This window comes from Shewanella sp. 1180_01 (genome assembly GCF_052850535.1).
Genome location: NZ_VXCT01000011.1, coordinates 1 through 115,343 on the forward strand (window position 1 = coordinate 1; position 115,343 = coordinate 115,343).

Annotated in this window: 108 protein-coding genes and 1 riboswitch (1 of these 109 running past the window's edge); of the genes, 51 read left to right on the top strand and 57 right to left on the bottom strand. The window is 46.5% G+C overall.

The annotated features are described in order from the left end of the window. Positions 1-1,260 precede the first annotated feature (1,260 nt). Positions 1,261-1,665: a GNAT family N-acetyltransferase gene (locus tag FW758_RS08300; protein ID WP_106651521.1), complete on the top strand. Its 405-nt coding sequence runs from the start codon at positions 1,261-1,263 to the stop codon at positions 1,663-1,665. A gap of 38 nt (positions 1,666-1,703) precedes the next feature. On the opposite strand, the gene FW758_RS08305 is transcribed toward FW758_RS08300, so the two are convergent. Then, positions 1,704-2,054: a hypothetical protein gene (locus FW758_RS08305; RefSeq protein WP_106651522.1), complete on the bottom strand. Its 351-nt coding sequence runs from the start codon at positions 2,052-2,054 to the stop codon at positions 1,704-1,706. An 80-nt stretch (positions 2,055-2,134) separates the two neighbouring features. Then, positions 2,135-2,677 (bottom strand): N-acetyltransferase family protein, encoded by a 543-nt coding sequence (locus FW758_RS08310; protein ID WP_446445143.1) that lies wholly within the window; start codon positions 2,675-2,677, stop codon positions 2,135-2,137. Between the two features lie 168 nt (positions 2,678-2,845). Here FW758_RS08310 and FW758_RS08315 point away from each other — a divergent pair, with 168 nt between their 5' ends. Beyond that, positions 2,846-3,862, top strand: coding sequence for a GGDEF domain-containing protein (locus FW758_RS08315; RefSeq protein ID WP_446445144.1), 1,017 nt, complete (start codon positions 2,846-2,848; stop codon positions 3,860-3,862). 141 nt (positions 3,863-4,003) lie between these two features. On the opposite strand, the gene FW758_RS08320 is transcribed toward FW758_RS08315, so the two are convergent. Beyond that, complete coding sequence (locus FW758_RS08320; protein WP_006080327.1) at positions 4,004-4,234, bottom strand: hypothetical protein; 231 nt, start codon at positions 4,232-4,234, stop codon at positions 4,004-4,006. A 71-nt stretch (positions 4,235-4,305) separates the two neighbouring features. On the opposite strand from FW758_RS08320, the gene FW758_RS08325 reads away from it, so the two are divergent. Continuing rightward, positions 4,306-4,722 (top strand): META domain-containing protein, encoded by a 417-nt coding sequence (locus tag FW758_RS08325; protein ID WP_006080326.1) that lies wholly within the window; start codon positions 4,306-4,308, stop codon positions 4,720-4,722. A 123-nt stretch (positions 4,723-4,845) separates the two neighbouring features. Here FW758_RS08325 and FW758_RS08330 read toward each other — a convergent pair whose 3' ends face one another. Both FW758_RS08330 and FW758_RS08335 read right to left on the bottom strand, forming a co-directional pair. After that, a complete protein-coding gene (locus tag FW758_RS08330; RefSeq protein ID WP_446445145.1) occupies positions 4,846-6,180 on the bottom strand; it encodes a dicarboxylate/amino acid:cation symporter in 1,335 nt (444 codons plus the stop codon). Positions 6,181-6,389: 209 nt separating this feature from the next. Beyond that, positions 6,390-6,686 carry a hypothetical protein gene (locus FW758_RS08335; RefSeq protein ID WP_006080324.1) on the bottom strand — a complete coding sequence of 99 codons (297 nt, stop codon included), beginning with the start codon at positions 6,684-6,686 and terminating at the stop codon, positions 6,390-6,392. Positions 6,687-6,902: 216 nt separating this feature from the next. On the opposite strand from FW758_RS08335, the gene FW758_RS08340 reads away from it, so the two are divergent. Then, a complete protein-coding gene (locus tag FW758_RS08340; RefSeq protein WP_006084032.1) occupies positions 6,903-7,346 on the top strand; it encodes a GNAT family N-acetyltransferase in 444 nt (147 codons plus the stop codon). Positions 7,347-7,473: 127 nt separating this feature from the next. On the opposite strand, the gene FW758_RS08345 is transcribed toward FW758_RS08340, so the two are convergent. Continuing rightward, on the bottom strand, positions 7,474-8,769 hold the full coding sequence (locus FW758_RS08345; protein ID WP_006084033.1) for an aromatic amino acid transport family protein: 1,296 nt from the start codon (positions 8,767-8,769) through the stop codon (positions 7,474-7,476). A gap of 449 nt (positions 8,770-9,218) precedes the next feature. Further along, a complete protein-coding gene (locus FW758_RS08350) occupies positions 9,219-11,783 on the bottom strand; it encodes an acylase (RefSeq protein ID WP_446445146.1) in 2,565 nt (854 codons plus the stop codon). A gap of 244 nt (positions 11,784-12,027) precedes the next feature. On the opposite strand from FW758_RS08350, the gene yjjX reads away from it, so the two are divergent. The 3 genes from yjjX to FW758_RS08365 all read left to right on the top strand — a co-directional run bounded on the left by yjjX (position 12,028) and on the right by FW758_RS08365 (position 16,332). Beyond that, complete coding sequence (gene yjjX, locus FW758_RS08355) at positions 12,028-12,588, top strand: inosine/xanthosine triphosphatase (RefSeq protein ID WP_446445147.1); 561 nt, start codon at positions 12,028-12,030, stop codon at positions 12,586-12,588. A 4-nt stretch (positions 12,589-12,592) separates the two neighbouring features. Then, entirely contained in the window at positions 12,593-13,636 is a 1,044-nt protein-coding gene (locus FW758_RS08360; protein ID WP_446445148.1) for a bifunctional helix-turn-helix transcriptional regulator/GNAT family N-acetyltransferase, read from the top strand. Positions 13,637-13,875: 239 nt separating this feature from the next. After that, positions 13,876-16,332 carry an ankyrin repeat domain-containing protein gene (locus FW758_RS08365; RefSeq protein WP_446445149.1) on the top strand — a complete coding sequence of 819 codons (2,457 nt, stop codon included), beginning with the start codon at positions 13,876-13,878 and terminating at the stop codon, positions 16,330-16,332. Between the two features lie 141 nt (positions 16,333-16,473). Here FW758_RS08365 and FW758_RS08370 read toward each other — a convergent pair whose 3' ends face one another. Beyond that, positions 16,474-17,676: a serine hydrolase domain-containing protein gene (locus FW758_RS08370; RefSeq protein ID WP_446445150.1), complete on the bottom strand. Its 1,203-nt coding sequence runs from the start codon at positions 17,674-17,676 to the stop codon at positions 16,474-16,476. A gap of 355 nt (positions 17,677-18,031) precedes the next feature. Between FW758_RS08370 and FW758_RS08375 the strand changes: the two genes are divergently transcribed. Further along, on the top strand, positions 18,032-18,427 hold the full coding sequence (locus FW758_RS08375) for a hypothetical protein (protein WP_006084039.1): 396 nt from the start codon (positions 18,032-18,034) through the stop codon (positions 18,425-18,427). A 96-nt stretch (positions 18,428-18,523) separates the two neighbouring features. Here FW758_RS08375 and nqrF read toward each other — a convergent pair whose 3' ends face one another. The 6 genes from nqrF to FW758_RS08405 form a co-directional block, all read right to left on the bottom strand. Then, positions 18,524-19,741: an NADH:ubiquinone reductase (Na(+)-transporting) subunit F gene (gene nqrF, locus FW758_RS08380; protein WP_413494589.1), complete on the bottom strand. Its 1,218-nt coding sequence runs from the start codon at positions 19,739-19,741 to the stop codon at positions 18,524-18,526. A 77-nt stretch (positions 19,742-19,818) separates the two neighbouring features. Beyond that, positions 19,819-20,427 carry an NADH:ubiquinone reductase (Na(+)-transporting) subunit E gene (gene nqrE, locus FW758_RS08385; protein ID WP_259519893.1) on the bottom strand — a complete coding sequence of 203 codons (609 nt, stop codon included), beginning with the start codon at positions 20,425-20,427 and terminating at the stop codon, positions 19,819-19,821. A gap of 9 nt (positions 20,428-20,436) precedes the next feature. Beyond that, complete coding sequence (locus FW758_RS08390; RefSeq protein ID WP_006080314.1) at positions 20,437-21,057, bottom strand: NADH:ubiquinone reductase (Na(+)-transporting) subunit D; 621 nt, start codon at positions 21,055-21,057, stop codon at positions 20,437-20,439. Beyond that, complete coding sequence (locus FW758_RS08395) at positions 21,054-21,860, bottom strand: Na(+)-translocating NADH-quinone reductase subunit C (RefSeq protein WP_446445151.1); 807 nt, start codon at positions 21,858-21,860, stop codon at positions 21,054-21,056. The genes FW758_RS08390 and FW758_RS08395 overlap by 4 nt, the downstream gene beginning before the upstream one ends. Then, entirely contained in the window at positions 21,850-23,082 is a 1,233-nt protein-coding gene (locus FW758_RS08400) for an NADH:ubiquinone reductase (Na(+)-transporting) subunit B (protein ID WP_446445152.1), read from the bottom strand. The genes FW758_RS08395 and FW758_RS08400 overlap by 11 nt, the downstream gene beginning before the upstream one ends. Beyond that, on the bottom strand, positions 23,082-24,455 hold the full coding sequence (locus FW758_RS08405; RefSeq protein ID WP_107949026.1) for a Na(+)-translocating NADH-quinone reductase subunit A: 1,374 nt from the start codon (positions 24,453-24,455) through the stop codon (positions 23,082-23,084). Before FW758_RS08405 ends, FW758_RS08400 begins: the two co-directional genes overlap by 1 nt. Positions 24,456-24,909: 454 nt before the next feature. On the opposite strand from FW758_RS08405, the gene FW758_RS08410 reads away from it, so the two are divergent. The 3 genes from FW758_RS08410 to FW758_RS08420 all read left to right on the top strand — a co-directional run bounded on the left by FW758_RS08410 (position 24,910) and on the right by FW758_RS08420 (position 27,566). Beyond that, complete coding sequence (locus FW758_RS08410) at positions 24,910-25,950, top strand: NADP(H)-dependent aldo-keto reductase (protein ID WP_446445153.1); 1,041 nt, start codon at positions 24,910-24,912, stop codon at positions 25,948-25,950. 362 nt (positions 25,951-26,312) lie between these two features. Continuing rightward, a complete protein-coding gene (gene ompV, locus FW758_RS08415) occupies positions 26,313-27,086 on the top strand; it encodes an outer membrane protein OmpV (protein WP_012090121.1) in 774 nt (257 codons plus the stop codon). Positions 27,087-27,107: 21 nt separating this feature from the next. Next, a complete protein-coding gene (locus FW758_RS08420; RefSeq protein WP_006080308.1) occupies positions 27,108-27,566 on the top strand; it encodes a CC0125/CC1285 family lipoprotein in 459 nt (152 codons plus the stop codon). Between the two features lie 236 nt (positions 27,567-27,802). Here FW758_RS08420 and FW758_RS08425 read toward each other — a convergent pair whose 3' ends face one another. From FW758_RS08425 to FW758_RS08440, 4 genes are read right to left on the bottom strand one after another with little or no spacing between them, the layout of a single operon-like run. Next, complete coding sequence (locus tag FW758_RS08425) at positions 27,803-29,095, bottom strand: ATP-binding protein (protein WP_446445154.1); 1,293 nt, start codon at positions 29,093-29,095, stop codon at positions 27,803-27,805. Beyond that, positions 29,092-29,796, bottom strand: coding sequence for a response regulator transcription factor (locus FW758_RS08430; protein ID WP_006080306.1), 705 nt, complete (start codon positions 29,794-29,796; stop codon positions 29,092-29,094). Before FW758_RS08430 ends, FW758_RS08425 begins: the two co-directional genes overlap by 4 nt. 1 nt (position 29,797) lies before the next feature. Then, positions 29,798-30,181: a DUF3019 domain-containing protein gene (locus FW758_RS08435; RefSeq protein ID WP_006080305.1), complete on the bottom strand. Its 384-nt coding sequence runs from the start codon at positions 30,179-30,181 to the stop codon at positions 29,798-29,800. Between the two features lie 10 nt (positions 30,182-30,191). Then, entirely contained in the window at positions 30,192-31,031 is an 840-nt protein-coding gene (locus FW758_RS08440) for a MipA/OmpV family protein (protein ID WP_446445155.1), read from the bottom strand. A 460-nt stretch (positions 31,032-31,491) separates the two neighbouring features. Between FW758_RS08440 and FW758_RS08445 the strand changes: the two genes are divergently transcribed. Both FW758_RS08445 and FW758_RS08450 read left to right on the top strand, forming a co-directional pair. Further along, on the top strand, positions 31,492-31,788 hold the full coding sequence (locus tag FW758_RS08445; protein WP_006080303.1) for a hypothetical protein: 297 nt from the start codon (positions 31,492-31,494) through the stop codon (positions 31,786-31,788). A gap of 53 nt (positions 31,789-31,841) precedes the next feature. Then, a complete protein-coding gene (locus FW758_RS08450; protein ID WP_446445156.1) occupies positions 31,842-34,118 on the top strand; it encodes a TonB-dependent receptor in 2,277 nt (758 codons plus the stop codon). Positions 34,119-34,525: 407 nt separating this feature from the next. On the opposite strand, the gene FW758_RS08455 is transcribed toward FW758_RS08450, so the two are convergent. Then, on the bottom strand, positions 34,526-34,969 hold the full coding sequence (locus FW758_RS08455) for a hypothetical protein (protein WP_107950321.1): 444 nt from the start codon (positions 34,967-34,969) through the stop codon (positions 34,526-34,528). Between the two features lie 458 nt (positions 34,970-35,427). Here FW758_RS08455 and FW758_RS08460 point away from each other — a divergent pair, with 458 nt between their 5' ends. Beyond that, a complete protein-coding gene (locus tag FW758_RS08460) occupies positions 35,428-35,757 on the top strand; it encodes a ClpXP protease specificity-enhancing factor SspB (protein ID WP_446445157.1) in 330 nt (109 codons plus the stop codon). A 58-nt stretch (positions 35,758-35,815) separates the two neighbouring features. Here FW758_RS08460 and FW758_RS08465 read toward each other — a convergent pair whose 3' ends face one another. Beyond that, on the bottom strand, positions 35,816-37,516 hold the full coding sequence (locus FW758_RS08465; RefSeq protein ID WP_446445158.1) for a methyl-accepting chemotaxis protein: 1,701 nt from the start codon (positions 37,514-37,516) through the stop codon (positions 35,816-35,818). A gap of 347 nt (positions 37,517-37,863) precedes the next feature. Here FW758_RS08465 and FW758_RS08470 point away from each other — a divergent pair, with 347 nt between their 5' ends. From FW758_RS08470 to FW758_RS08485, 4 genes are all read left to right on the top strand, one after another. After that, the gene (locus FW758_RS08470; RefSeq protein ID WP_446445159.1) at positions 37,864-39,201 is read left to right on the top strand and encodes a cysteine desulfurase; all 1,338 of its coding nucleotides are present in this window, start codon (positions 37,864-37,866) and stop codon (positions 39,199-39,201) included. Positions 39,202-39,298: 97 nt separating this feature from the next. Continuing rightward, on the top strand, positions 39,299-39,745 hold the full coding sequence (locus FW758_RS08475) for a SufE family protein (RefSeq protein ID WP_446445160.1): 447 nt from the start codon (positions 39,299-39,301) through the stop codon (positions 39,743-39,745). Between the two features lie 187 nt (positions 39,746-39,932). Beyond that, on the top strand, positions 39,933-41,099 hold the full coding sequence (locus FW758_RS08480; RefSeq protein WP_446445161.1) for a membrane dipeptidase: 1,167 nt from the start codon (positions 39,933-39,935) through the stop codon (positions 41,097-41,099). Between the two features lie 83 nt (positions 41,100-41,182). Then, the gene (locus FW758_RS08485; RefSeq protein WP_014615377.1) at positions 41,183-42,355 is read left to right on the top strand and encodes an AAA family ATPase; all 1,173 of its coding nucleotides are present in this window, start codon (positions 41,183-41,185) and stop codon (positions 42,353-42,355) included. Between the two features lie 33 nt (positions 42,356-42,388). On the opposite strand, the gene FW758_RS08490 is transcribed toward FW758_RS08485, so the two are convergent. Continuing rightward, the gene (locus FW758_RS08490; protein WP_446445189.1) at positions 42,389-42,631 is read right to left on the bottom strand and encodes a cupin domain-containing protein; all 243 of its coding nucleotides are present in this window, start codon (positions 42,629-42,631) and stop codon (positions 42,389-42,391) included. 207 nt (positions 42,632-42,838) lie between these two features. Then, positions 42,839-42,967, bottom strand: a complete 129-nt coding sequence (locus FW758_RS08495; RefSeq protein ID WP_375164278.1) for a cupin — start codon at positions 42,965-42,967, stop codon at positions 42,839-42,841. A 180-nt stretch (positions 42,968-43,147) separates the two neighbouring features. Between FW758_RS08495 and FW758_RS08500 the strand changes: the two genes are divergently transcribed. Then, positions 43,148-45,631: a toxin-antitoxin system YwqK family antitoxin gene (locus FW758_RS08500; protein ID WP_446445162.1), complete on the top strand. Its 2,484-nt coding sequence runs from the start codon at positions 43,148-43,150 to the stop codon at positions 45,629-45,631. 156 nt (positions 45,632-45,787) lie between these two features. Here the strand turns inward: FW758_RS08500 and FW758_RS08505 are convergent, their stop codons facing one another. Further along, positions 45,788-46,162 (bottom strand): PH domain-containing protein, encoded by a 375-nt coding sequence (locus tag FW758_RS08505; protein ID WP_106651556.1) that lies wholly within the window; start codon positions 46,160-46,162, stop codon positions 45,788-45,790. Positions 46,163-46,360: 198 nt separating this feature from the next. Next, entirely contained in the window at positions 46,361-48,277 is a 1,917-nt protein-coding gene (locus FW758_RS08510) for a peptidase U32 family protein (protein ID WP_446445163.1), read from the bottom strand. A gap of 216 nt (positions 48,278-48,493) precedes the next feature. Here FW758_RS08510 and rluA point away from each other — a divergent pair, with 216 nt between their 5' ends. Both rluA and asnC read left to right on the top strand, forming a co-directional pair. Beyond that, complete coding sequence (rluA, locus tag FW758_RS08515) at positions 48,494-49,171, top strand: bifunctional tRNA pseudouridine(32) synthase/23S rRNA pseudouridine(746) synthase RluA (protein WP_259582237.1); 678 nt, start codon at positions 48,494-48,496, stop codon at positions 49,169-49,171. Between the two features lie 95 nt (positions 49,172-49,266). Further along, entirely contained in the window at positions 49,267-49,728 is a 462-nt protein-coding gene (gene asnC / locus FW758_RS08520; RefSeq protein ID WP_006080290.1) for a transcriptional regulator AsnC, read from the top strand. A gap of 297 nt (positions 49,729-50,025) precedes the next feature. Here the strand turns inward: asnC and FW758_RS08525 are convergent, their stop codons facing one another. The 9 genes from FW758_RS08525 to FW758_RS08565 all read right to left on the bottom strand — a co-directional run bounded on the left by FW758_RS08525 (position 50,026) and on the right by FW758_RS08565 (position 58,611). Further along, positions 50,026-50,796 carry an ABC transporter permease gene (locus FW758_RS08525; protein ID WP_342900201.1) on the bottom strand — a complete coding sequence of 257 codons (771 nt, stop codon included), beginning with the start codon at positions 50,794-50,796 and terminating at the stop codon, positions 50,026-50,028. Then, positions 50,793-51,731 carry an ABC transporter ATP-binding protein gene (locus tag FW758_RS08530; RefSeq protein WP_446445164.1) on the bottom strand — a complete coding sequence of 313 codons (939 nt, stop codon included), beginning with the start codon at positions 51,729-51,731 and terminating at the stop codon, positions 50,793-50,795. The genes FW758_RS08525 and FW758_RS08530 overlap by 4 nt, the downstream gene beginning before the upstream one ends. A 206-nt stretch (positions 51,732-51,937) precedes the next feature. After that, the gene (gene hpt, locus FW758_RS08535; protein ID WP_011845844.1) at positions 51,938-52,468 is read right to left on the bottom strand and encodes a hypoxanthine phosphoribosyltransferase; all 531 of its coding nucleotides are present in this window, start codon (positions 52,466-52,468) and stop codon (positions 51,938-51,940) included. Positions 52,469-52,475: 7 nt separating this feature from the next. Next, the gene (locus FW758_RS08540) at positions 52,476-53,135 is read right to left on the bottom strand and encodes a flavin prenyltransferase UbiX (RefSeq protein ID WP_006080284.1); all 660 of its coding nucleotides are present in this window, start codon (positions 53,133-53,135) and stop codon (positions 52,476-52,478) included. A gap of 1 nt (position 53,136) precedes the next feature. Next, complete coding sequence (gene mpl / locus FW758_RS08545; RefSeq protein ID WP_126492703.1) at positions 53,137-54,528, bottom strand: UDP-N-acetylmuramate:L-alanyl-gamma-D-glutamyl-meso-diaminopimelate ligase; 1,392 nt, start codon at positions 54,526-54,528, stop codon at positions 53,137-53,139. Positions 54,529-54,975: 447 nt separating this feature from the next. Continuing rightward, a complete protein-coding gene (locus FW758_RS08550) occupies positions 54,976-55,614 on the bottom strand; it encodes a hypothetical protein (protein WP_012090140.1) in 639 nt (212 codons plus the stop codon). Positions 55,615-55,783: 169 nt separating this feature from the next. Next, positions 55,784-56,650: a sterol desaturase family protein gene (locus FW758_RS08555; protein WP_446445165.1), complete on the bottom strand. Its 867-nt coding sequence runs from the start codon at positions 56,648-56,650 to the stop codon at positions 55,784-55,786. Between the two features lie 143 nt (positions 56,651-56,793). After that, entirely contained in the window at positions 56,794-57,825 is a 1,032-nt protein-coding gene (locus FW758_RS08560) for a DUF2804 domain-containing protein (RefSeq protein WP_446445166.1), read from the bottom strand. 222 nt (positions 57,826-58,047) lie between these two features. Next, positions 58,048-58,611, bottom strand: a complete 564-nt coding sequence (locus FW758_RS08565) for a porin family protein (RefSeq protein WP_446445167.1) — start codon at positions 58,609-58,611, stop codon at positions 58,048-58,050. A 146-nt stretch (positions 58,612-58,757) separates the two neighbouring features. Here FW758_RS08565 and FW758_RS08570 point away from each other — a divergent pair, with 146 nt between their 5' ends. From FW758_RS08570 to FW758_RS08585, 4 genes are all read left to right on the top strand, one after another. Further along, positions 58,758-59,324 (top strand): YajG family lipoprotein, encoded by a 567-nt coding sequence (locus tag FW758_RS08570; RefSeq protein ID WP_106651566.1) that lies wholly within the window; start codon positions 58,758-58,760, stop codon positions 59,322-59,324. 29 nt (positions 59,325-59,353) lie between these two features. Next, complete coding sequence (locus tag FW758_RS08575) at positions 59,354-59,938, top strand: peptidylprolyl isomerase (protein WP_220591077.1); 585 nt, start codon at positions 59,354-59,356, stop codon at positions 59,936-59,938. A gap of 72 nt (positions 59,939-60,010) precedes the next feature. Next, entirely contained in the window at positions 60,011-60,331 is a 321-nt protein-coding gene (locus FW758_RS08580; protein WP_107949078.1) for a hypothetical protein, read from the top strand. A 316-nt stretch (positions 60,332-60,647) separates the two neighbouring features. Next, entirely contained in the window at positions 60,648-62,063 is a 1,416-nt protein-coding gene (locus tag FW758_RS08585) for an AmpG family muropeptide MFS transporter (RefSeq protein WP_446445168.1), read from the top strand. A gap of 121 nt (positions 62,064-62,184) precedes the next feature. Here FW758_RS08585 and FW758_RS08590 read toward each other — a convergent pair whose 3' ends face one another. Then, the gene (locus FW758_RS08590; protein WP_006080274.1) at positions 62,185-62,670 is read right to left on the bottom strand and encodes a YajQ family cyclic di-GMP-binding protein; all 486 of its coding nucleotides are present in this window, start codon (positions 62,668-62,670) and stop codon (positions 62,185-62,187) included. A gap of 155 nt (positions 62,671-62,825) precedes the next feature. Here FW758_RS08590 and FW758_RS08595 point away from each other — a divergent pair, with 155 nt between their 5' ends. The 4 genes from FW758_RS08595 to FW758_RS08610 all read left to right on the top strand — a co-directional run bounded on the left by FW758_RS08595 (position 62,826) and on the right by FW758_RS08610 (position 66,173). Next, on the top strand, positions 62,826-63,188 hold the full coding sequence (locus FW758_RS08595) for a VanZ family protein (RefSeq protein WP_446445169.1): 363 nt from the start codon (positions 62,826-62,828) through the stop codon (positions 63,186-63,188). A 49-nt stretch (positions 63,189-63,237) separates the two neighbouring features. Further along, positions 63,238-64,173: a ketopantoate reductase family protein gene (locus FW758_RS08600; protein WP_446445170.1), complete on the top strand. Its 936-nt coding sequence runs from the start codon at positions 63,238-63,240 to the stop codon at positions 64,171-64,173. A 351-nt stretch (positions 64,174-64,524) separates the two neighbouring features. After that, entirely contained in the window at positions 64,525-64,863 is a 339-nt protein-coding gene (locus FW758_RS08605) for a P-II family nitrogen regulator (protein ID WP_126492708.1), read from the top strand. After that, positions 64,860-66,173: an ammonium transporter gene (locus FW758_RS08610; RefSeq protein ID WP_115333923.1), complete on the top strand. Its 1,314-nt coding sequence runs from the start codon at positions 64,860-64,862 to the stop codon at positions 66,171-66,173. Before FW758_RS08605 ends, FW758_RS08610 begins: the two co-directional genes overlap by 4 nt. Before the next feature lie 180 nt (positions 66,174-66,353). Here the strand turns inward: FW758_RS08610 and FW758_RS08615 are convergent, their stop codons facing one another. The 6 genes from FW758_RS08615 to FW758_RS08640 all read right to left on the bottom strand — a co-directional run bounded on the left by FW758_RS08615 (position 66,354) and on the right by FW758_RS08640 (position 72,606). After that, a complete protein-coding gene (locus FW758_RS08615) occupies positions 66,354-67,874 on the bottom strand; it encodes an EAL domain-containing protein (RefSeq protein ID WP_446445171.1) in 1,521 nt (506 codons plus the stop codon). A 173-nt stretch (positions 67,875-68,047) separates the two neighbouring features. Then, positions 68,048-68,920, bottom strand: a complete 873-nt coding sequence (locus FW758_RS08620; RefSeq protein ID WP_446445172.1) for an EamA family transporter — start codon at positions 68,918-68,920, stop codon at positions 68,048-68,050. A 187-nt stretch (positions 68,921-69,107) separates the two neighbouring features. Beyond that, a complete protein-coding gene (kdsA, locus tag FW758_RS08625) occupies positions 69,108-69,956 on the bottom strand; it encodes a 3-deoxy-8-phosphooctulonate synthase (protein ID WP_071938555.1) in 849 nt (282 codons plus the stop codon). 64 nt (positions 69,957-70,020) lie between these two features. Beyond that, on the bottom strand, positions 70,021-71,268 hold the full coding sequence (locus FW758_RS08630; RefSeq protein ID WP_012090149.1) for a DUF819 family protein: 1,248 nt from the start codon (positions 71,266-71,268) through the stop codon (positions 70,021-70,023). Positions 71,269-71,422: 154 nt separating this feature from the next. After that, positions 71,423-72,211, bottom strand: coding sequence for a SirB1 family protein (locus FW758_RS08635; protein ID WP_006080264.1), 789 nt, complete (start codon positions 72,209-72,211; stop codon positions 71,423-71,425). Next, entirely contained in the window at positions 72,211-72,606 is a 396-nt protein-coding gene (locus tag FW758_RS08640) for a SirB2 family protein (protein ID WP_006080263.1), read from the bottom strand. The genes FW758_RS08635 and FW758_RS08640 overlap by 1 nt, the downstream gene beginning before the upstream one ends. 118 nt (positions 72,607-72,724) lie before the next feature. Here FW758_RS08640 and FW758_RS08645 point away from each other — a divergent pair, with 118 nt between their 5' ends. Then, the gene (locus tag FW758_RS08645) at positions 72,725-73,138 is read left to right on the top strand and encodes a GNAT family N-acetyltransferase (RefSeq protein ID WP_446445173.1); all 414 of its coding nucleotides are present in this window, start codon (positions 72,725-72,727) and stop codon (positions 73,136-73,138) included. Positions 73,139-73,273: 135 nt separating this feature from the next. On the opposite strand, the gene prmC is transcribed toward FW758_RS08645, so the two are convergent. Genes prmC through hemA form a run of 3 tightly spaced genes read right to left on the bottom strand, consistent with a single transcriptional unit; the run spans position 73,274 to position 76,481 of the window. Then, on the bottom strand, positions 73,274-74,122 hold the full coding sequence (prmC, locus tag FW758_RS08650; RefSeq protein WP_006080260.1) for a peptide chain release factor N(5)-glutamine methyltransferase: 849 nt from the start codon (positions 74,120-74,122) through the stop codon (positions 73,274-73,276). A 2-nt stretch (positions 74,123-74,124) separates the two neighbouring features. Further along, a complete protein-coding gene (gene prfA / locus FW758_RS08655; protein WP_006084076.1) occupies positions 74,125-75,216 on the bottom strand; it encodes a peptide chain release factor 1 in 1,092 nt (363 codons plus the stop codon). 14 nt (positions 75,217-75,230) lie between these two features. Next, positions 75,231-76,481, bottom strand: coding sequence for a glutamyl-tRNA reductase (hemA, locus tag FW758_RS08660; RefSeq protein ID WP_012090153.1), 1,251 nt, complete (start codon positions 76,479-76,481; stop codon positions 75,231-75,233). A 253-nt stretch (positions 76,482-76,734) separates the two neighbouring features. Between hemA and lolB the strand changes: the two genes are divergently transcribed. The 3 genes from lolB (at position 76,735) to FW758_RS08675 (ending at position 79,295) form a co-directional block, all read left to right on the top strand. Next, positions 76,735-77,379, top strand: a complete 645-nt coding sequence (lolB, locus tag FW758_RS08665) for a lipoprotein insertase outer membrane protein LolB (protein ID WP_107403804.1) — start codon at positions 76,735-76,737, stop codon at positions 77,377-77,379. A gap of 1 nt (position 77,380) precedes the next feature. Further along, entirely contained in the window at positions 77,381-78,235 is an 855-nt protein-coding gene (ispE, locus tag FW758_RS08670) for a 4-(cytidine 5'-diphospho)-2-C-methyl-D-erythritol kinase (RefSeq protein WP_446445174.1), read from the top strand. A 112-nt stretch (positions 78,236-78,347) separates the two neighbouring features. Beyond that, positions 78,348-79,295 carry a ribose-phosphate pyrophosphokinase gene (locus FW758_RS08675; RefSeq protein ID WP_006080255.1) on the top strand — a complete coding sequence of 316 codons (948 nt, stop codon included), beginning with the start codon at positions 78,348-78,350 and terminating at the stop codon, positions 79,293-79,295. Between the two features lie 216 nt (positions 79,296-79,511). Here the strand turns inward: FW758_RS08675 and FW758_RS08680 are convergent, their stop codons facing one another. After that, complete coding sequence (locus FW758_RS08680; RefSeq protein WP_006080254.1) at positions 79,512-81,374, bottom strand: methyl-accepting chemotaxis protein; 1,863 nt, start codon at positions 81,372-81,374, stop codon at positions 79,512-79,514. A gap of 438 nt (positions 81,375-81,812) precedes the next feature. Between FW758_RS08680 and FW758_RS08685 the strand changes: the two genes are divergently transcribed. The 3 genes from FW758_RS08685 to FW758_RS08695 are packed head-to-tail and all read left to right on the top strand — an operon-like array spanning position 81,813 to position 83,883. After that, positions 81,813-82,346: an RNA polymerase sigma factor gene (locus FW758_RS08685; protein ID WP_446445175.1), complete on the top strand. Its 534-nt coding sequence runs from the start codon at positions 81,813-81,815 to the stop codon at positions 82,344-82,346. Continuing rightward, a complete protein-coding gene (locus FW758_RS08690; RefSeq protein WP_259559072.1) occupies positions 82,346-82,930 on the top strand; it encodes an anti-sigma factor in 585 nt (194 codons plus the stop codon). The genes FW758_RS08685 and FW758_RS08690 overlap by 1 nt, the downstream gene beginning before the upstream one ends. Continuing rightward, on the top strand, positions 82,927-83,883 hold the full coding sequence (locus FW758_RS08695) for a DUF4097 family beta strand repeat-containing protein (RefSeq protein WP_446445176.1): 957 nt from the start codon (positions 82,927-82,929) through the stop codon (positions 83,881-83,883). Before FW758_RS08690 ends, FW758_RS08695 begins: the two co-directional genes overlap by 4 nt. A 76-nt stretch (positions 83,884-83,959) precedes the next feature. On the opposite strand, the gene rsuA is transcribed toward FW758_RS08695, so the two are convergent. Next, positions 83,960-84,712: a 16S rRNA pseudouridine(516) synthase RsuA gene (gene rsuA, locus FW758_RS08700; protein WP_199850923.1), complete on the bottom strand. Its 753-nt coding sequence runs from the start codon at positions 84,710-84,712 to the stop codon at positions 83,960-83,962. 77 nt (positions 84,713-84,789) lie between these two features. Here rsuA and FW758_RS08705 point away from each other — a divergent pair, with 77 nt between their 5' ends. From FW758_RS08705 to FW758_RS08715, 3 genes are all read left to right on the top strand, one after another. Then, complete coding sequence (locus FW758_RS08705) at positions 84,790-85,344, top strand: sugar O-acetyltransferase (protein ID WP_413485804.1); 555 nt, start codon at positions 84,790-84,792, stop codon at positions 85,342-85,344. 262 nt (positions 85,345-85,606) lie between these two features. Further along, on the top strand, positions 85,607-87,691 hold the full coding sequence (locus FW758_RS08710; protein ID WP_446445177.1) for a M13 family metallopeptidase: 2,085 nt from the start codon (positions 85,607-85,609) through the stop codon (positions 87,689-87,691). Between the two features lie 226 nt (positions 87,692-87,917). Beyond that, positions 87,918-88,703 carry a RelA/SpoT domain-containing protein gene (locus FW758_RS08715; RefSeq protein WP_259522501.1) on the top strand — a complete coding sequence of 262 codons (786 nt, stop codon included), beginning with the start codon at positions 87,918-87,920 and terminating at the stop codon, positions 88,701-88,703. A gap of 315 nt (positions 88,704-89,018) precedes the next feature. On the opposite strand, the gene FW758_RS08720 is transcribed toward FW758_RS08715, so the two are convergent. Next, a complete protein-coding gene (locus tag FW758_RS08720; RefSeq protein WP_432339612.1) occupies positions 89,019-89,192 on the bottom strand; it encodes a hypothetical protein in 174 nt (57 codons plus the stop codon). Between FW758_RS08720 and FW758_RS08725 the strand changes: the two genes are divergently transcribed. Continuing rightward, positions 89,191-89,598, top strand: coding sequence for an SMI1/KNR4 family protein (locus FW758_RS08725; RefSeq protein ID WP_011845817.1), 408 nt, complete (start codon positions 89,191-89,193; stop codon positions 89,596-89,598). The genes FW758_RS08720 and FW758_RS08725 overlap by 2 nt on opposite strands. A gap of 30 nt (positions 89,599-89,628) precedes the next feature. Beyond that, a complete protein-coding gene (locus FW758_RS08730; protein ID WP_107949110.1) occupies positions 89,629-90,129 on the top strand; it encodes a DUF4447 family protein in 501 nt (166 codons plus the stop codon). Positions 90,130-90,277: 148 nt separating this feature from the next. Here FW758_RS08730 and FW758_RS08735 read toward each other — a convergent pair whose 3' ends face one another. Further along, complete coding sequence (locus tag FW758_RS08735) at positions 90,278-90,910, bottom strand: glutathione S-transferase family protein (protein WP_446445178.1); 633 nt, start codon at positions 90,908-90,910, stop codon at positions 90,278-90,280. A 208-nt stretch (positions 90,911-91,118) separates the two neighbouring features. Here FW758_RS08735 and FW758_RS08740 point away from each other — a divergent pair, with 208 nt between their 5' ends. The 4 genes from FW758_RS08740 (at position 91,119) to FW758_RS08755 (ending at position 95,664) form a co-directional block, all read left to right on the top strand. Next, positions 91,119-91,658 (top strand): PH domain-containing protein, encoded by a 540-nt coding sequence (locus FW758_RS08740; protein ID WP_432406280.1) that lies wholly within the window; start codon positions 91,119-91,121, stop codon positions 91,656-91,658. A 151-nt stretch (positions 91,659-91,809) separates the two neighbouring features. After that, positions 91,810-93,084, top strand: coding sequence for an Nramp family divalent metal transporter (locus FW758_RS08745; protein ID WP_446445179.1), 1,275 nt, complete (start codon positions 91,810-91,812; stop codon positions 93,082-93,084). Positions 93,085-93,236: 152 nt separating this feature from the next. After that, positions 93,237-93,701 carry a DUF1456 family protein gene (locus tag FW758_RS08750; RefSeq protein WP_006080239.1) on the top strand — a complete coding sequence of 155 codons (465 nt, stop codon included), beginning with the start codon at positions 93,237-93,239 and terminating at the stop codon, positions 93,699-93,701. 274 nt (positions 93,702-93,975) lie between these two features. Further along, on the top strand, positions 93,976-95,664 hold the full coding sequence (locus tag FW758_RS08755; RefSeq protein WP_006084095.1) for an NAD-dependent malic enzyme: 1,689 nt from the start codon (positions 93,976-93,978) through the stop codon (positions 95,662-95,664). A gap of 128 nt (positions 95,665-95,792) precedes the next feature. Here FW758_RS08755 and FW758_RS08760 read toward each other — a convergent pair whose 3' ends face one another. Both FW758_RS08760 and FW758_RS08765 read right to left on the bottom strand, forming a co-directional pair. After that, a complete protein-coding gene (locus tag FW758_RS08760) occupies positions 95,793-96,227 on the bottom strand; it encodes a DUF3069 domain-containing protein (protein WP_446445180.1) in 435 nt (144 codons plus the stop codon). Positions 96,228-96,263: 36 nt separating this feature from the next. Beyond that, complete coding sequence (locus FW758_RS08765; RefSeq protein ID WP_446445181.1) at positions 96,264-96,788, bottom strand: phosphatase PAP2 family protein; 525 nt, start codon at positions 96,786-96,788, stop codon at positions 96,264-96,266. A 155-nt stretch (positions 96,789-96,943) separates the two neighbouring features. On the opposite strand from FW758_RS08765, the gene FW758_RS08770 reads away from it, so the two are divergent. Then, complete coding sequence (locus FW758_RS08770) at positions 96,944-98,866, top strand: diguanylate cyclase (protein WP_446445182.1); 1,923 nt, start codon at positions 96,944-96,946, stop codon at positions 98,864-98,866. Here FW758_RS08770 and FW758_RS08775 read toward each other — a convergent pair. Beyond that, positions 98,863-99,660, bottom strand: coding sequence for a substrate-binding periplasmic protein (locus FW758_RS08775; protein WP_446445183.1), 798 nt, complete (start codon positions 99,658-99,660; stop codon positions 98,863-98,865). The two genes, FW758_RS08770 and FW758_RS08775, sit on opposite strands and share 4 nt — an antisense overlap. A 176-nt stretch (positions 99,661-99,836) precedes the next feature. Here FW758_RS08775 and queG point away from each other — a divergent pair, with 176 nt between their 5' ends. Beyond that, positions 99,837-101,039, top strand: a complete 1,203-nt coding sequence (queG, locus tag FW758_RS08780; RefSeq protein ID WP_446445184.1) for a tRNA epoxyqueuosine(34) reductase QueG — start codon at positions 99,837-99,839, stop codon at positions 101,037-101,039. Between the two features lie 225 nt (positions 101,040-101,264). Here the strand turns inward: queG and metE are convergent, their stop codons facing one another. After that, on the bottom strand, positions 101,265-103,535 hold the full coding sequence (metE, locus tag FW758_RS08785; RefSeq protein ID WP_446445185.1) for a 5-methyltetrahydropteroyltriglutamate--homocysteine S-methyltransferase: 2,271 nt from the start codon (positions 103,533-103,535) through the stop codon (positions 101,265-101,267). A 200-nt stretch (positions 103,536-103,735) separates the two neighbouring features. On the opposite strand from metE, the gene FW758_RS08790 reads away from it, so the two are divergent. Next, complete coding sequence (locus tag FW758_RS08790; RefSeq protein ID WP_446445186.1) at positions 103,736-104,641, top strand: LysR substrate-binding domain-containing protein; 906 nt, start codon at positions 103,736-103,738, stop codon at positions 104,639-104,641. A gap of 100 nt (positions 104,642-104,741) precedes the next feature. Here FW758_RS08790 and FW758_RS08795 read toward each other — a convergent pair whose 3' ends face one another. From FW758_RS08795 to FW758_RS08810, 4 genes are all read right to left on the bottom strand, one after another. Next, positions 104,742-105,470, bottom strand: a complete 729-nt coding sequence (locus tag FW758_RS08795) for an HDOD domain-containing protein (RefSeq protein WP_006080230.1) — start codon at positions 105,468-105,470, stop codon at positions 104,742-104,744. Between the two features lie 280 nt (positions 105,471-105,750). Next, the gene (locus FW758_RS08800; RefSeq protein ID WP_432358750.1) at positions 105,751-107,712 is read right to left on the bottom strand and encodes a TonB-dependent receptor; all 1,962 of its coding nucleotides are present in this window, start codon (positions 107,710-107,712) and stop codon (positions 105,751-105,753) included. Positions 107,713-107,821: 109 nt separating this feature from the next. Next, a riboswitch (cobalamin riboswitch) is annotated at positions 107,822-108,054 on the bottom strand. A gap of 136 nt (positions 108,055-108,190) precedes the next feature. Next, positions 108,191-108,859: a hypothetical protein gene (locus tag FW758_RS08805; protein WP_107949135.1), complete on the bottom strand. Its 669-nt coding sequence runs from the start codon at positions 108,857-108,859 to the stop codon at positions 108,191-108,193. Between the two features lie 215 nt (positions 108,860-109,074). Continuing rightward, positions 109,075-110,517: a hypothetical protein gene (locus FW758_RS08810; protein WP_446445187.1), complete on the bottom strand. Its 1,443-nt coding sequence runs from the start codon at positions 110,515-110,517 to the stop codon at positions 109,075-109,077. Between the two features lie 234 nt (positions 110,518-110,751). Here FW758_RS08810 and rihA point away from each other — a divergent pair, with 234 nt between their 5' ends. The 3 genes from rihA to azu all read left to right on the top strand — a co-directional run bounded on the left by rihA (position 110,752) and on the right by azu (position 113,442). Next, a complete protein-coding gene (gene rihA / locus FW758_RS08815; protein ID WP_006080226.1) occupies positions 110,752-111,708 on the top strand; it encodes a pyrimidine-specific ribonucleoside hydrolase RihA in 957 nt (318 codons plus the stop codon). Between the two features lie 19 nt (positions 111,709-111,727). After that, a complete protein-coding gene (gene rbsK / locus FW758_RS08820; protein ID WP_006084108.1) occupies positions 111,728-112,639 on the top strand; it encodes a ribokinase in 912 nt (303 codons plus the stop codon). Positions 112,640-112,965: 326 nt separating this feature from the next. After that, complete coding sequence (gene azu / locus FW758_RS08825) at positions 112,966-113,442, top strand: azurin (protein WP_006080224.1); 477 nt, start codon at positions 112,966-112,968, stop codon at positions 113,440-113,442. A gap of 99 nt (positions 113,443-113,541) precedes the next feature. Here the strand turns inward: azu and FW758_RS08830 are convergent, their stop codons facing one another. Both FW758_RS08830 and FW758_RS08835 read right to left on the bottom strand, forming a co-directional pair. Further along, on the bottom strand, positions 113,542-114,726 hold the full coding sequence (locus tag FW758_RS08830; protein ID WP_432371104.1) for a DUF3103 domain-containing protein: 1,185 nt from the start codon (positions 114,724-114,726) through the stop codon (positions 113,542-113,544). 395 nt (positions 114,727-115,121) lie between these two features. Beyond that, positions 115,122-115,343 carry the 3' portion of a DUF3622 domain-containing protein gene (locus tag FW758_RS08835; protein ID WP_446445188.1) on the bottom strand. Its footprint extends 81 nt past the window's final position, so only the last 222 of its 303 coding nucleotides appear in the window; its start codon lies beyond the right edge, outside the window — the gene reads right to left on this strand; it ends in the stop codon at positions 115,122-115,124.

Below are 115,343 nucleotides of genomic sequence, written 5' to 3' on the forward strand. Positions count from 1 at the left end.
CGATCTCATGTGTTCACCTAAAGTCATCTACGAGGTAATAATATCACCTCTATTTAGGTGGCCAAAATTAGTGTGCCACTACAGACGCTATCGAAGTAATCTGTTGTCCGAAAGAAGAGCAACCAGAGTTATTATCTATACTGGGAAGACACTCAGAACGAATACGTTTTGTTGACTCTTGGGCGCAGTACAAAGAGCATACACAACATATTAAGCACACTGACTTTAAAGAGAAAATTTCAAATGCTCTATCTAGTCACGATGAGTTCAAAACTGATGAGTTTCTAGAAAACTACGAAGATCATGTTTCAAGTTTAAATTCATACAGGCAGTACTTGCTCTCTCTTCAAAATAATGCCAACGACATTGACGAAAAACTGCAAGAATTGAAGGAGTGGAAGCAGTACATTGATGCTAATACTGCAAGTTTTTGCGGCCACTTCTCAGAAAACTTAATATGGCGCTCAGATTTCGAAGAGTCTTTTTGTCCGGAATGTTCTAGTGATTTCAATGAAGGCCTTGCAAAAGCTATGCGAGAAGACTAGCACACCTATAAATGTGACATAACAAGTGCGTAATGCGGGAGTTTTATTCGCTGGCGGTTCCCGCTAAAGTGCTTATAAAATCCCCATACGCAAGCGTTACCGAATATCCGCTTGCCATACATGCCCTAATGAGACTCATCACTTTAAGAGCTCTGACTCTAACCAATTTCTGTCCCAAAGCTTGCTGGGTATCTCCTTCATACAGACTGGTTACACTAGTGCCCAAAAGGTGAGCAATGGTGATTGGCGAGACGACCGTCCGCCCCATGGACGGGGCGGTCGAGCATCCAAGGACGGACTTGCTGCGTGTCGGTGAGTGAATGCCATGGCTCATCATAAGCCAACACTTAAAGAAATAAATGACCAAGTTTGATCCTTCAGCAGTGCTATCCAGAAATTCTTAAAGTACTTCTGTCCAAAAGTATGTTACGTAATCTTTTCAATCTACAGGTTCCGCTAATGCCAAAAAGGTGAACCATGGTGATAGCGAGACGACCGTCCGCCCCATGGACGGGGCGGTTGAGCATCCAAGGACTGACGAGCGAATGCCATGGCAAGCCTGTGTGAGTGGATATCAGCAAACGCTAAACTGCTAACAACTAAAGTGACAGTTCCCCCGACACTACTTTCCAACACATTTATGTCCAACATTGAGTTTACTGATAGTTGCTATATGATTTGAAAGCAAAAAAATATTTTTAAGGAAGAAATTTAAGTGAAATTTGAAGTTATTCATGAAGAAAATAACGCAATTGTGGATGCGCTGGTAGACGGCGTGAGGCAATTTAATGCTGGGCTATTAGGGCCTGAGAAATCAGTGCCTTTGACTGTCATAGCACGCGATGAAACGGGCAAGTTGATTGGGGGTGTGGGTGGCAGGACTATCTATAAAAACTTCTTAATCAATGTGGTCTGGGTTGATGACCAAACTAGAGGCACAGGGCTTGGGTGCAAGCTCATGGCGCTTGCTGAAGCTGAGGCGAAACAACGGGGTTGCCTGGTAGCTCAAGTGGATACCTTATCGATTCAAGCACCTGTGTTTTATGAAAAACAAGGGTTTGAGATCATAGGCACAGTCACCACTGACCCTCAGCGCATCTTTTTGATGAAGAAGTATTGATCAAAAAAGCGATTGAGAAACAGACTGAATTAACACACTCAGCAATGATCGAAATGGGCGTTTTGCATGCACAGTAGACCAATCTGCTCTTGGGATAAAATGGCGCACTCTAGCGCTTTTTTTGTATTCGCGCGGCTGACTTGCGCATCCGTCAGTCGCGTTATCGTCGCCGAATAGGCATTGGTTCGGCCACAATCGAGCCAAATATCCCCTACTTCGACCCAATAATGTTGCGCTTGCCCTGAATCGGAAACAAACTCGACTTCAAATCCCCTCGCTTCACACCCATGGTGAGCGCACTCAGATAGGACCAATCTCAAGTTGTCCCAAGCCGATAAATTGACTTCGGCATAGGCCGTTAAGAGTGACTCAACAAATTGTACTTTCATGTATTTATCTCCGTTATTTAACCTGAACTCGGGTTATTTACGCAGTAGAGATTGAATCCTTAATGTCTATCATCGAACAACTAAGCTTGGGTCGTTGCCGCCATTAAATAGTAATCCCGCGCCGACACAGTAAAAAAATCCACTACCTGCATGTGCGCTTTTCCCGAGTGGGCGGCAAAGGAACGTTCATTATCTTCGGCAATAAAGGTCAACATATAACTAAAATGCGGAGCAACTTGGCGACGAATTTCACTGACTAACGCCTCAAAAATCCCTTGCCCACGGTAGGCTTGCTGCACCCAAATCGGCCCGTATTGGCAAGAGTTAGTCTTAGTTAATTTTGGCCCATCCCAATCGAGTTGCCCCAAACGATTCAACAAAGTGCGGTAAATGGGCCAATGTTCGAAAAATCCCCAACGGCCGGCAATCACATAACCGACGATCTGCTGCTCAACCTGCGCCACTACGACCCAATGATGCTGCACTAATTCAGTCAGCTCACTGTGGGAAAAAGCTTGCCCTTGCAGTCCCATATTGGCGGAGGCTAATTCGTCATTGAGATGTTTTTTCTCTAGCATCGCTAATAAATCAACATCTTGGGGTAAGGCTAATCTTATCTTCACAGTGTTCTCACAGCATAATGTTGGCTTTAGGCCCAATTTAAGGCCGTCAGTATACTCGGTTGGCTTAGTAGGCACAGCTAGAACAAGGTGCTATTTAGTGCCTTGATTTGCTAAATCCCCTTTTATTTCCCAAACTTAATGGATATCTAGCCCTAATTAGGCGTTTGTATGTTGCCCGAGACCATCAATCCCAACCTGAGTTTACTTGATAGCGACAATCAGCAAGTGAATCTCACTCGCTGGATGCACCAATGTGAGCTAATCAAAAGCTATTACAACGCTAACACGGTTTTTATATTCCAAAAGACCAGCGCCGGATTTGAGATCATTGTCAGTGCAATCACTGAAACACCACAATTTACCGCAGGTACTTTGTACCCCGCAGAACTCGAACTTTTTCAACAGATACAAAACAGCCAACCCGACGGTTTATATCAAAACCTTGGCAGCTTTATGTTGGATGATTTACCACGGGATTTTGATGGCATTCAGCACATTCTCTCGCGCCCAATCGCTTGGCCCGATGGCAGCCAATTTGGCGCCCTGTGCGTACTCAACCCACATATGGCAGACCCGCTAGCCAATGCCGCTATGCTCGAACCGTTTCAGATATTGCTGCAGCAGGAATTATCTCTGCTGTGCCAGAACCATCGCATTGAATCCCTTTCGATGCGCGACCAAGAAACCGGCATGCTCAATCATTATGGTTTTTTGATGATGGCACCAAGACAGCTCAATTTAGGCCGCCGCTTTGGTGCCCATGCAGGCATCATCTTCTTTGAATTACTGAGTCCGGATAACACGCCCATCCCCCTCGAAGATAATCACCACAGGCTGTTGGGTAAGTTAATTCAAGATACGATACGGACCGCCGACGTTGCCGCCCACTACAACACCACGCAATTTGTGGTACTGGCCTTTGTGGATGGTGAGCGGGATATTCAGCATATTATGAAGCGGGTAGAAAAACAGTTAGAACAACAAAACCACCAGCTTAAACTCGATGCGAGCTACAGTTTTTTCACTCCAGAATCCAGCGCCAAACTCGCTCCCATGATGGAACTCGCGCGGGGCAAACTCGATTCAATGCAACCACCAAAGCCTGAGGTTGAAGACACGCCAGTTAAGCCCGCCATAGACTCAAGCTTATACGATAATCCCGCCGCAGATTCAGCGGCGCTTTAAGTTAATGCAGCAGTAATTTAATAAAACTTTAAGCTATTTAAGCTAATAGAACTGTGATTTAACGAAGCGATAGGTTAACCGAGCTTTGATTTAACGAAGTGGCGAGTTAACGAGGTTTGGGCTTAATCAGGCAGCAAGAAATCACTTAGATTGCTCATCCTGGCGCTTCGCCCACTGGATAAACAGCACCACGGGATAGGGTGACATTAGAACCAACCCTAAGCCAATCAGGCTTGAGATCAGTAACATGCCGCTTATCTCTAGACTCCATTGCGTCAACATATAGAACCCAAGTCCACAAACTAGCATCAATACACCTAACCAATGTAAAAACTTCAACAAATTCATAGTACTTTTAAATGAGTCCGTCATATAAACCTCTTTAGATCTTGAGTAAAACTTGTCACACTATGGCCATAACCATGGAAAAAGGAACCGTAACGATGTTAAAACAAACATTCATCTTAGGTGCGCTACTGTTGGGACTCACCGCCTGCCAAAGTACCGATGTCGCCCAAAATGAGACCATTCCATTAGAGGGCAGCTGGCACATTGAGATGGTTCAAGGCCAACCGACTATCGATTACAGCCCAGCACAAATTACCTTTGAGGCCGAAGGCAAATTACACGGCAACAACAGCTGTAATAACTTTTTCGGTCAATATACTCAGCAAGGCCAAGAGCTTAAGCTATCTCCTGCCGGTAGCACAATGAAAGCCTGTGTTGATGCGCTAATGCAGCAAGAGCACAAAGTGATGCAAGCAATGCCATTAGTGGCTAAAGCTAAGCTAGTGCAAGGTCGCCTGACGCTACTCAACAGCGACGACAAGCCAGTGCTAATATTGAGCCAACTGAAGTAAGCCCGAATAAATTAAGCACAGTGAAGTAAGCTTCCGCAAAGAAAATTTGTCCGCATAAAAAAACCGCCATAGGCGGTTTTTTAGTTCTACAGCCAGCAACTGAAGCCAACTAGACGAAGCCAACTAGACTTTAGCGCTATTCTCAGCCGCCGTTTCAAGAGCGATATTCTGCTCGGCTAGCACGGCACTTTGCTCCGTGTCGGCATTGTAATGCGCCATATCCAGCTCATCTTCAGACTTGGCAATCACAGTTGTCGCCACTAAGTCACCGGAAACGTTCACCACAGTGCGCACCATATCTAAAATACGGTCAATCCCCGCTATCAATGCCACCCCGTCTAAAGGCAGCCCTACGGTTGTCAGCACTAACGTCAGCATCACCAAGCCCGCACCGGGAACACCCGCAGTGCCGATAGAAGCCAAAGTCGCGGTTAAAATAATGGTGAGATAATCGACAACAGTCAGGTCGATACCAAACGCCTGCGCCACAAACAACACAGTAACGCCTTGGTACAATGCAGTGCCGTCCATATTGATGGTAGTGCCCAGCGGTAACACGAAGCTAGAAATCTTCTTATGAACGCCTAGGTTTTCACTCGCGCACTTCATGCTTGCAGGGAGCGTACCCGCAGAGCTAGACGTGGTAAACGCCACTAACATGGCATTGCTAATGCCTTTAAAAAACTGCAGCGGACTTAACTTCGCAAATCCGCGCAGTAAAAAACTATAGAAACCCAGCACGTGGATAATACAACCAAGGTATACAGCAATGATGACTTTGATCAGGGGCCAAAGCATATCAATACCATACTCCCCCGCCACCCAAGCCATTAGCCCAAAGACGCCGTAGGGCGCGAGTTTCATCACCATGTCAGCCAGTTTGTACATGGCTTCGGCGAGGCTTTCGAACACTTTAATCGCAGGTTTACCGTGCTCGCCAATCAGCACTAACGCGATGCCTAAGGCGATGGCAAATACGATGACTTGCAAAATTTGGCCGCTTGCCATGGCCGCAATCGGATTTGTTGGCACTATATCAACCAAGGTATCGACTAATGAAGGCACAGCTTTGGCGTTTTGAGTCGCGCCTTCTGCCAGCGTTAATCCTAAGCCTGCGCCGGGCTGCAGCACATAACCAACAAGCAGGCCGATACTGATCGCGATAGCCGTAGTAAACAGATAAAACCCAAAGGATTTAATGCCGATTCGCCCCATCTTGCCCGTGTCTTGCATCGACGTAACGCCCACGATCAGCGAGCAAAACACCAGTGGCACGATCAACATTTTAATGGCATTAACAAACAAGGTGCCCAGCGGTTTTAACCAAGTGGCTTGCTCACCAAAAATAACGCCGACAATAATGCCTAGCACCATACCAATAACAATTTGCAGCCACAGCGGCACTGACATCCAGCGAGAACAAACACGGCCTAATGCCGACGACTTAGGTTTTGTCATATTCATAACCTTGAATTCGAAACTATGATGGGGCAAAGACCAAAACTAGCGCGCTAGTTTCTCAGTCTACATGAGGCAATCGCCGAGTCTAGCAGAGGGGTTTTAATCGAGGGATGATCTGGGTCACGTTGAGCTAAACTGCCTTAAAATCAGTAACATTAACCAAACTAACTTTGTTAAATTGGCCGCTGAAATGTTAGTTTTTCTGCTTAAGCATCAAAATATTCTGTGACTTTATTTGGCGCAATTTGCTGACGATAAAGCGCTGCTGGCGGTTGCTCACGTTCAATCAAATAACTCCAGTAATCGTCATCAAAACCACTGAAAATAAAGTCAGATTTACCCTTGGCTTTTAGGATCAACCACCACCAAACGAGTCCCCATAAACCAAAACTCAACAAAGTTAAGATAAAATGCAGTCGATGGTTTATTTGCTCATCAGCAGTCAGATCAACAACGGGCAACACCTTAAGTTTATAGCGGCGTGTCGACTTAACGAATCCCATCATAGGCTCACTTAGTCCAGAAAAAGGGCACTAAAGATAAGCCTAGCAGATAAGACTTTAGTCGTACAAAAATCCGCAGCAACAAATAAGCTCACTCCGCCAAACCTGCGACTGTCGAACTCGTTATTCCACAATGTTCCATGCTAAAGTGAGCCACAAAATGGTTGTTCACTAAACAAGAGCGGTATTACTCAATAACCGCCTAGGAGTTGTTGTATGTTGATCCGTAAAGCTAAAGCTCAGGACCTCAGTGCCTTAGTCCAATTTAATCAGGCGATGGCCCAAGAAACCGAAGGCTTAGCCTTAGATGAAGCGACACTAACCCGCGGCGTGGGCACGCTACTTGAAAGTCCGCAAAAAGGCTTTTACCTCGTCGCCGAAATTGAAGGTGAGATAGTCGGCTCGCTTATGGTGACATTTGAATGGAGCGATTGGCGCGCCAAAGATTATTACTGGATCCAGAGTGTGTATATTCGCCCGCAAAATCGTCGCCAAGGCATTTATGGCAAGCTCTACAGTGAAGTCAAACAACTGGCCGAAGCCAATGGTGGCGCTGCCAGCTTCCGTTTATATGTTGAGCAAGAAAACCTCGCCGCCCAGCAGACCTATCAAGCCTTAGGGATGAAGCAGAGTTACTACTTAATGTACGAAGAAAAATAAGTCCTTCAATAGCTTATTCGCAATAAAAAAGGATCGGGCCAATGGCACGATCCTTTTTTTACGAGTCACGATTCAGACTAAAAACCTAACGCTAACTCCTCGTTAAGCTTCACTACACTCGCAAAACTTAACGGAAGAAACCAAACAGAATCGCCGTCATCGCCAGTAAACCTGCAATGATCACGAAGATATTGCTGATTCGGCCACGATAGGCTTTTAACGCTGGCACTTTATACACGGCATACATAGGCATCAAGTACAGGATAGCAGCGATAATTGGGCCACCTAAGGCTTCAATCATGCCTAAGATACTTGGGTTGATCACAGCCACAGCCCAGATAGTGACAAACATAAAGCCTAGGATGAACTTGTTGATCTTAGCGTCAGCGACTGATTTGCCGCTTGAGCGTAACTGCTTAACGATTACGCCTTTCATGCCTTCTGTTGCGCCCATGTAATGGCCGAAGAAAGAGGACACAATCGCGATAAAGGCGATTAACGGACCAAAGTAGCTCACAAAACCACTTGAATGCACGTTGGCTAGGTAAGACAGAATCGGTAAGTTCTGCGCTTTCGCTTCTGCCAATTGGGCTGGCGATAACGACAGCACGCAAGAGAACACAAACAACATCACAAAGCCCACTAACATCATCGAAGTGTTACGTAAAATCACGTCAGCTTTACGAGAAGCATTGGCGCCGTGGTCACGTTTCAGTGACACTGAAAACTGTGAAATCGCAGGAGAATGGTTAAAGGCGAACACCAATACTGGGATCGTCAACCACACTGTGCCTAAAAATGCACCCGCTTCTGGCACAACTTGTAAGGCATCCATTTTCCATTCTGGGATCAGGTAGAACGACATAAAGGCCAAAATACCCACCAGCGGATATACCAGCAATTGTGTCACTTTCAGCATGAACTTCTCGCCCGCAACCATCACAGCCATCATACCAAGGATCAATACACCCGATAAAATAAAGCGTGGTGGCGATGCCATGCCCAACTGATTGACGATAAAGCTATCGACTGTGTTGGTAATACCCACACCGTAAATTAATACAATCGGATAGATGGCGAAGAAATACAGTATGGTAATGGCTTTACCCGCACCCACACCAAAATGTTCTTCTACTACTTGGGTGATGTCGCTGCCGGGAATGCTTGATGAACAAACAAAACGAGATAAACCGCGGTGGGCAAGATAGGTCATAGGACCGATGATCACTGCCATTAGTACGAGAGGCCAAAAGCCGCCCATGCCCGCATTGATGGGTAAAAATAAAATTCCAGCGCCAACGGCTGTGCCGAACAAACTCAACATCCAAGTCGTGTCTTGGCGAGTCCAAGGTAAGTGTTTCGTTGAATCTAGATTCTGTGTGCTTTGAGGTGTTCCAAGAACACTGGTCGCATCTTTTTGCATATAAAAGTTACCTTACGGTGTGACTAGCATAATAAATTCGCGCTAAGGATAACCAAAAAAAGCCCATAAAAGTTGATCTGACACGGCTTTATGTAAGGGAATTTCATAATAAACTGATATTGAGATCTAGATCGCTGATTTAATGTAATAAGTTTTCAATGCAGCAGCAAAAAATACACACAAAAAACCGCTTAACTACACAATATTTTCACCTCAAACCAAAGCCAGCGACATAGCATAAGCGCCGAGAAAAACACCCATTCGGAGATAAGTCACAAAAATCAGCAAAACATGATCCAGTACCGCATATCGATAGCTAAAGTCGATCAAGATCACATCCGCTAATGTTAAATTTTTACAAATCGCTATCAGTCGCAAACGCCATAAAAAACGGCTCACTGCGGAACCAACGCCGAAGTGAGCCGTTAACGATTAACGCAAAATCAGACTTAAGGTTTCTGTAGCACAAGCTCAGTGGTCGACACCACGGCTGGCGCTATATCGGCCTCTTTGAACAATAACGGACGGAAACTTTTCTCGCTTGAGTACAAAATGCTTTGATCGGCAAACGCTGGCGTTAGGATATTACTCGACTCAGAGTAAGTTAAAATTCCCCGCGCCACTGGCCCTTCGTCAGTAAAGTTCACCGCCATCATCCAGCTCGACCCATAACGCACTTGGTATCCCTTCGCCGTTAAGCCAGAACTCATCGCCTTGCCAGTAACCACGTCCATCACAGCTGCGTACTTGTGCTGCGGGATTAAAGTGTCGTCACCCGACAGACTGGTCGAGAACACGTTGAATCCACCCTCGGCATTGTGGCTACCCGGCCAAGGTAAACGCGACCCGCTTGGTGTACCGTCAGGCAGCGATTTCTCCACAAATTGCACCTCACCCAATGGCGCATCTAAGGCAAAACCCGCCGCCTCAAGATTCAGTGCACTGTGGGCTAAGGCCACTAAGGCGCTGCCATCTGTGGTCAAGGTTTTAGGTGTCGTCGCCGCATTGGCGGGATCGAATTCTTGGGTCAACATGGTCGTTTGGCTGAATTGGTGGGCAAATTCACGCAGTAAAGCACCGCCTTTGCTGTCGTTATCTTGCTTACCATTCCACGCTTTTAACCCCGTGCACGCCGAAGTGACATCCTTAGATAAACTCGCCGACACCACAACAGGCGTGCTGCCTTGGGCATCACACTGGGCAATCAAATCAGGCAGCACTAACTCAGCAAGATAACTGCGATTAGACAACACCGCCGCTTCGAGTTCTTCTAAGCTAAACTTGCCATCTGCCCCCGCCGCATCTTGCATTAAGCTCAAGCCCATCCGCGTTCGCAGCGACAACTGCCCCGCTTCTGGTCCATACATGGGCGAGAAATAAGTCAGCGGTTCATTCAAGTTAGTCGACCAGAATGAGTCATTAGAGTTTTGCACAAAGTCAGTACGCTCAAGCTTTGGCGCGCGGGCATAGGGTGTTGGGCCCTCGAAACTAAACAGCGATGTGTTGCCGGGTAAAATCGTAAATCCGGCCTGCGCCTTAGCCGCTTTAATGTCTGGCGAGGTTTTTAACAGCACCACTGCCGATTCAGACAATCCTGGGACTGTCGAGTCGTCGATATAGAAAGCATTGCCCTCTTTGTCGGCGTACATAGTGTTATTGAAGATAACGCCGTCGTAATCCTTGAAGGCCTGTTGGAACTCCTCTTTATTGGTCGCCATGTCCATCGCTAACCAATGGTCAACGGGGTCCATATTGCCCATATTGGCGTCTTGGATCATAAAGGCGCTGCCATCATCCCAACCAAAAGGCGCTAAAGCAGGTGGCGCTTCAACCATAGGGCCTTTTGCCGTGGTGTAAATATCCTTCTCGGCCACTAACATGCCGGCAGGACCAGCATTCACCAGAATCGATACCGTCTCTTTGGTGATCGGCATTGGTTTGCCATCGAACAGATATTGCATCCGATCGCCCGAGACTAACTCTAAGTTATACATCACAAAATGTTCGGCGGTAGAGAAGGTATGAGTCCACGCTAAATCTTTGTTAAAACCGATATTAATCGGCCCGGGCATACCCACAAGCGAACCGCCCATCATGTCTAAATGCCCAGGGATCGTAATATGGGACTGCCAAAAACGCAGGTTACCCGTATGCGGAAAATGCGGATTACCGAGCACCATGCCTTTACCGTTCTCGGTTTTATCCTTACCTAAACCCCAACCATTAGAGCCTAATCCTCGGGGATTGGTCTCTGGCGTGGTGATGCGGGCCGCGCGGGCAATCAACTTAAACTGCATATCGGCCACAAATGCGGTTTGGTCTTGGCTGGGCGCAGGCCCTAGGATACGCGGCATATATTCCTGCGCATCCCCCGGGTTAGCGTAAAAAATCAAATCGAGGAAGTTAGCTGCGCCCGGTAACAAAGCGATTGAAAACAAATAAGTCACCACATCCTCTGGCACTATGGGTTTCACCCAAGGCTGACCGCCACAGAAAGGTTCTGCCGTTTGTTTACCCGCTTCGACATCGGCAAGATATTGGTTATAACCAGAGGTAAAACCTTGGATCAGCGCCCGAGAGTTTTCACTAAACTGTGGCCATTTTTCTTCGGCTTGCGCTCTAATCTTTAACGCTTTGTAGGCAAAATCTGAGATAAGGTTGCCGTTATCTTCCGCTGTGGGTTGGCCCGTAGTGAAGTCAATCGACGCATGGGGGCCAAAGTACATGGAACGCTGCGAGTTAGCCTTTATAAAGCCATCGGCTAACACGCATAAATTATCCTGCGCCTGCGCATAACCACTACCAAACCCTAAGCTTTCTAAGTTATCGGCTTGGATATGCGGCACGCCGTAGGTGGTGCGGCGAATATTGGCTTTGAGTAAACCGTTGGGGGCAAAAGCTTGCAGTTGAGTTTCGGGTTCGGTGGGCGTAGTGCTATCTTCGCTATCGTTACAGCCAGCGAGTATTACACCGCAGGCCATCCCCATAGCGATCACGAGTTTGTTGAATTTCATTATTATTATCTCTTGGTTTTGGTTCCTTCAATTGCCTATCCCGGCCTCCATTACTGAAGGAGCAATAGACATATGTCGCTTCCTAGTCCCTAAGGCTGGCTATTGCCTCCCCTACTGTTGGCTTTTTACTGAGCTTCGCCGACGACTGTGGCAGAATAGAAAACCCAAACACTTAGACACCTCATACCATTTAAGCAATGATTCAAACGAGCGTCTACATTAAAAGCCGAATTAAATAACTTATATGCAACAAAACATTATCAAGATAACAGTGGGTTCTAAAAACCCGGTAAAAATCAACGCGGCAACTAACGCCATGGCACAACTGTTCCCCGACAGCATAATAGAAGCCAGTGGTGTGGATGCGCCTTCAGGTGTTGCGGCGCAGCCAATGACAGATAAAGACACTCGCCAAGGGGCGATTAATCGGGTGTACTATTGTCAACAGCATGATCAACAAGATACTCAGGCCGACTACTATTTTGCGATGGAAGGCGGTGTCGATTGTTTCGACTTTGGCCCAGCCACATTCGCCTATATCGCCATTGGGCATAAAGATCAGCTTGCCATTGGCCGCAGCGCAATTTTGCCTCTGCCAATGCAGGTTTATCGGGCATTAGAAGCGGGTGAAGAACTCGGACATGTGATGGATAGATTGTTCAATACTATCAATATTAAACAAAAAGGCGGTGCCATAGGCCTGCTCACCCACGGCCACGCCACCCGTGAAAGCAATTATACCCAAGCGATTATTCTCGCCATGGCGCCGCTATTAAATCCCGATATTTACGCACAAACTTGTTAGTATCATGTTGCAAGCGCAGTTGAAGCCCGCTAACTTAGTTGTGACATGCAACCAAACCCATTCGACTATGGCTCAAACAGACGCACCATCGACTCCAGCTAAGCCTGTAATTCACGCTAAGCAAACGGCGGAGTCAGGCTCATCCGACCAACTCAGGCACTTATCTCGCTATCTGGTGAGGAATTTAGGCATGCTCAACGCCGCCTTTGGAGATTTGCCCCTCTCGCCAGTTCAAGCCCACGCCTTGTTTGAGATAGGCAAGCAGCCGCTGACCATCAAAGAGCTGGCCTGCAAACTCAGCATAGATAAGTCCAATGCGAGCCGAGCGATTAAGCATCTGATTGATAAAAATCTTGCCCAGAGTCAAATACACCCACGGGACAGTCGCTGTTTAGTGGTACAACTCACACCCGCAGGGAAGAAGTTACTCCTGAAATTAGACGCTCAGCAAAATCAATTATTTCAAGAAATCTTAGCCCAACTGACCCCAGCACAAACCTCACAAATCGAAGAGGCGCTCATGTTGTATAACCAAGCCGTACATAACGCCAAACACCAAAGTGGCTGCCACATTCGCCAAGCCACTGCCCAAGATGATGCCGCAATTGCCAAAGTCATCCGCGATGTTTCGGCCGAATACGGCTTAACCGCGGATAAAGGTTATAGCGTGGCCGACCCGACCTTAGATTGCCTCAGCCAGATTTACTCCCAAGCGGGCGCCAACTATTGGGTTATTGAATTAGAGGGGCGCATTTTAGGCGGCGCCGGTATTGCGCCGTTAGCTAACAATGATGGCGTCTGCGAACTGCAAAAAATGTACTTTATGCCCGAAATCCGCGGTAAAGGACTTGCAACACGCGTAGCGTTAATGGCACTCGATTTCGCCCGCGAAACGGGTTATCAAAGCTGCTATTTAGAAACCACCGCTGTACTAAATGAAGCCGTAAAACTCTATGAGAAATTGGGCTTTGTGCATCTGTCGGCTCCCCTAGGGAACACAGGCCACGACGCCTGCGAAATGCCTATGCTGCTAGAACTTAATCAATAGAATACACAGCAAAATTTAAACAGAAGTCACAATGCCAAACAGCCATGATTAAGCATGTTTGGCATTATCAATTTGTATCTGCAAATGTTATTCAGCAAGATGATTTTAATTATCAGTCTTAGGACATAGTTTTTCTTAACTTAATTGCATTAAAATATGGCAATTTTACCTCGCCCAATTTTTAATAAATTGAAAGGTGTTTGATACCATTTTGTTAACGGCATTAAATAGGGAACATTATGCTCAGTTGGATTTTTAGTGATAAGAAACTCACACTTCGGGAAATATGCCTAGATAACACGCTTTCGACCTCGGCTAAAATAAAGAAAGTTGATCAATTTCTTGCCGATAGTGGAGATCTCAACTTTATTGATCTCAATATTTCGCCCTGCAATATATTAGTTCCACTATCTTGCAGTCCTCAGTCCGATTTAGTGCTTATAAAATACTTGCTCAGCAAAGGCGCTAAAATCGAATGTAATGGTTTCAGTGCCTTGCATTCGGCTATTGAATATAACAACTCAGAACTCGTTACCCTATACCTAGACTCTGGTGCCAATCTTTACTTTCAAAATCAATACAATAATTGCTGGCTCAACTATCTATTTCATCCTAATCCGCAGTATATCTACCAGGATCATCAACGTAGAGATATGATCGATCTTCTACTTGCAGCTAAGTTAGACATCAATAAACTGGTGAGTTTCTGGACCAATGGTGAAGTAAACCACCCGCTAGAAATATTATATGATGAACGAAGTAAAGATCTATTTCTGCATATCATTAATAAAGACATCCCATTAGAAATAGGTAAATTAAGTCTAATTGAAAATATTATTTCCTCGAGCGAATTCTGGGGGATTGAAGCCTTTGCTCCTTTAGTAAAACGCTTTCCTGAATATAAAAAGTCCCGTTATATTATGGCAAATGACAGCAGCTTCTGGGACGATGCCAATTTACTCGAGCTTTGTGTTTATGCTAAATCACAAGAATATACTGAATATCTGCTAGACCATTATCCGCAGCTCAAAGCCAACTCCCACGCCAAAAGTTTAGTCTATGCGGCATTGACCTCAGAATTTGACCTTAGGATTATCGAAAAACTACTTAAGGCCACCGTCGATATCAATCGCATCTATAGGATGACTCCGCCCGAGGCCGACCATTCCCCCTTGCTCAACCAATATCTTGATCTTGCTAAATTTACCGATGTAAACAAACGGAGTTACATCTATCAAGCCCTTGAACTCTTGCTCAAATATGGCGCTAATCCTAATGCCGAATTTGTGAATACGGGTAAAGCCTATGAGATGTTAGTCTGGTCGAACTTACGACTACTGATTTATCCAATGGTCGAAAACAAAACCTTTTTGCCCGAGTTCCTCGATCTGTTCCTGCAATATGGCATGGATATCAATAAAAAATTTGGTGCGGTGGATGAACCGACCTTACTCACCCTCTGCCAGCGTGGTTCAGGTAAAGAAGATCAAGCAACACTTATCCAAGTAATGGAATATCTGCTCACCAAAGGGCTGGACTTAAGCCTCACCAATATCTACAACACTAACTATGTGTCTGCGGCGGCTATCTCCTGTCGAACCCAACTACTTGAATGGCTTATTAACCAAGGCGGGGATATTTTTACCCATTGCGGCCATGATAACTCGCCCATTCTACACAAGGCGATTTCGACCTACTGGTGGGATCAAATCACTGGCCCCATGCGACGTAATACTGTGGAACTCTTACTGCGCCACGGAGCTAAAATTGAAGAATTCTCAGTAGATGAGCAATTTACGCCACTCATGTGCGCCTGTTACTACGGCGCGCAGTCCTGCGTAGAAGCGCTACTCGAACATGGCGCAAACCCTAATGCCATCAATGCTGAAGACACCACCCCCGCCCTTTGCGCAGTGATAGGTGGCAGCTCAATCGAGTTTCCTCGCTTTGAATCAACGGCGGTGCGGATCTTAAGGCTATTGCAACAATATGGCGCCGACTTAATAACTGAGAACTGCCGCGGCAATAGCCCGCTGGTCGCAGCTATAGAGCAGGAATATAAGGAGATTTTCGAAGCACTGCTGCAAATAGCCTCCTACAGTGAAACTCAGCTTGAGCGAGTACTCGAAGTAGCGGAGCCAGAAAGCTATTTCAGCCGTCGCCTGATGCAACATATTAATGGCGAAACAATGCAACAGCCGACTCAAGTTCACGCCCAGACTGAAACTAAGCCTATCTCAAATATGCAGACAACCGAGACTGCGGATGATAACGCTCCTACTGGCCAACTAGATATAGCGTCTAAAAAGGCCAAATTAGAGGTAAGTAATGCGGCTTCAGATAAAAACCAAATCCCAACGCTGTTCGATCTCAAAACCAAAGTGCAGAGCTTCTTTAAACTTATCGCAAAGGATCCCGATATCACTGTCGCCCAATTTAAAGGCATAGAAGAACAGCTCGATCTGCTGATTGAAAAACTGAATGATTTTAGCTTTTTCCGCAATCAGGCCACCCAAGCGGAGTTTGAAGAAAGCGTGCAGGAATATATCGATGATACGGTCGATGAGATAAACAAGTTAATCGAGGATGATTATCCCGCCCTAACCGAAGCTTTAGTCGATTCAGTCTGGACGATTTTGCAGTACTTTAGGGTTGATATCGAAATTGAAACCGCACTGAGAAAGCGCTTCTGGTAACGATTAGCACCTACTTTGGGTAGCGGTTAGCACCTTAACTACCAACGAGTACCAAGCATAAAGCCCTAACGTTGGGGCTTTATGCTTTCGAGACTCACACCATCTGACTTAGCCGCCTATTAGCCAACATAATGGAGAGACTTAAGGCTTAACATTAGACGCTTTAGCAAGCAGTAACTGGCTACGAATGATTTGACGTATCTGATTATGCAGTTCAAATACTCGAGTGCGATCATTAAGATTTAGCGATAGATTTTCCAGCATCACCAGATCCAAATTAAATTCGGGATAATGCAGTGTCATCGACATATAGCCAGATAAATAGCCCGTATGACTGTATTCGACGAGGCCATCGTCCTTATTGATCCTCACCCCATAGCCATAGCGCATATTCGGCCATAAGAATTGGATCTCGGTATACGCCGTTGTCATCCGTTGATAACTCTCTGCGCTCATCAACTTGCCAGAATGTAATAGATACTGAAAGGCGGCATAAGCTGGCGCTGAAGCAATTAATCCCCCTGCGGGCAACAAAGCTTCATCAAGCACTAAGTCAGCAGGGGCAATCACCTCGCTTTCCTGTAAACCTATTGCGAGTGAAGGCACTTTGGCGCGAATAGCCTCAATACTGCCAAGCTCAGCACTCAGGCCATTAAACTGGTATCGCGTTGCAAACTGCGCCACTTGCTCGGCAAAGGATTGGTGATTGACCTTCTCAAGCACTTGCCCTAAAAGTGAATAACCGAAGTTGGAGTATTCAAATTGGCTACCCGGCTCGAATCGATTGGCCTTACCCAGTTTATCGACGCCCGATGTATGAGTCAGCAGTTGGTGTAGCGTAATCCGCTCGTCATAACGACTGGGATTTAAAGCGTTTGCACTTGAATTTGTACCCGCCACAGTGCCTTTTAGTGCCTCGTTATCTCCCTTCGCATCACCAAAAAGGTAATGATTTAGCGTTTGATTTAAGTCGAGTTTCCCCGCATCGAGTGCCTGTAATATCAAGGTTGCAGTGATTTGTTTAGAGAGCGATGCCATCACAAAGCGCGAATCTTGACTAATACCTTCGCCCTTTTGCAGTTCAAACTGCGGCTTGCCCTGCTCAAGCAGGATAACACTGCCACTAAATGGCTGTGGCGAATCCTTTATCGCGGCTTGGATTAAGATCTTAATCTCCGCCACCTTCGATACTGAAGATGCGGTTTGGCTTTCAACGGCAATCGACTTATCACCTTGCACGCTCTGCGCTTTTTCAGTCCCAGTCTCTAGTAATGCGGCAATACTATTGGCACTTGGAAATAATAAAAAACCAGTAAACAGGGTACTGATAACACTCAAACGCATGGGTTATCCTTAACGTAATTGGCCAATGGCCAGATTTGAAAGCGGCAAGCATATCACAAGTTTTTTTAGTGTTGCTGTGTTTGAAATTTGGAATGACAGTCTGGACTGAGCCTTTAAAAGTGAATGGAGTTGACCAGTACAGACTGATAACTATGAGGCGACTTTATGCTTTTCAAACTTCGTTTGATTGTTTTTAAATGCAAAGTCATTCACAAATATTGACACCCACTAGGCACAAATCCTTAAAGTAACCTCAATCACTATTCACTTGAACGTAAGCCGAAAGCAGATTATGTTGTTGATTTTAAATGGCTGGTAAAGTTTTCAATTTGATTATCTGTTCTAAGGAGAGAGCATGTTTTTTACATTACTGTTTATTACATTTGCACTATCTATAACCGTTTCATTTCTAGTTGTTTCGATTTTCAAAAAACCACTGGGAGAAATATTTTCTCGAATAATTCAAGATTCAATCAGTGCCGCTTGGCAAAAATATATTATTTTTGCCACATACGTTGTGGGCATTTCTGGTGGGGTTAGAATTTATGATTTAGAGCGCTACATTACCGCTCGACATAAAGATGTAGAAATTCTACAGCTAACACTAGAGCGTTGGACTATTGAGATATATCGAACAATTATTGAAACTTTGCAAAGTATCGCATGGATGTACCTTATCGTATTCATATTTGCCCTTATCGCATATGTCATTGTTAGAGGCTTTGAACTTAAAAACGCTAACAAGCAATAAACAAAACTCGCGTTAAGTTGCCTTAACGCGAGTTATGAGTTTCAAGCTTTAACCGCTAATTGAAGCTCTGATTAAGCTCTAGCTTAAGTTTAACTGCTAATCACCAAAGTCATCGAGTAGGATGTTTTCTGGCTCAACGCCTAGGCTTTCGAGCATCTTAATCACTGAAGAGTTCATGATTGGAGGACCACACATGTAGTACTCGCAGTCTTCTGGTGCCTTATGATTTTTAAGATAATTCTCATAAATCACATTATGAATAAAGCCAGTGTAGCCAGTCCAATTATCCTCAGGCAATGGCTCAGATAACGCCACATGCCAAACGAAGTTGTCATTTTCGGCCGCTAGGGCATCGAAATCCGCTTGGTAAAACACTTCACGGGTTGAACGGGCGCCGTACCAGAAGCTCATTTTACGTGTGGTTTTCTTACTCTTAAGCTGATCGAAAATGTGTGAACGCATAGGTGCCATGCCCGCACCGCCGCCGATAAACACCATTTCCGCATCGGTTTCCTTCACAAAGAACTCACCGAATGGTCCTGAAATGGTCACTGTATCGCCCGCTTTTAGGTTGAAGATGTAAGATGACATCTTACCCGCTGGCACATTGGCCGATGGCGGAGTCGCAATGCGCACGTTCAGCATAATGCGGCCCTTTTCATCGGGATAGTTGGCCATAGAGTAAGCGCGCAACACTTCTTCGTTGACGGTAGAGACAATGTCAAACAGGCCGTATTTGTCCCAATCGCCACGGTATTTTTCAGGAATATCAAAGTCAGCGTATTTCACCACATGGGCTGGCGCTTCAATTTGAATATACCCCCCCGCTTTAAAGCGAACATCTTCACCTGCCGGTAACTCAAGCAATAACTCCTTGATAAAAGTCGCCTTGTTATCATTAGAGATCACCTGACATTGCCACTTTTTCACCCCAAAGATTTCTTCGTCGAGCTCAAGTTCCATATCGGTTTTCACTGAGACTTGGCAGGCGAGACGACAACCTTCTTTAGCCTCTTTCTTGGTGATATGGCCCATTTCAGTCGGCAGAATATCACCGCCGCCCGCTTTGATTTTCACTCGGCACTGACCACAGGTTCCGCCGCCACCACAGGCTGACGGAATAAAAATACTCTGACTCGCCAAGGCGCCGAGTAACTTGTCACCCGCCGCAACTTGAATGCTTTTTTCGGCATCTTCGTTGATGCTGATCGTCACTTCACCCGTAGCCACTAATTGCTTTTTGGCGATTAGAATCACTATCACCAATAGACAGACCACTAGCGTGAACATGCCTATGCCAATTGCCATTTCCATCGTATTACCCTTTTCTAGCTCTTTTCTAAAAAGAATCTGGTTTCACTTTCTCAACTCTTGGCTCGCCTACTCTAGCTTTACAGCGAGATCCCAGAGAAAGACATAAAGCCCAGCGCCATCAAGCCTGTTGTGATAAAGGTGATACCAATACCTTGTAAGCCTTCGGGAATCGCGTTGAATTTCATTCTTTCACGCAGCCCCGCCAGCAGCACAATTGCCACCGCCCAGCCAAAACCCGAACCCATCGCAAACACCACTGACTCACCGAAGTTGTAATCACGGTTCGCCATAAAGATCACCCCAGCAAAAATCGCGCAGTTTACTGTGAGCAAAGGTAAGAAGATCCCAAGGGAGTCATACAGGCTAGGAATGTACTTATCCAAAAACATTTCAAGGATTTGCACTAATGCCGCAATCACACCGATGAAAGTGATCAGTTGCAGGTAACTTAAATCAATACCGGGTAAGCCCGCCCAAGACAGCGCGCCAGGCGCGAGCACTTTGACGTAAATTATCTGGTTTAACGGCACGGCTAAGGTCATCACCACGATAACGGCGACACCTAAACCAAAGGCGGTTGACACCTTTTTAGACACGGCCAAGAAAGTACACATGCCCAAGAAGAACGACAGCGCCATGTTGTCGATAAAAGTGGCCTGCAAAAATAGATTTATATAGTGTTCCATATCTGCTCCTTAACCCCGTTTCCGCTGGATCACATTGATTGTCCAGATCAGCACGCCGATCAGGAAGAAGGCGCTCGGTGGTAACTTGAACATTTCGTTTGGCAAGTACCAGCCGCCGTTTTCAATGGTGGTAAACACGCTATGACCGAATAAATTACCTGTCCCTAACAGCTCGCGTACAAAGGCAACGCTGATCAAAATCAAGCCATAACCTGTCGCATTACCGAGCGCATCGACGACCGCTAAATGCGGTGGATACTTCATGGCGAAGGCTTCAGCGCGGCCCATGATGATACAGTTAGTGATAATTAACCCAACGAATACAGAAAGTTGCTTAGATAACTCATAGGCCACGTCCTGCAGTACCATGTCGACGATAATCACCAAGGAGGCGATAACCGTCATCTGCGCGATAATGCGCACACTGGTTGGGATAAAGTTACGGATGGCAGAGATAATCAGGTTGGAAAACACCAACACAAAGGTCACTGCGAGCGTCATCACCACAGCGGTTTGCATTGAGTTACTGACCGCCAGCGCCGAACATACGCCCAGCACTTGCATCGCGACGGGGTTATTGGCAAATACTGGCCCCGTTAACATGTCACGCATGGATAAAGTGTTGCTCATTTTGCCTCTCCCAACTCACCTTGCAATTCACCCTGCGCGGCCGTCGCTTTCAGCTGATTGAAGAAGGTTTGAAAACCCTCAACCCCAAACCAAAACTCCATTGCGCGCTGCACGCCGCGGCCTGTCATGGTCGCGCCACTCACAGCATCAACACCGTGGACATCGCCTTCTTTAGCGCCGCCTTTAACGAGGCGCATAGCAAATTTGCCTTTTTCATCAAATAATTGCTTACCCTTCCACAGTGATAACCAATGGGGATCCGTTACAAAGTCACCGATACCTGGGGTTTCACCGTGCTCGTACACCACTAGCCCTTTAATGGTGTTGAAATCGGGTTCAACCGCCACATAGCCGTAGATCATCGACCACAGACCTTTACCGTAGAAAGGCACAACCACACTGTCTAACTTGCCATCGGCATCAAGCACTTTAAATACGCGGGCATCGTTCGCACGGGTTTTAATCTTGGCGATGTCCTTTTTCGGGGTGCTAGAGGTCTCAGGATTAATCGACGCCATACGCTCATCGAAATCGAGCACGTTAGCGTCTGAATCCACCTTACCTGTGTCTAGGTTGATCAATAATGGCTTAACCGATTTAGCGAAAATATCCCTAAAATCAGATTCCTGACCTAAGTTCACATCGGCTGCCATCAACACATAACGCTTCACTTCGTCACGTTTTTTGGCGACTTTACGTTCTTTCAATATGCCTGCTGTGCCTGTGATCATAAACGAGCACAGGAGGCAGAGCGTGATGGTGAAGATCATGGTCCCCACCACAGTATCTTTCTTAAAGACCATGACGTTTTAATCTCCGTTTGATGTTGGCGCGGGCCACCAGATAATCGAACAGCGGCGCCCAAAGGTTGGCGAACAGAATGGCTAACATCACGCCCTCAGGCATTTTGGGGTTAGCGACACGGATAAGCACTGTCATAAAACCAATCAAAGCACCGTAGGCAAACTTGCCTTGGCGAGTGTAAGAAGTGGTCACAGGATCGGTGGCCATAAACATCATCGCCAGCGCAAAACCGCCAGTGACTAGATGCCAAGTCCACGGCATTGCCATCATGTCATTGCTGCTAGAACCGATGTAATTACACAGCGTTGCAGTAGCTATCATGCCCAGCAACACTCCGAGCACAATGCGCCAGTCGGCTAAGCGGCTGATCAGCAGTAATGAACCGCCGACCAAAATCGCTAAGGTGCTGGTTTCACCAATTGCGCCCACGGTGAAGCCAAAAAAGTTGTTCCACCAATTAGGGTCGCTAAAGGCGCTAAACCAAGCGTAATCGGCAAAGCTCAGCTTGCCCGCTGCGGTTTGTGCCAGTGCAGTCGCACCAGAGAAACCATCAACGGCAACCAGCTGTTTAATGGTTGCCACTTCAGAGGGATAGGCAAAGTAGATAAAAGCCAAGCCCGCCAGCGCAGGGTTAAGGAAGTTATATCCCATGCCGCCAAACAGCTCTTTAGCCACAACCACACCGAAGGAAATCCCCATGGCAACCAGCCATAGCGGGGTCGATACTGGCAAGATTAAGGTAAACAGCAGCGCCGTCACGAAGAAACCTTCGTGCAACTCTTGGCCGCGAACCCGCGCAAATACCACTTCCCAGAACAAACTGGTGAGTAGCGCTGTCAGGTAAATCGGCAAATAAAAACTAAGACCATAGAGGAATAAACCTAATATCCCAGTGTCTTGGCTAAGGCCGCCAAACAGGGTATTAAAGATTTCCAACTTCCAAACATCTGGGGTCGATAAGCCACCCGCAAGCGCAAGCTGTGCCTGTAGGCCAATGTTATATAGACCGAATAAAATGGCGGGCAGTAAACACAAACCGACTAGCGTCATGGTACGTTTCACGTCAATCGCGTCACGCACATGCACTTTACCCTTAGTGCTGTGGCCACTGGCAATAACGAGTGAACGCAAAAAGCCCTTCATCGACTTACCCGTCGCGTAGTATTCTTCCTGTAAATCTGCGGCTTGCTGTAAATCAGGTTTTTTAACTTGCTTAGTCATTAACCTTCCCTCTCGATAACATCTAGACAGGCACGTAATTCTTTACCAAAGTCATATTTGCCGGGACACACAAAAGTACACAGAGCCAGATCTTCTTCATCTAACTCCAATGCACCTAAGGCCTGCGCCTCATCGGTATCACGCACCACTAAGTCTCGAACGAGCAAGGTGGGTAAAATATCCAGTGGCATCACGCGATCTAGCTGACCAAAGGCCATCATGGCGCGGGCTGAACCGCCCTGATGGGTAGTGAATTCGAACAGCTTAGTGGCACCAAACAAACGTGATGTCACCGCGCGGGTAATAGAGAATTTATCCGAGCCACCCCGTACCCAAGAAAGTACATGGTGCTGCGCATCTTCGCTCAGCACTGACACTTGGTTGTGGAATCGGCCTAAAAAGTCATGCACACCAACCGCGGTATGGCCAGATAACACAGAGCCCGATACCACGCGGTTTTGGCCGGGTTTGATGTCATCATTGACTAAGGGACTTAACTCGGCGCCCAACTGAGTGCGCAGTAAACGCGGATTTAGTACGCTCGGGCCACCTAAGGCGACGATGCGGTCGGTATATAACTCACCGGTTTGGAATAATTTGCCGTAGGCAATCACGTCTTGATAGCCGATATGCCATACCTGACGCTCTAAACTCACAGGTAAAGTAAAGTGAATATGAGTGCCGACTAAACCCGCTGGATGAACACCGTCAAAGCGGCGCAGCTCAAGTTGCGGCAATGCCTCTTTCACAATCGCTTCGCCCTTATCCTGACACAGGTAAACCTTGCCCTCGGTTAAGCGGCTCAACACCAGCAAGCCAGCTTTAAAAGCTTCGGTTTGCTCGGCGATGATCAAACGCGGATCGGCGGCCAGTGGATTAGTATCAATTGCGGTAACAAAAATCCCTGCGGGCGTGCTATCGAGCGCAGGCACGCGCGAGAAAGGCCGAGTACGCAGTGCAGTCCATAGACCGCTTTTCACTAATTGCGCCTGAACGGTTGACCTTGCTAAAGCGGCGATGTCTTGATGGATCTCGAAGGAAATCTGTCCATCGCGGTTTTCGCCGTCATCACAACGAATGACAACCGATTGTAGAATTCGGCGCTCGCCGCGGTTAATCGCCACGACTTGGCCACTAGCGGGTGCAGTGAACAACACGCCAGGTGTTTTTTTATCTTCAAACAGGGCTTGGCCCTTTTGAACCCAATCGCCCTCTTCGACCAACATCGTCGGCTTAAGCCCAACGAATTCTTCACCCAGAACAGCCACTTGGGATGGCTTAGCACCGAGTTCAATGACCTGTCGCGGCTCGCCAGCAATCGGCAAGTCGAGGCCTTTTTTGATCGTTACAATTTGGTTTGAAAAATCTGCCATCACAAATATCAACCATGAAAAATTTTTAGATAAATTCAGGGTAGAGATTTGTTAACCCAGTTTCCGATATTGGCGTCACATTCCGCCGCAAATTCGTAAGTTAGATACGTAAATTTACGCCGTTTTGTGACATAGGTTCACTTCCAAACTCGCCGCGATCTATAAATGTAGTTTTATAACAATTTATTCATAAATACGTTATTACTGATTTAGTCATACCTAAGGTTTACAAAAATAAGCCAAAATCCCCATCTCAGTGCAGCAAAGCGATAAAACCGTTAAAAACGCGACTCAGAGAACAAACTTCAACCAATGGCATGCCTCAAAAGGGCGCAATACCGTTTAGCGGGCTGGCTATTTTTAGCGCACTAACATTTCAACCTATGGTTTAACCTTTGCTTTACAGCAAAAGCTTGGTAGCCTCAAACTAAGAGAGTTTTCGTAGGAGAAATAGATGGAATACAGACGCATACCGCATTCTAATCTCGAGGTCAGCAAAATCTGTTTGGGCACTATGACTTGGGGCGAACAAAATACCCAAGCCGAAGCATTTGCACAGCTGGACTACGCCATAGGAAATGGCATCAACTTTATCGATACGGCGGAAATGTATCCCGTCCCACCTAAGCCCGAAACCCAAGGGGAAACCGAGCGTATTCTGGGGCAATATATCAAGGCACACGGCAACCGTGATGACCTAGTGATTACCACTAAAATTGCCGCACCGGGTGGTAAGAGTGATTATATTCGCAAGAATATGGCGCTGGACTGGAACAATATCCACCAAGCGGTCGATGCCTCCTTAGCACGCCTCCAAATCGACACTATCGATCTTTATCAAATCCATTGGCCCGACCGAAATACCAACTTCTTTGGTGAACTGTTTTACGAGCAACAGGATCAAGAACATCAAACGCCGATCCTCGAAACCCTTGAAGCCCTCGCCGAAGTCATTCGCCAAGGTAAAGTGCGCTATATCGGGGTGTCGAACGAAACACCTTGGGGCTTGATGAAGTACCTGCAACTCGCCGAAAAACACGGTCTGCCGCGTATTGTGAGTGTGCAAAACCCTTATAACTTGCTCAATCGCAGCTTCGAAGTCGGCATGAGCGAAATCAGCCACCGTGAAAACTTGCCGCTGCTCGCTTACTCACCCTTAGCCTTTGGTGCCCTAACCGGCAAATACTGCAACGACCAATGGCCCGAAGGTGCACGCCTGACCTTGTTTAAGCGTTTCGCCCGCTATACAGGTTCGCAAATGGCACTGGAGGCCACGCAAGCCTATGTCGATTTGGCCCGCGAGTTCAAACTCACACCAGCGCAAATGGCGTTAGCCTTTGTTAACTCACGTCAGTTTGTCGGCTCCAATATTATTGGCGCCACCGACTTGTATCAACTGAAAGAAAACATCGACAGCCTGAAAGTCACCTTATCGCCTGAGCTATTAGTGCGATTAAACGAACTGTCCGATAAATTCAGATTACCTTGCCCTTAGCTCCCGAATCTTAGCCCCTAGGCTTAGCCGGCTAAGTCGTTTGAATAACCAATAGCATCAGGCCAATACACCTGATGCTATTGATTTCATTCAGCTCAACGCTGCTTTCCCATTCTAAATACCGCCTCCTTGTCGCACCTCGCTTTAGGTTAACGGCAAACTATCAGCCCCAAACTCTCTTACACTGACCAAACACAAAGCTATCGTATTACCCCCGTAAAACTCGCAGTAGCATACTCAGTCAGATACCCTTCGACGCTCCTCCGGCAAAATGCTTCAGGTTACATTCGGATACAGAGTCCTGTTAAGAACTGAAATATAGTGGCGCCACAGTCACTAGACAGATGTCTTAAGGATCAAAAATGAAAAAACTTTGCTTTGTAATCACAAGTGTTTTGATGTCGAGCCACGCGCTTGCTGAAAGCAATACCTACATTCGTAACGGTAATATCTATAGTCATCAAGATCAGTTCTTTGCTGGCGCAGGTGTTGCTACTGGTAGTCAATTTTATAAGGGTCAAGATCACCAAACAGGTATCTACCTCAATGGCGGCTACCACGGTGAGGACTTCAACGCCGATCTGTCCGGTATCAACTACCGCTTTTTAGGCACCAACGACAGTGCCGTTAACTTCAGCATTTTTGTGGTTGCCAATCCAGGCTTTGATGCCAATGACGCCGATATTTTAACGGGCATGAAGGATCGCAAATTCAGTGGCGATCTGGGTTTAAACGCCGACATTCATTTAGGCACAGGCACTTTATCAACCAAATTCCAACACGATGTGACAAATGTTTATGATGGTTTTCAAGCTGATATCACCTACTACCATCCAATAAATCTGGGCTTTGGGGATCTGGTGCCTTATGCGGGTGTGCACTATTTCAGTAAAGACTTCGCAAACTACTACACAGGTGTGACGTCATCTGAAGCAACGGCGCAGCGCCCTGCTTATCAAGCCGACGGCACCTTTGCCTATAAGCTAGGTTACGCTTTGGTTATTCCAGTCACTAAGCATTTAGACATTACTCAAGCCACTGGTTACTCGCACATAGCTGCCAACATGGCTGACTCTCCGCTAATCGACAGTAGCAACCAGTGGGTTACTACTCTTGGCGTGAGCTATAGCTTCTAACTAACCTGACGAGACAAGACCATGACATCGATCAAAAAAACGTTTTTATGTGCTGGATTAGCCTTGATGCTTTCAGCTTGCGCCACTTCATACGATACCGAAAAGCAATTTTGGTCTTTCGGTAAAGGCTTTGAAACCGCACAGATTGCACCCGATAGCTGGCAGATAAGCTTTGTTGGCAATACCAACACTGACCGCGCATTGGCCCGAAAGTACGTCATGCGTAAATCGGCTGAGTTATGCAAACAGGCTGGTTATAGCTACTTCACTTTCACTCGCGAACAAACCGATCGTGACGCAGTGGGCCAATTTGGGGTAGGAAAGAACAGCAGTAACGACATTTTGTGGGGGAGTTCGACGATGAATCAAGAAACTTCTGTCATGGTCGAAGTCACAGGTTTACATAGCAAACCAGAAAATACGAACTCACGTATCTACGACACGGATTACATACTTAACAATGTCGATGTGAAAGGTTAATTGCTCATTGAAACAGCACCAGCCTAGCTCCTAGGCTGGTGCTGTTTTATCGCTACATCTCGGCATTGCTCGCTTTGCCTGATGGTTATGCAGCGTTAAAATCCAGTCTTAAACTCTTGCCTTAAACTCTTACCTTAAACTCCGCTTTAAAATTCAGCCTTAAATTCCGATCTAAATCTCCAACCCTAAACTCCAGCGTTAAACTCCAGCGTTAAACTCCAGCGTTAAACTCAGCGTTAAACTTCAGCCTTGAATTTTAGTGACATGCGAGCGCCACCGAGCTCAGGGGAGCGTCCAATACGTAATGGGGAATTCATCCAACAACCAATTCTGTCGACAATCGCCAATCCCATGCCATGACCGGAATTTCCACGGCTGTGCTGGCCACGCACAAAAGGTTTAATCACCTGCGCAGACTCCAGTTCATCTATGCCTGGACCGTCATCGTCAACGTGTAACCAGGTCCCGCCCTCCTCGACTGCCAACGTCAGCCGAATCTTTGCCTTACCAAAACGCAGCGCATTATTGAGCAAATTATTCACCTGCATTGATAAGTACTTAGGGTCTGTCTTGATCTTAAGTGCTGTGGGATAGGAAACCAGTTCAACTGAAAAATCGGGGTACACTTGGCCTTGATACTTTTCGAGCAACCAAGCATTGAGTTCAATCGACTGCCAATCGGGCTGGATATTCGCTTCATCGAGGCGGGCATAACTCAGCAGCGTCATCACCAAGTCTTCCATAGTGTCTAGATCGCGGTTCAAGCGCTGGAAATACTTCACTCTGAGCTGTTCGCTTTGGGTTTCTTCCAGCGCCTCAATGCCAAATCTTAGCCGTGCGATCGGAGTTTTTAAATCGTGAGAAACAGCTCGACTGAGCAGTTTGTTGTCATCGATCAATTGCTGAATACGATCCGCCATGCGGTTGAATTCGCTTTCAATAGTGCCTATGTACGACGTTTTTCTAACAGGAATTCTCTGCTGCAACTCCCCCATACCAAACGCTTGGGTCGCCTTACTGAGATTAACCAGCTGACGGATCAAGGGCGACACCCACACCAACAATATCAGCACCACACCACCATAAAAAAGCATGGTATACAGCTTATTCAAGTCAAAGTTGCCATCGGTGGGCGTGACAATATCGGTATTGATGTTCAATACCTGCCCCGTTTTCGGCAGTAAATAATGCAAGGAGATACCGTCATCGGACTCCAGCAGCAGCGATTCTCCCGCATAAAACGCGGTTTTTAGGGCTGAGGGTAAGACGAAATCGGCTTCACTCGCTAAAGACAATTGCTCTGAATTTAGCTGGTTCCAGTTTGCGATAAAACTTTGATTGTTAACGCTATCGTTATCGAGCGTTTGCGCCAGTGTGCCGCCCAGCAGTTTTAATGCCGCAAGATGAGTGGCTGGGGTTTGCGTGTCATTATCAGGATCTAGCAGACTGGCAAACTCACTTATCGACCAGCCTAGGCTCGCAATGGCCACCAGCACCACCAGCACCAGTGAAGTCATCAACTTTTTCATAAAGCTTGCTCACCTTCGTCGCGGCAAAACAGGTATCCCTTGCCACGGATGGTTTTCACTTTATAGGGCTGGCTTAACGCTTCCTGCAATTTTTTGCGTAAACGCGATATGCGAATATCAACCGAGCGATCTAGGCCATCGTATTCAATGCCTCGAAGCTGAGCCACCAGTTCATTACGACTCACTATCGTGCCCGCCTTCAATGCCAGTAGCCACAACACATCGAACTCATTGGCATTCAAATCCAGCGGCTGTTTATCGATAGTGACCGATTTTGCCGTCGCATTGAGTACCAGCGAATCAAACACTAACTGTTGTTTTTGCTCCTCATCACCCACGCGGCGTAACAGGGCCTTTATCCGCGCTAACAACACCTGTGGCCGGATCGGCTTTGTCAGGTAATCATCTGCCCCGACATCTAATCCGCGGATCTCATCCCCATCCTCAACACAAGCCGTCATAAATAGAATGGGCCCAGCATAAAATGCCCTCGCTTCCTTACAGACATCGAAACCATTCTTAACGGGTAACATCACGTCGAGTAACACTAAGTCAGGTATCTCTTCGGCTATCATCTCTAAGGCAAAATCGCCTTGGCTGGCAACCGTGACTTCGTAACCGTGATCCAGTAAATAGTCACTGATCCACTCTGCCAGCGAGATATCGTCTTCGACCACTAAGATGTGCTTTTCAACTGACATATTAGAATAACCTCCAACCTGACTGACTCTGTTTAGGGGCCTTATAAACCCAAGTCACCACCACTTTGACCTGCGCCAGTGGTTGCACGTCATCATTACGGATCAAACTAAAAGTCGCCGTTTTATCGCCTTCAAAACTATATTGGTATTCTTGCATGGCTTTGCCGCTCCAGCAGATTAGCTGGTGCTGGCGGTCTGTCAGTATGAGGCAATACTCGCCGCTCGTCGGTGTTTGCCATCGAAACAACACATCTTGATAGCAAGTTTGCCCTTTATGGAGCGCAATGCAGCGCTCTGGGGTCGCAGTAAAAATCACCGAATCGTCCTGACCCCAAGCAAAAAAAGGCGCATTCAGTAACACTAGCCATAAATAAAATCGCTTCATGCCCACGCCCCTAAAACACATAGCTGATAGAGGCATTAAAAAACGATGCATAGCCAGCTTGATTAAAGGGACTATCGGTCACTTCTTGGGATAATACATTGAAGCGATACATGGCCCGGAAGACAAAATTTTCACTCAGCGGATAGGCAACACCGAGCTCCATGCCGTAGCTAAAAGAACTGCTCGGGTGATATTCAGGAAAGAGTTCGGTTGCTTCTTCTTTGCTGACACCAAAAAGATAACGATTCAAGGTGGCTGATGAGTAGCCTACGCTTCCCAATACGTGAAAATTCCAATTACGTACCTGCCAAGACTTACCCAATCTGGCAGAACTCTGAATACCTTGATCATCATAATAATCAGACACTAATCTGTACTGGAAAACGTAGTTATCGCCCCAGTAACGCGTGGCACGAAAACCTGCGCCAATATAGAGCGAATCTTCCGATAGTAGATAAGCATTGCGGCCAGCCTCATCGAGTGTGCTGGGGTCCACATCTGGACGTGACCATGAACCTTGTAAGTTCGCCAGTAACAGATCAAAGGACCAATCCTCTGAACTCCAAAGATTAACCCCAAGATTAACCCCATCCTGAGATTGGTGGATCATCTCAACAAACATGCCTTTGTACTGATACATGCCACTAATCAACAACGACAATTGCGCAGCGCCGTAATCGGTTTGCCGAACATCAACTTGATTGATCCCGTAAACACTCATACCCAGTTCAAAATCACCGCCGTCGGCAAGGCGATTTGAACCTCCGTTGACACTGCTGGCAATATCCGATGCGGCAGCGGTACCGGGAAGAATGCTGAGCGTTAACACAAAAAGCCAAAGAATACGCATGCCCATTTAATCCACATTTCTAGTCGTTATTTAGCGCTACATATTACAACAGTTTGTTAGTCTTTTTATCCGCCACTGCACAAGCAGTGGCTTTTTTGCGACGATAATATCGTCAGATAGCAAGTACAGTCAGCAAAGCGCAAGGAAGTGAACTTAAGCGAGGGGGAAACTTCGCGCCCAATACGCTTATCCGCTGAAACGATTGAGGATGTAATTAGGGTCTTAAAACCTTCATTTTTGTCAATCCACATAAATTGAAATGATTAAAATCAATAATAAAAACAATTTAATAGATTAAATCCCCCCATCATCGAAACCGATTAAACATTCTTTATTAACAAAGGTTAACTAGACCCAAGACTGACAATTCAAGTAGGGTCGAGTCACAAATTAGGATCAACTGTATCTCGCGCTCGACGACTGGTGCGACGCTAAGATAACTCTGACCCATAGAAGAATAATGACTCACTCAAGTTCCCCAACTCACAGAAAGTGGCTTTGGCTACTGCTCGGCGTGTGGCTGATTGTCATCCAATCGGTTGCGCTGTCGCATTCTGCTGAACACAGTTTGGAACATGAGCATGCCCACTGTTTCCTATGCGATTTTGGTCATGAGCAAAATGCAGGTCCATCGTCTGTGCTTATGCCGCCGATGGGATTGCAGCAAGCTGAAAGCATCCCGCAGAAACCTTATCAACAACCGAGTTTACCTTGGTTACGTCACTTCAACGTGCGTGCACCGCCCTTCCTGTTTTAAGCAAATTCAATCATTTAAAAAATCTATTTTTGCTTATCTAAAGGAAAGGCACAATGAAACTTGCACTATCTTCAATAGCGCTAGCAGTGGCTGGCGTGTGTTCACCGGTTATGGCCGCTCAATTACAAGGTCAAGTGACCGATCTGCAAGGCGCACCTATCGCTGGCGCCCTTGTCAGTATCGACGGTGGGACAAGCACAACCACAAATCCACAGGGCCAGTATCAGTTAACTGTCGCCGACAATAGTCATATCCATCTCCACATTAGCGATGCCGAGTTTAAGCATGTTGATAGGGATTTGCAGATAACCACTGGCGCGATGACGCAGGATATTTCACTGACGAAAACGGCGATGGAAAACATTGTCGTGACCGCATCGCCGCTCGCCCGCTCTGCGCTCGAAAGCACTACGCCAATTAGTGTACTGACCGAAGATCAACTCAAGCTCAATATCGAGCCGACGCTGGGTGACACCTTAGAAAAACTGCCCGGCGTTCAAGCCTCCCACTTTGGCGCGGGGGCGAGTCGCCCCATCATTCGCGGCATGGGCGGTCCTCGAGTACAAGTGCTTGAAAATGGCCTGTCTGTTGGTGATGCATCGACGGTATCGGCCGATCACGCGGTAACAGCAGAAGCCGCCTCGGCGCAGCAAATTGAGATCCTGCGCGGCCCAGGCACATTGCTTTACGGGAACGGCGCCATTGGCGGCGTGGTCAATGTGGTGGATAAACGCTACCACGAGAGCCCAGTCGATGAACTGTCGGGACAATTTGGCACTCGCTACGACACGGCCAGCAATGGCCGCACCTTTAACGGTGATATCGATGGTGGCAATGGTCAGTTCAATTGGCATGTAGATGGCACCCACCGCATTACCGACGATGTCGATATTCCGGGAAATGCCATTGCCAATCTGCCCGAAACCCATGGAAAACTGGCGAATAGTAATCAAAAACTCGACGACTATGCCGCGTGTGTTGGCTATACCGGTGACACGGGATTTGTCAGCGTATCCGGCGCGCGCACTGAATCGAATTACGGTATTCCCGGCCGCGGCGAAGCCGATGCGCCCGACATCACCATAGATTTAAAGAAAACCGCATGGCAGCTGCACAGTGGTTTGTTAGATCCTTTTGCAGGCTTCAGTAAACTGCGTTTTGATGCGGGCTATACCGATTATCAACATGCTGAGGAAGAAGATGGGGTTGCCGGCACAACTTTCTTCAACAAACAAAGTGAAGCGCGCTTAAGCCTTAACAATCATCCTTGGGGTGAATGGCAAGGCACTATGGGGCTGCATGCTGTACACCGTGATTTTGCCGTTGAAGGCGAAGAAGCGCTGACACCAGACAGCAAAACCGATACCTTAGCCGCCTTTATCGTGCAAGAACGTAAGGTCGGAGATTTTCGCTTCGAGCTTGGCGGCCGCTTGGAGCATTACCGCTTAGCGCCAGACAGCATGACGCTAGACACGCTAAATGGCGAACAATCCTATCAAGCCGAAGACCTAGTCGATAATGATCTCACCGTATCGGCGGGCATGGTGTGGGACTTCGATCCCGCCTATAACTTAGGACTATCGCTCACCCGCGCCCAACGTTCGGCCACAGCCGAAGAGCTTTACAGCTATGGTCCCCACGATGCCACCCAAAGCTTTGAGCTTGGTTCGCAGTTCAGCATTGAAAATGGTCAAATCATCACTAATAGTGGCAATAACGATAAAGAGGTCGCCAATAATATCGACTTAACCCTGCGCAAATTAGAGGGTGCGTGGACAGGCTCATTGAGCATGGCCTACAACCGAGTCAATAATTTCTATTACGAGAAAAATACGGGTTTAATCGCCTCTGATATAGTCAACGGCGATGCTGAAGGTGATTTACCGGTTTACCAATACACCCAAGGCGATGCCGAGCTTTATTCCCTCGAGGCCCAAGCCAGCATCCCGTTTAACGATATTTGGTCATTGGATATGTTCAGCGATTACACCCGTGGCAAGCTGGTCGATGGTGGTAACTTGCCACTCATTTCGCCCATGCGTATCGGTTCAACTTTAAACTTTGACCAACAACAATGGCACGCTGAAATCGGTGCGATTGGCTATGCAAAACAAACGGATACCGCCGAAAATGAAACCGAAACAGCAGGCTATGCGCTAGTGAATGCCGCCGTCACCTACCGTTTATACACTTCTGCGGGTGACATGCTGTTCTATGTCAAAGGCACAAATCTACTCGACCAAGACGCGCGGCCACACACCTCGTTACTCAAAGATTACGCACCACTGATGGGACGCAACTTTATGTTAGGTGTCACCTATAACTTCTAAAAACAAGAGTTGTAAAAGACAATAAGTTAAGCCCAAAGCGAAGTCCTAGACTTCGCTTTTATTCATCTATTAGTCACTACGTAAGACAAGTTGCTACAGGCATATTCACATCAGTAGCAAATCACAGCGGCTATTATCGCGAGACTGATTTAGCAAAAAAGGTTTACATCAATTTAAACCAAATCTGATTATCGACAAGTAACCAGCCAGACACGGCCAATAAACAGCTTCAATGAGCTGTCCAAAATACGTTTATCTGGCAATAACCGTTAACGTTGAGAACCGTTAAGTCGTTATAGCGCTACCTTTAACGTCATCACCATAAAAATATCTAAATAAGCCATATTAATCAATACCATGTAGTACACCACACAATATAAGTCACTAGATTGCAAGGTATGATCTGGTTACATGTCAGTATCGAGAGATAACGATTCATCAACTATCTTATATTTTGAGTGCCATACAAAAGTCGCGCGCATGGCATTAAAATAGAAGAACATAAAAACGATGGCTAATGGAAGTCCTTGAACATTACCCAAATCGCTCCATTGAAGAATTTTAGATAAGACAAAATAAAACAACATCAAAGTGGCTGCGATTCTCGATTTTCTATAGATAAAAAAAGCCATCACTGCCATTAGCACGACATCAATCATAAGAAATGGATCAAGGAAATAATTCAGCGTCGCGTTTTCAGTTTGGGTAAAGAAACCAATGGTACTAAAAACTAATGTTATGCTGAGTGAGATTAATGTCACTATCCAACCATTTTTAATTGCAGACAGACACTGTTCTTGAGTCTCAATCTTGAACAGACTTTTCAAAGATGCTTTATTTTTTCCTGCCATGATAAATCTCCGTTTAAAAAACTGGCAATTAATGTTCAAATACCAAAGTAAAGCCAGTTCACCAAGGTTGATTATCACCAACTAAACTTTCCTTCCCTTCTGAATCTTCTTATCATACATGAGCAGCGAAAAAATCAGCTCATACGTTAGTTTGTATATGAGCATCTAGTGGCATTAAATGTCGATAATGGAACACTTAAGTTAACTCAACATACGTATTAAATGACTATTTTTCACATAGTAACGCCTAAAGTTCAATAACTTGATGCCATGGGAGCTGAAGAACAAAAACAGTAAAGGAATATCTCACTGTGAACATAAAAGCGAAAAATGTAGGATAAAATTTAATGGAACTAATTTTAATCACCTTGTTAATACTGCCGTTCATAATTATTTTTTATAAACGGAATCGATTCTTTCCCTGGTCAACACGCCTTAACTTATACCGAATGAGTGATATGTTAGAAGGTACTGATAATGCCAGAAAATTCTATCAAATTTATTCTGATATCATTAAAGCCAGCAAAACGCCTTATATTATTATCGATACAAATCATTATGCTGTTTCGGTACCTGAATCGAAAATAGATCATGTAAAAGATGAAATAACATTGAGCATACACACTGCAGCGATAAGGGGAGCCCACTATCAAAACAATACGCTCAAATTTCATGCAACCTTTGATAAAATAAGCACAGAAGTCATTGTGCCAATTACCGCGATCAAAGCCTTGTACGCCAAAGAAGATGGGATAGGTATCGAATTCGGTGAAGATAACTCACATTAACTCTCCAATATAAGAAAGAGAATTAGGATTAAGAGAATTACCTTTTTATATTATATGACTAAACAGCGCGTACCTTAAACTGCTGCATGGTTTCACTTAGTGAATTGGCCTGCTGAGACAGTGACTCACTGGCTTTTGCCGTTTCATTGGCGCTGCCAAGTACCAATTCCCCTGAATCTCGAATCGCATTAATCCGCTCGCTAATATCCTCGGCGGTGACGGCTTGCTGCTCGCTTGCGGTCGCGACTTGAGAATTGGCCTGAGTCAGTTCAGTTAAGGCATCTAAAATCTCAAATAGGTGCTGCTTGGCTTGATTAACGAGCAGTGACGACTCACTGATTTGCTTATCGTTATTGGCGAAGGATTCAACTGAAGACTTAGCATCTTTCACGAGCGTTTGAATAAGATCGCTGATTTGCTGCGTGGCCGCTTGGCTACGAGTTGCCAACGACCGCACTTCTTCGGCGACCACAGCAAACCCACGACCTTGATCTCCCGCCCGCGCCGCTTCAATCGATGCATTCAAGGCCAACAAGTTCGTCTGCCCTGCTATCGCATCGACCACTGAGACAAAGTTGAGGATTTTTCCTGTACTCGCCTGAACCTGTTGAATAAGTTGATTCGAATACTGGGCGCTGGCAACTAACTGTTTGGAAATTTTTTCGCTCGCATCGACAACCTCGCAACTTTCTTTCACCTTATGCTCGGCTTGTCCCGCTGAGTACGAAGCGGTTTCGGCACTGCTCGCCACTTCAGTGATCGTTGCCGCCATTTGGGTCATAGATGCGGCGACTTGATCGGTATTATCCTGCTGCCTCAACATGGCCTCACGATTGTTCTCGGCCACCGCATTAAGCTCGGTCACCATAGAGGCAATTTCTTCACTTCGAGCAATCACTTGGCCGACAGTTTTACTTAAGGTCCACGCCATTTGATTCATACTGACGGTGAGTTCGCCCAGTTCATCCTTAGAATCGACGCGCAGCTCTTGGTTAAAGTTACCCTGTTCCATCTTAGCGGCAGAATTACGTAACCGATTGATAGATTTGACCATGTATTGACTGCAAGCAATGCCAATCAATAGGCCTATGACTAAAGACACGATAGAAATAATCGTTAAGCCATAAATAGCCCTAAGCTCTTCATCCTCAGTCACAGAAACCGCGGTTTGAGTCATTTGCTCTAAACGCTCAACGAACTGACTTAGCTCAGTATTAAACTCGTTTTGCGTGACCTCTAAGGATTCAACCCGCTTAGCTAAGGCGGCTGGTTCTTCTTTTTGCTGGATTCCAGTGATGACAGTGGCAAGTAAAGCCTCATAATCACCAAAACGTTGAATAATCGTGCCAATATCTTGATTTAACTGCTGCGTTTTTTCATGTAATAGCGGATTTTTAGCCTCTTTTAATGCCGCATTGAGCATAGACTGAGTCGAGAGTAACTCCTTATTAATGTCTTCTTTACGCTGAATCACCTCCCCAATAAACGCCGCTAAAATGGGCTGACTCGATGCGGCTTCAATATCCGCCGCCCGAAACGCTTTTTCTAAAATGACTGAGCTTTCGAGCTGCTTAATGGTGACGTCGGTTGATAATCTCACTAATGGAATATTTTCCTTTGCAATGCCTTGGATTTCCTCAGAAACTCGCTGCATCTTCAACAAACTAAAACCAGACAAAATCAGGATCAGTACTAACATCACCCCAACGAGGGCGATCATTTTATGTTTAATCCGTAAGTCTTTTAAAAACTGCACCATAAAACGAATCTCCAGCAAACACAGATATCAAAGGACGTCCCATTGAGGATAGTCGCAGTTTTCACTTTGGGTGGTTGAATTGAGCCTAAAGTATTAGCTGAATTTAAAAGAAAAACTGAAACATTAGAAAAATCGCATCATAGCTAAGCTCGATGATACGTTAGAAAGTCAAAACCCATTTAAGGCGCGCGAAATACCAGAGGGCATAAGTTTGAACAAACCTTGGTGAAATTAGACACTCAATACCGCCTTCCAATACCTACACCTCAACAAACCGCTAAAACTTGCATTAACATGGCAGATCACAGAAGATCCCTTGGCCTTTTTCATTGCCTTTAGCCTCATCTATGACTCAACCTGCATCGCCTACGCCAAATGCTGTGACTCACACAGCGACGAATACTGTTACCTCACATCCTTCGGCAAGTGCCTCTCCTGATGTAACTGTGGTTCTTTGTTCATTAGAAGCGGAGCAGCGCAATGCTAAAATTAGGTCGCAATTCCCAGCGTTAAATCAACTGCTTGATGGCTATCCCTTGTGTTATCTCGACACCGCAGCCACCAGCCAGAAACCGCAAATGGTGTTAGATGCCATGGCGCAGTTTTACGCTAACGACAATGCCAATGTGCACCGCGCGGCGCACCAGTTATCGGCGCGCTCGACCTTAAGTTATGAAAAAGTGCGCGATCAACTGCAGCAATTTTTAAAGGCCGAACGCCGCGAAGAAATCATCTTTACCCACGGCACCACAGAATCAATCAACTTAGTCGCCTTTGGACTCACTGCACACGTAAGCGCAGGTGATCTGATATTAATCGACGCCGCCGCCCACCACGCCAATATCGTACCTTGGCAGGAGCTGGCGAAACGCACGGGCGCTGTGATTAAGCCAATCCCTCTCGATCAAACTTGCCGCTTAGATGTCAGCGCCTATAAAACCTTGCTCGAGTTAAAACCAAAAATCGTCGCCCTATGCCATGTTTCCAACGCCCTAGGCACAGTGAATCCCGTGGCTCAGTTAGTTCAGCTAGCAAAAGCCCAAGGTGCAATAACCTTAGTTGATGGTGCGCAAGCAGTAGCGCATTTAACGCTGGATGTGGCTGAAATCAATTGTGATTTTTACGTTTTTTCGGGGCATAAAATGTATGGTCCGACTGGTGTTGGCGTGCTTTACGGCCGTTTCGACGCTTTAGATAATCTCGCGCCACTATTAACTGGTGGCGAGATGATTAAACGCGTGAGTTTTGAGGCGACAGAATTTGGCAGCCTACCGAATCGCTTAGAAGCGGGTACACCGCCGATTGCCGAAGTGATAGGTTTAGGCGCGGCCATTACATTTTTACAAACCGAGCTTACACCGCAGGTTCAAGCTTATGAAGCTGAACTGGTTAACTATTTACAAAGCCAATTGCGCGCGCTCGGTGAAGTGCATTTATACGGCGCCTTTGATGACAATATCGGCGTCGTCGCCTTTAATCTTGCCGATGAACATCATCAAGATGTGGGCATTTTACTGGATCAACAAGGGATTGCCGTGCGCTGCGGCCATCACTGCGCCATGCCATTGATGCAGAGTCTGAATCTTAAGGGCTGTTGCCGCGCCTCTATCGGTATCTACACCAATAAAGACGACATCGACCGCTTTATTGGTGCGTTGGCCTCGGTAAAAGACTTACTGCTGTGATCCAGTATTTAACGACTGAACCACGCGACTCTTGCGCTCAAGATAAGTTACGTTCAAGACAAGTTACGCTCAAATAAGTGAGACAGGATTTAGCCCTATGACAGATTCGACTATGCCAATGCCAAGCGAGGCCGATTTTCACTATTCAGTGCAAGATGCCGAGACCTTGCTGACGCGTTTTACCAAGGCACCTAACTGGCAGGAAAGATATCGCCAAATTATGTTTCTAGGCAAAGACTTACCGAGTTTAAGCCCAGAACTTCGCGTCGAAGCCGCTCAAGTAAAAGGTTGTGAAAGTGATGCGTGGATTTATCACCTCGAACAGGCTGGCAAACATTATTATTTAGCCGACAGCGATGCCCGCATCGTTAAGGGATTGATCGGATTATTGCTTGGCGCCTGCCATGGCAAAAGTCGCGCTGAGATCCAAGCATTTGATCCTACAGCTTACTTCAAACAATTGGGCCTAGAAGGTCAGCTCAGCCCATCACGCACCAACGGCCTTAATTCACTCGCAAAAGCCATGCTTGAAGCCACTCTATAGCTTCACGATAGCCACAGGCCAAGGGTTTTCATTTACTGCGACCAGCGATAATTGAAACCGCTTGGCAATAACAAATCATCACAACTCCAGCTCGGGGACAAAGGCCAAAAAAGGGATTTAATCAAAGACTTCTACGCCCTAAAAAGGTATAAAGAAGTTACATTTGAGTTATTGATAGGAACCGAGCATGCCCATCAAGGCAGTCAATCACCACCGTCGTACTCTTCTTAAAGGTCTTGGCGCAGCAACACTATTAAGCCCACTCGCCAGTATGCCTAGCTTTGCCGCCATACAGAGGCGGATATATGTCGATGGTTTATCCTTCCTTCCCGATGATTTAAGTGATGTAACTGCCTCTAAACTCGATGCCTATCTTTGCGATATTTCGGCTATTGAGACCATAGAACAAGCCGATGGCACTCAAAACTACAAACGCACCTATAAAGCCTGCATGGAAAGCATTAAGCAGGCAGCTAAACGGGTGAGCGATAATCCCGATATTTTACTGCAAGGCCTGAGGGGGCGCGATATTCAACGTGCCCGCGACAGCCAACGCACTGCGGTGTTCTTTCAAATCCAAGGCGCAGATTGTGTCGAAGAAGACAGTGAAGCTAATCAGTGGGCACGGGTGGATGAATTCCATCAACAAGGGCTGCGCGTATTACAGCTCACCCACCACTATGGCAACACTTTCGCCGGCGGCGCCTTAGACAGTGATACCAATGGCGGACTCAACAAGCCGCTCACCGCCCATGGACGCGAACTTATCGCCAAACTCAATCATGCCAATATCTTGGTCGATGTGAGTCACTCCAGCGCCCAAACCGCTTTAGATGTCGCTAAGATCACTAAGTCTCCCATAGTGCAGAGTCACGGTGCAGCGCGCGGCATAGTTAACCATGCCCGTTGTTCACCCGATGAAGTGATCCGCGCCATCGGCGATAGCGGCGGCGTATTCGGCGTATTTATGATGAGCTTCTGGCTCACCAATAATGCCGTGCCCACGATCGATGACTATATTCGCCAACTGGAATATGTGTCGCGTGTCGGCGGTGTGGATAGTGTGGCAATCGCCAATGACTTCCCACTGCGTGGCCAAGAAAACTTACTGGCTCTTGATAACAATAACGCCCAAGGCATTAAAGAATATCAAGAATGGTGGTACAGCCTGAGGGCAAAAGGCGTGCTAGGTTTTGATGCAGAGCCAAGGCATGTCGTGATCCCCGAGCTAAATCATATCGATCGCATGAGCCGTATCGATGATGCCTTAGCCAAGGCGCGCTTTAAAGCCACCGACCGCGACCGTTTTATGGGTGGCAACTGGCAACGCGTGCTCAATAAAGTACTACTGTAAATACCATTGTTTTATCGCCCTGTTTAATTTACTTTGTCGAAAAATTTACGGGCTTACCTGCTCGCTTCAGTCTTGGATATTCTATGCTGACCACACTCGCCATTTTCAATTATCGCTCTCTGCGTGAAATCGTCTTGCCCCTAGGACAACTCAATTTAATCACAGGGGCAAATGGCAGTGGTAAATCGAATCTATACAAGGCGCTACGTTTACTGGCACAAACGGCGCAAGGCGGCGTCGTCAACGCCTTAGCCCAAGAAGGCGGACTCGATTCCAGCTTTTGGGCGGGGCCAGAAAACTTCACCAAAGGCATGTTAGCAGGCGACACCGCCATTGAAGCCACCGTCAGGCAAGCGCCAAAACGCCTTAAGCTTGGGTTTGCTGGCGAAGATTTTAGCTATCTTATTGAACTCGGTTTACCCAAACCCGACGCCACTACGCTGTTTGGCTTAGATCCACAAATCAAGCGCGAAGCCATTTGGAACGGACCTAAGTATCGCCCCTCCACTGTGTTAGTTGAGCGCCGTGGTCCTATGGTGAAAAGCCGCAGCACTGATGGGCAAGGCTGGATAACATTAGGCGCCCACCTGCAAACTGGCGACAGTATTTTTACCGAGCTTGCCGATCCAGAGCGCTGCCCAGAAGTGCTCAAGCTTCGCGACAGTATCCGCGCGTGGCGCTTTTACGATCACTTCAGAACCGATGCCGAAGCCCCTGCACGGCGACCACAATTAGGCACGGCCACGCCGGTATTGCACCACGATGGCCGTGATTTAGCCTCGGCAATTCAAACCATTTTTGAGATAGGCGATAAATCGGCTTTCGATCATGCGGTGAGCGATGCGTTTCCCGGTGCTAAGGTTCGAATCGAGCCGCAAGAGGGCGGCATTTTAGTGCTCGCATTTCATCAGCATGGTTTATTAAGGCCACTCAATGCCAGTGAATTGTCGGACGGCACCCTGCGTTATTTGCTGTTAATCGCCGCCCTACTGACCCCAAGACCGCCAGAGCTTATGGTGTTAAATGAGCCAGAAACCAGTCTGCATCCAGATTTATTGCCTGCGCTGGCACGCTTAATTGCGAAGGTATCAGAGGAGTGTCAGCTGTGGGTGGTATCCCACGCCAATCGGCTTATCAATGCCTTAAGCCAATTTGAACACTGCAATACCTTGGCCTTAGACAAAACCTTAGGCCAAACGCAGATCCAAGGCCAAGACTTGCTCAATACGCCCAGTTGGCTATGGCAGAATCGTTAGTCGGCGGTGCTGGTGCTAACGCGATTGCCCTCATCAATCGTAAAATACCGCGAGCCATAGGGTTTCTGAGCTGTTAGAAGTCGAAGCAACGCGGTGTTTTTGATGGGGCACAATCGTTAAGTAATCACCAGGGGTTAGCGTAACGGGTTCATCTTGTTCAAATTCAAGCGTCGCCGCCCCTTTAAGTAACATCACCCATTCATGCTGAGTTTGATCGTACCATTGACCGTCGGGTAGATACCCAAACCACCTGAAGATGCAGGATTCAGCGGGAATTTAACGCACTTTAGGCAAGGCGGCTATTTGCAGACCTAGTGGACTAAGTTAAAAATAGCCAACACGGCATAAAGTGCGTTAAAACCCGCCGGGACGGAGCGCTTAGGGCACTCCACTTCCGTGTTGCATCAATTCAGAAGGTGGCCGACATTCTGTCATTGATGCGCCTTGAATTGAAGCACCCTAAGCGCTCTGAAACTCGTATCTTCAGGTAGCTTGGGTATATTGCCCATTAGAGACGATGCGCTCTATGGTCACAGAGTCATTACCCGCCAGTTTTTCAAACACTTCCGCCGATAAATCAGTGGGTAGTTTTGCAAAAAAGTTATCAAGCATTTTGTGTTTATTCCTCTGCTTTTATTCGCTCTCTCTGCTGATTAAACTGTATGTTTAACAATCAAACATTGAGAAACGAAACCATTAACCGCTATGATATGCGCACTGAAATACTCAAGGGCCATGAGTATCCATCAGATAAGCTTATTGTTTTACATATGGATATGGAGATCTCCCCCAATGTCGTTGTTTCGCGCACTAAAAGCCAAATTATTTCCCTCAAGCCAAACTAGCCGCGATCCAAAAGACATTCATCTTCAAACTGAACCGCAAGTCCCCAGCCAAGAGCAAACGCAGGAGCCGTTAGTCGCTGCGCCGCTATTCCAGCGTCACTTCAGCTTAAAAATCCATGCGACAAAGGCAGACGCGACCGCTTGTGAAGAAAATGCCAACCACGGCTTAACTCTCTATCACTACGATACGCCCCAAGTCATAGAACTCTTAGGCTGGGAAAATGCCAATGAATGCTGTGACTTTCACCAAACCGAATTCGACCGCCTCGAAATCGGCAATCAATCCCCTTTTCCCGAGCAACATTTTTGGCTCGGCACAGAAAAAGTCTGCAGTATCACAGCTCAAAAGAACCACCAGGAAACCACATTATGGCAGGCTGAACTTAACAATCGAGAGGCTCTGTTAATAAGCCACTTTACGCTCGATGCAGACTATAAAGTACAAGGCGACATTCAAGATTACGCCAGCTTAACTGGCCAACTACATCGCACTTATCATCAACTCGATTCTGAAGACGGCGCGGGTATGCTCAGAATTGTCACCCAAACGCCCAATCTCACAGAAGCCGTTGACTCAAACTACTTTGGTGAACGTCATGGCGTTTCCCGCCAGTTCGACGCTCTGGGGGCCTTGTTATTTGAAGGTAACTTTATTAATGATCAACAACTTGGACAGCAAGCTTGGTATGATCATGAGGGCAACATAACCCAGAGTGAAGAACGCAGTACGAACGGCATATTAGTCAAACGCTATTACAGTAATGGGCAAGTCAGAGAGGATGCTGAACTTGATCGTGATGGCAACTACGTCAATACCTTGAGTCGCTATTATGAGTCTGGCAAACGCTGGCTGACTCGACCTATGCTGGCGAATAAAATCCACGGCATTGAATATATGTACTATGAATGTGGCGCCCTTCAGGCCGAACTGAGTCACGAGCATGGCAACTTAGTTAAAGAGGTATGGTTTCATCCTAATGGCCAGCTCAAACAAAAAATACTCGTCAATGACGCGGGCAAGAGCTTTGAAACCTTTTTTGAAAATGGTCAATTGTCATGGCGTGAGCAATTTAATCCGCAGGGGCTTATCTATGGTATTCGCCAAGAATGGCACCCTAATGGCCAGCTCGCATTACAACTTAACTTCGACAACGGTCTCGCACAGGGGAATCGTGAAAAATGGTACGCCAATGGCCAGCTTGAGGCAAAAATCCCATTTGAACAGGGTAAAGAGCAAGGCATGGCCTACTGGTACCATGACAATGGCCAACTGTCTCTCGAAATGTACCTAGAGAAAGGACTCAGGGAAGGCCTGTTTAAAAGCTACTACAAAAGTGGTGTGCTCTCGGCCGAAGGCCAATATAAAAATAACCTCTCGGTAGCCCCCTTTATCGAATATTACGAAAACCAGCAAGTTCAAATGTATTTACCGCACACCCAAGGCAACCGTGATGGCACTGCCCGCTGGTTTTACCAAGATGGCACGATACGCACTATCTCTGAGTATGAAGTGCGCGACGGCCAAGGCTACCTCAGAGAATCCAGTTTTTATAACAAAAAAGGGGTTCTCGAATCCTATCAAAGTCACTCAAATACCCGCTGTGGCTATCATCTTGAGAATAATCAAAGGGAATACTATCAAGAAGGTATTGCCGATACTCGCATCGAATACTATGAAGATGGCGCCATTCGCTGGTTGCTCACACGAACTCAAGGGGATTTATTTAGCTCTAAATCCTTGTCCCCTCAAGGTTTAATTCTAGAAACTGGCACAATTCAAATTATCGATGGCCGTTACCTCGATGTCGGCCATTGGCAACGGTTTACGCCCCAAGGACAAGTGTATCGCGAAGTCTGGCTAGATGAAGAAGGCCAGCTTATAGAAAGCCGTCACTACTTTGATTTTAATCAGTATCTATCGACTCAAGAAGATGACGAAGCAGAATGGGAAGACGCAGAGCCCCGTCATTATGGCTATGATGACTGTGATATCAGTGACTATGCTGAAGACGATGATGCTGATTGGGAACATGACGAATTAAATGAACATTCAACTAACCACGTACACACAGCTAGCCATCGCAGCAATAGCACATACTTGTCCCACCACAAGTATCACAGGCCCAATGGCGATGCCACAGCGAAACAAGCACAAACTCAAGCCACAGCGGATGTCGACGCTAAAGAGCCGATATTGTCTTATCACTTAAAATTTGACAACGAAAGCAAGCTCTATGCAATGAAGCGCTATCATCCCAATAGCCACATTGCCGAAGAAGGTAATTTACAGATCCAAGGAGAAGAACAATTCTGGGTCGGTATCCATAATCAATACGATGAGCAAGGTAAGCTCAAGCTCTCCGAAACCTACACTATGGCAGGAGAGCCGATAGAGCACACCACCAGCACGAATGCGATATTGTTAAATTAATCAATTTGATATGGATAATGTCAGTATCAATAGATATGAATGATGAGTATAGATAATGTGGTAAGCCCTGATTTAAATTGGCTTACCTTATTTGTCTTACTTACCTTAATCACCAACTCCATTGAAGTAATAAAAATCTAGTTGCAACACTAAAAACTAAAGTGCAAAAGTGGCGATGGTCTTTTGAATACCGACGACATCCGTGCCACGCTTGAGTTCTTTAACTAAAGGTTCGCTCTGGCCTGAGATCCAGATTTTAAGCTCAGCATCTAAATCAAAATGGCCAGTGGTTTCCACTTCAAAATGGGTAATGGATTTATAGGGTATGGAATGGTAGGTGACCTTCTTGCCAGTAAGCCCCTGCTTATCAATTAAGATCAAACGTTTATTGGTGAAAATAAACAAATCGCGGATCACTTTGTAGGCGAGTTTTAATTCTTCTTGAATGCCCATAATAGGCCTTAATTCTTCGGCTAATTCCTGTAAATCAACCTCAGCAGCATTACCGAGTAAACCGTCTAACAGTCCCATTTTAACATCCCTTATTATTGATATTATTTTCAATAAGATATCTGCTGATAACCGAATGTGCAATATTGGGCTTTGATGAAAATATGGGAGTAGCTATGGTGAGGGTAACATAGATATAGGTAGGCAAATTAAGCGTGCGGATGCAGGCTGAATGGGTGTGAGGAGCATTACACTCTGCAATGCTCCTAATGATAAATGTTACAGGTGCTTCTGGCCTCGCACTTGACGGTTTTCACCGACCACCATCATTTCGCATTTAGGACAGTCAAAGACCAGCTTGAGCACATCGTTACCGATTTCAAGCACCATAGGATCGGCTTTGATACCTGGTACTTCCTTCGGACACAGATTGAAGTTAAAGCGCAGGCAATGCTTAGTGATCATTAATGGCACGTCTTCGGTAACACCATTTTTCTCATAGGTATCTTGAATTTCAATCACGCCGTGGCGTTGATAAAAATCCTTGGCCTTCTCATTGGCTACGTTACCTAAGTAGCTCAAATGCTTAACGGGATACACTGCATCTTGGTTATGCTTCCACGGCAGTGGACGCACATAACCTTGCACACGGGCAGCCTCTAGAGCGGCCACACCATCACGGCGCAGACCATTGAGAACTGACGCTGGCAAGAACCAAGCTTGGGCCGTATCGATACTAATGCTACGGGCAACAAAGTCAGTACTGCCGAGCTTACCCAGCTGAGTACGGGTATTTTGTAGGGTCTTGTCGACATCTGTCGCAGGTGTCTTCTCGACCACTAAATTCACTGTGGCGCTTAGGCCATAGATATCCGTCAAGGTCAGCGCCAGTCCGTCTTCGGTGTCGCTCAACCGTAAATCGACGCCGATAATCCGCTTAGAAGATTCTTTCGATAACAGGGCTTCGAAGGCTTGGTTATGGTTACGGTACAAAGTCATGCCGACTTTTAAATCCTTTGGCACCTGCAAAATATGCAGCTTTAAGCCTTCGGCGCGGTTAACTCGCAGGCCTTGCAGCTTGTCATCGGATTGTTTAGCCATGGCAAAATTCGCAGGGAAAAACGCTAAGCCATCGCCGTTATTAAACTCATGGGTTGAGCTCACTTGGATAAAGTCTTTGCCTATGCTGACCACTTTACCGACTTCTTCACCGATATATTTTGGCGAGCGGAAATCTTTAATGCCTTGGCTACGTTCGTTAACAAAGTAATCTGTGCTGCCACGGTTAAAAGTCTTTTCAGGATCGGGAATAAAAGAATGTTCACAACGGCCGTGGGACGAAGCCTTAAACTCAGGGCGACGCGCCATAATCGCATCCAACTTTTGGCGATAATGCGCGGTGACGTTTTTAACGTAACTTAAATCTTTTAAGCGACCTTCAATCTTAAACGAGCGAATGCCCGCGTCGATGAGCGCTTCGAGGTTTTCGGTTTGGTTATTGTCTTTTAAAGACAATAAGTGTTCATTCTGCGCTAACACATCGCCTTGACGGGTTTTAAGATTGCCCGGCAAGCGGCACATTTGCGAGCATTCGCCGCGGTTAGCACTGCGGTTACTAAAAGAATGACTCAAGTTACACAAACCACTGTAAGCCACACACAGAGCGCCGTGGATAAAGAATTCGAGCTGCATATTCGTATGTGCGGCCACATCACGGATTTGGCTCAAGCCTAATTCACGGGCGAGCACTACCTGAGAAAAACCAACTTGCTCTAAGAACGCCACTTTTTCAGGGCTGCGGTTATCCATTTGGGTACTGGCATGCAGGGCAATCGGCGGCAAATTAAGTTGCAAGACGCCCATATCCTGCACAATCAGCGCATCGGCACCGGCTTCGTACAATTGCCAAATGAGTTTTTCGGCATCGGCCAGTTCGTTATCCATCAAAATGGTATTGAGGGCGACGAATACCTGAGCATGATATTGATGAGCATAAGTACAGAGTCGCGCGATATCTTCAACACTGTTACCTGCCGTTGCCCGCGCACCGAATGCGGGCCCCCCTATGTATACCGCATCGGCACCATGGCGTATGGCTTCGATACCGTAGTCAGCATTTTTTGCAGGCGCCAATAACTCAAGGCGGTTATGGACGTGAGAAAGATTCTCGGGAGTGTATATCTCTGGCTGGCTCATGGCTTCAAAGGCTCAACAGGGTCGTTAACAAAAAAGAGCGTAATTATAGCAAGAACTCAAATCCAGCTCTATCAGCAAATCATCAACTAATACGCTTTACTTCGACGCTTTAGTTATCTCAGAAAGGTTCATGCCACAGGCAATCTTTGGGCGTCGCACTTGCACCCTCAAGCCTAGCAGAGTATCTTTGCGGCGCATTGACGAATAGGCCTCATTATGACTGATTTTATTTACCAACCACCGATAACTCCTTGGCTCGATATTCTTTATCAAGATAAAGACATTATCGTCATAAACAAACCTTCGGGATTGTTGTCTGTGCCCGGTCGCGATCCTGCCCATTACGACAGTGTATATGCCCGAGTAAAAGCTGAACATCCCCATAGCCAAATCGTCCACCGCCTCGATATGGCGACCTCAGGCGTAATCGTTGTCGCCCTTATTCGCAGCGCCGAACGTGAATTAAAACGTCAGTTCCACGATAGAGAAACCAGCAAGACCTACTTTGCAAGGGTCGCGGGCCATGTCAAAAATGATACGGGTAGCGTTGATTATCCGCTGATCTGCGACTGGCCGAATCGTCCCAAACAGAAAGTCGATCATCTTGTGGGCAAACCGTCTTTGACTCACTACCAAGTAATAAGTCGTGCCAAACGCTCGACGCTGGTGAAACTCACGCCAATCACAGGCCGCTCACACCAATTACGGGTACATATGATGGCACTAGGCCATCCGATCTTAGGTGATGGTTTTTATGCCGATCCACTGGCCAAATCCTTAGCACCACGCCTATTACTGCATGCGGCAGAGCTCACCATCAAACATCCTTACACGGGTGTCAGTATGACTTTTAGCGCAGAAGTGCCTTTTTGTGAGCCTTTGGGCGAACAATGATCACTAAAATCAACTAAGACGGGCAAAATCGGTAGCAATTCCCCATAAAAAAACGTAACTTTATGACAATTCATTACGTTATAGAGAGTTTATTTATGGATACCGCATTTCAGCGCGATCAACTCGATAATCATATCCTCGAAGCCCTAATGCAGGATGCCCGCACGCCCTTTGCCGAACTCGCTAAACGCTTTAGCGTCAGTGCTGGCACTATCCATGTCCGGGTAGAAAAAATGAAGCAAGCGGGGATCATCACAGGCGCGCAGATCACAGTAAACCCTAAAGCCCTAGGTTATGACGTTTGCTGTTTTATCGGTATCAATCTTAAAAGTGCTGGCGATTACCCCGCCGCAATTGCAAAACTCAACGCCCTCGAAGAAGTCGTCGAAGCCTATTACACCACAGGCAACTACAGTATTTTCGTAAAGGTAATGTGCCAATCCATCGATGGTTTACAGCACGTACTCATCAATCGCATTCAATCGATCGATGAAATCCAGTCGACAGAAACCTTAATCAGCCTACAAAACCCAATAGTCAGAGCGGTTAAGCCATAAAAAAACATCACTCACAGAGCGATGTTTTTAGTGCAATCCAGACAATAGAGTAGAGCTATCCAATATCAATTGCTCTACTCTTAACTCATTCTTAACCACAACGTAATGAAGATCATTGTCGGGTACTTGCAGATTTTAAGGTCGTGATAAACTGAGAAAGATTACAACAACGAAAAACAGGCTCTAAATATTCATGCCCAAGTCGTATGCAATTGATGGTTTTCAAAAAACATTCAAATCGCGACTTGGGCTTCGGCTGCCTTCTTAGATACAGCTCAGGTTAATGAATCAAACCCACTATGAACGTAACCCTATTCCGCGCGAGACTAAGTAATACGCTAAGGTCCACAGGGCGACACAGAAACCGATCATAATGGCGATGGATAATGGCACGCTGATATCGGCGAAGCCTAAAAAGCCATAGCGGAACACGTTGATCATATAGACTACAGGGTTGAGTGCCGACACGCCTTGCCAGAAAGGGGGCAAGAGTGACAGGGAGTAAAATACCCCGCCAAGGTAAGTTAATGGAGTAAGCACAAAGGTCGGGATAATACTGATGTCGTCGAAACTTTTTGCAAAAACAGCGTTAATTAAGCCACCCAAGGAGAATAGCACTGAGGTTAAAAACACTGTCATTACCACTAAACCAGCATGATGCAAGCTAATATCAACAAAGAACATGGCCACAAGCGTCACTATTAGGCCGACACACAAACCGCGCGCCACGCCGCCACCAACATAACCTGCAATCAACACATAATGGGGCACAGGAGCCACCATCAGCTCTTCTAAATTGCGTTGAAATTTAGCACTGTAGAATGAGCTCGCCACGTTCGAGTAAGAGTTAGTGATCACCGACATCATGATCAAACCCGGGGCGATAAACTCCATATAAGATACGCCGCCCATCTCTCCAATTCGGCTGCCGACTAAGTTACCAAAGATCAAGAAATACAAGGTCATGGTAATCGCAGGCGGCACTAAAGTCTGGATCCAAATTCGCGTAAAACGATTGATTTCTTTGCTTAAGATGCTTTTAAAGGCAATAAAGTAGAGCTTATTCATGCTGAGGCTCCCTGAGTTTTCTTCACGAGTTCGACGAAGAGTTCTTCTAAGCGATTAGACTTGTTGCGCATCGATAGCACTTCTATATTGGCCGCACTTAATTGGCTAAAGACATCGTTGAGATTATGCTCTTTCACCACATCCACCTCTAAAGTATGAGGGTCGGTTAAGCGGCAAGTCATGCCATCGAGTACGGGTGCAGTAGCTGTATCCCTACGCAAATCAAGAATAAACGTCTCCATATTCAGCTTACTCAGCAACGCCTTCATGCTAGTGCATTCCACTAAAATACCTTTATCAATAATGCCGATATTACGGCAAAGCATTTCCGCTTCTTCGAGGTAATGGGTGGTCAGGATGATCGTCACGCCCTGCTGATTAATTTGTTTGAGAAACTCCCACATAGAGCGGCGTAGTTCAATATCCACCCCTGCGGTAGGTTCATCTAAAATCAATAATTTAGGTTCGTGCATCAGGGCGCGAGCAATCATTAACCGTCGCTTCATGCCACCAGATAATTCCCGCGAAGGGCTATTGCGCTTTTCCCACAAATCCAGTTGGCTTAAATATTTTTTGGCACGCTCAAGGGCAACCGGTTTTGGCACACCATAGTAACCCGCTTGATTCACCACGATTTGCAGCACAGTTTCAAACTGGTTGAAGTTAAACTCTTGCGGCACTAAACCAATGCAGAGCTTGGCGTGTTCTAGCTGTTTATCGATATCATAATCAAAGACTTTGACCGAACCTGAACTCTTCTGCACTAAGGAGCTGATAATACCAATCGTGGTGGATTTACCCGCACCATTGGGGCCGAGCAAGGCAAAGAAGTCCCCTTGATTGACGGTGAGGCTGATGCCTTTGACCGCTTCGACGCCGCCTTTATAGGTTTTTTTAAGCCCTTCGAGTACCAGAGCATGGGTAATATTCGCCATATTTGTACCGATCCTTACACATTAGAAAGTAATAAGATGGTGCTAAAAAACACAATTACAATGATGGATTGCAGAACTAACGCAAAAAGTTAGCTAATTGATTGAAAAACCAATCTTTAATGATTCAATTATTTATACTATTTTTTATATAGCCGTAAAAAGCAAAACTCCCGCCTGTTGCGGGAGTTTTAAACGATATCAGACACTTAATCGAGTGGCACGACTTTCGCGATGTAAGGTAGATTGCGATATTGCTCTGCATAATCAATACCATAACCCACGATAAACTCATCAGGGATAGTGAAACCGATAAAATCGACCTTCACATCCACTTCACGACGTTCAGGTTTATCCAGCAGGGTGCACAGTGCAAGGCTCTTAGGCTCGCGCAGTAACAGCATCTCGCGCACTTTGCTTAAGGTGTTACCTGAGTCAATCAAGTCTTCCACAATCAATACATCGCGACCGGCGATATCTGATTGCACATCTTTCAGCACTTTCACATCCCGTGAGCTGGTCATAGCATTGCCATAACTGGAAACCGACATAAAATCGATTTCAACATGGCCTTTAATTCGGCGACACAGGTCAGCCATAAAGACCACTGAGCCTTTTAACAAGCCTACCATCAGCAGACGTTCGCTGTGGGCATAATGGGCATTGATTAGCTCGGCCATTTGATCCAATTTCTGGCTTATCTCTTCTGCAGAGATCATCACTTCGGTGGTGTGTTTCATATAAGTCTCAATTGTCGAGGTCGCGGTTAGACTGTTTGTCATAACCCCAGCGACTCGTTAATGCATGGTCAACGCCCAAATGATCGAGAATTCGAGCGACCATGAAGTCTACCAGATCTTCTACCGATTTGGGATTGTGATAAAAGCCGGGCGCGGCGGGCATAATGGTCGCGCCGAGGCGAGAAAGGCTCAACATATGCTCTAAGTGTATGGCACTAAAAGGAGTTTCCCTCGGCACTAGAATAAGTTGACCGCGCTCTTTAATCACCACATCGGCGGCACGTTCGAGTAAATTATTACTCATTCCTGTGGCCACTGCCGCTAACGTCCCCGTCGAGCAAGGGCAAATCACCATTTGCTTAGGTGCGGCGCTGCCCGATGCGGGCGGTGAAAACCACTCATCTTTACCTAATACCACTAACTCGCCAGTAATAATTACGCCTTTTTCGTGCAGTAAAGCCAACAGCTGGGCATGGGCTTTGTCGCTGTTGGCGCTTAACTGCAAACCGTGCTCAGTCGCTAATACTACCCGAGCGGCACTGGAAATCATCAAAAACACTTGATAACCCGATACCAACAGACACTCGAGCAACTTAAGGCCATAGGGGGCGCCCGAGGCGCCCGTCCAAGCTAAGCTAATTGCCTTTGTCGACTTTGTGTAGCTCATCTTAAACCAACTCTACAGTTGAACGCTGCTCTAATGCGGCCAGCAGCTTCTTATGTAACCCGCCAAAACCGCCATTACTCATCACCACTATGGTGTCGCCCGCTTTGGCCGTTGCCGTTACTTTGGCGACCACATCATCAATTTGATGTAACACAGTCACGGGGATCACCGCCGCTTCCATGGCTTCTTTCATGTTCCAGTCGATGGTATCGGCTTGATATAAAAAGGCTTCGTCGGCTTGCATCATAGAAAAAGCTAAAGTGTCTTTATGGACACCGCTCTTCATGGTGTTTGAGCGCGGCTCGAGTACCACAGTAATCTTGCTCTGACCGACCTTAGCCCGCATGCCTTTTAACGTGGTCGCAATCGCCGTTGGATGGTGGGCAAAGTCGTCGTATACGCTCACGCCGTTAACGGTTCCGAGTAATTCGAGTCGACGTTTAGGTGGCATAAACTTAGCTAAGGCTTCAATTGCAGCACTCGGCTTAACGCCCACATGACGCGCAGCAGCAATGGCCATCATGGCGTTTTCAATATTGTGCTGACCAATCAAATCCCATTCGAGAATGCCTTGGGACTCACCATCAAAAAACACTTCAAAGCGATGGCAATCATCACTTAAGGCTTTGCCATACCAACCGTTGGCAGATTCGGCTAAATGATAGGTTTCTTGCTCGCTCCAGCACCCCATATCAATCGTCTGCTTAACGGCATGGGAATCTGCGGGCCAAACGATCTTTCCTTCGCCAGGTACAGTGCGAACTAAATGATTAAACTGTTTTTGAATCGCGGCCAGATCGGCAAAAATATCGGCATGATCGAACTCAAGATTGTTGATCACTAAGGTACGTGGATGATAATGCACGAATTTCGAACGTTTATCGAAGAAGGCACTGTCGTATTCATCGGCCTCAACCACAAAAAAAGCCGTCTTGCCTAAACGCGCCGACACACCAAAGTTTTGCGGTACGCCACCGATTAAGAAGCCTGGCTCATAACCGCAATCATCTAAAATCCAGGCTAACATACTAGAAGTCGAGGTTTTACCGTGAGTACCAGACACTGCCAGTACCCAACGCTCAGGCAAAATATGATCGGCTAAAAACTGCGGGCCAGAGGTATAAGGGATGCCAATGTTCAACACGGCTTCCACGCAAGGATTACCACGGCTCATGGCATTACCAATCACAACTAAGTCAGGATAATGCCCCGCTTCACCCAGCTGGCTGGGATCAAAACCTTGAATAAGCTCAATGCCTTGGTCCTCTAGTTGCGTGCTCATTGGAGGATAGACATTGGCATCCGAGCCCGTCACTCTGTGCCCTTTTGCCCTAGCCAATAACGCTAGACCACCCATGAAGGTTCCACAAATTCCTAAAATATGTACGTGCATACCGCTCGCTCTGATGTTTTGAATTCAATGCCATTCTAATCCATCGGGCGACAGATTGGCAGGTAACAATCGGCGAAAAGCACTGCAATCGCAAATGACAGTTTTTAAATCCGTGGATTTCACATTCGAGTTGCAGAACTGAGATTTTTAGATAACAGGAAAACTAACACAAGGCCGAAAACTGTCGCAATGCAGGGTACTATACCCAAACAACCTGAAGATGCAGGATTCAGCGGGAGTTTAACGCACTTTAGGCAAGGCGGTTATTTGCAGACCTAGCGGGCTAAGTTAAAAATAACCAACGCAGCATAAAGTGCGTTAAAACCCGCCGGGACGGAGCGCCTAGGGTGCTTCACTTCCGTGTTGCATCAATTCAAAAGGTGGCCGACATTCTGTCATTGATGCGCCTTGAATTGAAGCAGCCTAGGCGCTCTGAAACTCGTATCTTCAGGTTGCTTGGGTATAGCGTAAGTCTCGATAGAATTGAGCATGCTGAGAGCGGTGACGACTAAATAAGAATTGACGTAACGCTTCGCGCTCTTCGGTTTCAGCCTGAAACTTAACAAAGGCCAGACCTTTCTCGCTACGAATAGGCTCAATATCGACGCGCATAGTCTCGCCATTAGGCAGTTGTAATTGCAGATCTTTACTGCCTAACAATTGCTTAAATTGCTGCTGCGATTTAGCACGAATAGCCATGCCAGAACTGGATAACGAGGCAACTGACCATTGCTCACCTTGATCGTGGTCAAATATCCACACATCATCGGCTTGGGTTAACCGCCAACTGCGCTCCACTCCCGAAGCATCGAGCACTTCAGGCACGCCTAAAGTGGGTTGAAACTGTCCAAAATCATCCACTTTCATCAATAGCGGAAACCAGAGTTTATAGGGCCCGACTTCAGCCAATAACGTGAGTTTTGCCTTACCCAAAATCGAAGCGATAACTTGCGGCACTTCAGTTGTGACTGTGAGCACGTGATTGACTAGGGGATCGTTGGTCAAGGCAGTGCCCACACGAGTCGGCGAAAAAAGTTCACTAAAACAAGCAAGCTCCTCCGCGGATAATCGAGGTTCATCCATCATGATAAGTCCTCCCAAGTTAAATGCCTTCCCTCAAAAAGTACCACCAAAGTATGATGTTGTACATTTTTACACCAAAATACTGGCAAAAAAGGGAATATAGGCTAGCAAGGCTAAATTCAAGAGGCTATTAGCCATTTGCGCTATTTAACTTGGAAAATACAGTGGATTGTTATTCCTCGCTTTTTAAACTGCTGGAAGGCGGAGCAAACAAGATACGTAGTCGTTGTTTAACACTCAAGCCTGCCGCGGTAACCTCAGCAAACATGTCTCGCCATTCGCTAAACGTCACTTTAAAGGGATTAAAACTATTCACAGGCTTAGTGATACCGTAAATCACTGTCTCTACCTCGGGCTCAAAAGTGCCAAACAGCTTGTCCCAAATAATCAGCACACCCGCATAGTTTTTATCTATATATTGGGGATTACGACCGTGGTGCACCCTGTGATGTGACGGTGTATTAAAGACCCATTCCAGCGGTCCGAGTGATTTAATCGCTTGGGTATGCACAAAAAATTGCAATCCTAGATTGAGTAATACCACAAACACCACCCAGTTTGGGTCGAAACCTATGACCACCAACGGCAACCAAAACACCCACATGCCCGCAAACGGATACATTAAACTCTGGCGAAACGCCGTGCTAAAGTTCATATTCTCAGAGCTATGGTGCACCACGTGAGCCGCCCACATCCAACGCACTCTGTGGCTCGCCCTGTGGAACCAGTAGTAACAAAAATCCTGCGCAACCATCAAGGCAATAAAGCTTAATGGGCCCATTTCAATATCGAATAACTTCCAACCAAACATCGCCAGATACAGCTTAGCGATCAACAAGCCAGTGAGCAGATCGGCACCTTGATGCATGGCCGCGAGGCTGAAATTACACAGCACTTCTTGGCCGCGATAACGTGCACTCAAGGGTAGCTTTTGTTTTTTATCGCCAAAATACCATTCCAGCAAAATACACACGAAAAACAACGGCGCGAGCACGAGCAGTAACACTTCGGGGTGCTGGATCAGCGAGGCGATATCCATATAAGGTCGTCCTGTTCTCTTGTTGTTTTATGATTATTTTTAGTGTTTTTTATATCGATTCTGAGCGAATTTTATAAACCGCATTAAACGCCACAACACAGACAACAGTGGTCGGTTAGTCGCGTTTTACGACCCGCATTTGGTTACCAGCGGGCATAGTGATCTTCGGCGAGTCCCAGCACATTATTCAACTGGTAACTGCGCCCTTGATTATCGGTAATCGTGCCGCTGAAATGACCGATGAATTGGCGAAAATTGCTCTTAAGCAAGAGCAAGTTACGCTTTTCACTGCGACAATTGCGCGCCGCAAACTGTAAATCCACTTGGCCATTTTGGCTGTAGACTCGCCAAACCTCGGCGCCGAGCGTGGCGTGTCGATCAAACTCAAATTGCACTGACCCGAGTAAATGACGCTCGCCATTAATCCAAAAGACATTTTCAGTAGCGCCGGTTTCATTGACGCCCGCGGCTAAATTAAGCCCCATAATGCCCTCATGGATCCGCGCGTTGATTGACGCCCAGCGCCAACTCGTATCACGGCGCATGTAACCCGCCGAAAAGTCATAGCCAGCTAAAGCGTGATTCAGCGGCTGCGGCTCATGAGCTACAGTAAAACTACCTTTAACCGTCAAACCATTATGTTTCTGTGTGTAAGTCCAGCCGTTGTATCCCGTAGGGCTACACATGGCCATAGGCAAACTTAAGGGTGCTGAGTGCAAAGTCACATCGGCTTGAATATTTTTAGTATCAATGATTAACCGCCAACCGCCCTCTACAATCTCAAAGCTTAACTGCGCTCCTTTACGGCCAATACGACTTTTACCCTCAGCGGGAGATGGCGTCATCTGATAGCCAAATCTTAAAGGTTTTAGCCAATCAAGCTGGGTGAGAGTGTTGGTTTTTATGTCGTATAAATAACAAAACGCACTGCCGACGTAAGCAATATCGGCGAGTGCGATACCAAGGACATAACGTGGTGTGACCAAAGAGACAAACTGAAATTGTTTATAATCGAAATGCTTGGCCCACGCTGAAGCGGGTTTATCCATAGTATCGAAGTAGGCAAAGTCCGCTAAACCTAAGGTTTTAACTATGCCATCAAAATGGCCGAAATGGGGTAAGCCCTTGGGATTGATCAGGCTATCTGGGGCGATTTGCGTTGCTATCGTTAACATGACTAAGCCTTACAGAAAGGACGCGGGAGCATCTGTGCTCTCTCATTCTAAACATCGAATTTTTACTCTAACCTGTCCCCCTTTGCATTAAAAGAGTGCAAGGTCAAAATGTTGTCATTTTGTTGCTGACGAGTATTCTGTTTACAGCTTTAATATCCAAGGTTCTAAAACGAAAAAAGCGCCAAGGGCGCTTAATTGAGGATAATAGATAATATTTGCGAGTTAGAATCGATAACTCACGCCAAAGTTGACCCCTTGCAGCTCTAACTCTTTCATTGGCACATATTGGTACTCAAGATTGAGTCCAAAGCCAGAGCGAAAACGATATTGCCAACCCACAGCGCCGTAAAATCCTACATCATCCGAATCCATCTCTTGCTTATCCATCTCATAACTCACTTTGGTATAAGCGGCGCCGAGCTTGGCATACAGACTATTACCACGAGACAACGCATATTCGCCATAAGCAGTGGTTCTGATACCTTGGTAATGTAAATCTTTGATTTCACTGATACCACTAATAAGTGCACTCGCCACTCCACCCGTCCCCGTTAAATACCCCGCTTCAAAACCAAAATGCTCATCAAGCATAAAGCGATAATACAAGTCACTGGTAAAGGTATCACCTGCATCATATTTACCGCTGTTGGTTTCAAATTCTTGAGTACCGTAGCCTAAACTGCCGCCGAGTATATGGGCAGAATCCCCCGCGAATGCATTGGTGCTAATGATGCTTGACGCCATTGTCAGGCCCACAACAATCGAAATTAACGACAGTTTTGACATGTTTTGCTCCAGATGAAATGAACTAACCCATAGTGAACACTGGATGTTATCACTGTAAGCTGTACTCCAACTGAATCGAGGTGTTCTGTGGCATCAAAAGTGATTTCTGGTATGCTGTAGCCACTTTTACTTGTACGAGAGATCCCATGAAACGGCTATTACTGACTTTGACTTTTCCCCTGCTGTTTGCGGGCTGTGCCAGCCAAAACCCGACTCATATGGCTTTCAGTCCCCAAGTGCCCAATATCAGTCAACAAACGGCGCAATCTGTACCTATCTCTCTTGAAACCGTCGATACGCGCACCGTCGATTATGTTGCTCGTTTTATTGAAGAAGGGACAAAAACACGTTTGGTCGGCCCGAGTGAACCGCCTAAATTGCTGCTCGATGAAGTATTCCGCGCCGGCTTTAGCCAAGCGGGTTATCAAATCGATCCTAGCGCGACTAATTCAGTGCAAATTCAATTAGAAGAATTGCAAATGGATGTCACTAAAAAGACTTTTGGTTATGAGGCAAAACACAGTGTGTTAATCGCAGTGCAAGCCAAGAACTCAACACAAGAACTGGTTAAACGTTACAAGGCAAAAGGCACCTTAAAAGGCCCTTTAACGCCCGATTTTGCGACCTTAGAGCTGGATATGAATAAATTACTCGGCCAACTCACAGGTGAAATTCTTAATGATCCTGAGCTTAATCAGTTTCTACAACAATAACAGCGTCAGTTTATTATAAGGAAATCAATATGCTCCGTTGGATATCAGCCCTCTTATTTCTCTTTATGAGTCACAATAGCCTCGCACTCGACATTCAGGCCGATACCTTGTATCCCAGAGTCGAGTTTGACACTAGCTTAGGCAAAATAGTGGTCGAGCTAGATAGGACACGCGCACCTATCACTGTCGATAACTTTTTAACTTATGTCGTCAAAGGCGAATATGACAACACGATATTTCACCGTGTGATCAGTGACTTTGTGGTGCAAGGCGGTGGACTCACCCCTAAGTATGAAGAGCTGCCAGACGGCAAACCGATAGTCAACGAATCGGGGAATGGGCTCACCAACAGCATAGGCACTATCGCCATGGCGCGGGAAAATGAACCGCACTCAGCCACACGCCAGTTCTACTTCAACGTGGCCGACAATACTAAACTCGACCCATCCAAACGCCGTTGGGGTTATGCGGTATTTGGTGAAGTGATTGAAGGTAAAACTGTCCTCGAAGCTATGGCTGTCGTTGAGACAGGGACGAACGCTAAGCTCAATTGGCCCGATGTTCCTGTGACACCTATCATATTGAAAACCGCTAAATTATTACCAAAACAGTAATCCAAAAATTTTTCGAGCAAAAGCGCTAATTTTGCATCTATACTGTGATAGCAAACAGAAAGGAGGCAAACGATGACAGCAACTGAGTTCATCGATAATAAAGCGCCCCAACTCGCCTTTTATGGAAAAGCGTTTTTGAGTGAAGAACTCGACTTCCATGAAGTGCAACTTTACTTATGGGACACGTTAGAAGAATGGCAGCAATTGAATTCGACTGGCGAAGCGCAAACGGAAACTGAAAAAGTGTTTTGGCACTTGCTCCACAGCTTTAACAGGTGGCCTGACTGTGTGATCCGCGGCAATCAATATCTGCGTAAGCAAGTGAATGATTGCTGTGACTTTCTGAGTTTAGGCGGCCGAGTGCCACAGGGATGCGTTGGGATAAGACCTTAAGTTCTGCATGCCTATCAATAGAAAATGGCCCTGTTATCAGGGCCTTTTTATATCGCGTAATTGATTCCTCCCTCTTCATTTTTGTCATCTTTTCTATTCATACAGGCAATCAATCCCGATGATTAATCCTGACGCTTAACGCTGGCGATATAAACCCGCGGCTCACGCTTAGCAACAGAAGATTAACGCCAAAGCTATATTCAATCACCAAAATGCGCCAAAACGAGAGCTCAATATAAAAGGAATGCCATTAGCCCTTGAACCCTATGGCACCTTACCCGTAAGCTAGGCGGATTAAATACCTAGACTCATACCTATGTCCGCAACAGGTTTTATTCAACGTACACTCGATGCGCTCAGTGTCTATTATCACAAGCGGGTTTTGATCCTGTTATTACTGGGTTTTTCCGCCGGCCTACCATTAATGTTGGTATTTTCAACGCTATCCTTTTGGTTGCGTGAAGCCGGTGTTGATCGCACTTCAATCGGTTATTTCAGCTGGATAGCCTTAGCCTATGCGTTTAAATGGGCTTGGTCGCCCTTAGTCGATCGACTCTCGCTACCACTGCTAACTCGCTTTCTAGGCCGCCGCCGAAGCTGGATGCTATTCGCTCAGTTGTTACTGGTCGGCGCTATCTTAGGCATGTCTTTTAGTGACCCTCTCAAGGATCTCGAGCGCTTGGCGCTATTCGCATTAATGGTCGCCTTTGCTTCCGCCACCCAAGATATTGTGATTGATGCCTTTCGGATTGAATCAGCCCCTGAAAAGATGCAAGCCGCACTAGCAGCGGCCTATCAAGTGGGTTACCGCAGCGCTATGATAGTCGCCACCGCAGGTGCACTCACTATAGCGGCTTGGGTCGACCCCGGTAACACAGCATACAACTTAGTGGCCTGGCAAACCTCTTACCTGATTATGGCGGGCTTGATGTCCGTGGGGATTTTGACCACGCTTTTTAGCCGTGAGCCCAAAGTCGATACCCGCGCCGCCGATGCCACCGAATTAGCCTTAAAGCAACGCTTAAGCGCCACTTATCCAAGAGTTATCGCCGCTGGCATGTCTTGGGTATACACGGCCAGTATTTTGCCTTTTATCGACTTTTTCAAACGCTATGGCCGCAGCGCTATCCTCATCCTATTGCTGATTTCTTGCTACCGGATCTCAGATATTGTGATGGGTATTATGGCGAACGTCTTTTATGTGGATATGGGCTTCACTAAAGAAGAAATTGCCTATTTGAGTAAGATCTATGGCCTGATCATGACCTTAGTCGGCGCAGCCTTCGGCGGTGTTTTGTTAGCGCGTTATGGCACGATGAAGATCCTTTTCCTTGGCGCTTTGCTGGTTGCCGTAACCAATCTGTTATTCGCGTGGCAGGCAGTGATTGGCTACAACGTACCCTTTTTAACCTTTGCCATTTCCGTAGACAACTTTAGCGCAGGAATCGCCACGGCGGCTTTTATCGCCTATCTATCGAGTCTCACCAGCAGTGGCTACAGTGCAACGCAATATGCCTTACTGTCTTCGATTATGTTGCTGTTCCCTAAGTTTATCGCGGGCTTCTCGGGGGCTTATGTCGACGCATTTGGCTATGTGAACTTCTTTGTCGCCGCCAGTGTTATTGGTTTTCCTGTGTTGTTTTTGGTTGCCTTAGTCAACAAGTATGCGCCGCACCCCAGCACATCATTAATGGATGATTCGTCAAAAAGTGCACCAGCAAAATCTGATTAAGGTCTCATAGCACTTATGTCATCAATATAAAAAAGCCCTCACACCTTAGTGTGAGGGCTTTTACATTTAAAGACGAAATGGCTAACGCGATACTGCATCACGTTAAACCAATTCTGCTCGATTAATCTTTAAAGTTATCAAATTGGAAAGGCTGGCCTAACTCAGACTCACGTGCCAACGCCATGACAGCTTGTAAATCGTCACGTTTTTTACCTGTAACTCGTACTTTCTCGCCCTGAATAGACGCTTGCACTTTAAGTTTGCTGTCTTTAATTAGCTTGACCAGTTTTTTAGCGATTAAGGTTTCTATACCTTCTTTAAACTTCACTTTTAGGGAGAAGGTTTTACCACTGTGGATGGCTTTCTCATCGACTTCCATCGAAGACGGATCCACATTACGTTTGCTCAGTTGCATACGTAAAATGTCCACTAATTGTTGGCATTGGAAGTCATCTTCAGCGGTTAACGTGACCACATGATCCTTATATTCCACGTCAGCTGTTTTACCGCGAAAATCGAAACGTGTCGCCAGCTCACGCTTAGTATTATCAACCGCATTACGCAGTTCAACTTCATTCACTTCTGACACAATATCCATTGAAGGCATAGTTTTTATGTCCCATATCAAATTTATATGCAGCTAGTTTACCCACACACAGGCCTAAGTTGAAGGTAAAGCCTAGAATAAAAGCGTAATCATGGATGACTTTAGTGGTGGATTTTCCTATCATTGCCCCACTCTAAGCTAATGCAAACATATTTGTGATAACTAAAAATACCCTATTTAAGCTGGCTTTAGCCGTAGCCTTTGTCGTGATCAGTTATCTGGTATTTTCCAGACCAACCTATTCGCAAAGTATTCCGAATATCGACAAGGTAGGCCATCTTGGGAGCTTTTTTTGCCTCTCCTATCTCTCCTACCTCGCTTTCAAACCTAAGTGGTATTGGCTATCGCTCACATTGGCGAGCTATGCCATTTTAATTGAGCTAGTGCAATCGCGTTTGCCCTACCGTAGCGCCTCTGTGGCGGATGTCATTGCCGACTTTACGGGCATAGCGCTGTTCTACTTTTGTAATTGGGCCTATGGCAAATACTTCCGTGCGGCGCAGTTACGGGAAGATTAATCCGAACGCTTTCAATTGGCACTGATACAGAAACCTTAAGGCTGCGAATATGACTCATGCTGTGGATATTGCCATTTTAGGTGCAGGTGCCGTTGGGCAACTGATCTGTCGCCAATTGACAGTTGCGGGCATGAATGTCGGTTTTATCGGCCGTAATGCCCTCGAATCTGGCCAGCAAGTACTGAGTTTCACCCCATTAGCGTCTGCAGATGACCATCAACAGGTACAAGCTATCCCGTATTCGGTGCCTATCTTAACTGCCGATGCGCTCGACAATATCCGTCTGGTGATTGTCTGCGTTAAAGCCTATCAAGTGCTCGATGCGCTCTCTCCCTTGCTCAAGCAACTGCCTAGCCAATGCCATATTTTGTTATTACACAATGGCATGGGACCTCATTTAGCGCTGGCACCGCTGCTTAATCCGCAAGCCAATGGCAGAGGACTAAGCCTAGGGACAACGTCCCAAGGGGTGTTACGTCAAGCCCCTTGGCAGATTAAGCAAACCGGACAAGGGCTGACTCAACTGGGGCATTTCGCTGGCGCTGAACTGACGAAGCATTATCGCAACGCTTTGCTGGCTGCCATTCCGAGCAGTGAATGGGTCGATGCGATTGTGCCTTGCCTGTGGCAAAAACTCGCAGTCAATGCCGCCATTAATCCGCTCACGGCGCTATATCAATGTCCTAATGGCAAACTAGCTGAGCCAGATTTTAGCGAGGTGATTAAGGGTATTCTCGATGAGTTGGTCATGGTTGCCGCACATGATGGCGTGTCGCTTGATCAATCATTTTTGCACGACAGGGTCTACCAAGTGATCCGCCTAACAGCGGGGAACTTCTCGTCGATGCACCAAGATATTGCGCATCAAAGGCGAACCGAGATAGACCAAATTAACGGCTATATCTGTGAGCGTGCACAAGCGCACGGTTTAAGTGCGCCAGTCAATGCCGAGCTTTGGGTGCGAGTCAAACAGCTAGCAGTTTAAGCGAGCACAACTAGCCTAGCACAACCAAAGTTAATTCACTGTTTAATAAAGATAACCTGTAAATCACGATTTAATTCCCCGCATTCATGCAGCGCATTAAAACGCTGACTCCCCTCGCTTTATATCCACTCGACACTATCTGCACTGATACTTGCCAGCAGAACTTATCTTGCACCAATAAAACGCACCAAATCAGGGCGATTTGATTCTGTTCTGCACCGTTTTGCATCAATCCTTGATGCTATTTCGGTGCGACTGAATGTTAACGCAATGATAATAAATGCTTTGTTTATATGGCCTGATTCCTGCTTTATTCCAATAAATTGAGTCTGAAGTTTGTTGGAGAGAAAATTGAAACTGGTCACCGCAATCATTAAACCGTTCAAATTAGACGATGTACGTGAAGCCTTAACTCAGCTCAACGTCCATGGCATGACAGTCACTGAAGTGCGCGGCTTTGGCCGCCAAAAGGGCCATACAGAATTGTATCGTGGCGCCGAATACGCAGTGGACTTTTTGCCTAAGATGAAGCTCGAAGTCGCCATTCACTCAGATCAAGAAGAAGCCATTATCGAAGCCATTATTGCCGCGGCCCATACAGGCAAAGTGGGCGATGGCAAAATCTTTGTGACCGAACTCCAACAAGTCGTGCGCATTCGTACTTCGGAAGAAGGAGTGGATGCCCTATGATACTAGCGAACTTCAGACTCAGTTTTAAATATCTCTTGATATTATTCAGTATGTTGGCGACCAATGCTGTCGCCGATGAGGGTCAGTTCAGCGCCGCGAATACTGCGTGGATCTTAAGCTCATCCGCGCTGGTGTTGTTGATGACCTTACCCGGATTAGCCTTATTTTACGGCGGTTTAGTACGCAGTAAAAACGTACTCTCGATATTGATGCAGTGCTTCTCTATCGCCGCCCTTGTCTCAGTTTTATGGTTTGCCATAGGTTATTCGCTCGCATTCGATGCGGGCAATAGTTTTATCGGTGGCTTAGGTAAAGCATTACTGTCAGGCATTGGCCGCGATAGTCTCAGTGGGGATATTCCTGAGCCCCTGTTTATGCTATTTCAAATGACCTTTGCCATCATCACGCCGGCACTGATCATCGGTGGCTTTGCCGAGCGAATGAAATTCTCAGCTGTGCTCATCTTTTCAGGGGCTTGGTTATTATTGGTTTATGCGCCGATTACCCACTGGGTGTGGGGCGGAGGCTGGTTAGCACAGCTAGGACTGTACGATTTCGCGGGCGGAACCGTGGTGCATATTACCGCCGGGGTTGCAGCGCTCGTTGCGGCTAAAGTGCTAGGTCCGCGCAAAGGATTTTTAAACTCGGCGATTATGCCGCACAACCTGACCATGACAGTCACAGGTGCGGGCATGCTGTGGGTCGGTTGGTTCGGTTTTAATGGTGGTAGCGCACTCGGCGCCAATGGCACCGCTGCCATGGCGATTTTAGCAACTCATCTCGCCGCTTCTATGGGCGCGATGACCTGGGCAGCAATTGAGTGGATTAAGTTTGGTAAACCCAGCGCCCTTGGCATAGTCACCGGCATGGTAGCAGGCTTAGGCACTATCACTCCGGCGTCTGGTTATGTTGGCCCAGCGGGAGCATTAGTGATTGGTTTACTCGGCGGGATCGTGTGTTTTTACTCAACGGTTTATATCAAACAGAAACTTAAGATCGATGACTCCTTAGACGTTTTCCCCGTACACGGGGTTGGCGGTATTCTCGGAACTCTTTTGGCCGGCGTGTTTAGCTCGACCCAATTAGGCGTCTTTAGCGGCTACGGTTTTGCAGCCGTGAACGAAACCATGATAGACCAACTTGGGGTACAGATTATCGGGGTCGCGGCCACGTTCACTTATACAGCTGTGGTCACTTGGTTGCTATTCGTGATCATTCGTAAGCTACTTGGCGGCCTTCGTGTCAGCACAGAACAAGAAGTTAACGGCTTGGATTTATCGGAACACGAAGAAACTGGCTACAGCCTTTGAATGGGCCTCTAGCCAGAGCAGTTAACCAGAAACTTTAAAAAGAGGCTTTAAAAAGAGGCTTTAACGATAAGCTTTCAACCAGAAGCTTAAACCAAAGCCTTTAACACGCACTTTTAGCTATAACGCTTGAACGGCAATAAGGGCACCTAGGTGCCCTTATTGCTGACTGATTTTATGATGCTAACGCTTAAAATGCTCGACTAACCATAGCTTTAAATCGGCGAGTTTCATCGGCTTAGCAAAGAGATACCCTTGGAGAAAATGCACTTGGCGACTGGTTAAATAATCCGCCTGCTCCTGCGTCTCAACCCCCTCTGCCACCACGACATAATTCATCTTGTGGGAAAGCTCGATAATAGTATCGAGCACATGGGAAGTGACAGAATCTTGCCCTATGGTATCGATAAAGCATTTATCAATTTTCAGATAGTCTAACGGCATCGTTTGCAGCAGGGGTAAAGTGGTTTGCCCAGTACCAAAGTCATCGATTGCCACAAGAATTCCTAACTGTCGCAAGCTTTCAATACACTGGCAAATATCTGGCGTTAACAATTGCCGTTCGGTGATTTCAATCAAGGGCTTAACGCCAATACGCTCCAGGGAATCCCGCAGATGAATAAATTTCGACTCAATATCATCCTGCGTAAAGTGTTCTGGCGCCACGTTAAACGCAACTCTAAAGCCCGGTTCGACCTTCATATCGGCAAAATCTTTTAATGCCCGCTCAAAAATATAGTTGGTCAATGGGACAATTAACTTGCCCTCTTCGGCAATGGGAATAAACAAATCAGGCCGCACTAAGCCCATTTGTGGGTGCTGCCAACGTACTAAAGCCTCAACGCCTTTAGCCTTACCATCCTCGGCACAAATCACTGGCTGATAAACTAAGAAAAACTCTTCGTTCTCTATCCCACTGCGAATGTCATCGGCAAGGGAATGGCGAGTAACCCTTGAATAGAGCACAAATAGGATAGTCCCCGTAATCAAGACTATGCTAACGGGCAAAGATATTGCTAAAAATATCCAAAAGAAATGCCAGAAAAAGGCAGGTGACATTGCTAATAACACTGAAAAATTGTGCTTATCAGAATCGAGCGTCATCACCTCATTTTGTTTAAATTCGGGTGACTCAGGAATCGTTTTACCATTTATAGATAAAGCGACATTGATCACTGCGCTGGGAAACACATTGGGCTGTACAAAGGAGTCTAATAAATATTGCCCTTCAATAATCACAGCAGCGCCGTGCTTAGATATCGGCTCCCAGTTTGATGCCACTATCGCAGGCACCTCAGGCATAAAAGGCGTGCCGCCAATAATAAACTGGTTAGGTATTTCAAGATTTTCAGTGGCACTGACTATGCCTAAAGGAACGTCGATATCACCTGTTTTAGATGAACAATAAACACGTTGTGAATCAAATATTAAAGCTGAGCGAAAGTAAGGCTGGAACAACATATAGTTGTGTAATTCTTGGCACTCAGTGTCCTTCAGCGCCAATGCATAATGGCTGATTTCATCGGCATGTGAGATCAACGTATCTATGTGGCCTACATAAATAGCTCCCACACCTTTGACTTTATCTTCCACAAAATACTGTGCAGAAAGATAACTTGCGACCACAGCAACCCCGATGGGAAACAATATCACTGCCAGCCATTGCCACAATGGCAGATTTAATTTTGCTATTTTTCTTCGCATAGTTCTCTGTTTAGTTCCTTAACTCGCACAGCACTCGGTTAAAAATGGTATCAAAATCTAAGCTGCAAGACGTGTATATGTTTGTATCTCAGTTCATGTCAGCTTGATATAAACAGGCTAAATCGCATTTTATTCTAGTATAAAAAATCGACATGGTATCAATGAGTTTGAAACTATTCCCACATCACTAAAATGGCGGCCATAGCAATAAGGATTAATCCAAGCATATCTTTTATCTTCACTTTTTCCTTCAACCAAAAGGTGGCAATTAAGATCATAAAGAAGACTTCAACTTGGCCTAAGGTTTTTACATAAGGCACTGCCTGCAGCGACATAGCACTAAACCAGCCGATAGAACCTAAACAACTGGCGGTACTAGTGAGTAAGGTTAGCTTAGGTCGCTGCCATAACGCGGCCAGTGTGGATTTATCCTTAAGTAACAGATAACTGACTAACACTAAGGTCTGTAGACTAATCACGAATAACAGCACCCAAGCGGCGCTATGGGGGAAGCCGATATTCAAACACAAACTCGCCTCCCGCACCCAAAGCGATGTCAGCGCAAACGAAGTTCCACAAGCTAAGCCAATCAATACCGTATTGAGCGACAGACTTCGAAGACCTTGTTTGGCACTCATCAGAAAAATCGCCACACCACCCAGTAATACACCCGACCAACCTAATGGTGATAAATGAGTGCCAAAAAACACTGTGCCTAATATCGCCGCAACCACAGCTTCACTCTTAGCCAGCCCAGCCCCAATAGCAAAATTCTGCAGCTTAAACAGTTTCACCATCAAACCCGTCGCGAGGATTTGCATCGCCGATGCACCTAAGATAAAAACGATAAAACGGCCGCTAAAATCGGGGATATCGACATCCTGCCAAAGATATAAACCTACCAGATACACGGCGGCAATGGGCCCAGCCCAAATAAAACGCGCTAAGGTCACGCCCGCGACACTCACCTCTTTACTCAGTTGGCTTTGAAACGCATTACGCCAAGCCTGCATAAATGCCGCCAGCAAAGTTAGTAAGATCCACATGAAGGTATTCCGTAAAGAATGAGGTCGGCAATGAAGACGAGGGTTAGGCAAACCTCATCATAAAACATTAATGTTTCAGATAGCTACAGGGTTATAGCCATCGGATTCTTTCAGCTGAAAAACAAAAGCCCCGAACGAGTCGAGGCTTTGGGATTAAATCACTAATTCATTAAGTCTTAGTTTGCGATTACTTGCTGGTATCGATTGGATCGAAGGACTTAACCAAATCGTCAATCGCTTTCATTTGTTTCAAATAATTTTCTAACTGATGCAAAGGTAAGGCACATGGGCCGTCGCACTTAGCGTTATCAGGATCGGGATGTGCTTCAATGAATAGACCCGCTAAACCTAGCGCCATACCGCTGCGCGCTAATTCGGTCGCCTGTGCACGACGTCCGCCAGCAGAATCGGCACGGCCACCAGGACGTTGCAGCGCATGGGTCGCATCGAAAATCACTGGGTAACCAGATTGTTTCATCTCATCCATGCCCAACATATCAACGACTAAGTTGTTATAACCGAAGCTTGAACCTCGTTCACACAGGATGATCTCGTCATTGCCCGCTTCGTTAAACTTAGTGATGATGTGGCGCATTTCGTGCGGCGCTAAAAACTGTGGCTTCTTCACGTTGATGATAGCGCCGGTTTTAGCCATAGCGACAACCAAATCTGTCTGGCGGGCTAAGAATGCTGGCAACTGAATGATATCAACCACTTCAGCAACAGGCGCACACTGGTGCACTTCATGCACGTCAGTGATCAAAGGTAAGTTAAAGGTCTTTTTAATTTCTTCAAAAATCTTCAAACCTTCTTCCATGCCAGGGCCACGGTAAGAGTTGATTGAAGAGCGATTCGCCTTATCAAAGGACGCCTTAAACACATAAGGAATACCCAGTTTTTGGGTCACTTCGGCGTAGGTTTCAGCAATCGACATAGCGAGATCGCGAGACTCAAGCACGTTCATGCCACCAAACAACACAAAAGGTTTATCGTTGGCAATCTCGATTGAACCTAGGTTTATGATTTTATTACTCATCGCAACTTCTCTCTAAAATGCTGGAACCTTTCCCAGCGATGAACTGAATATAGGGCTAAGGCCGCTATGCCGCAACTGCTTGTAAAAGCTGGCCACAGAGCCACGCCATGTAAGTCCCTAACGCATAACCAAATACGGCTAACAACACGCCAACAGGCGCTAAAGCGGGGTGGAATGCCGCAGCAACGACAGGGGCAGATGCTGCACCGCCGACGTTCGCTTGGCTACCCACAGCCATGTAAAACAGCGGCGCTTTAATCAACTTAGCCACCAATAACATAAAGCCTGCGTGCACTAACATCCAAATAATGCCCACTAAAAAGTACAAAGGCGTGTCGAGCACTTTACTCACATCCATGTGCAGACCAATCGTCGCCACTAAAATGTAAAGGAAAGCCGACGCCACTTTCGATGCCCCCGCCGCCTCTAAATGGCGCACAGGGCTGAAGGACATAGCCAAACCAATGGTTGTGACTATCACCACTAACCAGAAGAACTTAGAGGTTAAGCTGTAATCTTCGGTCCAAGGGTAGTTCGCTTCAAAAAATGGTCCAAGGAAATCGGCGGCCATATGGGCGATACCTGTGATACCAAAACCAACGGCGACAATCAGCATAAGATCGCGCAGATTAGGAATGCGGGCATTTTCAGCGTGATACTTTTCAACTTTGTCTTTTAACGCTTCAATTGCTGAGGTATCGGCACCCGTTCTCGCATCAATCTCTTTCGCCTTTGATGCCATAAATAACAATACGGCCATCCAGATATTGGCGACAATCACATCGACGGTCACCATCACAGAGAAAATATTGCCACCTACCGCATAGATTTCTTTCATCGCGGCTTGGTTTGCGCCGCCACCAATCCAGCTTCCGGCTAAGGTCGTCATGCCGCGCCATACCGCATCAGGACCATCAACTCCAATTAAAGAGGGCTCGATGATCGACACTAACAGCAAGGCAATCGGGCCACCGATGACGATACCGACAGTGCCGGTTAAAAACATGATTAAGGCTTTCGGCCCTAAACTTAAAATAGCTTTTAAATCAACGCTTAAAATTAATAAGACTAAACACGCTGGCAGTAAATAACGTGACGCCACAAAATACAGTTGTGAGGTATTACCGTCGATCACCCCAAAGGTATTCAATAAAGAGGGCAAGAAATAACACAATAAAAGGGCGGGAATGAAACGATAAAACTTCTGCCAAAAAGGATGACTACTGCTACTGGTATAAAATACAAAACCTAGAATTGTCGCGAGTATCCCTAACGCCGTGGCATCGTTCGTCACTAAAGCCGTGCTTGTCATGCTAATTTCTCCCTGTTAATACAGTTATTATTTTATTTTTATTAGAGACTTAACCTTTAAGTCCCTGGGTCAAACTTCCATCTGCCCAGTGTTATTATTTTTGCTGATTGGATTGAACAGTTGATAAATAAGAAGAGCCCCGAAAGGCTCTGCTTTAATGGTAAATCTCGGCATGCTCGTTTAATTCTTTGAGCTGCATCTTCACGATTTCGATCACGGGATCGTGGGGGCTGTTATCGACAAAGTGCTGCAAATCAGCAGCAGCCACATTAATACAACCCAGCTGCTGCGCGATAAAGGCTCGCTCACGATTGAGGTGCACATCATCGCTATGCCATTGCAATAGCAGACTGCAACATTCCATCGCCGCCTCAAATTGATGCGACACTATACAACCGGCTTTTAGCTCATGCAGCATACGCGTCAGCAGTTTTTTCACCGTTGCAGGCTTTAAGTAACTCGCCTTAAGCTCGGCTGCATTGCCTAACTCGCCGCGCACTAACACATGCAACTGGTGACGGCTGAGCTCCTTGCCCGTCAAAGGGTCCAGATAACTCACTTCACCGGCAATCTTGCAACGCAGCACCGTATTGCCGGGTAGTAATATCGGTTCAAGCTCAAGATCTAACTGCTTCGCCAGTAACATCAAGACAGTTGCCAGCGTAGTGCTATTGCCTTGGCGGCTAATTAAGCAAGTGCCTAAATCCGCCGCCTCAGTACTGAAGTAATTATCGCGGACACAAAAGCCTAAATCCTCGTAAAACCAATGCAACAGCGCATTAAAACGCTGTTGTTGGTCAACCAAGTAATGACTTAATACGGCTCCCGCCATTTCAAACCAAGCCCATTTAGCGGCTTCTAGTTTAGAAAATCCAAGGTGCGCACCTACATCCAATGCCGACTCGGGCAATGAAATGCCATCTTGCAGAGTGTAGTTACCCATTAACCCAATAATACCGCTTGTTTAAAATGAGCCAATTTAGCAGCATAAACCAACCAGCCTATCGCGCCTAAGTAAGCAAACACTTTGAACAACTTGTTTCTGTTCGCCTTTATGGCAATCGCGCCAAGTACAATATAGGCAACCACAGCACCGATTTTTTCAGTCATCCAAGGATCGACAAAAGGAAATTGCTGGATCATAAAACACAGGGTTAAGCCCGACAGCAGTAAGAAAGTGTCGATAACATGGGGCGCTATCTTGAGCAGTTTCTTCTCCATCAAAGCCGATTGGCGCAGATGCAGAACAAAGCGCACGGTAAGCAGCAACACGCTTAACGCGATAAAGGTAAAATGCAGATGTTTAACCGCAGGATATAGACTGTAAAAAGTTTCCATTACGATACTTATGGCCAGTGACAAAGGCGCTAGTTTACCCTAATCCGTGACGGCATACCAATGCCTATCAGCCTGATAGTCAGAGCTAACATCATAAAAAATCAACCGAGAATAGACGATGAATTTAAGCTTAATTAATGATGAATCAACCGAATTCGCCGATGCCATAAAACAAAAAATCGTCGAGTTTAACCAAGCCCAATGGCAAGGGCTTAGCCGTAAGAATCTCGGCCTCAAATTACAAGACGCCGAAGGTAAACTGTTAGCAGGCATAAGCGGCAAAACCTTCGGCAATTGGTTGTTAATCGAGTATCTGTGGGTCGATGACGCCCTAAGACACCAAAAAATCGGCACGCGCTTGCTATTAGAAGCAGAAAGCCAAGCAAAAGCGCGCGGCTGCCAATTTGCCCTACTCGATACCTTAGATTTCCAAGCTAAGCCCTTTTATGAGCGCCACGGCTATCGCGTGCAATGGATACAACAAGCCTACCCAGAAACCGGCAGTAAATTCTTTATGGTGAAAGTGTTGTGATGTTTAAGGCTTGCGATCGTCAGCTTAACATCTGCTTAAGGTGACTCTTTAGAAAACAAAAACGCCATTGGCAATAACCAATGGCGTTCGTTAAATCGGCATAACTGGGTAAATATCTTCACTTAAAGTAGCGCGTTATTCTGCCCATTTACCCATAGTACATCTGTCATTGCTACCAAAGTCTCGCACTGTGGCGACATTTTCATAGCCCAGTTCGATAAGCTTAGCTCTGAGTCTTACCGCCTGTTCGAAGCCATGCTCGAGCAGGATATAGCCGTTAGGCTTTAAGTAATCTCGGGCAGTGTTGGCAATATAATACAGATCGGCAAAGCCTTCCTCGGCAGCGGTTAACGCGCTTTGGGGCTCGAAACGCACGTCACCTTGGTGCAAGTGTTCGTCAGTCTCATCAATATAAGGCGGATTTGAGACGATTAAGTCAAAGTCACGCGACTTTACCGCGCTAAACCAATCACTTTGAAGAATGTCGACCTGTGGCAGCTTTAAGTTTTCACGGTTCGCGATAGCCAAAGCTACGGCATCATCGACTTTATCGACCGCCGTGATTTGCCATGACTCACGCTCAGACGCTAACGCCAGCGCAATGGCCCCAGTGCCTGTACCTAAGTCGAGCACTTTTGCGTAGGTAGAAAGCGGCATGTTCAAGGCGGTTTCGACCAGAATTTCCGTGTCGGGACGCGGGATCAAAGTCGTGTCGTTAACGATAAAAGGCAGTGACCAAAATTCGCGCTCACCGACAATATGTGCCACAGGCACGCCCTTTTGGCGTTTCTGTACCATTTGCTGGAAGCGTTTCCACTGCTCAACCGTCAGGGATTTTTCAGGCCAAGTATATAAATAGCTGCGACTTTTATTGAGGCAATATAACAACAAAACCTCTGCATCCAGATGAGCGGATTCAGAGGTTGATGCTAACTGCACATAAGCCCATTGCAGGGCTTCGGCTATACTAGATTGATCTGACAAAACTACCCCTGCTCGTCAGCCAGTGCGGCTAACTGATCGGCTTGATGCTCTTGCATCAGAGGCAATAAAATAGCATCGAGATCGCCTTCCATCACTTCGTTCAAGCGATATAAGGTCAAGTTGATGCGGTGTTCGCTCACGCGGCCTTGCGGGAAGTTGTAAGTACGCACACGTTCAGAGCGATCGCCACTGGCAACCAGACTACGACGGGTCGATTCTTCGGCGCTACGGCGTTTTTCGTCTTCAACAGCTTGAATACGTGCGGCCAGAACACTCATGGCTTGGGCACGGTTCTTATGTTGCGAACGTTGATCTTGGCATTCCACCACTATCCCTGTTGGAATGTGGGTAATACGAATGGCAGAATCAGTTTTGTTAACGTGCTGACCACCAGCGCCCGATGAACGGAAAGTATCGACTTTCAGATCGGCTGGATTGATTGAAATCGCTTCTGCTTCAGGTACTTCATGCAATACAACCACAGTAACCGCTGAAGTATGCACACGGCCTTGAGATTCGGTTTCTGGCACACGTTGTACGCGGTGACCGCCAGACTCAAACTTAAGTTTGCCGTATACGCCGTCGCCACTCACCTTCATGATCACTTCTTTGAAGCCACCATGTTCGCCTTCGTTACAGCTCATGATTTCGATCTGCCAGCGATTTGCTTCGGCATAACGGCTGTACATACGGAACAAATCGCCCGCGAAAATCGCGGCTTCATCACCGCCTGCACCTGCGCGGATCTCAACGAAGGCGTTTTTATCGTCGTCGGGATCTTTTGGCAGTAAAAGAATTTGCAGTTCATCTTCAAGATGCTCGAGTTTGGCCTTAGCGGCTTTCATCTCTTCCTGCGCCATTTCGCGCATTTCAGCATCGTCTTCTTCCAGCATTTCTTTGGCAGAATCGAGATCGACCTGCGCTTGCTGATAGGCTTTAAAGCCAGCAACAACGTCTTCTAACTGAGCATATTCTTTCGATAACGCGCGAAACCTGTCTTGATCCGAAATGACGCTAGCATCACCCAGCAAAGCCATGACTTCTTCATTGCGCTCGAGCAAGCCTTCCAGCTTGCGGATAACGGATTCCTTCATTTAACTCGCTAACCTTAGTGTTTATCTAATCCAAGCGCTGATCTTAACTGACCGAGAGTATTCAAATCGCCCTGACGACTCGCTGCCGTGAGGGCCTGTGTCGGTGCGTGGATAAGTTTATTGGTCAGGCGATTGGCTAGTTCAATCAATACCTGCTCAGTGTCTGAGCCCTGGGCTAATTTATTCAGGGCGCGTTCCACTAACTCATCTTTTACCGCCATGCTCTGGCTGCGATACTCGCGAATACTGTCGACCGACTCTAAAGAACGGATCCAATCCATAAATAAGAAAGATTGTTCTTCAGTAATTACTTCAGCTTGCTCGGCGGCTTCTTTTCGAGAAGCCATATTCTGTTCAATAATGCTATGCAGGTCGTCCACTGTATACAGAAACGCGTCATCCAAATCGGCGACTTCCGGCTCAATATCCCGGGGAACTGCTATATCAACCAATAACATAGGTTGATGGCGACGCTGCTTTAGCGCTTTTTCGACCATGCCTTTACCTAAGATAGGCAGAGGGCTGGCGGTAGAGGATATCACGATATCGGCTTTTGGGAGATAATCTGGTATCTGTGCCAGTGTAATTGCTGTTGCGCCAAACTCCTCACACATGCCTTGGGCGCGCTCTAACGTCCGGTTTGCTACGACCATAGACGCCACGCCGTTGTCTTTAAGATGTTTAGCAACCAACTCTATGGTTTCACCCGCGCCAATCAATAGCACTTTCGTGGTAGATATCGACGAGAAAATATGTTTCGCCATGCTAACCGCAGCAAATGCCACAGACACTGCGGCGGCGCCGATTTCAGTATCGGTACGGACTTTCTTAGCGACTGAAAAGGTATTTTGAAAGAGTCTGTCTATGGTTAAGGCAACAGTTCCAGCCTCTTTGGCCTTAACGAATGCTTGTTTTACTTGGCCGAGAATTTGCGGCTCACCCAAGATCAACGAATCGAGCCCAGAAGCCACACGCATCAAATGCCTGACGGCATCTTGACCATGATAATTATAGAGACAAGGGGCGACGTCCTTATGATCAAGGCCGTGATATTCTTCAAGCCACGCAATAATGTCGGCCTCATCGCCGTTGTTGCAATACAACTCAGTGCGATTACAGGTCGAGACAATAACGGCTTCACCTGAGCGTGTACGACTGGCCAGACTCTTCATAGCGTCATGAATTTTGTCCGGAGAGAAGGCAACTTTCTCACGCAGGTCTACCGTGGCTGTTTTATGGTTAATACCGATTGCTACAAGGCTCATCTGACTCTTTCTAGATTCTTGGCGACTCTCTTAATAAGGGCATTCTACTGAATTGGCCCAACTAAAAACAGAATACGCTTAACAAAACCGAATAAAGGTCTAACTTCTTACCTAAATTTTCTATCAATAATAGGTAAGGCAAAATTTGTCCCAAGGGAGCAAATCTAAGTGACCGCCGATGGAAATTTTACGTTTGGCATTGGTATTCTTTCCAAGCCCTCGTATCATAAGGACTTTGGTATATCAGTCATAGATGAATAATTTGAAGCGCCTCACAAAAACCATTTTCTCTTGTTTTACCTTAAGCGCCCTACTTTTGCTGGCGGGGTGTGAAACCTTGCCGCCGATGACTGACCTAAGCCCAATCACAGTCACGGATGCGCGCCAAGCAAGCGCTTGGGAATTGCAGGGAAAACTGGCGATAAAAACCCCTGACGATAAGCTCAGCGCGAATATCTACTGGCGCCACAGTGAAGATCGCGACGAACTGACACTCACCACTATGCTAGGTACGACTGTGTTGACGCTTAACTCAACCCCGAACTCGGCCCATTTGCATATCGATGGCAAAGACTTTCGCGACGATAATGCCCAACGTTTACTCGAGCGTGTCAGCGGTTGGTCCATCCCCTTGGCCGATTTACCTTTGTGGATCACTGGCCAAATTGGCCCCAATGATCAGGTCATCGTACGCGATAGCCAAGGCAAACCTAAACAGCTAACCAATACTCAAACCCCGCCACCTTGGCAGGTCGCATTTTTAAGTTGGCAATCCCAGAGCGGCGCCAGTGTGCCCCATCAATTAAAGCTTGAACGTGGTGATTTACAACTCAAACTACAACTGAATCAATGGCAAGCTCTTGGCAAGCCCGCGATCTTAGTCGGAGAACAACCTTAACATGCCCGCTGCAATTTCCCGCAATTGGCCTGCGCCAGCCAAGCTCAACTTGTTTTTACACATTAATGGCCGCCGCGCCGACGGTTACCACGAACTGCAAACCTTGTTTCAGTTTATCGATTGCTGCGACATGCTCGATTTTAAGGTCACTGAAATCCCTGAACTGATTTTGCACTCCAATATGTCGGGCGTTGTCGCTGACAGCGATAACTTAATTCTGCGAGCCGCAAAATCATTACAACAAACCACGGGCTTTAACGGTGGCGCTGAGATCTGGCTGGATAAACGGCTGCCCATGGGCGGCGGTTTAGGCGGCGGCTCGTCCGATGCTGCGACCACATTAGTGGCATTGAACAAGTTATGGCATACCCAATTATCGACCGAAGAATTGGCTAAAATCGGCCTTAAATTGGGTGCCGATATTCCTGTTTTTATTCATGGTTTCGCCGCTTTTGCCGAAGGTGTGGGTGAACGCTTACAAGCAGTAAATCCGAGTGAGCCTTGGTACTTAGTCATAGCACCCGATGCCCATGTTTCCACCGCAGACGTATTCCAAGATCCACTTTTACCGCGTGATACCCCGAAACTGGCCATAGATACCTTAATGAGCCAACCTTGGGCAAATGATTGTCAAAAACTAGTCGTTTCTAAATACCCTCAAGTTGCCAAGGCATTAGGCTGGCTGCTAGAATATGCGCCGTCGAGAATGACAGGAACAGGCGCATGCGTGTTCGGGGAATTCACACAACAGCAGCAAGCTCTCGCAGCCTTGGCGAAATTACCGTCTGAAATGCAAGGATTTGTTGCACAAGGGATGAATCTTTCGCCGCTCATCACGCGACTCAGTCACCCTTAAACTACTTTCTTCTAGAGTAACCACTTAACGATAACGCCTCGGGTTCCTCCCGTCCCTATATCGTCGTTACTCTAGCCACTAAAATATAAAGCAAACGCCTGAGGTTCATACAGTGCCCGACATCAAGCTCTTTGCTGGGAACGCCACCCCCAGTCTCGCTAAAAAGATAGCCGATCGTCTATTTTGCAAACTCGGAGACGCAGTGGTTGGTCGTTTCAGCGATGGTGAAATCAGTGTCCAAATTAACGAAAATGTACGTGGTGCCGATGTGTTCATCATCCAATCCACTTGCGCGCCGACAAACGACAACCTGATGGAACTCATCGTGATGGTTGACGCGCTGCGCCGTGCATCTGCTGGCCGTATCACAGCCGTTATTCCTTACTTTGGTTATGCTCGTCAAGACCGTCGCGTTCGTAGCGCCCGTGTACCGATTACTGCAAAAGTCGTTGCCGATTTCCTGTCTAGCGTGGGTGTTGACCGCGTTCTGACCTGTGACCTGCACGCTGAGCAAATCCAAGGTTTCTTCGACGTTCCTGTTGATAACGTATTCGGTAGCCCAGTGCTGCTAGAAGATATGTTAGCGAAGAACTTAGATAATCCAGTCGTTGTTTCTCCAGACATCGGTGGTGTTGTTCGCGCTCGCGCAGTAGCAAAACTGTTGGATGATTCTGATTTAGCGATCATTGATAAACGTCGCCCACAAGCGAACGTTGCTCAAGTTATGCACATCATTGGTGATGTTCAAGGTCGTGACTGCATTATCGTTGACGATATGATCGACACAGGCGGCACTCTGTGTAAAGCGGCTGAAGCCTTAAAAGAACATGGTGCGAACCGCGTATTTGCTTACGCAACTCACCCAGTGTTCTCTGGCAAAGCGGCTGAAAATATCGCTAACTCAGTGATTGATGAAGTGATTGTGACTGACACTGTTCCTTTAAGCCCAGAAATGTTGAAAGTGGCTAAAGTGACTCAGTTAACTATGTCTGCGGTACTGGCCGAGGCAATTCGTCGCGTAAGCAACGAAGAGTCTATCTCTGCCATGTTCCGTCACTAATAGTTCCGTCACTAATAGTTCTGTCACTCATTATTATAGTCACTGAACGTTCTGACTAATCTGAGTGGTTCCAATGCACAGTGTGCTGTTTTAACGAATCACTAAGCTTGCAGAGCTAATCACTCAGACATAAAAACGCACTCCTCGGAGTGCGTTTTTGTTAGTGTATTTTCTAAGCTAGCTTCTGCTCATTAGATTAGAGTTGGCTTTTAAATATTAGATTTTAAAATTACTGACCGCACGGAATAAGAATTCAGCCTGCGCTTTCAGCTCATCCGATGCCGACGCATTGGCATCTGCCGCATGGGAGGATTCTTCGGCGATATCGCGGATCACCACCACGTTCTTGTTCACTTCGGCCGCCACCATGCTTTGCTCTTCAATCGCCGCGGCAATTTGAGTACTCATGTCCATGATGTTACGCACATCAGTATTAATAAGCTTGAGTAACGCACCGGCACTCGCCGCTTGCTCCGCACTCTCAACACCTTGTTTTTGACTCGATTCCATCAATTGCACAATCGAGCGAGTACGCGTCTGTAAGGTCTGAATAATGTTCGCAATCTCTTGGGTTGACGATTGAGTCCGCATCGCTAAGTTACGCACCTCATCGGCAACCACGGCAAAACCACGGCCCTGCTCACCCGCACGCGCCGCTTCAATCGCCGCATTCAAGGCCAAGAGGTTGGTCTGCTCGGCAATACCGCGGATCACATCTAACACGCTACCGATTGTCTCGCTGTCACGTTCCAGCTCATTAACGACCGCAGCCGAGCTATTGAGCTGCTCAGCAAGTGACTGGATTTTATGAATCGTTTGCTCAACTTCTAATTGGCCACTTTGCGCATTATCGTGGGTCTGGCCCGCTTTTGATGCCGCTAACTCAGTTGTTTTAGCAATTTCGTCAATGGTTGCGCCCATTTCAGTGATCGCCGTTGCAACCATGTCAGTCTCATTGAGCTGTTGACCTACGCCTTCAGAGGCAAGCATGGCATTTTCGGATACGCGCTTACAGGAGGTGTTAATTGTCGCGACCGACTCAATCACTTGCTCAATCAGTTGCTGGAAGCTACTCACCATACTATTGAAGTGCTGTGCAATTTCGCCAAGTTCATCTTGCGTTGATGCATCGCATCTCAAGGTCAGATCTTTACTCACTTCGATACGAGCAATGATCTGCGTGATACGCTCAACCGGGGCGATAATACTACGGATAATCAAATAGGTAATGATAGATAGCAGCAACGTGATAAAGATAAACACCGCAATACCTACATTAACGCTGCTGCTCTCAGCATCATCAATCGCCTTAAGCGCTAGGTTATGTAAGTCATTCGCGCTACTTTCAATTTGTAGATTGGCAGCGACAAGACGCGCCATAGTGCCATCTTTCTCGGTCAAACCAAGTTGCTGCTCTTTATTGGTTAAGCTTTTAAAATCTTTCTGATACTGAGTAATAAGCTCTGCAATTTTATTTTGGGTATCGGCATCTAAGCTTGATGAACGTAGCTTGTCATTAAACTTGCCAATGTTGGCATCGAAGGTTTCAACATAACTTAGCTCTCGACGCAGCATAAAATCTTTTTCGTTACGTCTCAGTTGCAGCATAGCCACTTCGAGTTCGAGCTGATTGTATTGCTTCAGCAGCGTTTCAACATTATGCACCGCCGTACGCAATGTGCCGTACAAACCTGTTTTAGGCGTTAAGCCAATTTCCTGCTGTAGCTGCACCACTTCAGAAAAAGCAGCTTGATACTGATTTAAATTACTATCAAAACTTTCAAGCGATGCCTTGGACACACCGTATTCTTTAAAGACTTTCTCTAATTCTGGGACAATACTGTCGATTGCCATGTGGCTTTGCTTATGTAGCTCGGCATATTTTAAATCCTTACGCGCGAAGAAATCCTTTTCGTTTTTACGCAGAATTAAGACATCGCGCTCTAACTCAAGCACATTTTGAACGGCATGGGAGAGCTCCGACTTAACCGAATTTGAATGGAGTTGTAATCCAAACATGGCAACTAATGCCGAGATAGACACAGCTGCGCTGAGTAACAACTTTGAGCGGATTAGCATAGAAAGTCCCCGAATAAATAATCTATCTTAAAAAGATAGCTGCAAATTAAGCCTTTAACAGCGCAAGTGTAGCAATACATGAAAAGTTCATATCAAATACTCTGACAATCTGTGGATTTAAGCTCTCATATCGTGAGCACCTCATTATTTTTAGCTTAGTTCATCAAGATGATGCCGACATATTTTTCAAAGTAATGCATGTTAATTTTGTTAAATATACCGTCTCAACGCCGATATAAAGATCACCATACCAACTGGTATAAAATGAATAACTTCATCAGCTTAACTGTATATTTTCGGGCGGATTCTACTACAGATTACAAAAATGTTACGCTGGATAATGAATCTTAATAAAATATATTTTTTACAGTTCCAAACCTTTTGCAGCATTCAGAGCGTCAAAACTACAACACTTAATAATTATGGCAGGGAATGACAGTGACAGCAGGGATACTCCCACTCAATAGCGCAATGTCTGACTTTGAACTGGCCACCTTCGCCAGCCAAGGCAACAGAGCCGCCTTTAAATTGCTGTATCAAAGCCATCATCAACGTATTTATGCCCTATCACTGCGCCTTTGTGGTCATAAAACCATGGCGGAAGACATTACCCAAGAGTGTTTTATTTTAGTGTGGCAGAAGTTGCCACAATTTCGAGGTGAGAGTCAGTTTTCCACTTGGTTACACAGCATTTGTGTCAATCAAGCCTTGAGCAGTATTCGTAAACAACAATCATTCTGGGCACGATTTATCCCACTGGAAAATGAGACTGAACCTATGAGTTCAGATGAAAGTTATAGCGGATTAGATAAGTTGATTTTCAAACTGCCGCAGCGGGCACGCATGGTGTTCGTACTCTGCGCCATCGAAGGTTATCAACACGATGAAATCGCTGACTTGCTTGGCATTGCCGTCGGCACTAGCAAGACCCAATACCATAGAGCTAAGCAACTACTACAGGAGATGCTGTAATGACGTTAACGCCGCTTTCCCGTGAACAACAGCTTGAGCAACTGATCAATAGCGCTCCCAAAGAAATGTCGCCCACCCATGATCTGTGGCAAGGCATTGAAAAGCGTATGGACAAACCGCTGGTTTCCCAAACACGCCAATCCCAGAACGGCCGACAGTGGGCGATAGCCGCCTCTTTTATCATGCTAGTGGCATTGGGATATAGCCAATTGCCTTATTTCAATCAATTAACCACACAGCAGACAGAGCTTGCCCAAAACTCAGCTATGCCAGAGCAACAAGGGGATGCGGCCTTACAGTTACTGTTAACCCAAATCGCGGCATCGCACCAAGCGCAAGTGGATAACCTAGAGCAGACAACGAATGCGCTAGCTTGGCAGACCAGTAGTTTCAGCGCGCCCGTTGAGCAAGGTTTGGCGGAACTAAGACGCGCGGCAACCCAGATTTACCAAGCTTTACAAGCAAATCCAACCGATAAACAACTTTGGCAACTCTGGCTTTGGGTGCAGCAACGTGAGCTCGACCTATTGCAACAGGGCCAAAAACTACCCATTAGAAACTCGACACAAGGAAACACCCTATGAGTAACCTCAATCTCACTAAAGCCAGTCTATTGGTTTCGACACTCTATTTAGGTTTGATGGGCAATGTGTTCGCAGCGCAAAGTGTTGATAAACAGCTTAATATTAGCAGCGACACCCAACTGCAGATCAAAGTCCAGCGCGGCGATGTGACGATTCAAACCTGGGATAAGAGTGAAGTCAGCGTCACAGGTACACTCGATGAATTGAGCGAAGGCTTTGTGTTCGAGCAACAGGGAAACAGTCTGAATATCGAAGACAAAATGCCCCGCCACTACAATGGCAGTAATGACAAAGGCTCGCAGCTCACCATTAAAGTGCCAAAGACAGTAAAACTCAGTGCAGATACTATTTCAGCAAATCTGCAAGTCGCCGAAGCCCAAGGTGAACTCGATTTGAATACCGTCAGTGGCGATATCAAAGCTAACAACCTTAGTGGTAAACCTGAGTTGCACACAGTCTCAGGCGACATCATCACTCAAGCACTCGAGGGTAAAGTGAAATTAGAGACAGTATCAGGCACGATTCAAGACACTGACAGTAAAGGGGAAATGAACTATCGCCTCGTAAGTGGTGACTTAAAAAGTCAAACTCAGGCCGAAAAAGTGACGGTTGAACAAGTTTCTGGTGAAGTGAATGCTAACTTTAGTCTCGCTAAGGAAATCCTACTCAGAACCGTCAGCGGTGACTCAAAAGTGTCACTGGCGAAAAACTTCAACAGAGCCAATTTAGAAAGTGTGAGTGGCGATATCATAGTGACTTTTGCCGATATGCCAGATGCCAGCTTTGACTTAGACGGCGGACCAGGTGGCAAGATCAAAAATACCTTAACCCAAGATGAACCTAAAAAGCAGAAATACGTGCCACGCGCCGAGCTGTCATTCCAAACCGGTTCGGGTGCCGCCAGTGTAAAAATGAACACTATCAGCGGTGATTTGGTTTTAAAGAAACAGTAATTACTTAGGTTTTATCGCGCCAATAAAAATGCCGCCACGAGTTTAACTCGGGCGGCATTTCTGTAGATTCCTTGAGTTAAACTGATGCTATTTCTTCGGCGGTCAAATAACGCCATTCACCCAGCGCTAAGGCGGGATCTAATTCAATTTGGCCCACACTTTCACGGTGTAACCCTTGCACGTGGTTGCCCACAGCAGCAAACATACGTTTCACTTGATGGTACTTACCTTCAGTGATGGTGAGTCGCACTAATTGCGGCTCAATAATCTCCAGCAATGCAGGCTTAGTTAAGCCATCTTCACCGCGTAATTCAACGCCAGCGGCAAATATTGCAATCAAGCCAGCATCCACAGGATCGGCGAGTTGCACTAAATAGCGTTTACCGCATTCTTTCTTCGGTGAAGTGATTTTATGCGACCACTGACCGTCGGTCGTGATCAGCACTAGCCCTGTGGTATCGGCATCTAAACGGCCGGCAATGTGCAAGGTTTCAGGCTTGGGCACATCCACTAAGCTCAATACCGATGGATAGGTTTCATCAATCGTTGAACAAATGGTGTCGACTGGTTTGTTGAGCATTAAATAACGTACGCCCACTAAGGCAATAGGCTCGCCCTCGAGACAAACACGCATACCTTCAGTCACTTTAAAGCCCGAGTCTTTGACGACTATGCCATCGCAAGTGATGTCACCGCGATGCAGGGCTTTTTTCGCTAATGAGCGAGTCAGTGGGGTACTCTCACAGATAAATTTGTCTAAACGCACGTTAATACTCAACTTCAATAAAGAAAACTGCCATATTATGAGGCCGACCACTTCAAAGGGCAAAGAATTGCTGCTCAGCACGCGATGTGTTTCTATTTAGCCCTTACGCATTTACGACAGTCACCCTAGGGAAAGATGACATGACTGAATTCCAAAAGATGATCACAGGCCAAGAATACGATTGCCTTGCCAGCGAACTATTAAGTTTACGAGCTCAGCAGCAACGGCTGAATCGACAATTAAATCAAATGATTGACCAAGATACCCCAGAGTACAGCCAACTCTGCCAGCAGCTCATTCCCCATAAATCACCAGCCGCAACGATATCCACGCCGATTTTTATCAGTTATGGCGCCAACCTATCCCTTGCCGACAAAGTGTTTATCAATGTGAATGTCACCTTGCAGGATAATGCGCCCATTTCTATTGGCGAGCAGACTATGGTCGGCCCCAATGCACAGTTTTATACCTCGAGTCACCCACTCGATGCCGAGCTGCGTTGCTCAGGTTTAGAAACCGCTAAAGCAATTAAGGTCGGTAAACGGGTATGGATTGGTGGCGGCGCTATCATAATGCCAGGCGTCACTATTGGTGATGACGCCATCATAGGCGCTGGCGCCGTAGTTACAAAAAATGTAGCCGCCAAAACCGTGGTCGCAGGTAACCCCGCAAAGCCGATCCGGCAGCTAATTTAATCGCGGGTAAAAAAGAGAAAGCTAAGTGCTCGCTTACCTCAAAAGGCTTGCATACGGTAACTTTGCCGCTAATGAGCTTAAGATTGTAATTGGTAACCTTTAGTTACATATGACTCAAGATAAATCCGCGATAAAAACTGTAATGACCTTGTTTAGATTCCTAGTAAGGCATTAACATAGTACATTGCGCCTGAAGCAATCCCATTTTGCAAAAAATAACAGCCCCAATAATGGGCACAATAATAAACTCGAAGGAAACGACATGAGAAAAGTACTCATTGGGGGACTGTGTGCCTCACTTATCGCAGGCCTGACTGCCTGTAATGACAAGCCAGCCGACGTTAAAACACCTGAAACTGCTAAAACAGCCACCGCAGTTGCTGTAACTCAAGTACTGGGTTCTGGTATTGAATTCGCTAATTTTGATAAAGCGGTTCGCCCACAGGACGATTTCTACAAATATGTTAACGGCACTTGGCTGAAAAACACTGAAATCCCAGCCGATCGCACTAGCATTGGCGCTTTCTACGATTTACGTGAAAAATCACGTGACGATGTAAAAGCCATTATCGAAGAAGTGGCAGCAACGCCAAATCTCGCCGTTGGTACAGACGAGCAAAAAGTAGCCGACTTATATCGCTCATTTATGGATACTGACACACTCAACAAACTGGGCGTGACACCAATCCAAGGTGAGTTCGATGCCATTAACGCCTTAAAAGATAAGAATGAATTGGTGAAGTACTTCGCCCACAGCCAAATCGCTGGCGCGGGTACGCCTATGGCATTTTATATCGATATCGATGCGAAAAACTCTAGCCGTTACGCGACTCATCTCTATCAATATGGCCTAAGCCTGCCAGAAAAAGACTACTATTTTAACGAGTCAGAACGCTTCGTTAATATCCGTAAGGCTTACCTAGCCCACATAGAAAAGATGTTTACTCTTGCGGGTCTCGCTAATCCTAAAGCCAGCGCTGAGTCTATCCTTGCCCTAGAAACAGCAATTGCCTCTAAGCATTGGGATGTGGTTGAAAACCGCGACAGCACGAAAACTTACAATCTATATCAAGTGAAAGATCTGCCAACATTGGCACCGGATATCGATTGGACTGTCTACTTAACAGCGCTGGGGGCGGATAAGCAAACCGACATCATTGTTAACCAGCCTAGCTATATCCAAGGTCTGAACGAGGTTTTAAAAACGACCGATTTAGCTACTTGGAAAACCTACATGCAATGGCAAGTACTGACGCATGCGGCGAACTATTTGAGTGAAGCGCTGGACAACGAAAACTTCGATTTCTTCTCTAAAACCTTAAACGGTCAAGAAAAGCAAGAACCACGTTGGAAGCGCGGCGTAGCCTCTGTTAACGGTATGCTGGGTGAAGTTGTCGGCAAAGTGTACGTTAAACGTCACTTCACGCCTGAAGCCAAAGACCGTATGCAGGCACTGGTGGAAAATCTTCGTGGCGCTTACGGCGAGAGCATCAAAGATTTAACCTGGATGAGCGACAGCACTAAAGTGGCTGCGGCGGATAAGTTAGCAAAATTCAACCCGAAAATCGGTTACCCGAACAAGTGGGAAGATTACAGCAAGCTGAGCATCAAGGCTGACGACTTAATCGGTAACGCTATTCGTGCCAGCGAAGTTGAACATGCTAAGTCATTAGCCAAACTGGGCGCGCCAATCGACAAAGACGAATGGCACATGACCCCACAAACGGTTAACGCTTACTACAACCCAACCATGAATGAGATCGTCTTCCCTGCAGCAATTCTGCAACCACCATTCTTCAATTTGGCGGCTGACGATGCAGTCAACTACGGTGGTATTGGTGCCGTTATCGGTCACGAAATGGGCCATGGTTTCGACGACCAAGGTGCTAAGTTCGATGGCGAAGGCAACATGCGTGACTGGTGGACTGAGCAAGACTTGAAAGAGTTCTCTGCCCGTGGCCAAGCGCTGATTGCACAATACGACGGTTACTTTGTGTTTGACGATTTGCACGTCAACGGTGGTTTAACGCTAGGTGAGAACATTGGTGACTTATCAGGTGTGACTATCGCATACCGCGCCTATAAGAAATCACTCAATGGTCAAGAAGCGCCAGTCATCGATGGCTTAACAGGCGATCAACGTTTCTTCATCGGTTTCACTCAAATTTGGCGCGCGAAAGCCAAAGAAGAAGCGATGCGTAACCGTGTAGCGACCGATCCACACTCACCTGCGGAATTCCGTGCTCTGGGTGCTCTGTCTAACATGCCTGAGTTCTACACCACATATGATGTGAAACCCGGTGATGCTATGTATATCGCACCAGAGAAACGCGTAAAAATTTGGTAAGCCAGATTTAAATCGCCGCTCGGCTACATAAGCTGAGCAACAACAATGGCGTTCACTGTCACAGGTGGCGCCATTTTTTTTGGCTAAACTCCTCAATCCCGAGTGATGAATGTGAACCCATGCGCAAGATGAACAAGTCTTAATGATTGATTCAGCTTTAATTAAGCAAAAGAAGCCTATGGTGGATGGGTGACCTGTACAACTCACCCATAAGGAAGTAGGCCGCATGACTAAGTTATTTCGTACCTTTTTTATTTTTCTACTCTTATTATCGAGCCGCGCTGGTGTAGCAAATTCTCTCGACGTCAGTGACACAAAAACAGAACGTGGTAATTACAGTGCAAGACAGGCACAAAGCCACGATCTACAAGGTCTATACGCACTCAGCAGTCAGACCTTTGATGCGCCTCGTCAAACCTCGAATGACTTATCCGTTCTCTATCACCAAGCCTATGATGCTCAAGCTGAACTGGCTCAGTTGCTTACCCGAATTGCCCATCATTCACAGACGCAAGTGATTATTCCTCCGGTGAAGAGTTATCAAAGAGCTGCCGATAAAGTGGCGACAAAATTTAACGGTGACGCCAGCCAAATTACCGACCTGGCAAGGGCAAGTATCGTGACCGACAGCATTCAAGATCTGATGCAGGCTTACCAAGCCTTGAACGAACAGACCCAAGTGGTGAAACAAAAGAACCGCTTTGCCGAACCCAAAGCATCTGGTTATCGCGATCTCAACTTGCTGGTGCGTTTACCCCAATCTGGCATGATTGCCGAGGTGCAATTGCATTTGCAGGATATCGCCGATATCAAAAACGGCCCAGAGCACAAGGTATATGAAAAAGTGCAGACGATTGAAGCTAATGCCCGTAAACAGCAAAGGTTACTCAGTGAGTTTGAACTCGCGCAGATTGCTAAATTACGCCAAGAATCACACAAGCTGTACCACAAAGCATGGCTTAACTATAAACGGGTCGATGAAGCCAGTTTATTAAGAGTCTCAGTCGCTTAACCCGCAATCGTTTCCACTGTTGCGCTGGTATCCTGCAAAGGTGCCAGCGCTTTTTTAATATCTTACAGCGCCTGAAAAACCATATTAAAAATAAGCTGAAAAAAAGCACTCTCTCGCATCGAACGTCTTTTTAAGTCGATACCCAAGCAACCTGAAGATACGAGTTTCAGAGTGCCTAGGGTGCTTCAATTCAAGGCGCATCAATGACAGAATGTCGGCCACCTTTTGAATTGATGCAACACGGAAGTGAAGTGCCCTAGGCACTCCTTCCTGGCGAGCTTTAACGCACTTTATGCAGTGTTGACTATTTTTAACTTAGCCCGCTAGGTCTGCAAATAGCCGCAATCGCCATGGATGGCGTGAATGCCATTTATGCAGGAGCAATAAATGACCTTGCCTAAAGTGCGTTAAATTCTCGCTGAATCCTGCATCTTCAGGTTGTTTGGGTATATAATCCCGCGCCATAGCCCTATCAGCAGGAAACGCCATGCACGACATCATTGAGCAACTCCAAGAACGCAGCGAAACTGTTCCTGTACCACTCGAATTACCCACATTTGAGCAGCTCGTCGAAGTTGAAGAGCAAATCCTTATTTCATTACCACGGGAGCTAAAAGAATACCTGCTGTATGCCAGTGATGTGATTTACGGCACGATAGAGCCAGTAACTGCATCGGATCCCTACTCACACACCTATCTGCCTGAGGTCACTTGTTATGCTTGGTCTATCGGCATGCCAAGGGACATGATTGCCATTTGTCAGCAGGGCGATGCTTTTTACTGTATCGACCAAGATGGCCAAGTGCATTTCTGGAAAAACGGCGGTTTTACCGATATCTATTGGGAGTCGTTCTGGGAATGGGTTGAAGAAATCTGGCTAAAGATTAAATACTAATTTTACTTTTATTGCATTGAGAACACGATTATGTCTAAAAACATTGGCTTGAATGCCATCGAAATGAGCTACTTACGCCAATCATTGAGCTTAAGTGCGGCTCAAGTTGGCACGCTAACTAACCATAGCGAAACCGATGTATTAGCCTGGGAAAGTGGCGAACAAGCTGCACCTGAGCTGGCGCAAAAGAAACTGCTTGATATTGATGACATCATTGAGATGCAAGTGCTCAACACCTGCGATGGTATCGAAGAACTATTTAAAAAAGAACCTAAGCGTCATTTAGCTTTTGTGGTGTACCCCACTCAAGCCACTTACACTCAATACAACCCCGAATTTTTAAGTTCATTGCCTTTTACTGAGCTGTACAACACCGCAGCTTGGCGCATCAAGAAAGAGTGCAAACTGGTCCTAGAAGTCGACGTTAGCTTAGTCGCACTGGACGTGGAAGCCTATAAAGCCTTCCGTGAACCGACCAAAATGAGCGAAAGCCGTGAAAGCCGTGCTAAATGGGCCGCGACTCAGCTATAAGCGTGTAAATCCAGAAGCTTAGTACTCGCATTAACAGCAAGGGCAGATATCACTATCTGCCCTTTTTATATTCTCATAATGATTTTCAGATAATGGTGGGAATGCACCTGAATCATTCAAGGCTAAAATAATCAGCTACTCTGCCTGATTAACCCTTAGCGGCCACCACAGCATCCATCTTCTGCAAAGCCGATTGACGCGACGGCAGCGCAGACAACCTATCGCGATAAGCGGCGAGTTTAGGTGGAATGGCTTGTTCAAACAATGTGCCCCACATTAAGGTATGGGCTAGCAAAATATCCGCCACCGAAACGTCATCACCGAGCAAGAAATCACTCTCAGGCAACATGGCTTCGGCCAATGCCGCCGCCTTATCAAACTCCCATACCGCACAAGGCATGATCTGCGGATGACGCTGCGCCTCAGGCAAGGCAAACTTATGTTTACCCAAAGTCCAAAGCGGCTGCTCAAGCTCAGTAATGATGAAGCTTACCCATTGATGGTGCAAACCCGATGCGTTACTCCCCACTGGTGGCAACAACTTACCCTCGCCATACTTTTCTGCGAGATAAAGGCAAATCGCTGCAGATTCAGATAACACTAGCTCAGCATCCGTTAGCACAGGCACTTTACCACAGGGATTTATCGCTAAAAATGCCGCGCTGCGATGCGCCCCCTTAGTCATATCCACAAAGGAAAAATCCCAATCAACCCCCAACTCTTCCAACACCCAAGCAACTCGTAATGCGCGACTGCGCGGTGTGCCATATAAAGTGATCATTGCAACGTCCTTTTAGTGGTTGTAGGTAAACGAATCCCCGAAGATACACTGAGACTGCACCAAATAAAACTCAAACAATCGCTACAAAATTACATCCTAATATATTAAAACAATGTATTTCACCTAAGCGATACTCCAAGATAGGAAATGTCCAGCAAAGCAGTCAATTCAAGAGTGATGCTTGAATATCAGAATTTAAGGAAAAAACATGGAAGACAAGATCATTCATCAAGCAGAGTTTGAGTCCAATCTAGGTTTGTATTGGTTGCTTTCAGGGGCCGCCTATTTCAGCCTCAGCATAGTCGGCATTCCCTTGTTATTGCTTTGGTTTCCAATCGGGCTGTGGGGAACTCGCCGCTATATTCGTAATATGAGTGCCGAGCTCACCAGTAATAAGTTGATTGTGCGCCGCGGAATATTAACTCGTACCGAAAATACAGTGCCTTTGGACAAAATTACCGATATGGCATTGATCCAAGGCCCAATTATGCGCCTATTTGGTCTGCATAAACTCACGGTAGAAACCGCAGGGCAATCGGGCGCAGGCGCCTTGATAAGCTTAGTCGGCATAGTTGATGCGCCTCAATTTAGAACCCGCGTATTAGAACAAAAAGAGCGTCTTACTCAGCGCTCGCATACAACGACCCCATCGGTGCAGCCTGATGATGCGTTATTACAAAACGTAGTCGAGATGGCTGCAAGCCTAAAACGAATTGAAGCCTTGCTCAGCCAAAAATTAAATAGATAAATTGAATAAAACGACTTTCAGTTCAATCACTTTCCCTTTAATGTTGAGCCACTCACTTAGCGTTAGCACAGCTTTAGCATGAGCGCAGCCTTAACATAAGGGCTTGTTCGATTCCCCAGATTAATTTTCAACAGGTACTTTTAATAACGACATGACAGAATCCTCGACAACCTCTTCTTCATCCTCTTGGATGGCACACCTGACGCTTGGCATTAAAGCTATGGGGCCAGGTGTGCTTATGGCCGCAGCGGCGATTGGCGCATCGCATTTAGTTGCCTCGACTCGGGCCGGCGCCGAATTTGGCTGGCAACTGGCTTGGGTCATTTTAGGGGTAAATTTACTTAAGTATCCCTTCTTTGCCGCTGGCGCACGTTACACCGCCGCCACAGGGGAGAGTTTACTGCACGGTTACCTCAAACAGGGCCGAGGTTATTTGCTGCTATTTACCGGACTGAATGTGATTGCCGCCGCCGCTAGCACAGCAGGTGTTTGCATGCTCACCGCCGCCATGTTGACCCAATTTATTCCGCTTCCCATCGATTGGTTAGCCTTGCTGGTATTGCTGAGTTCATTGGCTTTGCTGATCTTAGGCCATTATCAACTACTCGATAGACTCACTAAGATCATCATGTTCGCCTTAACGCTAACGACCTTAATTGCCGTGGCCTTAGCTTGGGATCATGCTCAGCCATTAGCGAGCAATTTTGTTTCTCCCTCACCTTGGCAATGGGCCCATGTGGGATTTCTGGTCGCCATGATGGGCTGGATGCCGGCACCGATTGAAGTGAGCGCTTGGAATTCCATCTGGTTGCTCGAAAAACAAAAAAGCCAGACAGTCACAAAAGCGCAAGCGCTGCTCGACTTTAATTTAGGCTACATCATCACCGCGATCCTCGCGATCGTGTTTCTGTCCTTGGGCGCCTTAGTGATGCACGGCAGTGGTGAGCACTTTTCTGATTCAGGCGCACAATTTGCTAATCAATTGATCAACCTTTACAGCCAAGTGATGGGTGGTGAAAGTCGTTATCTTATTGGGATTGTGGCTTTTCTCTGTATTTTTAGCACCACAGTAACCGTTATCGATGGCTACAGCCGCACCTTAGATATGGGCTGGCAATTACTCACCTCAAAGGCCAGTTCAGACAAACGCCTCACAGGGATCATGCTCGCCATCAGTGCCTTTGGCTTATTGCTGATCCTCTTCTTTAAAGGCGCACTGTTGCAGCTACTTGAGTTTGTGATGATTTTGGCCTTTATGACCACTGTCATTTTTGCTTGGTTAAACTACCGCTTAATGACCAGCAAACAGCTCCCCGAAGCCGATAGGTATGGCACTAAGATGAAGCTACTCTCTTGGTTTGGCCTGAGTTATCTGCTGATTTTCGCGGCACTATTTATCTATTGGTACAACGTCATTAAAGGTTGATTGCTAAGATGTCATGACAGCTATTTATGCCAGAATCATAAATAGCATTCGCTACGCTGCGTTAAATTCCGGCTAAATTCTGCTTTTGAGGCGGTTTGGGTATATAATACCGCCTCTTAAACCAGACAGCGCAGCCGCGCCAAGAGATGACCATGATTAATAATGATATTTTGCGCCGTTTGCGCTTCGTGTTTGATTTCAACAATGCCAAAATGATTAAAATTTTTGCCAAAGCTGGAAGAGAAGTGCCGACAGAAGAGATCATTGCTCTACTGCACAAAGAAGAGGAAGAAGGTTACAAAGCCTGTAATGACACCACTTTATGTCAGTTCCTAGACGGCCTTATCATCGAAAAGCGTGGCCTACGTGAAGGTGCAGAAATCCCAGCGCCAGTATCGCGTTTAAACAATAACTTAATCTTCAAAAAGCTCAGAGTAGCCCTCGAAATGCGTGAAGAAGACATAGTTGCAGCCTTGGCTCTAGCCGAAGTGCAAATGTCAAAATCAGAACTGAGCGCGCTGTTCCGCAATCCGGATCATAAGAATTTTAAAGAGTGTGGCGATCAAATCCTGCGTAACTTTATTCGCGGCTTATCACTTAAGTATCGTGGTGAATAACGCAACACATCAGTTTTTCATATCAAACGCAGCTTAGGCTGCGTTTTTTTATATCCAATTTAAGCTATACCTAAAGTTGCTTAGGCATAAACAACAGCATAACAATTCCATCTGAAGTACCTCATAAATCCTGTTTAAAACAGCTGACTTTTTTACTGCTGCAAAAAAACCACAAATACCTCGTTCCACGGACAACAAAGATCACATTTCATGATAACCTTACGTGACTTACAGCACGTATTGACCACTTAAACAATAACTCAAAAGGTTACCCATGGACGATAATAAACGCCCCCTCTATCTTCCGTTTGCAGGACCTGCCATTCTTGAAGCCCCGCTGATTAACAAGGGCAGTGCATTTTCTGAAGAAGAGCGTATTTTCTTTAACCTCGAAGGCTTAGTTCCCTATGCCATTGAAACGATTGAGGAGCAGGCTTCTCGCGCCTACGATCAATTTAGAAGTTTCAATAACGACTTAGACAAGCATATTTACCTACGTAATATCCAAGACACAAACGAGACCTTATTTTATCGTTTAGTGCAAAATAACATCAGCGAGATGATGCCCATCATCTATACGCCGACGGTAGGTTTAGCTTGTGAACGTTTCTCGAAAAACTATCGCCGCAACCGTGGTTTGTTTATCTCCTATCCGAACAAAGATAGGATCGATGACATCCTCAATAACTCGACTCGTCAAAAAGTTAAAATTATCGTAGTCACTGATGGTGAACGTATTTTAGGCCTTGGCGATCAAGGTATTGGCGGCATGGGGATCCCTATCGGTAAGCTGTCACTCTACACGAGCTGTGGTGGCATCAGTCCGGCTTATACTCTGCCTATCACTTTAGACGTAGGCACAGATAATCCGCAGTTGTTAGAAGATCCTATGTATATGGGCTGGCGCCATCCGCGCATCGGTGGCGAAGAATACGCCGAGTTTATCGAAGCCTTTATGCAAGCCGTACATGTGCGCTGGCCAGACACTTTGATCCAGTTCGAAGACTTTGCCCAAAAGAACGCCATGCCGATCTTAGAGCGTTATAAAGATCGCTATTGCTGCTTTAACGATGATATTCAAGGTACCGCCGCCGTTGCCGTCGGTTCACTACTGGCCGCTTGTAAAGCTGCAGGTACTGAATTAAATCAACAACGTATTGCCTTCCTTGGTGCGGGTAGCGCGGGTTGCGGTATCGCCGAAGCTATCGTGGCGCAAATGGTGTCCGAAGGGATCAGCGACGAGCAAGCTCGCACGCAAGTATGTATGGTTGACCGTTGGGGCTTATTGCTAGACAACATGCCTAACCTGTTGCCATTCCAGCAAAAATTGGCGCAGAAATGCACCAATATCCAAAACTGGAGTAATTTCAGCGACAATATTTCGTTATTGGATGTGGTTAACAACGCTAAGCCAACCGTGCTGATTGGCGTGTCCGGCGTACCGGGTCTGTTCACCGAAGAAATTATTCGCGCTATGCACAGCCATTGTGCCCGCCCGATTATTTTCCCACTGTCGAACCCAACCAGCCGTGTTGAAGCGACGCCAAAGGACATTTTGCATTGGACCTCAGGTCAAGCACTCGTCGCCACGGGTAGTCCGTTCGAGCCCGTTGTGGTCGATGGTGAAACCTATGAGATTGCCCAGTGTAACAACAGCTTTATCTTCCCAGGTATTGGCTTAGGTGTTTTAGCCTCTGGTGCCCGCCACGTTTCCGATGCCATGTTAATGGCCTCAAGCCGCGCACTTGCAGAATGCTCGCCACTGGCAATCGACGGTAGCGGCCCATTATTGCCGAAACTGGAAGATATCCACGCGGTCAGTAAACACATCGCTTTCGCCGTAGGTAAAGTCGCAGTTGAACAAGGTTTAACGCTGCCAATGAGCGATGAAATCTTACAACAATCAATTGAAGGCAATTTCTGGAGTCCAGAATATCGCCGCTACAAACGCACTTCGTTCTAAGCATAGCGTTGCCGTGACTTAAGTCACGGCAAAGCAGCTTTAGCTAAGCGTTTGTGCCAACAAAAAGCCCGTCACTGCAAAGTGACGGGCTTTTTGATTTTCAGACTCAGCGCTTATTTCAATAAAAACTAAGGCGCCATAACCTGTTTAAAGCTATTGAGCATAGAGCGATCGATACGTGCTTTTTTCAATTTACGTAGACTTTCTTTGAGCGACTCATCGGCTAAACGGGTGAAGATACCGTTATATTCTTGCTCTTGGATTTCACCATCGGTATCGGCCTGCTCAGAAATCTCTTGGGCAACACGGCTCAGCTGCAACCAAGCATTCGCAATATAAAAACCGTGGAATGCGGCTTGATCCATAAGATTACGCGCGCTAGTAGGCAAAGATGCCCAAGCTTGGCTAAATTTGCCCTCTCTGTCTTCCAACAGTTCAGCGCACAGGCTTTGATATGCAGCCAATAATCCATCTGGGAGTTTTGCCATTGGCAGCACTTTATTTGCGACATTGTAAGAAATCTGCTCGGCAGTTTCACGGTAAACAGCTGATAATTCACTCATAAAAAATCTCGATTAACATTCATTCAAAAAATAGACTTAAAACTGACCACTCACATATAAACCATAAACGCCGTTACCTGCTATCGGTGTGACAGTAATACCTTCATAGGGCTGAGTAAAATACCAACCTGCTAGCGCGCCAATTGCAGCACCCGCTAACACATCTTCTAAGTAATGTTGATCGCCCGCCACTCGGGTATAGCCAACATACGATGCAGCGACATAGGCGGGTAAACCATATTGCCAGCCATAACGCTGCTGAATAAACGTCGCCGCCATAAAGCTATCTGAAGTATGACCCGATGGGAACGAATCATCGCCACTACCGTCGGGTCTGTCTTTACTCACGCCATATTTTAGGCCTTCAACGATTAATCGACTCGATACTGCCGCCTGAATTAACTGCCAGCTGCCGTCGTAACCGTCTTCATAAAACAAGGTCGCGCCCATTGCCGTTGCGGGGAGCAATAAGTGCAATACATCGCCCGAGGTTTCTAAATCTGAGCCCGCCCAGCTAGTGCCGCTCATCATGAGTAGGGCAGCACAAAGTAATTTTTTCAAGGGTGATTCCTTTTTAGGATGATTTCCAAGGCGAAGTTTATACCTTGATAGCTAGCCGAATGCAAAATTGCGATACATCTATATTCAAAATGAACAAACAAGTTATGCTAAGCTGATTATTAGCTATTGATTTTAATGCGAACAGGATACCTTTTTTGCTACGTCCATTCCGATACTTATCATTTACCTTGTTGCTGCTCTTACTGCTGCTAAGTCCGGCTATGGCAGAAGAAAAGACTCAGGTTGATAAAATATTTGAAAGATTAGAAAGCGGTGAGCCCATGACCCGCGAAGCAATTAACAGCGATCTTGCGTTATTGAGCAAACTGATTGCAACCGACGATGTCGCCCGCAATGAAAAGCTGCAGCTACTGAAATGCTGGGATCAAAGTGCCGAAACGGATACTGACATAGCGCTGGCAGTTAAGAATACGAGTCAAACACTCACCCATATTCCACCAACGGCTTCCGCGCATTTCATCACCGACCTCATGCTTTGTCATTCTTGGTTTTTGCAGTTAAATGGTGATGTAGATAGCGCAATGGAAGGCTATAACCTCAGCGTTAAGCGTGCCTATGAGCATGAGGATCTTAAACTGATCGCCGACTCACGCAGCCTTCGCGGCGCTCTGTATTCCTACATTGGTGATTTTTCTGCGGCATTAGACGACCTCATAACAGCGCAAGATCTATACGAGTCACTGAATTTAACCGGCTGGGCTAACATCAATCTTGCCGATATGGCCACCAGCTTTAGACGTTATGGCGATCCCCAAAGTGCAATCCGTTACTACAATAAACTCAAAGCACTCTATTTAAAGAACAATAACCAAGAACAGGCAATGTATGTCACCTCAGAAATAGGTCTGGCTTTAGATGAACTGGGTGAACATCAACAAGCTATTGATCACTTCTTGCTCAGCTATCAATACTTTAAGGAACATCAGCTAGAAAAAGTGGCCGCCACTATGGCGACGGACATTGCCTTTAGCTTAATCAAACTCCATCGTCTTAATGAAGCGGAAAAATATTTAACTGAAGCCGCAGCTGTGATTAGCGAAAAAGATTATGCCGCTTATAGCTTTATGAAACTCTTTACGGCCAATATCAAGTTTCAACAAGCACGTTATAAAGAAGCGCTTACTGAACTCGAACAGGGGGAAAAAGCCTTTCGTACTCTGCAAAATGATCGGGGACTCACCCAACTATTACAGCTAAAAAGTGACGTCTATGCGGCCATAAATAATTTACCTGCGGCCTATGGCGCATTGCAGGAATTTGTCGCCCTCACCAAAAAGATCGACGACAACTCCTTCTCACATCAAACCACAGAATTAAAAGTGAAGTTTGATACCACTAGGATTGAATCTGAAAATCAACGTTTGATTGAAAACCAAAACCTTAAAGAACAAGAACTCGCGCTGCTTGAGAAGAATAAGTCATTGCAACACATCATTTTATTATTGACGGGCTTTATCCTAACAATAGTGTCGATATTTGCGTATAAACAAGTGCAGAGAAATCGCCAATTACAGGTCATAGCCCTCACCGATTACCTCACCAAGCTCCCTAATCGTCGGCATATTTATGCCCAAGCCGCACAGTATTTTCAGCAAGCCTTAAAACAACAAAGCCCTTTTTCGGTGATTATCTTTGATGCGGACCACTTCAAGAAAATTAACGATAACTTCGGCCATGAACTGGGCGATCGCGCCTTACTGACGATCGCAAGCGCAAGTCAAGCCCTAACGGGTAATAAAGATCTTATTGGCCGTATCGGTGGTGAAGAGTTTTTAATTCTCTTACCCAACACAGATGCTGAACGTGCTTGTGAACTTGCCCATCAGTTGCAAGCTCAAATTAGTCGTCTAGGCGCAGAGGATTTACCCGCTGAACTCAAATTGACTGTTAGCGCAGGAGTCGCAACCTTAGCGCCACAAAAAAATACTGAAAATACCTATCAAGACAAAGACTTTGCCAGCCTACTGAAACGTGCCGACGACGCCCTTTATGAGGCTAAAAATGCGGGAAGGAATTGTGTTAAAGCTGCCAGAAATGAAGCTGTGAGCGAGAGTTAAACGCTTTTATGCCAAAACACTTGATGCTGTAATGGCGGCGGTAAAGCACCAAACCATGTCTGATATAAACGACTAAACTCCCCTGAGTCTTTCATTTTCTCAAGCTCTGTTTGCCAACTCGTGACCGTAGCCGCCGACGTCCCTTTAGAAAAGGCTAAATACAGATTAATCTCTGATACGACATACACTTGGCGTATATCTGCCTCACTAGCGCCCACTTCTTCGAGTATCTGCTTAACCGCAAGATCCGCTTGGCACCATAAACGAATTCGAGAGAACAGTAATTGCTTCGCCGATTGCTGCGGAAAACTCGCCACCAGTAAGTTATCGACACCCGCTTGTTGTAACAGCTGTGCTCCAGCGGATTCTCGATAAACCCCGACAATATCTTTAGATTGCAGTTCAGCAAGTTGCTCGAGCACAATGGGATCTGCCGCCCTCGCATACAAAGCAATTTTGCTGGTTGCAATCGGGCCGATAAAATCGAAATGATCTTCACGCTCGTCATTAATAGACGTCGCAAAAAGTAAGACATTCGCCGAAGTATTGGCAATCGAATACGCCCGTGCCCAAGGTAAGACCTCGATTTTCTCGCTCTGTCCCAGTCTCGATTGCAGGGTATTAACTAAGTCCACTGCAAAACCATGGGGAACGCCATCTTGCTCGTAACTCATGGGAGGCCAAGCCTCGGTCACCAATTTCAACTTATCAGGCGCAGCAAAAACAAGATTAGGCATTAGGCCTAACAGACTCATCGCAAGAAAAAATGCCCTAGGAGAAAACGCACTCAGCATACTGATACCAAAAGCGAAACATTAAACCTAATCATAGACTCAATCTCAGCTGCAAATAAACATATTGCCTAAAGAAAATCGCGCCTCATTCATGCTCACTGAGTAAACGCGTCCGCAACAAGTGAAAACTTGCTATCATATTGCCACCTAGCCAAGAGACTCGCTGCAATGAATCCATGTCGACTTTAGCCAATCCAATCCCTAATCAATCCTATGCCAGCACACTGTCGCGGCTCGCGCTGCAAATAAAAACGTGGGGAAAAGCACTCGGATTTGCGCAGGTTGGCATTTGCGATACAGATTTAACGGCCGAAGAAGCCAAACTCCAAGCATGGCTAGACAAAGGTTTTCATGGCGAAATGGCGTATATGGCCACCCATGGCATGATGCGCGCTCGCCCGCAAGAATTGCATCCGGGCACAGTGCGGGTGATATCCGTACGGATGGATTATTTACCACCCGAAGCTGGCTTTGCTACGAATCTCACCGATCCCAACTTAGGTTATATTTCCCGTTATGCGGGAGGTCGCGACTACCACAAGTTGATCCGCGCTCGGCTTAAAAAACTGGGGGATCAAATCAGTGCAGAGTTAGTTGCTCTCGGTTTCGATGCCGCTGACTTTCGCCCCTTTGTTGACTCAGCACCCGTACTCGAGCGCCCATTAGCCGAAAAAGCCGGTATCGGCTGGACAGGTAAACACTCACTCATACTCAACCATGAGGCGGGTAGTTGGTTCTTTTTAGGTGAGCTGCTGATCAATTTGCCTCTGCCTGTGGATATTCCCATTCAAGAAGGCTGCAATACTTGTGTCGCCTGCATCACCTCCTGCCCAACAAGGGCAATCGTAGAACCCTATGTGGTTGATGGTAGACGCTGTATTTCCTATCTCACCATAGAGCTGCAAGGCGCCATTCCTGAAGAATTTAGGCCACTTATGGGCAACCGCATCTATGGCTGCGATGATTGTCAGCTCGTGTGTCCCATCAATCGCCAAGCGCCGCTCACCGCCGAAACCGACTTCCATATTCGCCCGCAGTTAAAACAGCCCGATCTTCTCAGCCTTTTTGCTTGGAGCGAGGCAGAGTTTCTTAAACAAACTGAAGGCAGCGCCATTCGCCGCATTGGCCATAAACGCTGGTTACGTAATATCGCAGTCGCACTGGGTAACGCCCCCGCAAGCCCAAGTATTATTGCCGCACTTAACGCCCGCAATAACAGTGACGATATCGATGAGATAGTGAGTGAACATATCGAGTGGGCGCTCAATGCGCAACAATCGCGCCTTGCCGATATCGCAGCAATTGAACAACAAAAAGCACGCCGCAAGACTGAACGCATGGTGCGTATTATCAAAAAAGGCTTACCACGAGATGCTTAACATCTAACAAGGTTATCAATAGCTTACTACTGATTAATTAGCCTAAACTAAGAATCGTTATTCGCTCCGTACGTCTATTGAACCTTGATATTAAACATGGCCAATAGACAGTGGCGTTTCCCTTATTCGCAGCGAATAAAAGACACCGGAGGCATAAACATCCGGTGTCTTTTTACTGAGTAAGCTCAATAAGTTCAGTTAAAAACTCTCACTCAAGCAGTGATATTAACCAAGGCGGCGACGTAGTTCTCGCGTGGCATCAACCATGTTTTTCAATGCAGGTTCGACTTCATCCCAAGTTCGGGTTTTTAGGCCACAATCTGGGTTGACCCATAATTGACGCACGGGGACTTTCTGCGCGGCTTTCTCGATTAACTGCACCATGGCCTCCACACTTGAGATGTTTGGTGAGTGGATGTCATACACACCGGGGCCGATTTCATTTGGATATTCAAAATCTTCAAAGGCGTTGAGTAACTCCATCCGCGAACGCGACGTCTCGATTGTGATCACATCTGCATCCATGGCAGCAATCGCGGCAATCGTGTCGTTAAACTCGCTGTAACACATGTGAGTGTGGATTTGAGTCTCATCAGTCACGCCAGCAGCGCTGAGTTTAAAGGCATTCACCGCCCAATCTAAATAGGTTTGCCACTCACTTTGCTTCAATGGCAAACCTTCACGGAAGGCGGGCTCATCTATTTGAATAATGCCAATCCCCGCATTTTGTAAATCGACTACTTCATCACGAATCGCCAGCGCCAGTTGTGTTGCAATCGCATCGCGGCTGATATCTTCACGGGCGAATGACCAGTGCAAAATCGTCACTGGCCCCGTCAACATGCCTTTTACGGGTTTGTCAGTCAGGCTTTGAGCAAACTTTGCCCAATCGACTGTCATGGCTTTTGGACGACTCACATCGCCGTAAATCAAGGGTGGCTTAACACAACGTGAGCCATAACTTTGTACCCAGCCATTTTTACTAAAACCAACGCCAGCTAACTGCTCGCCAAAGTATTCCACCATGTCGTTACGTTCGGCTTCACCGTGCACGAGTACGTCGATACCCAGTTTTAGTTGGCGTTCGATAGTATCGCGGGTCACTTGTTGTAACTGCTCAGTATACTGAGCATCACTTATCTCGCCCTTACGCCAGCGGCTGCGTAATCCTCGAATAGCGGGTGTTTGCGGGAACGAACCTATGGTCGTGGTTGGCAACAGGGGTAAACGGTATTTTTGCTGCTGCACACTTTGGCGTACACTGAAATCACTGACACGCTCATAATCCGCAGCAGTTAATGCCGCAACACGATCAATCACTTGCTTATCTGCAGCCTGCGCTTTGGCTTGACGACGAGCGATACAAAAAGTACTGATTTTTTGTGCTTCATCCGAATTAGGCGCCAACAATAATTGGCGAATTTTGCTCAATTCCAACAGTTTCTGCTTAGCAAAGGCTAACTGCTTACGCAGCACAGGTAATAGTTTGACTTCAACATCTAAATCGACTGGGCTGTGCAGCAATGAACATGATGTGCCAATCCACAGACGATCGCCTAAATCACGCGCCACTGCGCCAATACGCTCGGCAATCAAATCGATTTCTGCCGCCCACACGTTACGGCCATTAACCACGCCCACCGACAAAATTTGCTCACTGCGCAACGCATTTGCAAACACAGCCAGTTGTTCTGGGGCTGTGACTAAATCCAAGTGCAAACCAGCCACTGGCAAGGCAGATACTAGGGCTTGATGATGCGCAATACCGCCATAATAACTCGCCAAAAGAACCTTGACGTTTACAGTGCTTAGCGCTTGATAAGTCTCTGCTATCGCTGCTTGCCACTGCGTGCCTAACTCTAATGCCAACACAGGCTCATCTAACTGTACCCATTCCACACCTTTGGCGGCGAAACGCGCCAAGATGTCAGCATAAGCAGTTAATAAATTAGGCAATAAACTTAACTTATTGAACTCTTGACCCACAGTTTTAGCAAGGTGCAAGTAACTAACAGGGCCGAGTAGCACAGGTTTTGCTTTATAGCCTAGCGCTTGCGCTTCGCTGACTTCATCAAAAAACTGCTCGTAAGCAATCGAAAACTCTTGGTTTTGCGTCAGCTCTGGCACCAAATAATGATAATTAGTATTGAAATACTTGGTCATTTCAGAGGCTGGCGCATCTTGGCCCGTTGGCGCTCTGCCGCGGGCAACACGGAATAAGGTATCGAGATCGATAGCGCCTTCGCCGCGGTGGCGATCAGGGATGGCATTCAAGGTCGCACTCAGGGTTAATACTTGATCGTAAAAGGCAAAATCCCCCACGGGAACTTGCTCAATGCCCACTGCGGTTTGCCACTGCCAATGGGTACGGCGCAGTTCACTCGCTACTTCACATAATTCGGCTTGAGTACTCTCACCACGCCAGTATTTTTCTAAGGCAAATTTCAATTCACGACGACGCCCGATGCGGGGAAACCCAAGACTATTTAATTGCATACCCTATCTTCCTTTATTTGAGATAAGCCAAATTCGGCACTTGCACCCACCAGATTGTTTTCTCTTGGCACTTTTCAGCATTTCCGCCTTGATAAATAACAATGGGCGTCTGGACGTCTAGAAGTTTATTGTGTTAGTCTCTATTCCAGCAACCGAATTGATTTCAAGCACAACATGAGCGAATTTCACCTGGAGTGAACATGATCGAACTAAGACATCTGCGAACCTTAATGGCCCTGAAGGAAAGTGGCAGTTTGGCGGGCGCAGCCAAAAAACGTTTTGTCACTCAATCCGCACTCTCCCACCAAATTAAGGAGTTGGAGCAAAGGATTAACTCGCCTATTTTTGTGCGTAAGAGTAAGCCGCTGTCATTCACCCAAGAAGGTGCACGCCTGCTTCATCTCGCGGAAGAGATTTTGCCTAAGGTGTTAGAAACCGAGACAGATCTTAAGAATGGCCTTGAAACCGAAACCAATCAGTTGCGGGTAGGCATTGAGTGCCACAGCTGTTTTCGCTGGTTAATGCCTGTGATGGAGCAATTTAGACAAGACTATCCCCAAGCGGAGTTAGATCTGTCGAGCCGTCACTTGTTCGACTCACTCAATGCCTTGGAAATGGGTGAACTGGATATAGTGCTGACCTCAGATCCTGTGCCTGGGCATTCACTCGCTTATCAGCATTTGTTTGATTTTGAAGTGAAGTTAGTGGTTGCTAGAGATCATCCTCTAGCAAAAGAAGCCTATGTCACCCCTAAGCAATTAGTGCATTTACCGATCATCAGCTATCCCGTACCACTGACGCGTTTAGACATCTATCGCCATTTTTTAGAGCCCGCAGGCATAGAAGCGGGTGAGCAGAAAACCTGTGATTTAACCATGATGTTACTGCAACGCATCGCCTGTAAAGACGGCATAGCCGCACTGCCGAACTGGTCGATAAATGAAGGACATGGCCTAAGCCTCACCACAGTGAAGCTAGGGCAAGAAGGTTTAAAACGGCCTCTATTTGGTGCCTATCGCCGCCATAGCGCCAACTCAGCCTTGATCCAAAATTGGTTACAACTGGTGGCGAGTGAAGGTTTATCCCGCCAGCAGAAGACAAATTAACACAGGTGAAACCTAACAAAAAAGCCTGCTGATGCAGGCTTTTTTAATGAATCTAATGACTATTTCATAGGATCAAACAGCGATTTAATGCATCGAAATATTACAGCGGATTCATCAACAGACCACGCATAGACAATACGCGGCGCAAGATTAAACCAGGGGAATTCGAATTGCGGGTCTGACGCAAATTATGGGCAATCATAAACTCTTGGCGTAAGTCCTGATCTAAGTCTAACGCTTCGAATGATTCTATGGTCAAAGTCTGCTGTTGATTATCAATCAATGACTTAATCACGCTTAAAGGGAATGATTGTTCGGCATTAGCATTTAAATAGGCAAATGCCGTGAGCGCGATAATTTGGCCGAACACACTGAACAGGGCCAAGGTTTGCACTTCATCAGCATCAACCTCAACGCCTTCCATCTCCGCTAAACTGTCCACCGCATCTGTTGCAATATCTTCAGTCAACTTCCAATAACCTTGGACTAACTTTTTATAGGGCTGCGGCAGCTCATCGAGGCGTTCTTGCAGATAAAACGTAAAGGCATAGCGATAGATATTCACTTGACCTAAGCGGACTAAAGCTTCTTTCAACGAGCGAGTCTTAGGGTTAATCACCCCAGATGCTTGTGCGGAATTACTGCGCATTAACATGTGCGCCGCCAATGCGGGGTCACTCGAGATGATGTCGATCACGTTACGAATGTCGCCTTCAGCAAGGATCGCTTTTTTGAGTGGTATTAAAATCCCTCGTCGGCCAATCACTTGCTCTTCGTTCGCTATGATAGCTCTAACTTGAGTAAAAACCTGTTGCTCAAGATCTGTCATAAGACACTTTGCACCTGTTTATTGACAATAAGATAATTCGGTTACCGTTCACATCATACCCAAAATTTAAAGAATTTCAGCCACAAACAGCAGAGTAATAGATAAATTATTCCTGTTTAGTTATTGCTGCCCGCTAACCACTAAAGATAACGACAATTTAGTCACTCTACTGAAACGATATTCAAGACTATACCTATTTCAAAATTTATTCCTTGAACAGAGCCTAAAAAATAAAAAGCCAGACTGAGTCTGGCTTTATCGAAATTGAGCGAATCAATGCCTAGAAGCGATAACCAAGGGTAAAACGAATATCGCGACCTCGACCAGAGTAATAACTATCACCCCAAAGGCCACCGTAATAGCCTGCGCTGACATAGTCTTTATCAAATAGGTTATCGATACGCAGGCTGGCAAGCCAAGCATCACGGTTGTAGTTCAAGGCTAAATTACCGAGCACGTAACTGGCCAGCTTATCGCCTTCATTACCGTTATCGCCTTCGATAAAGCGGTTACCAGTATAAATTGCTTCGGCAAAGACTTGGAAATGCTCAGCAAAATCCATACTGACATATCCGCGCCCCGTGTGTTTTGCCACCCAAGACAGCTCCTTGCCATCATTGTTACCGTCGGTAAATTCAGCATCGATATAGTTATACTCTAGCCCGAGCTGCAGCGCTTTAGTCACTTGCCAATCCCAATCGGCACTGGCGCCATAACGACGAGAAGCGTCAGCATTGACGTTCGCACCTTGGAAATCTCCTTTTGGAGGTGTCTCTGCGCTAGGATCGAACACGATTTCATCCTCTAAATCGAGGCGATACAGGTTCACTCGCAGGGTTTGGCTGGCAAGCGTCCAATCCCAACCCGCCTCATAGGAGCGGCCCGTCTGTGGCTTTAAGCCAAACACATCTTTAGGGGTATAAGCTTGCTCATCCACTTTCGCAAAACGGAAGTTTTCATCGCCACGTAGATAGAATCTGTGCTCCGTACTAGGACGGTAGTTTAGGCCAAACTCAAATGCTGTCGCATCTTCATCTAAATCGATACCATTAGGATAAACTTTGCGATCGACTAACTCGTCGGTCACCCGCGCATATCGCCCACCCACAACATAACTTAGGGTATGGCTTAATGGAACAGTGGCTTGTAAGTAAGCACTTTGTGTTTGCTGCACATTACTGCGCGCCATAGTGTCAAAATCAGCCTTACCACGGCTGATGTCTAAACCTGTGACTAGGTTTAGCTCACCTTGACGGGTACTGTAGTTCGCTAACGCTTTAGGACTAAACATCAACAGTGAGCGCGTGTTATGGCTGTTCGCCCCCCAATTAAAAGAAGACACTAAGGTATCGCTATAATCTAAATCCGCTGCTAAAGCCCAATTTTGATTAAGCTGATGCTGATAACCCGTGCGCGCCGCAGTGGTCATCTCGTGAGAATATTGCTTATCGTTCCCAGAGTCACGTGGGTTGTCTTTAAATTGATCTTTTGTAAGCGAGCCAGGATTTTCACGGTCATCATCGTAATAGCTGGTTTCAACGAAGAACGAGTCTGTGGCCGTTTTATATTGAATGCGGCCAAGAATAGAGCCGGTTTCGTTAGCATTATGTTTGCGATAGTTGTCACCTTGGTTATAGCTACCAGTGAAAAAGTAACGCCAATCTTTGTTGATCGCGCCAGACACATCACCGCGACCTTCATAGGTATCAAAGCTACCGCCAGATAACTGCACGCTGCCGCCAGTATTTTCAGGGGACTTAGTGACAATATTGATCACCCCGCCCACGGCTTGGTCACCATAAAGCACACCCGCACTACCCGATAAAATTTCAATACGATCCACTTGATTAAGCGGAATGGCATTAAGACTAGGGGCTGCGATATCGATATTATTGAGGCGACGACCATCAAGTAAAATCAGCGTGTTATTCACAGCAGTGCTGGCGCTAAAGCCACGCATCGCAAAACTAGTACCGATGTTATTATCTGATATTTGAATACCACTTTGACCGCGTAAAACCTCAGTCACACTAGTGGCACCGCTCATTTCAATCGCCGCAGCGTCAATCACATTCACATTCGCGGCAATATTTAACGGGGTATTGTCAGAGCGGCCGATCACGACAAGATGCTCGTCGACTTTCGCTGTGCTGGTAGCGTCAGCCGCCATAGCGGGCGCGATAACGGAAAAACTGCAAAGGCTACCGATCAACAGCGCGATTTTTGTTGGATTTGTTCCCATTTTACCTTTAACTCCTGCAAGGAAAACGGGGCATTAGCGCCACGATACTGTTCATTCAGTAAAAGATACTGACAGTGACTATCGCATTTTGAGATCTGCCCACCGAAATCTCAAAAACACCTTTAGGGCCGGTCTCCGGACTTAGGCTATGTTAATCCGTAAAAATAGAATTAACGCGAGACTGACCTTTAACATTCTGACTATCGGGTTCTGTCTTGAACACACCAATCAAACGCGGTCTTCTCTCACCTTTTACCGTTGCGGGGGCAGTGCCAGAATTTCACTGGCTTCCCGATTATCTCGCGGCTTTCGCACGCAAGCACCTCAGAAGGTTGACTAAAAATTTGATTCATAGGGCACAGCCATCAATAAAACAGCGATACTCCCTTAAGGCTCAGCACATTATAGAGCCTGAGCGCGCGCATTATAGACGTCTATACGGATGAAAGTCCATCAAACTCAAGCGAACGTCTACGGTCTACTTCAAGGAGAATGGGACTAAAGCGGAGATAAAATCTTGGCTATTATCTGCCTGCAATGGTGGTTTATCGGCAGAAAAAACGGCACCTCGCATCGACTTATGCAGTAGATACAAATCTTTATTGCCACTGACAACCGTATAGTAGCCAATTTCCCCTTGAGGAGTTGAAGCATAGGCTTTGGGATTCACTTGCGTGACATTGTGGATATTGGGCATGGCTGTACAGCCTAAAATAGCCTTAAATCCCTCATGTCCATCAACTTCAGTGTCGCCGAGCTTCTGGTACACCACTTCGCCGTCACAGGTCGATTTATAGGTCTGGGCCATCGCATCTAAAAAACGCTCAGGGCTAATACTCTCGGCCATATCCTTAAAGCCCTGCACGCAAAATAGTGCACTCCACTGGGTTAATGCTTCCTGCTCAGGCACATATTCTGCCATAAACATGCCAGCTTGCTCCTCATGATAAGCCTGCTTCCAGCCCGCAGGCAGATTGAACCCTAATTGCTGACCAAATACGGGCAATACATGGGTATGAGCTGCGCCGCTTTCGCTCCGAGCTATATCTAATGTGGCTTGAACTGGCTCTGAGCCAATTAAGCTGCAGAGTAATAACACACTGGCACCTTGAAACAATCCAATAGGTGAACACAATGCTAATTTCATACTTATCATCCTTGTATCGCACTTATAACTAATGCTAATTAATACGACATCATGAAATTGAACAGAAAACACCCAGCATTCTAGCGAATAACCCAGATTGAAAACAGTCAAAAGCCTAGATTAACTGCCACTTTAAAAGAAATAATCACTGTCACGGTGTAAATAACAGAGAAATACTCCGTTTATCTGCGCCGTGATGGTAAAAGAGGTGAATGCTATTCGCTAAATAACCACATTTTTACTTCAGGTTTAGGCCTTTCCTGACTCAGAATCGCCTGCCGTTGCTCTTGCGTTTCGCATTGGGTAACAGGGGTAAAATCCAGCGGCTTAATCACCAACGAATCGGCTGGCTGCAGCGGAGATTTGGCGAACATCTCGTTATTCATCGACCAAGAGACCCATTCCCCCTTTTCACTGATCCCGACATAACCCTCACCCGCCCTCGCTAACCAAGTTAATCGCGGGATGCGTTCTATGAGCTTCTCGACATTTTCTAGGTTAACCCTATAGCCTACTGGCACGACTTTGCCGTCAGGACGGGTGAATACAAATGATGCTGAACCTATGGTGATTTTGCTTCCCTCCTGCCAATATTGATTGAGGATCTCTTGGGCATAGTGAAAACCATATAAATAGGCGTAGTCACTGTTATCGACGAGGATTTGCGGTACGGCATTGTCACGCAGCAACAGAAATCCCGTGCCGACACTGACAATACTGTTCACGCCTTTAATATCTGTTTGTTTGAGCCAATCGATACCGCAGTTCGTTTCATTGCCCCAAAAGTGCGCTTCTCCCGCTGGACTTAAGATTGCAAAAGCACAGCTATTTGACGTAATACTCACGACATCCTGAAGCGCACTGCGAATAGGGTAAATATCGCTACTCTGCCCCCAAGTCACGACACTGCCATCCTTTTTCAAAGCGGCATAGGTCCCTTGGGTATACTCAACACGCACAACATCCATTAACTGCGGCAGCAGCTTTTTCATATTGGTTGAACGTTCAACTTGCCCCCAAATCACAGTGCTGCCGTCTTTCTTAAGTGCCGTAAAACTTCGTCCTTCGGCAAAGATATCAACTATATCCACCAGTTTATCCTGCACATGCTGGCTATTGCCGCCTTCGGGCCCATAACCCCAAGTGTGCACTTTTCCACTGGCATCGAGTGCGGCTACCGCCTCACGGTTAGCATAGAGTTTAGTGATGTTTGTCATACGGCTTTGCAGGGCTTTGTCGAGACTCAGTTTCCCTGCACGTCCCCAGTACACCACAGTGCCATCTTCACGCAGGGCGGCAAAACCTTCCTTTACAGGCACGACTTGTTTAATGTGTTTAAGCTCCGCAGCAACTTCGCGGCTATCGCCGCCGCTAAAACTATTTCCCCAAGTGATCACATCGCCATTTTGGGTGATGGCAGCCACTGCCATATCATTTGCTATCACGGAACTTACTGCCGGTAAATCACAGGGAATATGGCGATACTGCGGACTCGGTTTTTCCTTAAATTGGATGAGTTTACCGTTATCGAACTGCAGCAATGACTCGTTATTGCTTTCAATAATGGCCATAGGTTGAGGATTGCTGCAGCCAGAGATCGGCATGGCAACCATGCCCGCGAGTAAAGCCTTAGGCCAAGTGATTCGATGAGTGAGCATTACTTATTTCCTTGTATTTGCTTGGATATGTCATTCAATGTTGTGCAGCAGACAGAGCAAGAATGGATTAACCTAACATCGCCTAGTGTCAAAAACGGGCAGAATTCTAGCAGCTTGTTGATAAAAAGACGAAAACGCTCACGGTTTGCTCTGCAAGTACCCTCCACAGGCTAGAGCCTAACTTATGGCATGCTATTCTAAGCATCCAGTACCGCTGTTTAAAGGAGTAACAGTATGACTCGTCACATCATTCTTGATTGCGATCCCGGCCATGACGATGCTATCGCGCTGATCTTAGCCTTAGCTCACCCAGACCTCGTTCCCCTTGCCGTCACGACTAGCGCAGGCAATCAAACCCCAGATAAAACCCTCAACAACGCCCTGCGGATCTTAACCCTGTTAAACCGTGGTGATATCCCAGTCGCGGGCGGTGCCACTAAGCCGCTAACACGTCAACTGATTATCGCCGACAATGTTCACGGCGAGACAGGACTCGATGGCCCCGCATTGCCTGAACCTAGCTTCAGCCCACAAGCCATAACGGCCGTTGAACTGATGGCGCAGCAAATCCGCCAAAGCACTCAGCCAGTGACTTTAGTGCCCACTGGGCCGCTGACGAACATTGCTCTTTTACTGGCGAGTCATAGCGAGCTACACCCTAAAATAGAGCGCATTGTGCTGATGGGCGGCGCCGCGGGTGTCGGTAATTGGACGCCTGCCGCCGAGTTTAATATTTTTGTCGATCCCGAAGCCGCCGATATCGTCTTTAAGTCAGGTATTCCCATCACTATGTGCGGGCTCGATGTGACCCATCAAGCGCAAATCATGGATGAAGACATAGAACGGATTCGCGCCATCCCAAATCCAATTGCTCAGTGCGTCGCCGAGTTATTGGATTTCTTTATGATTTACCACAGAGATCCTAAATGGGGCTTTATTGGCGCGCCATTGCACGACCCCTGTACTATCGCTTGGTTGCTCAAACCTGAGCTGTTTGAGGCACAAGATTGCTGGGTCGGGATTGAAACCCAAAGCGAGTTGACCTTAGGCATGACAGTGGTTGATCGCTATCAACTCACTGGCAAAACCGCCAATGCGACTGTGCTATTTGGGCTCGATAGACTAGGCTTTGTCGATTTACTGGTAGACAGTTTACGTGTCTATGATCCAACTTATCTCAATCGCAGATGAAAATAACAGTGAGTTTTCTATGAGCCAGATACTCGTTATCGGCAGTGCAAATGCCGATCATGTGATGAAATTTGAGTACCTGCCCGCAGCAGGGCAAACCTTGATGAGCCGAGATTATCGCCTCGAACTGGGCGGCAAAGGTGCCAACCAAGCCGTCGCCTGCGCGCGCTTAGCCAAACCAGGCACCCGTACTGACTTTATCTGCCACCTCGGCCAAGACAGTATCGGCGATGATATGCGTCAAAGCTGGATTAAAGATGGCATAAGTACAGAAGGAATTAGCCAAGTAGCGGAGCAGAGTACCGGCACAGCGATGATTTTTATCGGTGACAACGGTGAAAATACCATTGGTGTTGCTGCGGGTGCCAACGCCACTCTTTCACCCGATGATTTAGAACATCACTATGCTCTGTTTGCTAATGCTCAGTACTTATTAGCACAATTAGAAACCCCTGCTGCCACAGTGGCAAAAGCGCTAAAAATGGCCAAAAATCTTGGTGTGACGACGGTATTAAATCCCGCTCCAGCGACCGCCCTTGGGCACGATGTACTCAAGTGGGTCGATGTTATTACGCCTAATGAGACAGAAGCAGAAGCCTTAACAGGCGTTGAAATTAATCATCTCGATGATGCCCAAATGGCTGCGCAGCTCCTCCACCAGCAAGGTGTAGGGATTGTGGTGATCACTTTAGGCAGTCGAGGCGCATATATCAGCAGCCCAGGTTTTACTGGGCTAGTACCCGCGCTTGAAGTGCAAGCCATAGACACAGTCGCCGCAGGAGATACCTTCAACGGCGCCTTAGTCGTTGGCTTGAGCGAAGGCATGTCGATTGCCGCCGCCGTTGGATTTGCTAATGCGGCCAGTGCCATTACTGTGACTCGCCAAGGCGCACAGCGTGCTATCCCATATCGACAGGAGCTTTCGTACTAAAAAAGTAAGCGACTTTGAGTTAGACGCCCTGAGTCAGACTTTCTAAATTATCATTTATAAATCAAAGCTATAAATCAAAGCCATTAATGATAATCCGCGAGTACTTAGTTCACGCCAGCTAAGTACTCGCTCGTCTATGTTTACCGCTAGCGATTTTGCCGTTACAGGATGTTGCAGTCACAGAGAATGCAGCACTCAAACGAAAGTTGCATATACATAATTTACACGCTGATTTCATTCCCATTTAATAAAGATTGCTTATGCTGGCAGGCGCATGTCCGAGTCAAAAGGACTCGGCTACCCTTGTTCAAATAAGGAAGTACCAGATGAAAGCAAAAAGCACAGCTTTACGTAACGTGACCAGCACTAGCCTAATCGGCCTCGGATTATTATTCGCTAGCCAAGCGAGTGCCAACGAATGTGAACTGAAAATTGCCGCCACTGATGCAATGCAATTTGACACTAAAGAGCTGTCTGTACCTGCAAGCTGTAAAGAAGTGACCTTAACCTTAACCCACTCAGGCACTTTGCCAAAAGCAGCTATGGGCCACAACTGGGTATTAACTAAGGCAGCTGATATGTCAGCCGTAGCAACCGAAGGTATGAGTGCCGGTCCTGATGCAGCCTATGTCAAAGCGGGTGATACTCGCGTTATCGCTCACACGCCATTAGTGGGCGGCGGCGAATCAACGTCTATCACCTTTAGCACTGCTGGCATGAGCGCTACTGAAGCCTACCAATTCTTCTGCAGCTTCCCAGGCCACTGGGCGATTATGCAAGGTAGTTTCAAGCTAAAAGCTTAAGGTGAATGGCTTAGCCTAACGTTAAGTGATAAAAACAAAAAAGCGGATCTTAGGATCCGCTTTTACATTCCAGCCATTGCATTTAGCCGCAATGATTCATCAGGGTCTTGGTTGGATGACTAATGGCGCAAAGCTCGTCATCGCATTACCGTTAGCCCCGTTCAAGTTAGGATATTCAACCCCTTCCTGCAAGGTGTAATACACGTCAACAAAGTCATCGTCATTAGTGAACCAAGCATCCGGCATCACACTTAAAATACCATTGGTGATTTGCGGGATCAGCGCATAACCCTGAGCTTCAGGATCGGGGATCGACTTTAAGATCTGCTCTGCCGCTTCCAACAACTTAGAGGCCAACACTTTATAGTTAGTGCCATCGTCATGCTCCATTAGGATCATGTCCGCAGCTGCCCAACGATAACGCTCCCAATGGATGATGATTTGATTCGGATAATAGGTCATATCCGCATAATCTAAATAGGGCATTTCGACGATATCGAGCACAGGTTCTTCACGGCTCGGGTCAACCCCAGTCACTATGCCGTAAATCTCGGCACGACCAGAAATCCACGGCTCATGGTCATCCTTCAAGGATATTTGTTTGATCACTGTGGTTGAAATAGGCTTGTCTGCCACCGCCTGTGTTTGCGCACGGCTCAGTAGCGCGCCCTCTTTTTTCGCCGATTGTGCTTCGGCAAATGTCGCCCGCATCACCTCTAAGCCAGCCACAAAGGCTTTTTTACTATCGATACCGACCACAAACACCGGCTGCTGCGGTAGGTTATACACGTCTAATTGATGAACTTGCCCATGAATATCAAAGGCTTCAATATAATCCCACTGACGCTCGTCACCATCGGGCTCATAGGCAAATAAAGGAGACTCACCTTGCTGCCATGGGGTTAACATGGTTTCATCCGCCAGACGCACTTGCACCAGAGAATCTGCTTTGGCACTTAGGCCCTTCACTCGACGAATCGACGCATCGGCTTTGGTGATCACATTATCATTGAGCCTATGCTGAGACAGAATGTCATCGGCATTTACTGCCAACTGATACTGGTTTATTTCAGTCTGTAAGATAGGCGCAAGCTGCGCATATTGATGGCTCAAATCTAACGCCAATGCCCGCTTAGTATTGGTTAACTGAGCTTGTGCATCTAAAGTCGAATCCTTTAGCGACGCCTGTAGCAAGCGTAACGCCTCTCCATCTAAGGCTTGGCCATAACTCATGGTTGCCGAAGCCGACAAACACAGTAATAAACTGGATTGAAGTAGTTTCATAGGAGTTCCCTTACCTTAATAAAATTAAACGTGTGTTCGAATTATCTACATATGAGCACAGACCCGAATCCAAGTAAACCAAACGATAATAATTATCGTTATTTATTAATGGTATAGAATACGCAATAGCGCTGAAACTCGCCAAAAACAAGAGAGTTATCTAAAAACAGAATAATAATGATAACGCCCTTAAATCGGCCAAAATGTGCAGAGAGAACATGAAGGAACAGGAAGAAATGAGGTGATAAGCTCAAAGAGGTTAAGCGACAAAAACACAAAAGGCGGATCCTAAGATCCGCCTTTTGTTATTCATAGCCAGAGTGACGTTTCAGAACGCGTCATGCGCGCCCTAACAGTCACACTAGCTTGATAAGACAATACTGAACGAGTGGGTGTTACTCTTCATCGAAATCATCTTCATCAAGATCTTCGGCATCAGTTGCCGCTTCAGCCGCTAATGCTGCCGCTAATTTTGCTTTAGCTTGTTTCTCTGAACGACGTTTGTTGCGCTCAGTTAACGTGCCTAAAAACACTTGTAATTCAGTCAAGCCCCAAGCTTGCGCTTCGGCTTCGGTCGCAAAACCATCATGGCTCTTAGACACAACTGTTTTAGTTGA

Excerpts from the sequence above, each read along its gene's own strand:
- FW758_RS08540 (WP_006080284.1), bottom strand. The coding sequence starts at position 53,135 with ATGAGCTACACAAAGTCGACAAAGGCAATTAGCTTAGCTTGGACGGGC.
- FW758_RS08740 (WP_432406280.1), top strand. The coding sequence starts at position 91,119 with ATGGAAGACAAGATCATTCATCAAGCAGAGTTTGAGTCCAATCTAGGT.
- FW758_RS08725 (WP_011845817.1), top strand. The coding sequence starts at position 89,191 with ATGCACGACATCATTGAGCAACTCCAAGAACGCAGCGAAACTGTTCCT.
- FW758_RS08305 (WP_106651522.1), bottom strand. The coding sequence starts at position 2,054 with ATGAAAGTACAATTTGTTGAGTCACTCTTAACGGCCTATGCCGAAGTC.
- FW758_RS08600 (WP_446445170.1), top strand. The coding sequence starts at position 63,238 with ATGACTCATGCTGTGGATATTGCCATTTTAGGTGCAGGTGCCGTTGGG.
- FW758_RS08715 (WP_259522501.1), top strand. The coding sequence starts at position 87,918 with ATGACTAAGTTATTTCGTACCTTTTTTATTTTTCTACTCTTATTATCG.
- FW758_RS08795 (WP_006080230.1), bottom strand. The coding sequence starts at position 105,470 with ATGACAGATCTTGAGCAACAGGTTTTTACTCAAGTTAGAGCTATCATA.
- FW758_RS08450 (WP_446445156.1), top strand. The coding sequence starts at position 31,842 with ATGAAACTTGCACTATCTTCAATAGCGCTAGCAGTGGCTGGCGTGTGT.
- FW758_RS08550 (WP_012090140.1), bottom strand. The coding sequence starts at position 55,614 with ATGATGGATGAACCTCGATTATCCGCGGAGGAGCTTGCTTGTTTTAGT.
- FW758_RS08555 (WP_446445165.1), bottom strand. The coding sequence starts at position 56,650 with ATGGATATCGCCTCGCTGATCCAGCACCCCGAAGTGTTACTGCTCGTG.
- FW758_RS08390 (WP_006080314.1), bottom strand. The coding sequence starts at position 21,057 with ATGAGCAACACTTTATCCATGCGTGACATGTTAACGGGGCCAGTATTT.
- FW758_RS08335 (WP_006080324.1), bottom strand. The coding sequence starts at position 6,686 with ATGGGATTCGTTAAGTCGACACGCCGCTATAAACTTAAGGTGTTGCCC.
- hpt (WP_011845844.1), bottom strand. The coding sequence starts at position 52,468 with ATGAAACACACCACCGAAGTGATGATCTCTGCAGAAGAGATAAGCCAG.
- FW758_RS08320 (WP_006080327.1), bottom strand. The coding sequence starts at position 4,234 with ATGACGGACTCATTTAAAAGTACTATGAATTTGTTGAAGTTTTTACAT.
- FW758_RS08745 (WP_446445179.1), top strand. The coding sequence starts at position 91,810 with ATGACAGAATCCTCGACAACCTCTTCTTCATCCTCTTGGATGGCACAC.
- FW758_RS08645 (WP_446445173.1), top strand. The coding sequence starts at position 72,725 with ATGAATTTAAGCTTAATTAATGATGAATCAACCGAATTCGCCGATGCC.
- FW758_RS08710 (WP_446445177.1), top strand. The coding sequence starts at position 85,607 with ATGAGAAAAGTACTCATTGGGGGACTGTGTGCCTCACTTATCGCAGGC.
- FW758_RS08735 (WP_446445178.1), bottom strand. The coding sequence starts at position 90,910 with ATGATCACTTTATATGGCACACCGCGCAGTCGCGCATTACGAGTTGCT.
- FW758_RS08505 (WP_106651556.1), bottom strand. The coding sequence starts at position 46,162 with ATGGGACTGTTAGACGGTTTACTCGGTAATGCTGCTGAGGTTGATTTA.
- FW758_RS08620 (WP_446445172.1), bottom strand. The coding sequence starts at position 68,920 with ATGTGGATCTTACTAACTTTGCTGGCGGCATTTATGCAGGCTTGGCGT.
- nqrF (WP_413494589.1), bottom strand. The coding sequence starts at position 19,741 with ATGGAAATGGCAATTGGCATAGGCATGTTCACGCTAGTGGTCTGTCTA.
- FW758_RS08475 (WP_446445160.1), top strand. The coding sequence starts at position 39,299 with ATGACAGATTCGACTATGCCAATGCCAAGCGAGGCCGATTTTCACTAT.
- yjjX (WP_446445147.1), top strand. The coding sequence starts at position 12,028 with ATGCAACAAAACATTATCAAGATAACAGTGGGTTCTAAAAACCCGGTA.
- FW758_RS08525 (WP_342900201.1), bottom strand. The coding sequence starts at position 50,796 with ATGAATAAGCTCTACTTTATTGCCTTTAAAAGCATCTTAAGCAAAGAA.
- FW758_RS08480 (WP_446445161.1), top strand. The coding sequence starts at position 39,933 with ATGCCCATCAAGGCAGTCAATCACCACCGTCGTACTCTTCTTAAAGGT.
- FW758_RS08370 (WP_446445150.1), bottom strand. The coding sequence starts at position 17,676 with ATGCGTTTGAGTGTTATCAGTACCCTGTTTACTGGTTTTTTATTATTT.
- FW758_RS08330 (WP_446445145.1), bottom strand. The coding sequence starts at position 6,180 with ATGACAAAACCTAAGTCGTCGGCATTAGGCCGTGTTTGTTCTCGCTGG.
- FW758_RS08340 (WP_006084032.1), top strand. The coding sequence starts at position 6,903 with ATGTTGATCCGTAAAGCTAAAGCTCAGGACCTCAGTGCCTTAGTCCAA.
- FW758_RS08590 (WP_006080274.1), bottom strand. The coding sequence starts at position 62,670 with ATGCCTTCAATGGATATTGTGTCAGAAGTGAATGAAGTTGAACTGCGT.
- FW758_RS08585 (WP_446445168.1), top strand. The coding sequence starts at position 60,648 with ATGTCCGCAACAGGTTTTATTCAACGTACACTCGATGCGCTCAGTGTC.
- FW758_RS08440 (WP_446445155.1), bottom strand. The coding sequence starts at position 31,031 with ATGCGTATTCTTTGGCTTTTTGTGTTAACGCTCAGCATTCTTCCCGGT.
- FW758_RS08805 (WP_107949135.1), bottom strand. The coding sequence starts at position 108,859 with ATGAAATTAGCATTGTGTTCACCTATTGGATTGTTTCAAGGTGCCAGT.
- FW758_RS08760 (WP_446445180.1), bottom strand. The coding sequence starts at position 96,227 with ATGAGTGAATTATCAGCTGTTTACCGTGAAACTGCCGAGCAGATTTCT.
- FW758_RS08560 (WP_446445166.1), bottom strand. The coding sequence starts at position 57,825 with ATGTTAACGATAGCAACGCAAATCGCCCCAGATAGCCTGATCAATCCC.
- FW758_RS08420 (WP_006080308.1), top strand. The coding sequence starts at position 27,108 with ATGACATCGATCAAAAAAACGTTTTTATGTGCTGGATTAGCCTTGATG.
- FW758_RS08680 (WP_006080254.1), bottom strand. The coding sequence starts at position 81,374 with ATGCTAATCCGCTCAAAGTTGTTACTCAGCGCAGCTGTGTCTATCTCG.
- asnC (WP_006080290.1), top strand. The coding sequence starts at position 49,267 with ATGGATACCGCATTTCAGCGCGATCAACTCGATAATCATATCCTCGAA.
- FW758_RS08810 (WP_446445187.1), bottom strand. The coding sequence starts at position 110,517 with ATGCTCACTCATCGAATCACTTGGCCTAAGGCTTTACTCGCGGGCATG.
- FW758_RS08755 (WP_006084095.1), top strand. The coding sequence starts at position 93,976 with ATGGACGATAATAAACGCCCCCTCTATCTTCCGTTTGCAGGACCTGCC.
- FW758_RS08360 (WP_446445148.1), top strand. The coding sequence starts at position 12,593 with ATGTTGCAAGCGCAGTTGAAGCCCGCTAACTTAGTTGTGACATGCAAC.
- FW758_RS08800 (WP_432358750.1), bottom strand. The coding sequence starts at position 107,712 with ATGGGAACAAATCCAACAAAAATCGCGCTGTTGATCGGTAGCCTTTGC.
- kdsA (WP_071938555.1), bottom strand. The coding sequence starts at position 69,956 with ATGAGTAATAAAATCATAAACCTAGGTTCAATCGAGATTGCCAACGAT.
- FW758_RS08350 (WP_446445146.1), bottom strand. The coding sequence starts at position 11,783 with ATGAAATTCAACAAACTCGTGATCGCTATGGGGATGGCCTGCGGTGTA.
- FW758_RS08485 (WP_014615377.1), top strand. The coding sequence starts at position 41,183 with ATGCTGACCACACTCGCCATTTTCAATTATCGCTCTCTGCGTGAAATC.
- FW758_RS08365 (WP_446445149.1), top strand. The coding sequence starts at position 13,876 with ATGCTCAGTTGGATTTTTAGTGATAAGAAACTCACACTTCGGGAAATA.
- FW758_RS08570 (WP_106651566.1), top strand. The coding sequence starts at position 58,758 with ATGAAACGGCTATTACTGACTTTGACTTTTCCCCTGCTGTTTGCGGGC.
- FW758_RS08410 (WP_446445153.1), top strand. The coding sequence starts at position 24,910 with ATGGAATACAGACGCATACCGCATTCTAATCTCGAGGTCAGCAAAATC.
- FW758_RS08435 (WP_006080305.1), bottom strand. The coding sequence starts at position 30,181 with ATGAAGCGATTTTATTTATGGCTAGTGTTACTGAATGCGCCTTTTTTT.
- FW758_RS08565 (WP_446445167.1), bottom strand. The coding sequence starts at position 58,611 with ATGTCAAAACTGTCGTTAATTTCGATTGTTGTGGGCCTGACAATGGCG.
- FW758_RS08635 (WP_006080264.1), bottom strand. The coding sequence starts at position 72,211 with ATGGGTAACTACACTCTGCAAGATGGCATTTCATTGCCCGAGTCGGCA.
- metE (WP_446445185.1), bottom strand. The coding sequence starts at position 103,535 with ATGCAATTAAATAGTCTTGGGTTTCCCCGCATCGGGCGTCGTCGTGAA.
- FW758_RS08375 (WP_006084039.1), top strand. The coding sequence starts at position 18,032 with ATGTTTTTTACATTACTGTTTATTACATTTGCACTATCTATAACCGTT.
- ompV (WP_012090121.1), top strand. The coding sequence starts at position 26,313 with ATGAAAAAACTTTGCTTTGTAATCACAAGTGTTTTGATGTCGAGCCAC.
- FW758_RS08470 (WP_446445159.1), top strand. The coding sequence starts at position 37,864 with ATGACTCAACCTGCATCGCCTACGCCAAATGCTGTGACTCACACAGCG.
- FW758_RS08445 (WP_006080303.1), top strand. The coding sequence starts at position 31,492 with ATGACTCACTCAAGTTCCCCAACTCACAGAAAGTGGCTTTGGCTACTG.
- hemA (WP_012090153.1), bottom strand. The coding sequence starts at position 76,481 with ATGAGCCTTGTAGCAATCGGTATTAACCATAAAACAGCCACGGTAGAC.
- FW758_RS08395 (WP_446445151.1), bottom strand. The coding sequence starts at position 21,860 with ATGGTCTTTAAGAAAGATACTGTGGTGGGGACCATGATCTTCACCATC.
- FW758_RS08750 (WP_006080239.1), top strand. The coding sequence starts at position 93,237 with ATGATTAATAATGATATTTTGCGCCGTTTGCGCTTCGTGTTTGATTTC.
- FW758_RS08830 (WP_432371104.1), bottom strand. The coding sequence starts at position 114,726 with ATGAAACTACTTCAATCCAGTTTATTACTGTGTTTGTCGGCTTCGGCA.
- FW758_RS08790 (WP_446445186.1), top strand. The coding sequence starts at position 103,736 with ATGATCGAACTAAGACATCTGCGAACCTTAATGGCCCTGAAGGAAAGT.
- FW758_RS08315 (WP_446445144.1), top strand. The coding sequence starts at position 2,846 with ATGTTGCCCGAGACCATCAATCCCAACCTGAGTTTACTTGATAGCGAC.
- FW758_RS08460 (WP_446445157.1), top strand. The coding sequence starts at position 35,428 with ATGTTAGAAGGTACTGATAATGCCAGAAAATTCTATCAAATTTATTCT.
- FW758_RS08400 (WP_446445152.1), bottom strand. The coding sequence starts at position 23,082 with ATGACTAAGCAAGTTAAAAAACCTGATTTACAGCAAGCCGCAGATTTA.
- FW758_RS08510 (WP_446445163.1), bottom strand. The coding sequence starts at position 48,277 with ATGAGCCAGCCAGAGATATACACTCCCGAGAATCTTTCTCACGTCCAT.
- FW758_RS08720 (WP_432339612.1), bottom strand. The coding sequence starts at position 89,192 with ATGGCGTTTCCTGCTGATAGGGCTATGGCGCGGGATTATATACCCAAA.
- FW758_RS08345 (WP_006084033.1), bottom strand. The coding sequence starts at position 8,769 with ATGCAAAAAGATGCGACCAGTGTTCTTGGAACACCTCAAAGCACACAG.
- FW758_RS08640 (WP_006080263.1), bottom strand. The coding sequence starts at position 72,606 with ATGGAAACTTTTTACAGTCTATATCCTGCGGTTAAACATCTGCATTTT.
- FW758_RS08500 (WP_446445162.1), top strand. The coding sequence starts at position 43,148 with ATGTCGTTGTTTCGCGCACTAAAAGCCAAATTATTTCCCTCAAGCCAA.
- FW758_RS08575 (WP_220591077.1), top strand. The coding sequence starts at position 59,354 with ATGCTCCGTTGGATATCAGCCCTCTTATTTCTCTTTATGAGTCACAAT.
- rluA (WP_259582237.1), top strand. The coding sequence starts at position 48,494 with ATGACTGATTTTATTTACCAACCACCGATAACTCCTTGGCTCGATATT.
- lolB (WP_107403804.1), top strand. The coding sequence starts at position 76,735 with ATGAATAATTTGAAGCGCCTCACAAAAACCATTTTCTCTTGTTTTACC.
- FW758_RS08630 (WP_012090149.1), bottom strand. The coding sequence starts at position 71,268 with ATGACAAGCACGGCTTTAGTGACGAACGATGCCACGGCGTTAGGGATA.
- FW758_RS08495 (WP_375164278.1), bottom strand. The coding sequence starts at position 42,967 with ATGCTTGATAACTTTTTTGCAAAACTACCCACTGATTTATCGGCGGAA.
- ispE (WP_446445174.1), top strand. The coding sequence starts at position 77,381 with ATGCCCGCTGCAATTTCCCGCAATTGGCCTGCGCCAGCCAAGCTCAAC.
- FW758_RS08695 (WP_446445176.1), top strand. The coding sequence starts at position 82,927 with ATGAGTAACCTCAATCTCACTAAAGCCAGTCTATTGGTTTCGACACTC.
- FW758_RS08690 (WP_259559072.1), top strand. The coding sequence starts at position 82,346 with ATGACGTTAACGCCGCTTTCCCGTGAACAACAGCTTGAGCAACTGATC.
- mpl (WP_126492703.1), bottom strand. The coding sequence starts at position 54,528 with ATGCACGTACATATTTTAGGAATTTGTGGAACCTTCATGGGTGGTCTA.
- FW758_RS08455 (WP_107950321.1), bottom strand. The coding sequence starts at position 34,969 with ATGGCAGGAAAAAATAAAGCATCTTTGAAAAGTCTGTTCAAGATTGAG.
- FW758_RS08465 (WP_446445158.1), bottom strand. The coding sequence starts at position 37,516 with ATGGTGCAGTTTTTAAAAGACTTACGGATTAAACATAAAATGATCGCC.
- FW758_RS08775 (WP_446445183.1), bottom strand. The coding sequence starts at position 99,660 with ATGCTGAGTGCGTTTTCTCCTAGGGCATTTTTTCTTGCGATGAGTCTG.
- nqrE (WP_259519893.1), bottom strand. The coding sequence starts at position 20,427 with ATGGAACACTATATAAATCTATTTTTGCAGGCCACTTTTATCGACAAC.
- FW758_RS08430 (WP_006080306.1), bottom strand. The coding sequence starts at position 29,796 with ATGTCAGTTGAAAAGCACATCTTAGTGGTCGAAGACGATATCTCGCTG.
- FW758_RS08405 (WP_107949026.1), bottom strand. The coding sequence starts at position 24,455 with ATGGCAGATTTTTCAAACCAAATTGTAACGATCAAAAAAGGCCTCGAC.
- rihA (WP_006080226.1), top strand. The coding sequence starts at position 110,752 with ATGACTCGTCACATCATTCTTGATTGCGATCCCGGCCATGACGATGCT.
- FW758_RS08615 (WP_446445171.1), bottom strand. The coding sequence starts at position 67,874 with ATGCGAAGAAAAATAGCAAAATTAAATCTGCCATTGTGGCAATGGCTG.
- rbsK (WP_006084108.1), top strand. The coding sequence starts at position 111,728 with ATGAGCCAGATACTCGTTATCGGCAGTGCAAATGCCGATCATGTGATG.
- FW758_RS08530 (WP_446445164.1), bottom strand. The coding sequence starts at position 51,731 with ATGGCGAATATTACCCATGCTCTGGTACTCGAAGGGCTTAAAAAAACC.
- azu (WP_006080224.1), top strand. The coding sequence starts at position 112,966 with ATGAAAGCAAAAAGCACAGCTTTACGTAACGTGACCAGCACTAGCCTA.
- FW758_RS08580 (WP_107949078.1), top strand. The coding sequence starts at position 60,011 with ATGACAGCAACTGAGTTCATCGATAATAAAGCGCCCCAACTCGCCTTT.
- prfA (WP_006084076.1), bottom strand. The coding sequence starts at position 75,216 with ATGAAGGAATCCGTTATCCGCAAGCTGGAAGGCTTGCTCGAGCGCAAT.
- FW758_RS08730 (WP_107949110.1), top strand. The coding sequence starts at position 89,629 with ATGTCTAAAAACATTGGCTTGAATGCCATCGAAATGAGCTACTTACGC.
- queG (WP_446445184.1), top strand. The coding sequence starts at position 99,837 with ATGTCGACTTTAGCCAATCCAATCCCTAATCAATCCTATGCCAGCACA.
- FW758_RS08325 (WP_006080326.1), top strand. The coding sequence starts at position 4,306 with ATGTTAAAACAAACATTCATCTTAGGTGCGCTACTGTTGGGACTCACC.
- FW758_RS08610 (WP_115333923.1), top strand. The coding sequence starts at position 64,860 with ATGATACTAGCGAACTTCAGACTCAGTTTTAAATATCTCTTGATATTA.
- FW758_RS08705 (WP_413485804.1), top strand. The coding sequence starts at position 84,790 with ATGACTGAATTCCAAAAGATGATCACAGGCCAAGAATACGATTGCCTT.
- FW758_RS08425 (WP_446445154.1), bottom strand. The coding sequence starts at position 29,095 with ATGAAAAAGTTGATGACTTCACTGGTGCTGGTGGTGCTGGTGGCCATT.